105 protein-coding genes, 1 tRNA gene and 1 riboswitch (2 of these 107 running past the window's edge) are annotated in these 115,343 nt (G+C 60.6%); of the genes, 42 read left to right on the top strand and 64 right to left on the bottom strand.

Annotated elements, in window-relative coordinates:
* The 4 genes from dut to slmA all read left to right on the top strand — a co-directional run.
* Nucleotides 1-33, top strand: the 3' portion of a protein-coding gene (gene dut, locus IE123_RS11260; RefSeq protein ID WP_189518258.1) for a dUTP diphosphatase. Its footprint begins 453 nt before the window's first position; only the last 33 of its 486 coding nucleotides appear in the window; its start codon lies beyond the left edge, outside the window; the stop codon is at nt 31-33.
* Between the two features lie 28 nt (nt 34-61).
* Nucleotides 62-1,444 (top strand): phosphomannomutase/phosphoglucomutase, encoded by a 1,383-nt coding sequence (locus IE123_RS11255; protein WP_189518256.1) that lies wholly within the window; start codon nt 62-64, stop codon nt 1,442-1,444.
* A gap of 126 nt (nt 1,445-1,570) precedes the next feature.
* Entirely contained in the window at nt 1,571-2,485 is a 915-nt protein-coding gene (gene argB, locus IE123_RS11250; protein ID WP_189518254.1) for an acetylglutamate kinase, read from the top strand.
* An 83-nt stretch (nt 2,486-2,568) separates the two neighbouring features.
* Nucleotides 2,569-3,165, top strand: a complete 597-nt coding sequence (gene slmA / locus IE123_RS11245; protein ID WP_189518252.1) for a nucleoid occlusion factor SlmA — start codon at nt 2,569-2,571, stop codon at nt 3,163-3,165.
* Here slmA and IE123_RS11240 read toward each other — a convergent pair.
* The 5 genes from IE123_RS11240 to ftsY form a co-directional block, all read right to left on the bottom strand.
* The gene (locus IE123_RS11240) at nt 3,080-4,594 is read right to left on the bottom strand and encodes a sensor domain-containing protein (RefSeq protein WP_189518250.1); all 1,515 of its coding nucleotides are present in this window, start codon (nt 4,592-4,594) and stop codon (nt 3,080-3,082) included. The two genes, slmA and IE123_RS11240, sit on opposite strands and share 86 nt — an antisense overlap.
* A 247-nt stretch (nt 4,595-4,841) precedes the next feature.
* Nucleotides 4,842-5,714 (bottom strand): RNA polymerase sigma factor RpoH, encoded by an 873-nt coding sequence (gene rpoH / locus IE123_RS11235; RefSeq protein WP_189518248.1) that lies wholly within the window; start codon nt 5,712-5,714, stop codon nt 4,842-4,844.
* A gap of 113 nt (nt 5,715-5,827) precedes the next feature.
* On the bottom strand, nt 5,828-6,823 hold the full coding sequence (gene ftsX / locus IE123_RS11230; protein ID WP_189518246.1) for a permease-like cell division protein FtsX: 996 nt from the start codon (nt 6,821-6,823) through the stop codon (nt 5,828-5,830).
* The gene (gene ftsE, locus IE123_RS11225) at nt 6,820-7,488 is read right to left on the bottom strand and encodes a cell division ATP-binding protein FtsE (protein ID WP_189519092.1); all 669 of its coding nucleotides are present in this window, start codon (nt 7,486-7,488) and stop codon (nt 6,820-6,822) included. The genes ftsX and ftsE overlap by 4 nt, the downstream gene beginning before the upstream one ends.
* A gap of 12 nt (nt 7,489-7,500) precedes the next feature.
* Entirely contained in the window at nt 7,501-9,099 is a 1,599-nt protein-coding gene (ftsY, locus tag IE123_RS11220; RefSeq protein WP_189518244.1) for a signal recognition particle-docking protein FtsY, read from the bottom strand.
* 221 nt (nt 9,100-9,320) lie between these two features.
* Between ftsY and rsmD the strand changes: the two genes are divergently transcribed.
* Nucleotides 9,321-9,941, top strand: coding sequence for a 16S rRNA (guanine(966)-N(2))-methyltransferase RsmD (gene rsmD / locus IE123_RS11215; protein ID WP_189518242.1), 621 nt, complete (start codon nt 9,321-9,323; stop codon nt 9,939-9,941).
* Nucleotides 9,942-10,060: 119 nt separating this feature from the next.
* Nucleotides 10,061-10,291 (top strand): cell division protein ZapB, encoded by a 231-nt coding sequence (locus tag IE123_RS11210; protein ID WP_189518240.1) that lies wholly within the window; start codon nt 10,061-10,063, stop codon nt 10,289-10,291.
* A gap of 22 nt (nt 10,292-10,313) precedes the next feature.
* Here IE123_RS11210 and IE123_RS11205 read toward each other — a convergent pair whose 3' ends face one another.
* The 7 genes from IE123_RS11205 to prfB all read right to left on the bottom strand — a co-directional run bounded on the left by IE123_RS11205 (nt 10,314) and on the right by prfB (nt 16,982).
* Nucleotides 10,314-10,769: a GNAT family N-acetyltransferase gene (locus IE123_RS11205; RefSeq protein ID WP_189518238.1), complete on the bottom strand. Its 456-nt coding sequence runs from the start codon at nt 10,767-10,769 to the stop codon at nt 10,314-10,316.
* Nucleotides 10,766-11,662, bottom strand: a complete 897-nt coding sequence (locus IE123_RS11200; RefSeq protein WP_189518235.1) for a hypothetical protein — start codon at nt 11,660-11,662, stop codon at nt 10,766-10,768. The genes IE123_RS11205 and IE123_RS11200 overlap by 4 nt, the downstream gene beginning before the upstream one ends.
* 92 nt (nt 11,663-11,754) lie before the next feature.
* Nucleotides 11,755-12,096 (bottom strand): BolA family protein, encoded by a 342-nt coding sequence (locus tag IE123_RS11195; RefSeq protein WP_189518233.1) that lies wholly within the window; start codon nt 12,094-12,096, stop codon nt 11,755-11,757.
* Nucleotides 12,097-12,164: 68 nt separating this feature from the next.
* The gene (locus IE123_RS11190; protein WP_189518231.1) at nt 12,165-13,571 is read right to left on the bottom strand and encodes a DHA2 family efflux MFS transporter permease subunit; all 1,407 of its coding nucleotides are present in this window, start codon (nt 13,569-13,571) and stop codon (nt 12,165-12,167) included.
* Between the two features lie 117 nt (nt 13,572-13,688).
* Entirely contained in the window at nt 13,689-14,072 is a 384-nt protein-coding gene (locus tag IE123_RS11185) for a hypothetical protein (RefSeq protein ID WP_189518229.1), read from the bottom strand.
* Between the two features lie 134 nt (nt 14,073-14,206).
* Nucleotides 14,207-15,724 carry a lysine--tRNA ligase gene (gene lysS, locus IE123_RS11180; protein WP_189518227.1) on the bottom strand — a complete coding sequence of 506 codons (1,518 nt, stop codon included), beginning with the start codon at nt 15,722-15,724 and terminating at the stop codon, nt 14,207-14,209.
* Between the two features lie 159 nt (nt 15,725-15,883).
* Nucleotides 15,884-16,982 (bottom strand): peptide chain release factor 2 gene (gene prfB, locus IE123_RS11175; protein ID WP_189518225.1). Its coding sequence is split into 2 segments (ribosomal slippage): nt 15,884-16,906 and nt 16,908-16,982, totalling 1,098 coding nucleotides; the frame shifts between segments, so codons are not numbered across the junction.
* A gap of 252 nt (nt 16,983-17,234) precedes the next feature.
* Between prfB and IE123_RS11170 the strand changes: the two genes are divergently transcribed.
* The 9 genes from IE123_RS11170 (at nt 17,235) to IE123_RS11130 (ending at nt 30,100) form a co-directional block, all read left to right on the top strand.
* On the top strand, nt 17,235-18,833 hold the full coding sequence (locus IE123_RS11170; RefSeq protein WP_189518223.1) for a peptide ABC transporter substrate-binding protein: 1,599 nt from the start codon (nt 17,235-17,237) through the stop codon (nt 18,831-18,833).
* A 174-nt stretch (nt 18,834-19,007) separates the two neighbouring features.
* Nucleotides 19,008-20,588 (top strand): peptide ABC transporter substrate-binding protein, encoded by a 1,581-nt coding sequence (locus tag IE123_RS11165; protein ID WP_189518221.1) that lies wholly within the window; start codon nt 19,008-19,010, stop codon nt 20,586-20,588.
* A 78-nt stretch (nt 20,589-20,666) separates the two neighbouring features.
* Complete coding sequence (locus IE123_RS11160; RefSeq protein ID WP_189518218.1) at nt 20,667-22,244, top strand: peptide ABC transporter substrate-binding protein; 1,578 nt, start codon at nt 20,667-20,669, stop codon at nt 22,242-22,244.
* Between the two features lie 197 nt (nt 22,245-22,441).
* On the top strand, nt 22,442-23,368 hold the full coding sequence (oppB, locus tag IE123_RS11155; protein ID WP_189518217.1) for an oligopeptide ABC transporter permease OppB: 927 nt from the start codon (nt 22,442-22,444) through the stop codon (nt 23,366-23,368).
* Between the two features lie 12 nt (nt 23,369-23,380).
* The gene (locus IE123_RS11150; RefSeq protein ID WP_189518215.1) at nt 23,381-24,346 is read left to right on the top strand and encodes an ABC transporter permease; all 966 of its coding nucleotides are present in this window, start codon (nt 23,381-23,383) and stop codon (nt 24,344-24,346) included.
* A 10-nt stretch (nt 24,347-24,356) separates the two neighbouring features.
* Entirely contained in the window at nt 24,357-25,964 is a 1,608-nt protein-coding gene (locus tag IE123_RS11145) for an ABC transporter ATP-binding protein (RefSeq protein WP_189518213.1), read from the top strand.
* Between the two features lie 311 nt (nt 25,965-26,275).
* Complete coding sequence (locus tag IE123_RS11140; protein WP_189518210.1) at nt 26,276-26,752, top strand: MerR family transcriptional regulator; 477 nt, start codon at nt 26,276-26,278, stop codon at nt 26,750-26,752.
* On the top strand, nt 26,745-29,525 hold the full coding sequence (locus IE123_RS11135) for a heavy metal translocating P-type ATPase (RefSeq protein ID WP_189518208.1): 2,781 nt from the start codon (nt 26,745-26,747) through the stop codon (nt 29,523-29,525). Before IE123_RS11140 ends, IE123_RS11135 begins: the two co-directional genes overlap by 8 nt.
* 143 nt (nt 29,526-29,668) lie before the next feature.
* Nucleotides 29,669-30,100: a VOC family protein gene (locus IE123_RS11130; protein WP_189518206.1), complete on the top strand. Its 432-nt coding sequence runs from the start codon at nt 29,669-29,671 to the stop codon at nt 30,098-30,100.
* Nucleotides 30,101-30,118: 18 nt separating this feature from the next.
* Here the strand turns inward: IE123_RS11130 and IE123_RS11125 are convergent, their stop codons facing one another.
* From IE123_RS11125 to ffh, 12 genes are all read right to left on the bottom strand, one after another.
* Nucleotides 30,119-30,733 (bottom strand): YitT family protein, encoded by a 615-nt coding sequence (locus IE123_RS11125; RefSeq protein ID WP_189518204.1) that lies wholly within the window; start codon nt 30,731-30,733, stop codon nt 30,119-30,121.
* 118 nt (nt 30,734-30,851) lie between these two features.
* A complete protein-coding gene (locus IE123_RS11120; RefSeq protein WP_189518202.1) occupies nt 30,852-32,687 on the bottom strand; it encodes a single-stranded-DNA-specific exonuclease RecJ in 1,836 nt (611 codons plus the stop codon).
* A 43-nt stretch (nt 32,688-32,730) separates the two neighbouring features.
* Nucleotides 32,731-33,351 carry a glutathione S-transferase family protein gene (locus IE123_RS11115; RefSeq protein WP_189518200.1) on the bottom strand — a complete coding sequence of 207 codons (621 nt, stop codon included), beginning with the start codon at nt 33,349-33,351 and terminating at the stop codon, nt 32,731-32,733.
* Between the two features lie 30 nt (nt 33,352-33,381).
* Entirely contained in the window at nt 33,382-34,779 is a 1,398-nt protein-coding gene (gene thrC / locus IE123_RS11110) for a threonine synthase (protein ID WP_189518198.1), read from the bottom strand.
* A gap of 16 nt (nt 34,780-34,795) precedes the next feature.
* Nucleotides 34,796-36,112, bottom strand: coding sequence for a homoserine dehydrogenase (locus tag IE123_RS11105; protein ID WP_189518196.1), 1,317 nt, complete (start codon nt 36,110-36,112; stop codon nt 34,796-34,798).
* 115 nt (nt 36,113-36,227) lie between these two features.
* Nucleotides 36,228-36,989: a DsbC family protein gene (locus IE123_RS11100; protein WP_189518194.1), complete on the bottom strand. Its 762-nt coding sequence runs from the start codon at nt 36,987-36,989 to the stop codon at nt 36,228-36,230.
* Nucleotides 36,990-36,997: 8 nt separating this feature from the next.
* Complete coding sequence (gene xerD / locus IE123_RS11095) at nt 36,998-37,885, bottom strand: site-specific tyrosine recombinase XerD (protein WP_189518192.1); 888 nt, start codon at nt 37,883-37,885, stop codon at nt 36,998-37,000.
* 154 nt (nt 37,886-38,039) lie between these two features.
* Entirely contained in the window at nt 38,040-38,405 is a 366-nt protein-coding gene (gene rplS / locus IE123_RS11090) for a 50S ribosomal protein L19 (protein ID WP_086900859.1), read from the bottom strand.
* A 120-nt stretch (nt 38,406-38,525) separates the two neighbouring features.
* Nucleotides 38,526-39,317, bottom strand: a complete 792-nt coding sequence (trmD, locus tag IE123_RS11085; protein WP_189518190.1) for a tRNA (guanosine(37)-N1)-methyltransferase TrmD — start codon at nt 39,315-39,317, stop codon at nt 38,526-38,528.
* Nucleotides 39,318-39,350: 33 nt separating this feature from the next.
* Complete coding sequence (gene rimM, locus IE123_RS11080; protein WP_189518189.1) at nt 39,351-39,866, bottom strand: ribosome maturation factor RimM; 516 nt, start codon at nt 39,864-39,866, stop codon at nt 39,351-39,353.
* 17 nt (nt 39,867-39,883) lie between these two features.
* Nucleotides 39,884-40,144, bottom strand: coding sequence for a 30S ribosomal protein S16 (gene rpsP / locus IE123_RS11075; protein WP_189518186.1), 261 nt, complete (start codon nt 40,142-40,144; stop codon nt 39,884-39,886).
* A 218-nt stretch (nt 40,145-40,362) separates the two neighbouring features.
* On the bottom strand, nt 40,363-41,796 hold the full coding sequence (gene ffh, locus IE123_RS11070) for a signal recognition particle protein (protein WP_189518185.1): 1,434 nt from the start codon (nt 41,794-41,796) through the stop codon (nt 40,363-40,365).
* Between the two features lie 286 nt (nt 41,797-42,082).
* Between ffh and IE123_RS11065 the strand changes: the two genes are divergently transcribed.
* The 5 genes from IE123_RS11065 (at nt 42,083) to IE123_RS11045 (ending at nt 46,774) form a co-directional block, all read left to right on the top strand.
* A complete protein-coding gene (locus tag IE123_RS11065; RefSeq protein WP_189518182.1) occupies nt 42,083-42,877 on the top strand; it encodes a cytochrome C assembly family protein in 795 nt (264 codons plus the stop codon).
* Between the two features lie 99 nt (nt 42,878-42,976).
* Nucleotides 42,977-44,272 (top strand): HlyC/CorC family transporter, encoded by a 1,296-nt coding sequence (locus IE123_RS11060; protein ID WP_189518174.1) that lies wholly within the window; start codon nt 42,977-42,979, stop codon nt 44,270-44,272.
* 153 nt (nt 44,273-44,425) lie between these two features.
* Nucleotides 44,426-44,755, top strand: coding sequence for a PepSY domain-containing protein (locus IE123_RS11055; protein WP_189518172.1), 330 nt, complete (start codon nt 44,426-44,428; stop codon nt 44,753-44,755).
* A 10-nt stretch (nt 44,756-44,765) separates the two neighbouring features.
* On the top strand, nt 44,766-45,446 hold the full coding sequence (locus IE123_RS11050; protein ID WP_189518170.1) for a response regulator transcription factor: 681 nt from the start codon (nt 44,766-44,768) through the stop codon (nt 45,444-45,446).
* The gene (locus tag IE123_RS11045; protein WP_189518168.1) at nt 45,446-46,774 is read left to right on the top strand and encodes a sensor histidine kinase; all 1,329 of its coding nucleotides are present in this window, start codon (nt 45,446-45,448) and stop codon (nt 46,772-46,774) included. The genes IE123_RS11050 and IE123_RS11045 overlap by 1 nt, the downstream gene beginning before the upstream one ends.
* Here IE123_RS11045 and IE123_RS11040 read toward each other — a convergent pair.
* Nucleotides 46,771-48,732 (bottom strand): MFS transporter, encoded by a 1,962-nt coding sequence (locus IE123_RS11040; protein ID WP_229819718.1) that lies wholly within the window; start codon nt 48,730-48,732, stop codon nt 46,771-46,773. The genes IE123_RS11045 and IE123_RS11040 overlap by 4 nt on opposite strands.
* Nucleotides 48,729-49,343 (bottom strand): TetR/AcrR family transcriptional regulator, encoded by a 615-nt coding sequence (locus IE123_RS11035; RefSeq protein ID WP_189518166.1) that lies wholly within the window; start codon nt 49,341-49,343, stop codon nt 48,729-48,731. Before IE123_RS11035 ends, IE123_RS11040 begins: the two co-directional genes overlap by 4 nt.
* Before the next feature lie 205 nt (nt 49,344-49,548).
* On the opposite strand from IE123_RS11035, the gene IE123_RS11030 reads away from it, so the two are divergent.
* Nucleotides 49,549-50,256 (top strand): SOS response-associated peptidase, encoded by a 708-nt coding sequence (locus tag IE123_RS11030; protein WP_189518164.1) that lies wholly within the window; start codon nt 49,549-49,551, stop codon nt 50,254-50,256.
* A gap of 61 nt (nt 50,257-50,317) precedes the next feature.
* On the top strand, nt 50,318-53,074 hold the full coding sequence (locus IE123_RS11025) for an insulinase family protein (RefSeq protein ID WP_229819717.1): 2,757 nt from the start codon (nt 50,318-50,320) through the stop codon (nt 53,072-53,074).
* Between the two features lie 24 nt (nt 53,075-53,098).
* On the opposite strand, the gene sbcB is transcribed toward IE123_RS11025, so the two are convergent.
* From sbcB to minC, 4 genes are all read right to left on the bottom strand, one after another.
* Complete coding sequence (gene sbcB / locus IE123_RS11020) at nt 53,099-54,565, bottom strand: exodeoxyribonuclease I (protein WP_189518162.1); 1,467 nt, start codon at nt 54,563-54,565, stop codon at nt 53,099-53,101.
* Between the two features lie 80 nt (nt 54,566-54,645).
* On the bottom strand, nt 54,646-54,900 hold the full coding sequence (gene minE, locus IE123_RS11015; RefSeq protein WP_086900848.1) for a cell division topological specificity factor MinE: 255 nt from the start codon (nt 54,898-54,900) through the stop codon (nt 54,646-54,648).
* On the bottom strand, nt 54,897-55,715 hold the full coding sequence (gene minD, locus IE123_RS11010; RefSeq protein WP_189518160.1) for a septum site-determining protein MinD: 819 nt from the start codon (nt 55,713-55,715) through the stop codon (nt 54,897-54,899). Before minD ends, minE begins: the two co-directional genes overlap by 4 nt.
* A 44-nt stretch (nt 55,716-55,759) precedes the next feature.
* Nucleotides 55,760-56,485 (bottom strand): septum site-determining protein MinC, encoded by a 726-nt coding sequence (gene minC, locus IE123_RS11005; RefSeq protein WP_189518158.1) that lies wholly within the window; start codon nt 56,483-56,485, stop codon nt 55,760-55,762.
* A 228-nt stretch (nt 56,486-56,713) separates the two neighbouring features.
* Here minC and IE123_RS11000 point away from each other — a divergent pair, with 228 nt between their 5' ends.
* Both IE123_RS11000 and IE123_RS10995 read left to right on the top strand, forming a co-directional pair.
* The gene (locus tag IE123_RS11000; RefSeq protein WP_189518156.1) at nt 56,714-59,488 is read left to right on the top strand and encodes a DUF349 domain-containing protein; all 2,775 of its coding nucleotides are present in this window, start codon (nt 56,714-56,716) and stop codon (nt 59,486-59,488) included.
* 38 nt (nt 59,489-59,526) lie between these two features.
* Nucleotides 59,527-59,603, top strand: a tRNA-Met gene (locus IE123_RS10995).
* A gap of 558 nt (nt 59,604-60,161) precedes the next feature.
* Here the strand turns inward: IE123_RS10995 and IE123_RS10990 are convergent.
* Entirely contained in the window at nt 60,162-60,941 is a 780-nt protein-coding gene (locus IE123_RS10990; protein WP_189518154.1) for a DUF3750 domain-containing protein, read from the bottom strand.
* A gap of 168 nt (nt 60,942-61,109) precedes the next feature.
* Between IE123_RS10990 and IE123_RS10985 the strand changes: the two genes are divergently transcribed.
* The gene (locus IE123_RS10985; RefSeq protein ID WP_189518152.1) at nt 61,110-62,045 is read left to right on the top strand and encodes a tetratricopeptide repeat protein; all 936 of its coding nucleotides are present in this window, start codon (nt 61,110-61,112) and stop codon (nt 62,043-62,045) included.
* A gap of 57 nt (nt 62,046-62,102) precedes the next feature.
* On the opposite strand, the gene IE123_RS10980 is transcribed toward IE123_RS10985, so the two are convergent.
* Nucleotides 62,103-63,278 carry a MalY/PatB family protein gene (locus tag IE123_RS10980; protein ID WP_189518150.1) on the bottom strand — a complete coding sequence of 392 codons (1,176 nt, stop codon included), beginning with the start codon at nt 63,276-63,278 and terminating at the stop codon, nt 62,103-62,105.
* Nucleotides 63,279-63,396: 118 nt separating this feature from the next.
* Here IE123_RS10980 and IE123_RS10975 point away from each other — a divergent pair, with 118 nt between their 5' ends.
* Nucleotides 63,397-63,834, top strand: a complete 438-nt coding sequence (locus tag IE123_RS10975) for a hypothetical protein (RefSeq protein WP_189518148.1) — start codon at nt 63,397-63,399, stop codon at nt 63,832-63,834.
* Nucleotides 63,835-63,854: 20 nt separating this feature from the next.
* Here IE123_RS10975 and IE123_RS10970 read toward each other — a convergent pair whose 3' ends face one another.
* On the bottom strand, nt 63,855-64,190 hold the full coding sequence (locus IE123_RS10970; RefSeq protein ID WP_189518146.1) for a hypothetical protein: 336 nt from the start codon (nt 64,188-64,190) through the stop codon (nt 63,855-63,857).
* Between the two features lie 187 nt (nt 64,191-64,377).
* Here IE123_RS10970 and IE123_RS10965 point away from each other — a divergent pair, with 187 nt between their 5' ends.
* The 3 genes from IE123_RS10965 to IE123_RS10955 are packed head-to-tail and all read left to right on the top strand — an operon-like array spanning nt 64,378 to nt 66,509.
* On the top strand, nt 64,378-64,902 hold the full coding sequence (locus tag IE123_RS10965; protein ID WP_189518144.1) for a DUF501 domain-containing protein: 525 nt from the start codon (nt 64,378-64,380) through the stop codon (nt 64,900-64,902).
* A gap of 47 nt (nt 64,903-64,949) precedes the next feature.
* A complete protein-coding gene (locus IE123_RS10960) occupies nt 64,950-65,513 on the top strand; it encodes an LOG family protein (RefSeq protein ID WP_229819716.1) in 564 nt (187 codons plus the stop codon).
* Between the two features lie 27 nt (nt 65,514-65,540).
* On the top strand, nt 65,541-66,509 hold the full coding sequence (locus IE123_RS10955) for an NAD(P)H-quinone oxidoreductase (protein WP_189518142.1): 969 nt from the start codon (nt 65,541-65,543) through the stop codon (nt 66,507-66,509).
* Between the two features lie 92 nt (nt 66,510-66,601).
* Here the strand turns inward: IE123_RS10955 and IE123_RS10950 are convergent, their stop codons facing one another.
* The gene (locus IE123_RS10950) at nt 66,602-67,123 is read right to left on the bottom strand and encodes a tetratricopeptide repeat protein (RefSeq protein WP_189518140.1); all 522 of its coding nucleotides are present in this window, start codon (nt 67,121-67,123) and stop codon (nt 66,602-66,604) included.
* Nucleotides 67,124-67,415: 292 nt separating this feature from the next.
* On the opposite strand from IE123_RS10950, the gene IE123_RS10945 reads away from it, so the two are divergent.
* The 3 genes from IE123_RS10945 to IE123_RS10935 all read left to right on the top strand — a co-directional run bounded on the left by IE123_RS10945 (nt 67,416) and on the right by IE123_RS10935 (nt 70,256).
* The gene (locus IE123_RS10945; protein ID WP_189518137.1) at nt 67,416-68,453 is read left to right on the top strand and encodes an NADP(H)-dependent aldo-keto reductase; all 1,038 of its coding nucleotides are present in this window, start codon (nt 67,416-67,418) and stop codon (nt 68,451-68,453) included.
* Nucleotides 68,454-68,570: 117 nt separating this feature from the next.
* Nucleotides 68,571-69,347 carry a peroxide stress protein YaaA gene (yaaA, locus tag IE123_RS10940; RefSeq protein ID WP_189518135.1) on the top strand — a complete coding sequence of 259 codons (777 nt, stop codon included), beginning with the start codon at nt 68,571-68,573 and terminating at the stop codon, nt 69,345-69,347.
* Between the two features lie 57 nt (nt 69,348-69,404).
* Nucleotides 69,405-70,256, top strand: coding sequence for a Tim44 domain-containing protein (locus tag IE123_RS10935; protein ID WP_189518133.1), 852 nt, complete (start codon nt 69,405-69,407; stop codon nt 70,254-70,256).
* Nucleotides 70,257-70,346: 90 nt separating this feature from the next.
* Here IE123_RS10935 and IE123_RS10930 read toward each other — a convergent pair whose 3' ends face one another.
* The 13 genes from IE123_RS10930 to crcB form a co-directional block, all read right to left on the bottom strand.
* A complete protein-coding gene (locus IE123_RS10930) occupies nt 70,347-71,552 on the bottom strand; it encodes a pyridoxal-phosphate-dependent aminotransferase family protein (RefSeq protein WP_189518131.1) in 1,206 nt (401 codons plus the stop codon).
* A gap of 277 nt (nt 71,553-71,829) precedes the next feature.
* Nucleotides 71,830-72,948 (bottom strand): 5-(carboxyamino)imidazole ribonucleotide synthase, encoded by a 1,119-nt coding sequence (locus IE123_RS10925; RefSeq protein WP_189518129.1) that lies wholly within the window; start codon nt 72,946-72,948, stop codon nt 71,830-71,832.
* Between the two features lie 48 nt (nt 72,949-72,996).
* Nucleotides 72,997-73,488 (bottom strand): 5-(carboxyamino)imidazole ribonucleotide mutase, encoded by a 492-nt coding sequence (purE, locus tag IE123_RS10920; RefSeq protein ID WP_189518127.1) that lies wholly within the window; start codon nt 73,486-73,488, stop codon nt 72,997-72,999.
* A 165-nt stretch (nt 73,489-73,653) separates the two neighbouring features.
* A complete protein-coding gene (locus IE123_RS10915) occupies nt 73,654-74,307 on the bottom strand; it encodes a glutathione S-transferase family protein (RefSeq protein WP_189518125.1) in 654 nt (217 codons plus the stop codon).
* Nucleotides 74,308-74,376: 69 nt separating this feature from the next.
* Entirely contained in the window at nt 74,377-74,634 is a 258-nt protein-coding gene (locus IE123_RS10910) for a DUF3253 domain-containing protein (protein ID WP_189518123.1), read from the bottom strand.
* A complete protein-coding gene (locus IE123_RS10905) occupies nt 74,631-75,044 on the bottom strand; it encodes a VOC family protein (RefSeq protein WP_189518121.1) in 414 nt (137 codons plus the stop codon). Before IE123_RS10905 ends, IE123_RS10910 begins: the two co-directional genes overlap by 4 nt.
* A 224-nt stretch (nt 75,045-75,268) precedes the next feature.
* Nucleotides 75,269-76,006 carry an extensin-like domain-containing protein gene (locus IE123_RS10900; protein WP_229819715.1) on the bottom strand — a complete coding sequence of 246 codons (738 nt, stop codon included), beginning with the start codon at nt 76,004-76,006 and terminating at the stop codon, nt 75,269-75,271.
* Between the two features lie 218 nt (nt 76,007-76,224).
* Complete coding sequence (locus IE123_RS10895) at nt 76,225-77,895, bottom strand: BCCT family transporter (RefSeq protein WP_189518119.1); 1,671 nt, start codon at nt 77,893-77,895, stop codon at nt 76,225-76,227.
* A 281-nt stretch (nt 77,896-78,176) separates the two neighbouring features.
* The gene (pstB, locus tag IE123_RS10890) at nt 78,177-79,007 is read right to left on the bottom strand and encodes a phosphate ABC transporter ATP-binding protein PstB (RefSeq protein ID WP_373295803.1); all 831 of its coding nucleotides are present in this window, start codon (nt 79,005-79,007) and stop codon (nt 78,177-78,179) included.
* Between the two features lie 27 nt (nt 79,008-79,034).
* A complete protein-coding gene (gene pstA, locus IE123_RS10885) occupies nt 79,035-79,877 on the bottom strand; it encodes a phosphate ABC transporter permease PstA (RefSeq protein ID WP_189518117.1) in 843 nt (280 codons plus the stop codon).
* A gap of 10 nt (nt 79,878-79,887) precedes the next feature.
* Nucleotides 79,888-80,847 carry a phosphate ABC transporter permease subunit PstC gene (pstC, locus tag IE123_RS10880; RefSeq protein ID WP_229819713.1) on the bottom strand — a complete coding sequence of 320 codons (960 nt, stop codon included), beginning with the start codon at nt 80,845-80,847 and terminating at the stop codon, nt 79,888-79,890.
* A gap of 87 nt (nt 80,848-80,934) precedes the next feature.
* Nucleotides 80,935-81,966: a phosphate ABC transporter substrate-binding protein PstS gene (gene pstS / locus IE123_RS10875; protein WP_189518115.1), complete on the bottom strand. Its 1,032-nt coding sequence runs from the start codon at nt 81,964-81,966 to the stop codon at nt 80,935-80,937.
* 153 nt (nt 81,967-82,119) lie between these two features.
* Nucleotides 82,120-82,509 carry a fluoride efflux transporter CrcB gene (gene crcB / locus IE123_RS10870; RefSeq protein ID WP_189518113.1) on the bottom strand — a complete coding sequence of 130 codons (390 nt, stop codon included), beginning with the start codon at nt 82,507-82,509 and terminating at the stop codon, nt 82,120-82,122.
* Between the two features lie 103 nt (nt 82,510-82,612).
* Nucleotides 82,613-82,691, bottom strand: a riboswitch (Fluoride riboswitch).
* A gap of 82 nt (nt 82,692-82,773) precedes the next feature.
* On the opposite strand from crcB, the gene IE123_RS10865 reads away from it, so the two are divergent.
* The 3 genes from IE123_RS10865 (at nt 82,774) to IE123_RS10855 (ending at nt 86,921) form a co-directional block, all read left to right on the top strand.
* The gene (locus IE123_RS10865; RefSeq protein WP_229819712.1) at nt 82,774-83,658 is read left to right on the top strand and encodes a CvfB family protein; all 885 of its coding nucleotides are present in this window, start codon (nt 82,774-82,776) and stop codon (nt 83,656-83,658) included.
* Between the two features lie 53 nt (nt 83,659-83,711).
* Entirely contained in the window at nt 83,712-85,067 is a 1,356-nt protein-coding gene (locus tag IE123_RS10860; protein ID WP_189518111.1) for a DUF945 family protein, read from the top strand.
* A 162-nt stretch (nt 85,068-85,229) separates the two neighbouring features.
* The gene (locus IE123_RS10855) at nt 85,230-86,921 is read left to right on the top strand and encodes an NAD-dependent malic enzyme (RefSeq protein ID WP_189519080.1); all 1,692 of its coding nucleotides are present in this window, start codon (nt 85,230-85,232) and stop codon (nt 86,919-86,921) included.
* Nucleotides 86,922-86,982: 61 nt separating this feature from the next.
* Here the strand turns inward: IE123_RS10855 and IE123_RS10850 are convergent, their stop codons facing one another.
* The 9 genes from IE123_RS10850 to IE123_RS10810 form a co-directional block, all read right to left on the bottom strand.
* Nucleotides 86,983-88,404, bottom strand: coding sequence for a sugar porter family MFS transporter (locus IE123_RS10850; RefSeq protein ID WP_189518109.1), 1,422 nt, complete (start codon nt 88,402-88,404; stop codon nt 86,983-86,985).
* A gap of 170 nt (nt 88,405-88,574) precedes the next feature.
* A complete protein-coding gene (locus IE123_RS10845; RefSeq protein WP_189518107.1) occupies nt 88,575-89,243 on the bottom strand; it encodes a nucleoside/nucleotide kinase family protein in 669 nt (222 codons plus the stop codon).
* 100 nt (nt 89,244-89,343) lie between these two features.
* Nucleotides 89,344-90,303 carry a transaldolase gene (gene tal, locus IE123_RS10840; protein ID WP_189518105.1) on the bottom strand — a complete coding sequence of 320 codons (960 nt, stop codon included), beginning with the start codon at nt 90,301-90,303 and terminating at the stop codon, nt 89,344-89,346.
* Nucleotides 90,304-90,403: 100 nt separating this feature from the next.
* Nucleotides 90,404-91,906: a xylulokinase gene (xylB, locus tag IE123_RS10835; protein WP_189518103.1), complete on the bottom strand. Its 1,503-nt coding sequence runs from the start codon at nt 91,904-91,906 to the stop codon at nt 90,404-90,406.
* Between the two features lie 39 nt (nt 91,907-91,945).
* Nucleotides 91,946-93,415, bottom strand: a complete 1,470-nt coding sequence (locus IE123_RS10830; protein WP_189518101.1) for a mannitol dehydrogenase family protein — start codon at nt 93,413-93,415, stop codon at nt 91,946-91,948.
* 48 nt (nt 93,416-93,463) lie between these two features.
* Complete coding sequence (locus IE123_RS10825; protein ID WP_189518099.1) at nt 93,464-94,615, bottom strand: ABC transporter ATP-binding protein; 1,152 nt, start codon at nt 94,613-94,615, stop codon at nt 93,464-93,466.
* Between the two features lie 57 nt (nt 94,616-94,672).
* Entirely contained in the window at nt 94,673-95,527 is an 855-nt protein-coding gene (locus IE123_RS10820) for a carbohydrate ABC transporter permease (RefSeq protein WP_189518097.1), read from the bottom strand.
* A complete protein-coding gene (locus tag IE123_RS10815; RefSeq protein WP_189518095.1) occupies nt 95,524-96,426 on the bottom strand; it encodes a carbohydrate ABC transporter permease in 903 nt (300 codons plus the stop codon). The genes IE123_RS10820 and IE123_RS10815 overlap by 4 nt, the downstream gene beginning before the upstream one ends.
* A 103-nt stretch (nt 96,427-96,529) precedes the next feature.
* Complete coding sequence (locus tag IE123_RS10810) at nt 96,530-97,837, bottom strand: ABC transporter substrate-binding protein (protein ID WP_189518093.1); 1,308 nt, start codon at nt 97,835-97,837, stop codon at nt 96,530-96,532.
* Between the two features lie 353 nt (nt 97,838-98,190).
* Here IE123_RS10810 and IE123_RS10805 point away from each other — a divergent pair, with 353 nt between their 5' ends.
* Complete coding sequence (locus IE123_RS10805; RefSeq protein WP_189518091.1) at nt 98,191-99,237, top strand: LacI family DNA-binding transcriptional regulator; 1,047 nt, start codon at nt 98,191-98,193, stop codon at nt 99,235-99,237.
* Between the two features lie 7 nt (nt 99,238-99,244).
* On the opposite strand, the gene IE123_RS10800 is transcribed toward IE123_RS10805, so the two are convergent.
* The gene (locus IE123_RS10800) at nt 99,245-101,620 is read right to left on the bottom strand and encodes a mechanosensitive ion channel family protein (protein ID WP_229819711.1); all 2,376 of its coding nucleotides are present in this window, start codon (nt 101,618-101,620) and stop codon (nt 99,245-99,247) included.
* A 261-nt stretch (nt 101,621-101,881) separates the two neighbouring features.
* Here IE123_RS10800 and IE123_RS10795 point away from each other — a divergent pair, with 261 nt between their 5' ends.
* The 3 genes from IE123_RS10795 to IE123_RS10785 all read left to right on the top strand — a co-directional run bounded on the left by IE123_RS10795 (nt 101,882) and on the right by IE123_RS10785 (nt 103,907).
* Entirely contained in the window at nt 101,882-102,145 is a 264-nt protein-coding gene (locus IE123_RS10795; protein ID WP_189518088.1) for a type B 50S ribosomal protein L31, read from the top strand.
* A gap of 258 nt (nt 102,146-102,403) precedes the next feature.
* A complete protein-coding gene (locus IE123_RS10790; protein WP_189518086.1) occupies nt 102,404-102,727 on the top strand; it encodes a hypothetical protein in 324 nt (107 codons plus the stop codon).
* 178 nt (nt 102,728-102,905) lie between these two features.
* Complete coding sequence (locus tag IE123_RS10785; protein WP_189518084.1) at nt 102,906-103,907, top strand: LLM class flavin-dependent oxidoreductase; 1,002 nt, start codon at nt 102,906-102,908, stop codon at nt 103,905-103,907.
* Nucleotides 103,908-103,931: 24 nt separating this feature from the next.
* Here the strand turns inward: IE123_RS10785 and IE123_RS10780 are convergent, their stop codons facing one another.
* From IE123_RS10780 to IE123_RS10765, 4 genes are all read right to left on the bottom strand, one after another.
* On the bottom strand, nt 103,932-106,181 hold the full coding sequence (locus IE123_RS10780) for a TRAP transporter permease (protein WP_229819710.1): 2,250 nt from the start codon (nt 106,179-106,181) through the stop codon (nt 103,932-103,934).
* A 32-nt stretch (nt 106,182-106,213) separates the two neighbouring features.
* Nucleotides 106,214-106,732 carry a DUF1850 domain-containing protein gene (locus IE123_RS10775; RefSeq protein WP_189518082.1) on the bottom strand — a complete coding sequence of 173 codons (519 nt, stop codon included), beginning with the start codon at nt 106,730-106,732 and terminating at the stop codon, nt 106,214-106,216.
* An 8-nt stretch (nt 106,733-106,740) separates the two neighbouring features.
* On the bottom strand, nt 106,741-107,841 hold the full coding sequence (locus IE123_RS10770; RefSeq protein ID WP_189518080.1) for a TAXI family TRAP transporter solute-binding subunit: 1,101 nt from the start codon (nt 107,839-107,841) through the stop codon (nt 106,741-106,743).
* Between the two features lie 174 nt (nt 107,842-108,015).
* On the bottom strand, nt 108,016-108,771 hold the full coding sequence (locus IE123_RS10765) for an alpha/beta fold hydrolase (protein WP_189518078.1): 756 nt from the start codon (nt 108,769-108,771) through the stop codon (nt 108,016-108,018).
* 174 nt (nt 108,772-108,945) lie between these two features.
* On the opposite strand from IE123_RS10765, the gene IE123_RS10760 reads away from it, so the two are divergent.
* Nucleotides 108,946-109,245, top strand: coding sequence for a hypothetical protein (locus IE123_RS10760; RefSeq protein WP_189518076.1), 300 nt, complete (start codon nt 108,946-108,948; stop codon nt 109,243-109,245).
* A gap of 35 nt (nt 109,246-109,280) precedes the next feature.
* Here IE123_RS10760 and IE123_RS10755 read toward each other — a convergent pair whose 3' ends face one another.
* A complete protein-coding gene (locus tag IE123_RS10755; RefSeq protein ID WP_189518074.1) occupies nt 109,281-110,741 on the bottom strand; it encodes a phospholipase D-like domain-containing protein in 1,461 nt (486 codons plus the stop codon).
* Complete coding sequence (locus IE123_RS10750) at nt 110,731-110,982, bottom strand: hypothetical protein (protein WP_189518072.1); 252 nt, start codon at nt 110,980-110,982, stop codon at nt 110,731-110,733. Before IE123_RS10750 ends, IE123_RS10755 begins: the two co-directional genes overlap by 11 nt.
* Nucleotides 110,983-111,065: 83 nt before the next feature.
* Here IE123_RS10750 and IE123_RS10745 point away from each other — a divergent pair, with 83 nt between their 5' ends.
* Nucleotides 111,066-111,857, top strand: a complete 792-nt coding sequence (locus tag IE123_RS10745) for a TlpA family protein disulfide reductase (protein WP_189518071.1) — start codon at nt 111,066-111,068, stop codon at nt 111,855-111,857.
* Nucleotides 111,858-112,055: 198 nt separating this feature from the next.
* Nucleotides 112,056-114,980, top strand: a complete 2,925-nt coding sequence (gene rapA, locus IE123_RS10740; RefSeq protein ID WP_189518069.1) for an RNA polymerase-associated protein RapA — start codon at nt 112,056-112,058, stop codon at nt 114,978-114,980.
* Between the two features lie 35 nt (nt 114,981-115,015).
* On the opposite strand, the gene IE123_RS10735 is transcribed toward rapA, so the two are convergent.
* Nucleotides 115,016-115,343: the final stretch of a TIGR01777 family oxidoreductase gene (locus tag IE123_RS10735; protein WP_189518067.1), read on the bottom strand. It continues 575 nt past the right edge of the window; the window shows 328 of its 903 coding nt (coding positions 576-903); its start codon lies off the right edge, out of view; its stop codon occupies nt 115,016-115,018.

Genomic DNA, 115,343 nt, shown 5'->3' with positions numbered 1-115,343 from the left:
GCCGGCGGCTTTGGCCATTCGGGGCGACACTGACGCTGGCTTACATGACAGGAACATTCCCATGACACAGGTAAGTGCCTCCATCTTTCGTGCCTACGACATTCGCGGCGTGGTCGACGAACAGCTCACGCCCGACACCGCGCGCCTGATTGGCCAGGCCATCGGCAGCGAGGCGCTTGCCCGCGGTGAAAGGGGCGTGGCCGTCGGTCGTGACGGCCGACTCTCGGGCCCGATGCTATCGGCCGCCCTGATCGAGGGGCTTTGCGCGGCCGGCTGTGACGTGGTGGATATCGGCATGGTACCCACGCCGGTGCTCTACTTTGCCACTCATGTGCTGGAAGGCATTACCTCGGGCGTGGCCGTGACCGGCAGCCACAACCCATCGAACTACAACGGTTTCAAGATCGTGCTGGGCGGCCACGCCCTGTCGCGGGATGACATCACAGGCCTTTATCGGCGTATCGAGCAGGATGATCTGTCCTCCGGGGAAGGCAGCTGTCGTCAGCATGATCTTCGCGAGAGCTATCTGACCCGTATTCTTGACGATGTCACCCTGGAGCGGCCGCTGCGTGTCGTGGTGGACTGCGGCAATGGTGTCACCGGCGAGCTGGGTCCGGAACTGATCCGGCGCCTGGGGGCCGACGTGACGCCGCTGTTTGAAGAGATCGACGGGCGCTTCCCCAACCACCATCCAGACCCCGGCAAGTTTGAAAACCTCAAGGATCTGATCGACAAGGTCAGAGAGACCGGCGCCGACATCGGGCTGGCCTTTGACGGCGACGGTGACCGGGTAGGTGTGGTGACGCCCAGCGGCGAGATTATCTATCCCGATCGCCTCCTGATGGCCTTTGCCTGTGATCTGCTCGAACGCCAGCCCGGGGCGCGCATCATTTTCGATATCAAGAGCACCGGTAACCTGGTATCGATCATCGAGGAGGCCGGCGGCACCCCCGAGATGTGGTACACCGGTCATTCGCTGATCAAGGCACGCATGAAGGAGACCGGTGCCGCGCTGGCCGGCGAGATGAGCGGTCACATCTTCTTCCAGGAGCGCTGGTACGGTTTTGATGATGGCATTTACTCGGCCGCACGATTGCTTGAAATCCTCTCACGTCAGTCGGGTGATGCCGATCAGTACTTCAGCCGCTTCCCCCAGGATGCGAGTACTGCCGAAATCAATGTGCCGGTGACCGACGACAACAAGTTCGACATCGTCGAATGCTTCATTACCGAGACCGACTTTGGCGCGCAGGCCACCCGAACGACTCTTGACGGCATTCGCGTGGACTATCCGGATAGCTGGGGACTGTGTCGCGCCTCCAATACCACGCCCATGCTGGTATTTCGCTTTGAAGGCAAGTCCGAGGAGGCCCTTGAGCGTATTCAGGACCGTTTTCGTCAGGCGCTGCTGGCTGTGGCCCCGGACATTACCCCGACCTTCTAGCCCTGCGATCGGCCTCGACCCGGCGGATATCTCGCCGGCCCGGGGCGGTCATCACGGCATTTATGACTTGTGAATGCCCGGGCACGTCCGGGCCCATTCCCCTTTCCTACAGGAGCGTGTTGCCACATGCATGACAGCGAATACAATCCGCGCCAGGTCGTCGAAATTCTGTCCGAGGCGCTGCCCTACATTCAGCGCTTTTCCGGCAAGACCGTGGTGATCAAGTATGGCGGCAACGCCATGACCGAGGACAATCTGATTCACTCCTTCGCCCGCGATGTGGTGCTGCTCAAGGAAGTGGGGCTCAACCCGATCGTGGTGCATGGCGGTGGCCCGCAGATCGGCCAGCTGCTGGAGCGGCTCAATATCGAATCCCGCTTTGTGGACGGCATGCGGGTGACCGACGCCGAAACCATGGACGTGGTCGAGATGGTACTCGGCGGACTGGTCAACAAGAGCATCGTGAATCTGATCAATGGCGCCGGCGGCAAGGCGATCGGGCTGACCGGCAAGGACAATGCCCAGATTCGCGCCCGCAAGCTCTCCGTACAGCGCAAGCGCGCTGACATGACGGCCTCCGAGATCATCGACATCGGTCATGTCGGGGAAGTCGAGCATATCTCGACCGATCTGATCGAAATGCTTTCGGAAGCCGACTATATCCCGGTCATTGCCCCCATCGGCGTGGACGCCCAGGGGCACTCCTACAATATCAACGCTGACCTGGTGGCCGGGCGCGTGGCCGAGGCTCTCAATGCTGAAAAGCTTATGCTATTGACCAATGTGGCCGGGCTCATGAACCAGCAGGGCGAAGTCATGACGGGGCTGACCACCGAGCAGGTCGACCAGCTCATCGAGGAAGGCGTCATTTATGGTGGCATGCTGCCCAAGATTCGCTGTGCGCTCGAAGCCGTCAAAAACGGCGTTAACAGCTCGGTCATCGTGGATGGCCGCGTGGAACACGCCATTTTGCTGGAAATCTTTACCCGCTCGGGTGTAGGCACGCTGATTACCGATCAGGCGAGCACGCCGGAGCATTGACCCGGCGCGCCATGGGTGCGCATTCATTCATGGGTGCCAGAGGCCGCCCTGGCACCCCGGCAGGCAGATCAAAAAAGATGGCCATGACCAGGGAACAAAAGCGCTCGCGCCGCGACCAGATTCTTCAGGCGCTGGCATTAATGCTGGAACAGGGGCGTGGTCAGCGCATCACGACCGCCGCGCTGGCACGTGAGGTAGGGGTATCGGAAGCCGCCCTTTATCGACATTTTCCCAGCAAGGCACGCATGTATGAGGCGCTGATCGAGTATATCGAACAGACGCTTTTCGAGCGCGTCACGCTGATCATCAACGAACCCGGCGATGTCAGCACACGCTGTCAGCGCATTCTGACCCTGCTGCTGGTCTTTGCCGAAAAAAATCCGGGGCTTTGTCGCATCATGACCGGTGAGGCGCTGACCGGTGAACATGAACGCCTTCAGACACGCATGACCCAGCTTTACGAGCGCCTTGAAACACAGCTCAAACAGGTCCTGCGAACGGGTGAAATCGAACAGGGCTATCGCCCCGTGATCGGTGTGTCGGCTTTGGCCAATCTCCTCATGGCCACCGCCGAAGGGCGCGTCAATCAGTACGTCAGAAGCGGCTTTCGTCATTCTCCCCAGACATACTGGGACGATCAATGGCAGCTTTTAAGCACGCATCTGGCGCAGCCGGAATAATTTTCTCAAAGGTCTGATCCTGTCTTAAATATCTGACGGCCGTATCGGCCCCGACGCCTGCGCCAAACAGGTACCCCTGCAGTATCTCGCACCCCAGTTCGTTGAGCAGATGCAGCTGCGCTCGCGTTTCCACTCCTTCTGCCACAACCATGAGCCGTAGCGAATGCGCCAGGCGCACGACGGCCTCGATCACGTGATAGCCGTAACCGGCACTGGTCAGAGCATTGACAAAGCTCTTGTCCAGCTTGAGCCGATCCAGTGGCAAAAGCGCCAGCTTGTCCAGTGACGAATAGCCGGTACCAAAATCATCCAGCGAGATTCTGATGCCCTGCCGACGCAGCGCTGAAATGACGTGCATGCACTCATCAAGGTTCTGCATCAGTCGACTTTCGGTGATTTCAAATTCCAGACAGTCACCCTTTAGCCGGTATTGCGTCAGCACATGAGAAACATGGGCCAGCAATGTCCGGTCCAGCTGCAAAACGGACACATTGATGGCCACCATCGGCACACGATAACCCTGCTTGCGCCAGCAACAAATCTGCTGGCAGGCCGCCTCAATGACCCAGCTACCCAGCGAGGGCATGAGCCCTGTCGATTCGGCCACGGGAATAAAGGTCGCCGGGGAAATATCACCATGATCAGGGTGCTGCCATCTCAGCAGCACTTCAAAACCGGCAAGACGATGATCATGAGCATGGACCTGAGGCTGCCAGGCCAGGCGCAGCTGATTGTCGGTCATCGCCTGCTGTAATGCCTCGAAAGTACAAAAGGACGCTGTGTGTGGCACATCTTCAGACGCAGCAGACCCGCTACCAGTGCCTACATCCTCCTGCGATCGTTCTGGCGCCGCGGCTTTCAACGCCCTGGCGTCATCTGGCGAAGCCGTGCCGGCTTTTTCAAGCTGACTGATATCCATCAAAAGACCATGACACTCGGCCACCCCGTCGCGGTGCAGGATAATCCCTCGATCCAGCACCTTTTGTTCGGATGCGCCGTGAATCAGGCGATAGATATGTTCGAAGTACCCCTGGCGCAGAGCGAGGCATCGGGCGCGCTTGAGCGCTTCACGGTCATCGGGATGCACCATGGCATCAAAGGCCGTGCTGCTCAGTTGACAGGACTGCTGTGTCAGCCCCAGTGCGGGGGTAGCTGCGCCGCTCGGATAGCAATACTGCTGCACCTCGTAGCTATAACGGTAAGCAACCCCGGAAAGTCTGGTAGCAGATTCATTCTCATCAAGGCTCGAAAAATGTTTCAAACCGGGCCAGTGATGGAGCTTCATTAAAAGCCCCACGCCCTGTTGAAGCCCCCAGAGCCAGCACAGCAGTGCAATGCCCAGTCGGCCGGCATCCAGATGTTCTTTCCACCAGAGCAGGCAGGCAGCGGCCAATGACAGGGCAATCAACGCGTGATGTATCGTGATCAATACCAGTGGCGCCTGAAACGGGGCGCTATCTTGTGACTTGCAGGATGACGCAGGGGTAGACATCGATCAGCGCTCAGGGCAGCAGCAAGAAAATATTTCGACGGCCATGACCAAAAGTAATTCACATTATTTTAAATAACTTTTTTTCATGATGCATAACCATATAGCAAAAACCCCGGGCCTTGTGGGCCCGGGGTCATCTTTCGTACAAAAAACAATCTTTAGTATGAGAGCTACAGCACCCTTTTCAGGCGGCTTCGGCGGATTCCCCGATGGCCTGCCTGAGTTTTTTCATGGCATTTTTTTCAAGCTGTCGAATACGCTCGGCAGAAACACCATAGGTATCGGCGAGCTCATGCAGCGTGGATTTCTGCTCGGCCAGCCAGCGACGCTGCAAGATATCGCGTGAGCGATCATCGAGCTGTGCCAGCGCACCGCGCAACTGCTGTGAGGAGCGATCCTGCCAGTCGGATTCTTCCAGTGACAGCGCCGGGTCGGAGCGCCCATCTTCCAGATACTGCGACGGTGACTGATAGCTCTGCTCATCATCCTCACTGCCGGGTGCCGGATCAAAACCGGCATCAAAGGCCGACAGGCGCCCTTCCATTTCGCGCACGGCTTCCGGCTTGACGTCCAGATCCTGTGCGATGGCATTCACTTCATCGTTGTTCAACCACGACAAACGCTTCTTGGCACTGCGCAGATTAAAGAACAGCTTGCGCTGTGCCTTGGTGGTCGCCACCTTGACTATACGCCAGTTGCGCAACACAAATTCGTGAATCTCGGCCTTGATCCAGTGAACGGCAAAGGATACCAGTCGTACCCCCTGGGCCGGATCAAAACGCTTGACGGCCTTCATCAGGCCCACATTGCCTTCCTGGATCAGATCTGCCTGCGGCAGCCCGTAACCGGAATAACTGCGCGCGATATGCACGACAAATCTCAAATGCGACATGACAAGGCGACGGGCGGCTTCAATGTCACTGTCAGCATGCAGACGCGTAGCGAGGTCTCGTTCCTCATCCACGGTCAGTACGGGAATACGATTGACGGCCTGAATATAGCCGTTCAGGTCATTGCCCGGCGAAAGATGACCAATAGGCTGAAGACTGGTGCTCATGTTTAAACGGTCTCCCCTGGTCCCTGGCTGGTAATTATCTACCATTATAGACCATGGTAATGGTGCTTTGTTTCCCGCATAACGGCTTTCTCGGGCACTTGCGTTAACTATTTTCAACGCGGACTGATGTCTGCCAGATGGCGACTGACGGCAAGCCATGCCCCGATAAGTCCCAGCATGGTACTACAGATCAGCAGTAAAACCGATCCGCCCAGGCCAATGCCGGGCAGGGTGAAGTGACTGCCAAACCCGGAAGCCAGCATGTCGATGGGGGCTGACAGCCAGCGTCGACCCAGCGTCAGCAGTATCAGCGCCAGAATGCCGCCACCGAGCCCATACCAGACGCCCACGTAAAGAAAGGGCCGGCGTACAAAGGCGTGAGTAGCGCCGATCAGGGTCACCACCTCGATCTCCTGACGCCGGCTTTCGACCGCCAGTCGAATGGTGTTGCCCACCACCAGCAATACGCCAAGCGCGAATAGCACACCGAAGGCCAGTACGACACGCCGCCCCAGCTCGCTGAGCTGACGCAGCCGTTCAAGCCAGGCCATGTCCAGACGCGCATCGCTGACACCTTCAAGCTGTCCAAGCCGCTCGGCCAGCGCCTGGGCAACATCAGGATCACGCGAACGCGGCTGTACCAGAATGGTGGCCGGCAACGGGTTGTCATCCATCATGGCAAGGGCATCGCTCATGCCCAGACGCTGCTGGAAGCTTTCCAGGCCGGCCGCGGCCGTGATCAGTTCGGTGGAAGCGATATCACTCTCACCGCGCACCCGATCGGTAATGTCCATGGCCTGTGACTCCGACAGTGCCGGGTCCAGATAGAGCGTCATGCGGGCGCTGTCGTCCAGATTGCTGTCCAGAAGCTGCGCACTGCCCAGTGCCAGCCACAGACTGGCCGGCAGCACCATGGCAATGGCGATTGCCAGCATGGTCATGAGCGTGGCCAGCGGTCGCCGGCGCAGGCGATGCAGACTGTCCACGGCCATCTGACCATGATGGCGCCGCCAGGCACGCGTGCGACTTTCAAACGTAATCTGGTGAGAGCGCGCACCTCGACGGGATTTCTCGGTGCTCTGAGCGTTACGACGGGGCTTCTGACTCATGCTGCCTCCTCATCGCCAATCAACCGGCCATCGCGCAGCTTGAGCACACGATGTCTGAGACGGGCGATCAGCGCCAGATCGTGGCTGGCCAGCAGCACCGTCGTGCCGATGCGGTTGAAGTCTTCAAAAAGGCGCATGATGTCGGCCGATAGCTGGGGGTCCAGATTACCGGTGGGCTCGTCTGCCAGCAGCATGGCCGGCTTGGTCACGACCGCGCGGGCAATACCCACACGCTGCTGCTCACCGCCGGAAAGCTCGATAGGCAGGGCCTTTTCACGATGCAGGAGTCCAATCTTGTCGAGTGCGGCATGTACGCGGCGACGGGCATCCTGAGGTGTGGCCCCCTGAATGATAAGCGGCAGCGCCACGTTGTCGAACACGCTGCGATCAAAGAGCAGCTGGTGGTTTTGATAGACCACGCCGATCTGTCGCCGATAGAAGGGAATCTGCGAGACATGAAGGCTGGTGATGTCATGGCCGGCCACGGCAATGCGGCCCCGGGAAGGGCGCTCCAGCGCCATCAAAAGACGCAGTACGGAGCTTTTCCCGGCACCCGAGTGCCCGGTGAGAAAGACCATCTCACCGCGCTCTATCGCGAAATTGAGATCGGCCAACGCCTCGAAACGACCGCCGTAGCGCTTGCCAACATGCTCAAACTCGATCATGGCCATGAGAAATCAGCCACCGTCCCGATCAAAAAGCGCCCCGACAAAATCCTCGGCCTCGAAGGGACGCAGGTCATCCAGCGTCTCTCCCACGCCGATATAGCGGATGGGCGTGCCCAGCTGCTTGGCGATGGCAAAGATGATGCCGCCCTTGGCCGTGCCATCAAGCTTGGTCAGGGTAATCCCGGTCACGGGCACCGCCTGATTGAAGGTTTCGGCCTGTGAAATCGCGTTCTGGCCCGTGCCGGCATCGAGTACCAGCATGACTTCATGGGGCGCCTGAGCATCAAGACGCGCCATGACGCGCTGCACCTTGCTGAGCTCATCCATGAGATGGCCCTTGTTGTGCAAACGCCCGGCCGTGTCAGCAATCAGGACATCGATGCCACGCGCCTTGGCCGCCGACACCGCGTCATAAATGACGGAGGCACTGTCGGCCCCGGTATGCTGGGCAATGACCGGCACATCGTTACGCTCGCCCCAGACCTGCAGCTGCTCGACGGCGGCGGCGCGGAAGGTATCTCCCGCGGCCAGCATGACGCTACGGCCCTGGCGCTGAAAGCGCTGGGTCAGCTTGCCAATGGTTGTGGTCTTGCCCACGCCGTTGACCCCTACCATCAGGATCACGAACGGACCTTCACCCTTGGGCGGCAGGCGCAGCGGCTTCGCCACTGGCTCGAGCATTCTGGAAAGCTCTTCCTGCAGCGCCTTGTAAAGCGCATCGACGTTTTTAAGCTCGCGTCGGGAAATACGCTCTTCCAGATTTTCCATGATCTCGCTGGTGGCCGCGACGCCGACATCGGCCATCAGCAGCTGCGTTTCAAGCTCTTCAAGCAGATCGTCATCGATCTCCTTGTGGCCTAGCAGCAGGGTCGCCAGACCATCGGTCAGGTTAGAGCGTGTCTTGCCCAGTCCCTGACGCATGCGTGAAAACCAGCCCTTTTTGGCGCCAGCGGTTTCACCCTGCTCGTCAGCGGTTTCAGGACCCACTTCAATATCCGTGTCGTAGCGCGCCCGGCGCGGCTTGTCACGCCCACGGTTACGTGCCGGCGTGGTTACCTCGGTGGCGCCACCGGGCGCCTCTTCAATGGGCCGCGTTTCGGGCAGAGGCTCGACCGGCGTTTCCTGCAGCATTGCTTCGTCAGACGCCGCTTTTGGCGCCGTGTCTTCCGGCGCGGCTTCCTCAGGGGCGTGCAGCGTATCGACCGGGCGCTCCTCAACGGGTTCGGGCTCGACGACCGGTTCAGGCTCGGGCTCGACGACCGGCTCAGGCTCGGGCTCGACGACCGGCTCAGGCTTGGGCTCGACGACCGGCTCGGGCTCGGGCTCGACGACCGGTTCAGGCTCGGGCTCGACGACCGGTTCGGGTTCGGGCTCGATAACCGGTTCGGGTTCGGGCTCGATAACCGGTTCAGGTTCGGAAACAGGCGGAATGTTCGTCCTGTCTCGCGTCTCGGCAGGCTGCGTCGAGGACTTTTCTTCGGGATGATCCGTCGCCGACGCCGGCTGCTCGGACTGCTCCTGCTCGGCCTGCTGCTGCTCCAACTGCTGCTGTTCTTCGCGATCCTGCTGATCGCGGCGCTGCTTCTTGCGCTTAAAAAAACCAAACATGGGCTATATCGTCGCGATTGATCCATCGGAAAAAGACGGCCGGGCCGCCATTTGATACCGCATCCTACCACTCAAGCACTGCCCGCCGGTACAATCCGTGCAAGCCATCGACAAGGATGGCACAACCGGCAGCGGCTGCAGATCTCCGGGGCCGACCGTACTGCCCGGCACTGGCAGCCTGTCTTCACCGCATATCTTTCCCAATAGAGGCTTGCAGGCACATGAGGCGACCGCGTCACGGCACATCAGGGCATGACAACCGACAGGGCAAGAGCCGTTCGGGCGGCGGCCGCCTGCGGCTGATCGGTGGTCGGTTTCGTCGTCGTTTGCTGCCCGTACTCGATCATCCCGGGCTACGCCCGACGCCGGATCGCATGCGCGAGACACTGTTCAACTGGCTGGCGCTTGAGATCGACAGTCGCACCCGCGCACTCGATCTTTTTGCCGGTACCGGTGCGCTGGGCCTTGAAACCCTTTCACGCGGCGCAGGTGAGGTGCATTTTGTCGAGGCCGACCGGCAGGTCGCCCGCCAGATCGCCCAGAACCTTGAAACGCTTGAGGTCACGATGCCGGTCCATCATCAAAGTGCCGACGCCTTTCTGAGCACGCGTCCCGTACAGCCGTTCGAGCTTGTCTTTCTTGATCCGCCCTTTCGCCAGGCGCTGATTGACGACTGCTGCCAGCGGCTTGAAACAGAGGGCTGGCTGGCCGACAACGCGTTGATTCATGTGGAAACCGAGGCCGACCTGATCCCCAGACTCCCTGCCAGCTGGCGCCTGATACGCGAGACCCGGGCCGGCGATAGCCACGCCCGGCTTTATCGACGTGAAAGCGCGCAATAACCCGGCATCCCTCTTGCCGCCACGCGTCGGCGCGCGTAGTCTGGCCTGCGCGCGCGCCGGCACCCGACCCGGGCCATGCAGGGCGGCATTCGCCTTAATATCTGTATCAGGAGCACAGCATGAGCAATGAACTTTTCGAGCAGCTTGAACAGCGCGTCAACAGCGCCGTTGACACCATCGAGATGCAGCGCATGGAGCTTGACGAACTTCGTCAGGAAAACGAGCGTCTGAAAAGCGAACGCCAGCAGTGGGAAAGCCGTCTGGGTGGTCTGCTGGAGCGTTTTCGTGAACTCGACGCCAACGCGACAGCGCCTGCGCCCGAAGCCCCGGCTGCCAGCCCCTCCTGGTAAGCAGACCTGCCGGCGCCCTGACTCAAAGCGTGAGAGGACGCGACATCAGTATCGCGTCCTCGCGCCTGCCCGGCGCCAGCGGGTAATATCCCGCCCGGCGCCCATCCACTGAAAAACCGTAACGTGCATAGAGTGCCTGGGCCGCTTCATTGCTGGCGCGCACTTCCAGCAGCACCCGCTCCAGGCCCATGGCCTCCCCCTTGTCGATCATGGCCTCGATCAACCGACCGGCCAGCCCCTGACGTCGATGGTCCGGGTCCACCGCGATCATTTCCAGCCCGATATCAAAGGGTCCGAGCGAAAAAACCGCAAAGGCCAGCAGCGCCTGCGTATTCCTGTCAGTGAGGCCAAGCAGGTCATAAGCGTCGTGTGTCATGGATATAAAGCGTGATATCGGCCAGGCATCAGACCCTCTGACACGCGCGTCCAGCGTGGCCAGTGCGCGAGCGTCAGTGACGTTTTCAATGACCAGCGTCATTGCGCCTCCCCTGCCGGTGCAGTCGCCTGCCACCATGTTTGCCACTCTCCCATTATTGCCCAGAGCGCCCGGCGCGCCGGCGCTTCCTTCAGTGATTCGATCGAAGGCCCCTGCCACAGCGGCAGCCCCAGAACACGGCTCTGTCCATCCTGAATGTCGAGCACCTCATCAAGCGCCGACAGCCGACCAAAGAGCAAAATTCTCTCGGGGCGCCAGCCTCGCGCCCGACGGCCGGCCAGAAAGGCCTTGAACCCCTGTCGCGCTTCATCGAGCGCGTCATCGACCGGCAACCCTTCCATCATGGGCCAGCCAAAGCGCTGACAGGACAGCGGCGCAGAAGGCTGCACCCCGCCGGCCTGCAATATGGCATTGAGCAGCGTTTCTTCCTGAGCATTCAATGCCTCGTCACGAGTCAGCAGCACCAGCCATCGGCCATCCAGCGCTGCCACCTGCAGCGAAAAGCGCAGTGGCTCATGATGCGCACGTGGCACAGCAGCCTCGGGGGCCACGTTCGTCTCGGGTTCGACTTGAGGTGTCGGTTCGGAAGGCGGCTGTGCCGTCGGGACAGCAGGACGCACCGCTGCCTCGTCCGTGTCGGTGCCCAGCAGCGCACGGATCGAGCGGGCATGAGCCGATGGATCGCGTGGCGTGGCCTCGGGTGCAGGCACCGGGCGTTCGGGCATCGGGCCCTGCGGTGCCGACTCGGGATGGTCGATATCATCAATCAGGGCGTGCAGGCGCTGATGATGATTGAGCGCCTCATCGGGGCTGTCCGGCGCCTCTTCCAGCGCCGGCAGGAAGGACGCCAGCGCATTGGGCAGCGGATGTCGGGCGACCCAGAGGTTGATTCCCATGGCATCGAGGTATTGTCGGCGCGCGCGCTCGGTCACCATGTGTTACGTCCAATGAAGGGATACAGCGTAAAAGGCCTTCCGAAAAGGAAGGCCAGATACCGGCATCGATTGTTCACGATCTGAAAAGAGGGCTATACGCCGCCACCGCGGCAGTTCGGTGAGTCCGGACGCGCATTGCCACGTGTTTCCCATTGTTCGGGCGTATAAAGATGCAACGCCAGCGCATGGACAGGGCCGGCCAGTTCATCGGATAGCGCGGCATAGATCTGCTGATGACGCTTGACCGGCATCATGCCCTCAAACTGCTCGGACACCAGTGTCACCTTGAAGTGCGTCTGCGAATTGGGCGGCACATGATGCTTGTGGCTTTCGTTTTCGATGCTCAGCCACTGAGGTTCAAAAACGGCAAGCTTCTGCTCGATCAACGCTGCAATGTCAGCGCCCTCAAGCGTATCCACCGAAGAAATTGTCATGGTTTATCACCTCCGGCACGTTAGATATTGTCAGTGGGCATGCACAACAGGCTTGCCGGCACAGCCGTCTACCCTGGGTGAGGCCGGCTCAGCAGGCGTATTCGTGAAGCCGACAGTACCAGCGCCACAATGGCAGAACCCATGCCCATCCAGAGCGCCAGACTGACCGTGACGGCGCTGTTCATCGTGGCATTCATTATTCCAGAAAGCACCAGTGCAACCAAGGCAGCGCCGACAGACTGACCAAAGGTACGCACGCTGGCCAGTACGCCGGAGGCGCTACCGCTGCGCGCCTTGGGCAATGATCCCATCATTTCACGGTTATTGGGCGCCTGATAGAGACCAAAGCCCATGCCACACAGGGCGCTGCGCCACAGGATATCGACCGTCGAGGGCTGATCACCCAGCAGCGCCAGTGCCGCAAGCCCCGCCATGAACAGCAAAAGCCCGATCGAGGAGATGATCGGCGGGCTGAACCGGTCGGCCAGACGCCCACCCAGTGGCGCACCGATCATCACCCCCAGCGGCCAGGGCGTAAACAAAAAGGCCGACTCCAGCGGCGTATACCCCTGCACGCTCTGAAACAAAAACGGCAGGCTGATAAACGCCATGCTCTGCGCCAGAAAGGAGAAAAACGACGTCATGACCGCCATGGTAAAACGCGCTTCCCGAAAGATGACCAGCGGCAGCAGCGGGTTTTCAAAGCGGCGCTGACGCCGGATAAAGCCTGCTATTGCCACCAGACTCACGACCATCAATATCGGCACGCTGCCCGGGCGCGACATGTCGGCAATGCTGTCGAGCATGATCACAAAGGCGCCCAGGCCCACGGCCGACAGCACCGCACCGAGCACGTCAAACCGATAGCGGCTGCCCTGCTCCTTCGGCAGCGCCCGAATCGCCAGCCAGATGGCAGCCATGCCGAGCGGTACGTTGATCCAGAAAAGCCATGGCCAGCTCGCCACGGCCAGCACCAGCCCACCAAGCGCCGGCCCGCCTGCTACCGCCAGTGAAACGGTCAGCGCGGTCAACCCCATCGCCTGGCCCAGCAGTCGCGTGGGAAAAATCACCCGATACATGGAAGGCCCGATGCTCATCATGGCCGCAGACCCCAGCCCCTGAATGGCACGAAAGGCGATCAGCCAGCCCAGCGACGGCGCCAGCGCACAGGCAATCGAAGTCAGCACGAAAACAATCATGCCGCCGATATAGAGCCGATAGCGGCCGATGCGATAACCAAGGGCTGCAAAGGTCAGCATGGAGGCGGCGCCCACCAGCTGGTAGACGTTGATGATCCAGACAGAAGCGGCAGAGGACACGCCCAGTTCCCGGGCAATGGTCGGCAGGGCGATGTTGACACTATTGATGTTGAGCACCGCCATCAGCGACCCTGACATCAATACCATCATGGCCAGAATACGCTGACGCGGAGGCAGGCCATCATCACCTTCACGCCAGGACAGTAGTGCTTTCAAGGGGAGTTACCGGTAGTGCGGGTCGATGCGTGAGCACAAGGGACAGGGACCATACGAAAAAGGCTCACACCGGCAGTCATGCCGGGCAAGCCCTGAGGTCAGTTCAATGGGAAATGATCAGACCTCATCGGTGTCGAGCAGCAGATCATCCTCGAAATCGCTCTGCTCGAGCGCCGCTTCTTCATCCAGGTCCACACACAGGTAGCTGTGCTCGACGCGCAGAAAAAATTCAAAGGTGACTTCGTTGATGTCCGGCCAGTGTCGCGAATCCTCTTCCCAGGCGGACAACTCGTTTTCAAGGATATCGGCAAAGCGTTCATGCAGGCAGGCCCGCAGCGCGTCTTCCGTATCCATCTCGGGGATGAGGTAGATGGTACTTTCGCGTTCGGCGTCCTGGAGGGTGAGATCATCCTCACCTTCGGTCGCTTCCAGCGAATTGATCCAGTCTACAAAGGCCTGTCTGGGACGCACGCTAAGCGCAGAGCGGTTCACCAGTTTCATTGCGACTCTCCCGATTCGGGGCTGGTGGAAATCCTGTTCAAGCGTCCAAGTATGGCCGCCCGGGCGCGTCAATGCCATCAATCATCCGATACATGACGCACATCGGGCAGCCTGGCCCTGCCAGTTGCGGCGCTTTACTCCGCCTGCGGACGCATGGCCGGAAACAGCAGCACATCACGAATGGACGGCGCGTCCGCCAGCAGCATTACCAGCCGGTCGATGCCAATCCCCTCGCCGGCCGTGGGCGGCAGGCCGTACTCGAGCGCGCGCACGTAGTCGGCGTCATAGTACATGGCCTCGACATCACCGGCGTCCTTCTCGGCCACCTGCGCGGCAAAGCGCTCGGCCTGATCCTCGGCGTCATTGAGCTCGGAGAAGCCGTTGGCAATCTCACGTCCGCCAACGAAAAACTCGAACCGGTCAGTCACGAACGGGTTGGCATCATTGCGACGGGCCAGCGGGCTGACTTCTGCCGGGTATTCGGTAATGAAGGTCGGTCGCTCGAGGCGATGCTCGGCCACTTCCTCAAAGATCTCGGTCTGCAGCTTGCCAAGCCCCCAGCCCGGCTTCACCTCGATGCCCAGCCGCTCGGCCAGCGCTGTCGCACTTTCAAGGCTGTCCAGCTCACTGGATTCGATTCCCTGGCCATATTTCAGGATCGACTCGCGCATGGTGAGTCGATCAAAGGGCCGAGAGAGATCATGCTCGGTGCCCTGATAGTTGATCAGCGTGGTACCCACGGCCTTTTCGGCGGCAAAGCGCACCAGCGACTCGGTCAGATCGATCAGGTCATGGTAATCCGCATAGGCCCAGTAGAATTCCAGCATGGTGAATTCAGGGTTATGACGTGTCGAGAGCCCTTCATTGCGGAAGTTGCGGTTGATCTCGAACACCCGCTCAAAGCCGCCGACCACCAGACGCTTGAGATAGAGCTCGGGCGCGATGCGCAGATACATGTCGATATCCAGCGCATTGTGATGGGTCACGAAGGGGCGCGCCGTGGCCCCGCCGGGAATCGGCTGCAGCATCGGCGTTTCGACTTCCATGAAGTCACGTTCAACGAAGAACTGACGAATGGCGCTGATCACGGCCGCACGGATGCGGAAGGTGTCGCGCACCTCCGGGTTCATGATCAGGTCCACATAGCGCTGGCGGTAGCGCGCTTCCTGATCGGTCAGGCCGTGGAACTTGTCAGGCAGCGGGCGCAGGCTCTTGGTCAGAAGACGTGCCGTCTCCATCATCACATACAGATCGCCCTTGCCGGACTTGTGCACCGGCCCCTGACCAAAGACGATATCGCCGATGTCCCAGCCCTTGATGTCTTCCAGCACTTCGGCGGGCAGACCCTTTTTATCCACATAGAGCTGGATCTGGCCGGAGGCGTCCTGAATGACGACAAAGGGGCCTCGCTTGCGCATGATGCGCCCGGCCACCGCTGCCTGACGACCCAGCGCCTCCAGCGCCTCCTTGTCATGCTCACCCAGTTCGGCCTGGAGATCCGCGGCCAGACTGTCACGGCGCAGATCATTGGGGAAAGCGCTGCCGCCCTGAGCGCTGGCCTGCTCGCGGCGAGCGGCAAGCTTTGCCCGCCGCTCGGCGATCAGATGGTTCTCTTCGTGTTCGCTGCCTGCCTGATGATCCTGATTCGCCATTACCTTGCCTATTGAAAATAACCGTCAATGGCAGGCGCGTGACGGCCTGCGGTTCATGTCTGACATTGTTGCTATCTGACACGGTTCATGTCTGAAACACGCGGTGCCGGAAAACGCGCCTGCCGGTCGGAAGTCGTCCCTTTCAGACGTCGCTTCCGATCAAAGTCCCTGCTTGAGACTGGCCTCGATGAACTGATCCAGGTCGCCGTCGAGCACCTTTTCACAGTTGCTGGTCTGCACGCCGGTACGCAGATCCTTGATGCGCTGATCATCCAGCACGTAGGAGCGGATCTGGCTGCCCCAGCCGATATCGGACTTGGAATCCTCGGCCTGCTGTTTCTCGGCGTTGCGCTTTTGCATCTCAAGCTCCCACAGCTTGGCCTTGAGCTGCTTCATCGCAAAATCGCGGTTGGCATGCTGGCTGCGCTGGGTCTGGCATGACACCACCACACCGCTGGGCTCGTGGGTAATACGCACGGCCGAGTCGGTGGTGTTAACGTGCTGACCGCCGGCGCCCGAGGAGCGGTAGGTGTCCACGCGCAGATCGGCCGGGTTGATCTCGACCTCGAAGCTGTCATCGATCTCGGGGGAGAGAAAGACCGAAGCAAACGAGGTATGACGGCGACCACCGGAGTCGAACGGGCTTTTTCTGACCAGACGGTGCACACCGGTTTCGGTACGCAGCCAGCCAAAGGCGTATTCGCCCTGCACGTGGATGGTGGCCGATTTGATACCGGCGACTTCACCTGCCGAGATTTCGGTAATTTCCGCCTTGAAGCCGTGATGCTCGGCCCAGCGCAGATACATGCGCAGCAGGATGTTGGCCCAGTCCTGGGCTTCAGTGCCCCCGGAGCCGGCCTGGATGTCCATGTAGGCGTTGTTGGGGTCCATTTCGCCGGCGAACATGCGACGAAACTCAAGCTTTGCCAGCTGCGTCTCGAAGTTATCAAGGTCGCGACGAATTTCCGTCACGGTATCCTCGTCGTCTTCCATCTGCGCCAGTTCATAGAGCTCGCCGTTATCGCGAATGCCGCTTTCCAGCGCATCCAGCGTGGTGACGATATCTTCAAGCTGTGCCCGCTCGCGTCCCAGTTTCTGGGCATGCTCCGGATCATTCCAGACGTTGGGATTTTCCAGCTCGCGCGTTACTTCCTCGAGACGATCCTTTCGCTCGGCATAGTCAAAGATACCCCCTCAGGACGTCTGTCCGTTCGGACAGGTCCTTGAGAAGATGATGAATGGGCGTGAGTTCCTGCATGGTATCTCGCTCGGCCAGGGCGCTGCGCCAGAAGAGGTCGCAGCACCTCATGAAGAGTTGAAAAACAAGGGCCGTTATTGTAGCCAAACCACGACCTGCCCGTCACCCGCCGCCCGTGCCGTTATCCCGCCTGCGGAATAAAAATGTCAAAAACGGTTATATGTTCCGCTTTGACAGTTTCGCGCCGTCCTGTGATCTTTCGAAAAGGCGTTATATCGGCGACCTGATAACAATGACCATTCGGGAATCACCATGACCATATTTGCGCGGGCACGATTGACACGGACACTGATCGGGGCAGCAGGACTGACACTGGGCATGCCACTGGCAGCTGCGGCCACTCTCAACATCGGCATCAGCGGCGATCCCGCCTCACTGGACCCGGCCCGCGTCACCGGCGGTGTCTGGGAAGAAGACGTCCTGCGTGACATCTTCGAGGGTCTGGTGGCCATTGACGCCCAGGGGCAGATCATCCCGGGGGTAGCCAAATCCTGGGAGACCAGCGATGACGGGCGTACCTACACCTTCCATCTGCGCGAGGATGCCCGCTGGTCGGACGGCGAGCCGGTCACCGCCGAGGACTTTGTCTTCGCCCTGCGCTACCAGGTCAATCCCAAAACGGCGTCCAACTACGCACACCGCCTCTACCCGGTCGTCAATGCCCAGAAAATCAATGCAGGCGAAGCCGAGCTCGATACTCTGGGCGTGGAAAGCCAGGATGACGGGAACACGCTGGTGATCCGGCTTGCCGAGCCGGCGGCCTACTTTCTCAAGACGCTGGTGCTGCCGTTTGGCTATCCGATCCCCGAACATGTCGTGAAGGAGAAGGGTGAAAGATGGAGCCGCCCGGACAACATTGTCGTCAATGGCGCCTTCAAACCGGTGCGCTGGGTCTCCAACGCCGAGCTCGATACGGTCAAGAACACCGAGTTTCACGATGCCGACAAGGTGACGCTTGATGGCGTCAACTACTACCCCATCGAGGACAAGAACGCCGGCATTTCGCGCTTTCAGGCCGGCGAGCTCGATATCCTGCGCGACTTCCCCGCCGCACGCTATCAGTGGCTTGAACAGCAGATCCCCGATGCGGTGAAGATCACGCCATCGCTGGGCAGCTACTATTACGTGTTCAACCTGCGTGACGGCTCGCCCACAGCCGACAAGCGCGTGCGTGAGGCACTCTCGCTGGCCATTCGTCGCGACGTGATCAGTGAAAAACTGCTGGATGGCGCCGTTACCGCCTCGCATTCGCTGGTCCCGCCCGGGGTCAGCCACTATACCCCGGCCGCCCAGCCAGGCCTTGATGACGACATGGACACGCGCCTGAACCGGGCCCGCAAACTCATGAAAGACGCCGGCTATGGCCCTGACAAGCCGCTCAATCTGACCCTGCGCTACAACTCCGGCGACGAGCATCAGCGCATTGCCGTGGCGGTGGCCGCCATGTGGAAACCGCTGGGTGTCAACGTCGAGATGCGCAACAGCGAAGCCAACGTGCACTATTCGGAGCTGATGCAGGGCGATTTCCAGGTGGCCCGTGCGGCCTGGATCTCGAGCTACGACGACGCGCAGAACTTCCTGCAGCTGCTGTCGGCGGCGACCAACAACTACGGGGACTATCAAAACAGCGAGTACAGCCAGCTGATCACGCAGTCCGATCGCGAACTCGACAGCGACAGGCGTCGCGACATGATGCAGCGCGCCGAAGCCATGGCGCTGGCCGACTACCCGCTGGCCCCGATCTACACCTACGCTGCCCGCAATCTGGTCAAACCCACGGTTTCGGGCTGGGACAACAACGCGCTCGACATGCACGCCTCAAGATGGATTTCGCTCGATCGCAACCAATAGCATCGTTTCGCTCATGGCAGGCGCGCAGCGCCTGCCATGCGGCTGTACATCTCTGGACACGTCCGGCTTTAGCGGAGTAACTTCACGATATCGTCATAAGCGATATGTCAGCTCGCGCCGCTATCCCGGCTTGCGATAGCGATAACAACAACTTCAATAATTTCAGGAATTTTCATGCCATCGATCCGTCCGCTGGTCAGCGCCATCGCGCTTGCGTCTTCCCTGATTGCCGCTTCTCCCGCCCTTGCCGATACCCTGCGTGTCGCCATCATGGGTGAACCCGCCTCACTGGATCCACATCAGGTCAGTGGCGTGTGGGAAAACGATGTAGTGGGAGATTTATTCGAAGGGCTTGTGACTGAAGACGCCCACGTCCAAAGGATTCCCGGCGTTGCCGAATCCTGGGACATCAGTGACGATGGCAGAACCTACACGTTTCATCTGCGCCAGGACGCCAAATGGTCCGACGGTGAGCCCCTGACGGCCGAGGATTTTGTCTTCTCCTGGCGCCGTCTGCTCGACCCCAATACCGCGGCCAACTACGCCTATCTGCTTTACCCCATCAAGGGGGCAGAAGCGATCAACAAGGGCGAGGCCGATGTGGATACGCTCGGCGTTCGGGCCATTGATGCGCACACCCTTGAAGTCACGCTGACCCATGCAACGCCCTACTTTCTGGATCAGCTCTCTCACTACACGGCCTATCCCCTGCCCGAGCACGTGCTCAAGGAGTACGGCCGTGACTGGATTCGCCAGGGCCATCTGGTCTCCAACGGCGCTTTCAAGCTGGATCAGTGGCGCTCGCAAAACCGTATTGAAGCCTCGAAAAACGAGTATTTTCACGACGCCGATAACGTCTCACTCGATGAGATCATCTATTACCCGATCGAGGATCGTAACGCTGCCCTGAACCGTTTCCGGGGTGGCGAAGTCGACATTGCCCGCGAATTTCCGACCCAGCAGTACCAGTGGCTCAAGGACAACCTGCCGGATGAGACCCATGTCGCCCCCTATCTGGGCATCTACTACATGGCGCTCAACTCGCGCGAAGGCCATCCCACCAGCGATGTCCGGGTTCGTGAAGCCCTTAATCTGGCCACGCGTCGCGATGTCATCAGCAACAACATCCTGAAAATCGGCACCATTCCTGCCTGGAGCATCGTGCCCGAGGGCATCAATGACTACGAGCTTCAGGAAATGCCCGGTCATGACATGAGTGCCGATGAGCGCATGGCCCGTGCCAAAGAGCTGCTGGCAGATGCCGGTTACGGCCCGAACAAGCCGCTCAATCTGGTCGCGACCTACAACACCGACGATGATCATCGCAAGGTCATGGTCGCGCTCGCCGCCATGTGGAAGCCGCTGGGCATCAATCTCGACCTTCGCAACGCCGAAGTCGCCGTGCACTACCAAAACATGCGTCAGGGTGATTTCGATATCGGCCGTGCCGGCTGGATCGGGGACTACAACGATCCGCAGAACTTCCTGAGTCTTTTTGAGACCGGCGTTCCCAACAACTACGGCGCGTATTCCAATGCCGAGTTTGATCAGCTGATGGATCAGGCAGCCGGTACGCTGGACATGACGCAGCGCGCTCATGTCATGGAAAGCGCCGAGCACGTCATGCTTGCGGACTTCGGCGCGCTGCCACTCTATTACTATGTGTCGCGCAATCTTGTCAGTACCCACCTCAACGGCTGGGAAGACAATATCGAAGATATCCACCGCTCTCGCTGGATCAGCATCGAGAAGTAGCCTGCACTTCTCGGATACCGCCTTCCCGGCGGTGTCGCCATGCTGGTTTTATTAATTCTTCCTTGAACAGGCGCCGATATGAATCGTCTTGTTTCTGGCTGCATGGCAGCCGCCCTGATCTGGTCACTACCGCTGACTGTCCACGCCGCCACGCTGGATATCGGCATCTACGGTGAGCCGGCCTCACTGGACGCGGCCCGCGTGACCGGCGCTGTCTACGACAACGATGTACTGGGTGATCTCTTTGAGGGACTGGTGACCCTGGCCCCCGACGGCGACTATCAGCCGGGCGTGGCCACCGACTGGTCGGTCTCCGATGACGGTCTGACCTGGACGTTCAATCTGCGTGACGATGCCCGCTGGTCCGATGGCAAACCGGTCACGGCGGATGATTTCGTGCTGGCCTTTCAGCGCGCGCTGGACCCGAAGGTTGCCTCGATCTACGCCAACCTGCTTTATCCCCTCAAAAATGCCGCCGCCATCAACCGCGGTGAAGCCAACATCGACACGCTGGGCGTTCAGGCCGAAGGCGACCATCGCCTGCACGTCGAGCTGCACCAGCCTACGGCGTATTTACCTACGCTGATGGCCCATATCATCGCCTCCCCCGTGCCCTCGCACCTGGTGCGCGAATATGGCAATGACTGGACCCGCCTTGAGCATATCGCGACCAACGGCGCCTTCATGCCACGTCGCTGGGTCTCGCATGACCATATCGAGACCGTGAAAAACCCGCACTTCCACGACGCCGATAGCGTCACTCTCGAGGGCGTCAACTACTACCTGGTCGAGGATCTCAACACCGGGCTGTCGCGTTTTCGAAGCGGCGACCTGGACGTCATGCGCGATTTCGATGCCAGCCGCTATCAGTGGTTGAAAGACAATCTCGGTAACGCCGTTCACCTGCATAACCAGCTGTCGACCTACTACTACGCACTCAACAATCGCGAGGGACATCCGACCAGCGACGTGCGCGTGCGCGAGGCGCTCAATCTCGCCCTGCGGCGCGACATTATCGTGGAGAAGGTCTTGCAGGGTGCGGCCAACGCCACCAGCGCGCTGGTCCCCGATGGTGTGGCGCACTACGACGTCCAGACCATGCCGGGCGTGGACGGCGATATTACCGCACGCATGAACAAGGCAAGAGCGTTGTTAAAGGACGCCGGCTACGGCCCGGAGCATCCACTGGATCTGCGCCTGCGCTTCAATTCCCGCGATGACCACCGCCGCATTGCCGTGGCGGCGGCTGCCATGTGGAAGCCGCTGGGCATCAACATCGAGATGGTCAACGCAGAGGCCAACGTGCATTACGCCGAGATCGCCCGCGGCGATTTCGACATTGCCCGCGCCAGCTGGGTGGCGGACTTTGATGACGCCAGCAATTTCCTGGGTATTCTCGCCTCCGACAACACCAAGAACTACGGCGGCTATCACAGCGACAAGTTTGACAGCCTACTGACACAGGCCGCAGCACAGCCTGACCCCGATCAGCGCCAGCAGTTGCTGGAGCAGGCCGAACGCCAGGCACTGGGTGATTACGCCATGGCGCCCATCTATGCCGATGCCGCCCGCAACCTGGTCAACCCGGACATGACCGGCTGGGAAGACAACGCCATCAATCGTCATCTTTCCCGCTGGATCAGCCTCAATCCGTAAAATGTCATGCGGGGCTGGCAGCAACGCCTGCCCGGCAAGAATAAACGATGATCGACCGGCAGCCTCACCGCACGCTCATGAACATTCGCAGCTCCCCCGGAACGCGTGCTGACCTCATGAGCACCTGGCCGGTGCCGGGCCAGTCTCAAGGAGCACAACTTGTTTTATCGCCACCCCACATGCCGAGGTAGCACGCCGTGCTGAGCTATATCGCCAAACGCCTGGCCATGGCCATTCCCACGCTTTTGATCGTGATCACGGCCTCGTTTTTTCTGATGCGGGTGGCCCCCGGTGGGCCCTTTGACGGCGAGCGCCAGCTGCCGCCGGAGATCGAGGCCAACCTGATGGCGGCCTATCATCTGGATGAACCGCTGCCCATGCAGTATCTGCGCTATATGGGCAATCTGCTGCAGGGCGATTTCGGACCGTCGTTCAAATACAAGGACTTCTCGGTGACCGACCTGATCGCTCAGGGCTTTCCGGTCAGTCTGGAACTCGGCGGGTTGGCGATTGCGCTTGCCCTGCTTCTGGGCATTCCCATGGGGGTGATGGCCGCGCTCAAGCGCAACACGACGGTGGATTATCTGCTGATGGGCACGGCGCTGGGTGGCATTGCGGTGCCCAACTTCGTGATTGCCCCGCTGATGGCGCTCTTTTTCGGCGTCATGCTGGGCTGGCTGCCGGTGGGCGGCTGGAACGGCGGTGCCCTGCCCAACCTGGTGCTGCCGGTGGTGGCACTGGCCATTCAGCAGATTGCCTACATTGCCCGCATGATGCGCGCCTCGATGATCGAGGTGCTGGGCAGTCATTTTATCCGCACCGCACGTGCCAAGGGACTCAACGAACGCCAGGTGATCTGGCGCCACGCCCTGCGTCCAGCGATGCTGCCGGTGCTCTCCTATCTCGGCCCGGCCATTGCCGGGATCATTACCGGCTCGGTCGTCATCGAGCAGATCTTCGGTTTGCCGGGGATCGGGCGTTACTTCGTCCAGGGCGCGCTCAACCGCGACTATACGCTCGTGATGGGCACGGTGGTGTTCTACGGCATCCTGATCGTGCTGATGAACCTGATTGTCGATCTGCTCTATTCGCTGTTCGACCCGCAAATTCGCTATGACGACTGATCGGAGCACATCATGACCTCTTCCCACAGTGCTCATGACCCCCACGTCGCGTCCGGCACGACCCCGGGCGACAATGACCACCTCCAGGGCGGTGGCGGCCCCAACCCACCCGAGGCGCCGGTCGCCCGGCCCGGTGAGAGCCTGGCCCGCGAAGCCTGGCGCCGCCTGCGCCACAATCGCGCCGCCATGACGAGTCTCATCCTGCTGGTGCTGATGGCCGTCATCTGTATTGCCGGGCCCTGGCTGCTGCCCTGGGATCTGGCGGAGGTCGACTGGGAAAACTTCGGTACCGGCCCGACGCTTGCCAACCAGCATTGGCTGGGTACCGACGCCAACGGCCGTGATCTTCTGACCCGAACCCTCTACGGCGGGCGCGTGTCGCTGTCGGTGGCGCTGGTGGCCACGCTGGTCAGTCTGGTGATCGGCGTTTTGTACGGCGCCATTTCCGGCTACATCGGCGGGCGTACCGACAATCTGATGATGCGCTTTGTCGACATCATGTACTCCCTGCCCTTCATGTTTCTGGTCATCCTGTTGATGGTGGTCTTTGGCCGTAACATCTTTTTGATCTACGCCGCGATTGGTGCGGTGGAGTGGCTCGACATGGCGCGTATCGTGCGCGGCCAGACCCTTTCCCTGAAAAGACGCGAGTTCATCGAGGCCGCCCACGCCCTTGGCGTGCGGGATTCAAAAATCGTTACCCGCCATCTGATCCCCAACTCGATCGGTCCGGTCATCATCTACGTGACGCTGACGGTGCCCAAGGTCATCCTGCTGGAGAGCTTCCTGTCGTTTCTGGGTCTGGGCGTTCAGGAGCCGCTGACCAGCTGGGGCGTTCTGATCAGCGAAGGCACCTCCAACATGCAGGGTGCGCCCTGGATGCTGATCGTGCCCGCCGCGTTTCTGGCCGTGACGCTGTTTTGTCTCAACTTCCTGGGCGATGGGCTGCGTGATGCCCTCGACCCGCGCACCCGCTAAGGAGTCCGCCATGTCGACCCCCCTGCTCGAGATCGACAATCTCAAGGTGGACTTTGAACTGCCTACCGGTACCGTCTCCGCCGTCAAGGGCGTGAGCTTTAGTATCCGTCCGGGTGAAACCCTGGCACTGGTGGGCGAGTCCGGCTCCGGCAAGTCGGTCACCTCCACCGCCCTGATGCGTCTGCTGCCGGAAATGGCCAGAATCTCCGGCGCCATTCGACTCGATGGCGAGGATTTAACGCAGGTCAGCGCCGCGCGGATGCGCCGGCTACGCGGCAACGAGTTCTCGATGATCTTTCAGGAGCCGATGACCTCGCTCAATCCGCTGCACCGGATCGGACGCCAGATTGCCGAGGTGCTGCACCGCCACCGCGGCATGTCCGGCAGCCAGGCGCGAGCGCGGGTGCTGGAACTGTTGCATCAGGTGGGGATTCCCGAACCCGAGCGACGCATTTCAAGCTATCCGCATGAGCTCTCTGGCGGTCAGCGCCAGCGCGTGATGATTGCCATGGCACTGGCCTGCGAACCGCGTCTTCTGATTGCCGATGAGCCCACCACCGCGCTTGATGTCACGGTACAGGCCCAGATTCTTGATCTATTGCGCGACCTGCAAAAGCGCTACGGCATGGCGATCCTGTTCATCACCCACGACCTGTCGCTGGTGGGCCGCTTTGCCGAGCGGGTCTGTGTGATGCGCTACGGCGAGCTGGTTGAATCCGGTGAAACGGTTGAGGTCTTTAACCATCCACAGCACGACTATACCCGCATGCTGCTGGATGCCGAGCCGCGCGGCAGCAAGGCGGCCGTGGCAGAAGATGCCCCGGTGCTGCTCAGCGGCCAGGATGTTCGGGTGCGCTTTACCACCAAAAAGCGCCTGTTCGGCAAAAACGACTATTTTGAAGCGGTGCGCGGCATCAACCTGACTGTCCGGCGCGGTCAGACCGTGGGCATCGTGGGCGAGTCGGGGTCGGGCAAGTCAACGCTGGGACGGGCCCTGCTGCGCCTTCTGGAAAGCCAGGGGCAGCTGCGCTTTGAAGACACCGACATCAGCGGTTTCGACAAGTCGCACATGCGCCCCTTGCGCGCGCGCATGCAGGTCGTCTTTCAGGACCCTTTCGGCTCGCTGTCACCCCGCATGACCGTGGGTGAAATCATCAGCGAAGGGCTCAGGGTGCACTTTCCGGAACTCGATCGACGCGAGCGCGAGGCGCGGGTCATCGAATCACTCCAGGAAGTGGCGCTCGACCCAGCGATGCGCAAGCGCTACCCGCACGAGTTTTCCGGTGGCCAGCGTCAGCGCATTGCGATTGCGCGGGCACTGGTGCTCAAGCCTGATTTTCTGCTGCTCGATGAGCCCACCTCGGCGCTGGACCGCTCGGTACAGATGACGGTGATCGAGCTTCTGCGCCACCTGCAGCACAAATACAACCTCACCTATGTGTTCATCAGCCATGATCTCGCCGTCGTACGAGCGCTTTCCGATACCGTGCTGGTCATGAAGGAGGGTCAGGTGGTTGAGCAGGGCAGCGCTGAAAGCATCTTCCGGCAGCCGCGCGAGGCCTATACGAAGGCGCTGTTGAAGGCCGCCTTTTTGCGCGACATGGACAGCGTGGCCTGACGCCTTCAGGGCCAGTTGGACCGGCAGTGTTCAAGGGGAGATCCTTCAGGTCGTCAGACCGGGTTGGCGAGCACCACATAAAAAGAAGGCCACCCGGCCTGGCAATATTAATTTTTCCACATACACTCCAATGACGAATCGTTTCGTGATGTTCGCCATTCCTTGACGATCGGCTAACGATCCTTCTGCTCTGCAACGCCCGTTGCAGGGCTTTTTGCTTGTCTTCAATCGAGTCCGGGCGCTGCCTTGACCATGGGGCTACCCCAGGGTTTTATGCTATCAACATCGCACCGTATCGATTCGAGGATGTCATGAAAATTGGCGAGCTGGCCCGACAGGGCGACGTGACCCATGAAGCGATTCGTCACTATGTCCATCAGGGGCTGATTCATGCCGGCCGTGATCCGAACAACGGCTATCAATATTTTGACGAGGAAGCACTGCGCCGCGTGCGCTTCATTCAGCGTGCCCGAACGCTGGGGTTCAGCCTCCGCGAGATCGGTGACATCTTTGCCCATACCGATCACGGCGACTCTCCCTGCCCCATGGTGCGCGATCTCCTGAGTGCCCGGCTGCCACAGATCCGCGCGCAGATACAGGAGCTCGAGGCGCTGGCCGATCGCATGGAACATGCGCTTCAGGCCTGGTCCGACATGCCCGACGGCGCGCCGAATGGTCACACGCTGTGTCGGCTGATCGAGCACTGGAACGAGCCGAATGTCTCTTCTTCAACATCCTCGCCTGCAACGTCCCCTGCCGCCACTGCCACCGGGAGGATCAATGAGTAACGCAACCACCCGACATTTCACGCTTTCCGGTCTGCATTGCGGCGGCTGCGTCAAACGCACGCGTGCCGCGCTGGAAGCCCTCGATCCGCAAGCCCATATCGACATCGACGTGGCGCGTCTGGCCATCACCACCGGGAAAGCTCGCGATGAGGTGATCAAGACGGTGGAAAGCGCCGGCTTTCAGGCCATACCGGCTGAAGAGGCGTTTCATCATTATCAGCTGACCCTGGAAGGCCTGCACTGCGGCGGCTGCGTTAAACGCACGCGAGCTGCACTGGAAGACCTCGATAATGAGGCGCAGATCGAGCTGAATACCGAGCGTCTGTCGATCACGACCCGAAAGTCGCTGGACGAGGTGGTTGGCGCCGTCGAGGCCGCGGGCTATCGGGCAGCGCCAGCCGGAGAAGCACCGGAATCGACGCCGACGCCTGACGCAAGGACAGGGGCCGATACTGAAAATGCCGCCGCACAGGTTGAGGCCGACAGGCCGGCAACCCCGGACGCGCCGCGCGGAGAGGCCATCGAGCTGCAGCTGACCGGCATTACCTGTGCCGGCTGCGTGCGCACCATTCAAAACGCACTGGATCACGTTGACGGCGTCAATGACGCGCAGGTCAACTTTGCCACCCGCAGCGCTCGGGTGCGCGGCAGCGCTACTGCCGATGCGCTGATCGATGCGGTTGAACGGGCCGGCTACGGCGCCGAAGTGATCGAGAGCATCGAACAGGGCGAAGCCCGTCGCGGTGAGCTGGAGCAGCAGAGCTATCGCCGCAAGCGCCGTGATACCTGGCTGTCACTGGTGCCGGGTGTGGCGCTGATGGTCTCCATGTTTTTCCACCACCCTGTGCTGGCAGGCGGCGAGCGCTGGGTGTGGGTCGCCATCGCGCTGGGCGTGCTGGGCATCATGATGGTGGCCGGGCGCGGCTTTTATGATGCCGCGCTCAAGGCCGTACGCCATCGTATCGCTAATATGGATCTGCTGATCGCCATCGGCACCGCCACGGCCTGGCTCTACTCCATGGCTATCGCGCTGTTCCCCACTGCCGTCCCGGAGGCGGCCCGGGCGCTCTATCTCGAGGCGCCATTGATGATCATCGGGCTGGTGAGTCTCGGCCAGGCGATCGAGACGCGCTCGCGCGGACGCACCTCAAAGGCGCTGTCGCAGCTGGTGTCGCTGCGCGCCAGTACCGCCCGCGTGATTCGCAATGATCAGGACATTGATGTGCCCATCGATGAGGTGGTTCAGGGTGATCTGTTACGCCTGCGACCCGGCGAGCGAGTGCCGGTGGATGGTGAAGTGGTCGAGGGGCGCAGCCATATCGATGAATCGATGCTGACCGGTGAGCCCCGGCCGGTGGCGCGTGAGGCCGGCGACAGCGTCTCGGCCGGCACGCTCAACACCAAAGGCACGCTGACCCTGCGCGCGACCCGAGTGGGCGGCGATACCCGTCTGTCCCGCATCATCGAGCAGGTGCGTCAGGCGCAGGGCTCGCGCCCGCCGATCAGCCGCCTGGCCGACCGGGTCGCCAGTATCTTTGTGCCGGCGGTCATGATCGCCGCCGTCGTCACGGCGCTGATCTGGTTCAACGTTGGTCCCGAGCCGCGCGTGACCCATATGTTGATCACTGCCACCTCGGTACTGATCATCGCCTGCCCCTGCGCCCTGGGGCTGGCCACGCCCATTTCGACCATGATCGGCGTGGGCCGTGCCGCCAGCGCCGGCATCCTGATTCGCCACGGCGAGTCGCTGCAGCGCATCGGCGAGCTGACCGCACTGGTGGTCGACAAGACCGGTACCCTGACCGAGGGCAGACCTCGCGTGACCGACGCCCATTGGCCGGCGGCATGCGATCATCACGCCCTGGCGCTGCTGGCCGGTCTCGAGCGCGGCTCGGAGCACCCGCTGGCCGGTGCCGTGCTGGACTACTGCCGCGAGCAGCAGTCGGATGCGGTCGATGTCACGCAGTTTGAAGCGCTCTCCGGCCGTGGCGTCACCGCCACCGGCCCAAACGGCGAGCGTCTGGCGCTGGGCAATGCGGCGCTGATGGGCGAGCACGGCGTGGTACTTGATGACGTTCGCGATACCGTCACTGACTGGGAAAATCAGGCCCGCAGCGTGCTGCATTTCGCCATCGATGATCATTTGGTCGCGCTTCTGGCCGTGCAGGACCCGCTGCGCGAGGACGCGTTCGAGGCGGTCAAGCGGCTACACGCACGCGGTCTGCGTGTGGTGATGCTGACCGGCGATTCCGAGCCCACGGCGCGGGCCATTGCCGCGCAGGCCGGTATCGATGAGGTCCACGCCAATCTTCTTCCCGAGGACAAGCAGGCCCATATCGAGCGCCTGCGCCGCGAGGGATACGTGGTGGGCATGGCCGGTGATGGCATCAACGACGCCCCGGCGCTGGCCGCCGCGGATGTGGGCTTTGCCATGGGTGCCGGCAGCGATGTGGCGATCGAATCGGCGGGTGCAGCACTCATGCGTGACTCGCTGCACGGCATCAGCGACGCCATCGACCTGAGTCGCGCCACGATCGGCAATATCAAACAGAACCTGTGGGGGGCCTTTGCCTACAACACCCTGGGCATCCCGATTGCTGCGGGCGTCCTGTACCCAGTGACCGGCACGCTGCTCTCGCCCATGGTGGCGGCCCTGGCGATGGCGGCCTCCTCGGTCACCGTGGTCAGCAACGCCAATCGGCTGCGCCACTTTACGCCGGAACGGCACACGCACCGCGAAAGCTCAACGCCAGACACGGAGGCAGCCGCATGACGTTTTTGATCAATGCCCTGGGCATCGTACTGATCGCCCTGATCGCCTGGTGGTTTCTGGGCGGTCGCAAGGACACATGACACCCTGGCCCTGCTGGCCCACACTGACGCTTCAGCTCAGCACATCAAGGGGAGTGTTTAACCATGTCAGACAGGCCCGCACCCGCCATTCACGGCGTGATCGAAACCGTGCTTTATACTGCCGACATGGCAAGGGCGCGGCGCTTTTTTGAAACGGTACTGGGTCTGACGCCTCATCTTGCCGATGAGCGTTTTACCGCCTATCCCACCGGGTACTCGATGCTGCTGATCTTTCAGCAGGGACAGACTGATGACACCGTACAGCTGCCCGATGGCATGGGCACCATTCCGCCCCATGACGGCGGTGGCCGCCAGCATATCGCGCTGGCCATCGATCATGAGGCCCTTGCGGCCTGGGAGGCTCGCCTTGATGAGCACGGCATCGTCATTGAAGGACGCACGCACTGGCCGCCGGACGGCGAAAGCCTCTACTTTCGCGACCCGGATGGCCATTTGCTGGAGCTGGTCACGCCGGGGCTCTGGCCCAACTACTGAGCCGGCGTGTCTCGAAGGCTAGTTGCTGCTGGTGCCGGTATAGCGCCCGGGGCGGTGGTTGAGGGTCAGAATCACGCCGAGCACGGCAGCCCCCAGAATGGAATAGGCCACGTTGGCCGGGGGCAGCACGAAAAAGGCCATGATCATGACCAGGCCGTCCAGGGTCAGCTGTACCTTGCCGGCGCTCCAGCCGCGACGGTCCTGCAGATAGAGAGCCAGAATGTTGAAACCACCCAGACTGCCGCGATGGCGAAAGAGCGCCAGCGCGCCCAGCCCGATCAGACTGCCGCCCATGAGCGCGGCGAACAGCGGCGATACCTCACCGATATCGATCCAGCGCGGCATCTGCCAGCTGATCAGCGATAGCAGCCCAATGGCGGCAAATGTCTTGAACGCAAACTGATGGCCGACACGCTGCCAGGCGAGCCAGTAAAACGGCAGATTCACGACGAAAAAAACCGGGCCAAAGCTCCAGCCGGTGACGTAGGTAATCAGAAGCGCAATGCCGGCCGTGCTGCCAATCAGAATCTGGGCATGTTCATAAAGCCCGATCCCCAGGGCCGCGCAGGCCGAGCCCAGCATGATGGCCATGACATCTTCATGCAGACGATGCCGGGTCGCTGATACATTCATCGATAATATCCTTCTTGTTGTGTGACCGCCGGATAGGCAGTGCGTTTGTCGCGGCGCTTGTGGCGCCTGAAGGTATTATCGATAGCCCTGCGGCAGGCGTCGAGTGGCAGTCCCACGCCTACACTGTGGTCTGCTCGGCGTGCTCGATCATCAGCTGCAGGCTTTCCCGGCCGCGGTAGCGGTTGCGTGACAGGCGAAAGGCACAGCGTATCTCCTCCCCTGCTGCCACCGGCATGTTCTCGCCTGGCATAACGGCACGAAACCAGATGGCGCGGACCATCTGGCTACCGGCGTCCAGTGTCATCATCAGATGATTGCCTTCGCTGCCCACCAGACGCGCCTGATCCACCACAAAGCATCCTTCAAACAGCGGGGCCTCGAACTCGCGGCCGTAGGGTGCCAGCGCCTCGAGTTCATCGAGTATCGACAGTTCAAGCTGGTCACCGCGCAGTGTCCCGTCACTGAGAATCAGCGGATAGAGTTCTCGACTGCCCAGCTGTTCATCGATGGCCGTAGTCAGCGCCTGCCTGAACGCTGACAGCTGATCAATGGGCACGCCCACGCCTGCTGCGCCACTGTGACCCCCAAAGCGTGGCAGCGCGTCGGGCGCAAGTTCAAAGGCGCGCTGCAGGGCATCACGCAGATGCACACCCTCTACCGAACGTCCGGAGCCGGTCAGCATGGCAGGATCAGGCGACTGCGTGAGGATGACCGCCGGGCGACCAAAGGCCTGCACCAGCCGCGAGGCCACGATGCCCTGCACGCCGGGATGACCCTCGGGCAGGTGAACCACCAGCACGCGAGCGCCGGCTTCCAGCTGCTGATGAGCCATGGCGCGCGCCTGTTCGGCCATGTCCGCTTCAATGGCCTTGCGTGACTGGTTGTCATCATCGAGCACGCCCAGATAGCGACGCGCGCTGGCGTCATTCTCGGCCAGCATGAAATGCAGCGCCGCGTAGGGGTCATCAAGACGGGAACGGGCATTGATGCGCGGGCCCATCTGAAAGGCGAGTGTCTCGGCATCAAAGGGGGTGCTGTCCGGCCCCAGTCGCTCGGCCATCATCCGCCAGCAGGGGGCATCCATGCGATTGATCAACCTGAGCCCGAGCGTGACCACGGCGCGATTGATGGCACTGTCACCCAGCGACACACAGTCGGCGACCGTACCCAGCGCCACATAGGAAAGCCAGGGGGACAGCTTGGGGGTGTCGGCATCCAGCCGGCCGGCCTCGATCAGGTGCGACCGGGTCAGCGACATCAGAAGCCAGCACACCATGCAGCCGGCGATGGTGGCATCCGGGTAGTCACAGTCCGCGCGCGACGGATTGATCACGGCAAAGGCAGATGACGGCGGCCCTTCAACGGGCAGGGCATGGTGATCGGTGACCACCACATCAATGCCGGCCTCTTTCAGACGCGCCAGGCGCGGCTCATCACTGGAGCCGCAGTCGGCACTGATGATCAGGGACGGCCGTGGTGCCAGCGCCAGCGTCTTGTCCACCAGCGCGCTGCTGATGCCATAGCCGTCATTGATGCGATGGCCGATCAGGCTGTGAAGATGATCACGCGGCACGCCAAACAGCTCGTTGAGCGTTCGCAGGATCACCACGTGCGAGGTAATGCCATCGACGTCATAGTCGGTGATGATGCCGATGTGCTCGCCATCGATGACGGCGCGGGCAATACGCTCTGCCCCGCGGGTCGCATCACACAGCTTTTCGGGGTGCTCGATATAGCGCAGCGCCGGCGCGATCAGAGCCGACATTGGCGCGCGCGGATCCTTCAGACGCCCGGCCAGAATTCGCGCCTGCAGCTCGGTCAGGCCGGCATCAAGTGCCTCCTGATAAAGACCTTCATGACAGGGACGCTGAATGATTCTTTTATTCAGTAACGTCTTCAAGGGGTCGCTTGCGCTCACCACAATGCTCCAGATGCTGAAAGGCTGCACCGGCATTCATCATGCCAGTGCAGCCTGTTTGGCGGTTCGGTCGGCAGGGTCAGGTCAGTGGTGTCATGACCTGCCGCTGGAAGGGCGCACGCTCGGTCAAATGCTGATACCAGCGCTCCAGATGCTTGAGTTCCGGCCGCTCAATGGGCATCTCAAACCAGGCATAGGCCATGCATCCCAGCGGCATATCGCCCATACCCAGTGTCTGACCCGACAGCCAGGGCTGGCCGGCCAGCACAGCATCGACACGGGCAAGCAGCGTTGCGCATTCGGCAATACCTCGATCCCGGAGGTCGGTATCACGCTGCTCGGGCGGCAGACGAACGGCATTCAAAAAGACATCTTTGAACGGCGCTGTCAGCGTTGATGTAGCCCAGTCCATCCATTTGTCAGCTTCAGCACGCCGAGCAGGATCATGCAGGGCCATCGGCTCGTCGCCGTACTGCGCCATCAGATAGCGCACGATGGCGTTGGATTCCCACAGCACCAGATCACCATCCTGCAAACAGGGAATCAGGCCGTTGGGGTTGAGCGCGCGATAGTTGGGTTCGTTCACGACACCGAACTCACCGCCGGCATCAATGCGCTCGACGGCAAGGCCAAGCTCATCGGCACACCAGAGCACCTTTTTGACGTTGGTCGAGTTGGCTCGGCCCCATACCTTCAACATGTCGGCTCCTTCGAAACGCTCACCTGCTGCTCAGCTGCTGGCCACCCGATGTTCGGCCACAAAGCGCTGAACCTCCTGCGCGCTGGCAGGCAGTACGTCGTAGCGCTCTTCACGCGAGAGCAGATCGGCCATGGCCTCCGGCAGCAGTGCACCTTCGAAACCGGCCTTGACCACGGCCTCCTCGAACTTGGCCGGATGGGCCGTGGCCAGCGTAATCATGGGCGTCGTGTCATCATTTCGCGCCACTTCAGCGGCGCGGTAGCCGGTCGCGGTATGCGGGTCGAGCAGCTCGCCGGTCCGGCCGAAGGCTTCACGAATGACATCGATAATGGCGGCGTCATCCACGCGGTGACTGCCGAATTTTTCGCGCAGTCTTGCCAGCGGCGCATCGGCCAGCGTGGCCGGCTCCTGCTGGAAGCGCTCCAGCAGTGCCCGCACCTGCTCACCATCGCGGTCATAGGCATCAAAGAGCAGACGCTCGAAGTTGGATGACACCACGATATCCATGGAAGGTGCGAGCGTGGCGGCCAGTTCGCGTTTGGAGAAGTCGTTATCGGCCAGCGTGCGGTGCAGGATGTCGTTGGCGTTGGTGGCAATCACGAACTGCTTGACCGGCAGGCCCATGCGACTGGCAGTGTAGCCGGCAAAGAGGTTGCCGAAATTGGCTGAAGGTACCGTGAAGCTCACCTCGCGATGCGGGGCACCCAGCGCCACGCCCGAGGCAAAGTAATAGACGATCTGCGCCATGATGCGCGCCCAGTTGATCGAGTTGACCGCGATCAGTCGGGTGCCTTCAAGGAAATTCTGATCGGCAAAGCTGGCCTTCACGATCGCCTGGGCATCGTCAAAGTTACCCTCGATGGCGATGTTGTGAACGTTGTCGGCCAGCACCGTGGTCATCTGGCGACGCTGCACCTCGGAGACGCGCTTATAAGGGTGCAGGATGAAGATATCAAGGTTGTCGCAGTGGCGGCAGCCTTCGATGGCGGCAGAACCGGTATCACCCGAGGTCGCCCCCATGATGACCCCTTTTTCGCCGCGTTTTTTGAGAAAGTGATCCAGCAGGCGTCCCAGCAGCTGCAGCGCCACATCCTTGAAGGCCAGCGTCGGCCCGTGAAAGAGCTCCATCAGCCAGTGGTTGTGGGAAAGCTGCTTGAGTGGCACCACGGCGTCATGCTTGAAGGTGGCGTAGCTGTCATCGATGATCCCGCGCAGGGTGTCATCATCAATCTCGCCGCCCACAAAGGGCTTCATGACCCGAAAGGCGATCTCGGTATAGGGCTGGCCGGCCATGGCCGCAATCTCTTCCCGAGAAAACTGCGGCAGCTGTTCCGGCACATAAAGCCCGCCGTCGGGCGCCAGCCCGGTCAGCACCGCTTCTTCAAAATTCAGCGCAGGCGAATTCCCGCGCGTGCTGATGTAACGCATGGCTGTGCGCTCCTGCTCAGGCGTTTTCGTCGAGGTGTTCAATACGAATGCGGGTTACCGGCCCGGCGATATCGGCCAGCGCTTCAAGCTGTCGGATCGCTTCATTCATGTTGGCTTCACGAGTGCGATGGGTGGTGATGATGATCGGCACCAGCTCGCCTTCGGTGGCTTCCTTCTGGATCAGGGCTTCGATGCTCACGCCCTGCTCGGCCAGAATGGTGGCCACGCGTGCCAGAACACCCGGACGATCCACCGCTAGCAAACGCAGATAGTAGGCCGTGACGATGTTCTCCATCGGCAGGATCGGCAGGCTTTCACCGCCCTCCACGATACCGCTGAAGGCCAGATAGGGCGTGCGGTAGGCATGGTGGGTGGCCATGTCACGCGCCACATCCAGAAGATCGGCCACGACCGCAGAGGCGGTCGGCTCGGCACCGGCGCCGGCACCGTAGTAAAGCGTTGGGCCCACGGCGTCGCCCATGACCTCGATGGCATTCTTGACGCCGTGCACGTTGGCCAGCAGGCGCCCTTTTGGAATGAGCGCCGGATGTACACGCAGCTCAAGGCCCTCTTCGGTACGTTTTGAAACGCCAAGATGCTTGATGATGTAACCCAGGGCGTCGGCCTGTTTCACGTCATCAAAGGTGATGCGCGAGATGCCCTCGGTATAGGCACGCTCGAACTGCAGCGGTACGCCATAGGCAATCGAGGCCAGAATGGTCAGCTTGTGGGCCGCATCGATGCCCTCGACATCAAAGGTCGGATCGGCTTCGGCGTAGCCCAGCGCCTGGGCCTCGGCCAGCACATCCTCGAAGGCCCGGCCCTCGTCACGCATATGCGTGAGGATATAGTTGCCGGTCCCGTTGATGATACCGGCCAGCCACTGAATGCGGTTGGCACCAAGACCTTCGCGCAGGGACTTGATCACCGGAATGCCACCGGCCACGGCAGCCTCAAAGGCGACAATCACGCCCTGTTCGGCTGCGGCGCGAAAGATCTCGTTGCCGTGAACGGCAATCAGGGCCTTGTTGGCCGTGACCACGTGCTTGCCGTGTCGAATGGCTTCCAGCACCAGCTCACGGGCGACATCGTAACCACCGATCAGCTCGACCACCACATCGATATCGGGATTTCGGGCCACCTCGAACACGTCGCGAGTGACGTTGACACCGGTCAGGTCCACCTGTGGATTGTCGCGCCGCGCGCCGATCTGTTCCACCACGATGGCGCGTCCGGCACGCCGTTCAATATCCAGTGCATTGCGCACCAGTACGTTGAACGTGCCGCTACCCACGGTCCCCAGTCCACAAATGCCTACCTTTACCGGTTCCACCGTCTTGCCCCCTGGTCTGCTGATATCAACGCTGCATGACTCTCTTTCCCGGGCCTTCAGGCACCGGAGGAAATGCAGTGTAACGCTCCGGGCGCCTTCAATGAACGTCTGTTGATCAATTATCCAGACCCAGCATGCTTGTCAGGCGATCGACCGGTACATAGCCCGGGATCATGCGGCCGTCAGGCAGGATCAGCGCGGGCGTTCCCTGGATGGCCATCTGCTTGCCCAGCGCAAACTGCTTCTCGATGGGCGTCTCACAGCTGGCTGTCCCCTTGAGCTTCTTGCCCTTCTTGGCGGCAGTCATCGCTTCGCTGCGGTTGTCGCTGCACCAGACCCGGCTGAGCTCACGCGCACCCTCGCCTTCCATGCCGGCACGCGGGAAGGCCAGATAGCGTACCTCTATGCCGCGCTTGTTGAGCTCGGGCACTTCTTCATGAAACTTGCGGCAGTAGGGGCAGGTAGTATCGGTAAAGACGTTGACCACGGCCTTGACCTCACCGGCAGGACGAAAGACGACCGTCTCCTCATCGGGAACCTGCTTGAGCAGTTCGACGCGATGCTGCTGCTGTTTCTGCTCGGTCAGATTGACCATATTGCCGTCATCATTGTGATAAAGATCACCAACCAGCAGATATTTGCCTTCACCGTCGCTGTAAAGGGTCTGTCCGCTTTCCAGTTGCACTTCATAAATACCGGGCAGAGGAGATTTCTCCACTGCACGCACCGGCATCGACTGGCCATTGACGACCAGACGGCTGGCCAGATCAGCGGGCACATCGTCCTGGGCGGCGCAGGCAGCGCTCGTCAGCATGGCACCGGACAACACCGCACCGGTCAACAGTGCGCGCAAGGATGAGGACAACGACATGGACATAAACAAATTCAGCCCCGTGGATGATGTTTGGCATGAATGGCTTCAAGGCGTGCCTGAGCCACTCGGGTGTAAATCTGTGTGGTAGAGAGGTCTCGATGGCCGAGAAGTTCCTGCAGCACGCGCAGATTGGCACCGTGATTGAGCAGGTGCGTGGCAAAGGCGTGGCGCAGGGTATGCGGTGACAGGGGCGCGTCGATACCGGCCCGTGTGGCGTGATGCTTGATACGATACCAGAAGGTCTGACGCATCATGAAACCATCGCCACGGCCCGGGAAAAGCGGTGCCCGCGTAATATCGTTCATCAGATCCCCCCGCGCCTCGCGCAGATAGCGCTCCAGCCATTCGATGGCAGGCTCGCCCATTGGTACCAGTCGCTCGGCATCACCCTTGCCCAGCACCCGCACCACGCCCTGGCGCAGGTTGATGCTGTCCACCCGTAGCCCTACCAGCTCCGATACGCGCAGGCCGCAGCTGTAGAGCACTTCGAGCATGGCGCGATCACGCAGGCCCAGCGACGTGGTCACATCCGGGGCTCCAAGCAGGCGCTCTACCTCTTCTTCTTCAAGCGTTCCCGGCAATCCGGCACGTGCGCGGGGGGCTACGATATCAGCCAGCGGATCACGCTCGATCTGACCGGTGACCAACGCCCAGCGGTAAAAGCGGCGCAGGCTGGAGGTCAGGCGAGCATCGGAACGCGCCTGGTAGCCATTATCACGCCGTTCTTCGATGAGCATTTGATAGGTCTGGCTATCCGGCGCCAGCAGGCTCATGTCGTGTTGCGACAGATGACGCTGCCAGTGCATCAGGTCACGACGATAGGCATCCAGCGTATGCACACTGGCACCTCGCTCAAGCCATAGCGCATCAAGAAAGGCATCAATCAGCTTGCTGGACATGACAGGCTCTCATGGAAACACGATGCTTAGCGACGTTCGGCACCGGCATGATCACCTTAAACGCCGGTCCCGAACAGACAAAAACCCCGCCCATGATGCATGGTGCGGGGTCTTGAGGAAACTGCCCGACGATCTCGGGCAGTACCGGAAAGGCTCAGGACTTCTTGGCGAGCTTTTCCTTGATACGTGCAGACTTGCCGCTGCGATCGCGCAGGTAGTAAAGCTTGGCCTGACGAACGTCACCACGACGACGCACTTCGATGCTGTCAACCTGACGGCTGTAGGTCTGGAAAGTACGCTCCACGCCAACACCGTGGGAGATCTTGCGCACGGTGAAAGCAGAGTTCAGGCCGCGATTACGCTTGCCGATGACAACGCCTTCAAACGCCTGCAGACGCTCACGGGTGCCTTCCACGACCTTGACCTGTACCACGACAGTGTCGCCGGGGCCGAAATTCGGGATTTCCCTGTCCAGCTGCTCGTTTTCAAGCGCCTGGATGATCAGGTTCTTGCTGCTCATGGCATTTCTCCAATGTGACTGGACCCGGTGGCAGTGTCTGCAACACCGGCGTCCTTGATCCCGGCGACATGCGCGGGGTCGATTCGTGGGTGACGCGGTATCGTTCAAGGCCTCAGCCCTTCAATCCCGCACCGCCGCATCGACATGTGCCGATGCGTGTTCGTCGATGAACTCATCCAGCAGCTGACGCTGCTCACGATCAAGTGTCATCTCCTGCAAAAGTTCCGGGCGACGTTGCCAGGTCCGCCCCAGAGACTGCTTGAGCCGCCATCGGCGAATTTCGCCATGGTGGCCACCCAGCAGCACTTCCGGAACACGTCGTCCATCCACCTCTTCCGGACGCGTATAATGAGGGCAATCCAGCAGGCCATCACTGAAGGAATCCTCTTCAGCAGAGGCCTGATGCCCCAGCACCCCCGGCACCAGTCGCGCCATGGCATCGCATAACACCATGGCCGGCAGCTCACCGCCGCTGAGCACGTAGTCACCGATGGACCACTCTTCATCGATATCCAGATCGATGACGCGCTCATCAATGCCTTCGTACCGCCCGGCTACCAGCACCAGCCTTTTACTCGAGGCCAGCTGCCTGACGCCTTCCTGATCCAGCTTTCGCCCCTGGGGGGAAAGATAGATCACCCGGACCGGCTCACTGTCATCGCCTTCGGCCTGCTGCTCACCGTGCTGTCTTGCCTGCGCAATGGCGCTACGCAGGGTATCAACCTTCATCAGCATCCCGGGGCCGCCCCCATAAGGGCGATCATCCACACTGCGATGACGATCACTGGCGTAGTCACGCGGATTCCAGCAATCGATGCGCATCAGACCGCGCTCGACGGCGCGACCGGTAACACCATAGCGTGTTACGGCATCAAACATTTCCGGAAACAGCGATACCACTCCAATCCACACGGCCCATTACTCGCCTGACAGGGAGAACATCAATCAGAAATCGGGATCCCAGCTGACGGTCATGGTGCCGCCCTCAAGGTCAACCCGTACAATGACATCATCCGGCAGAAATGGAATCAGGCGCTCGCGATCTTCACCGCGAACCACCAGAACGTCGTTGGCACCGGTCTCGAAGAGATATGCAACACGTCCCAGCTCGACACCGTCGACCGTATGAACGCTGAGCCCTTCCAGCTGATACCAGTAGTACTCATCGTCTGCCAGCGCCGGCAGCTCATCGGCTCGAAGCCAGATGGTAGCCCCGGCCATGCGCTCGGCGGCTTCCCGCGAATCAACGCCGTCAAGGCGAACCACCAATCCCTTGCCGTGACGCTGACCGTTGAGCAGGGTCATGGGCGTACGCTGTCCGTCATGCTCGACCAGCCATGTATCGTACGCGAGGATACCCTCCATGGGGCTGGTCCACGAATACACGCGAAGCCACCCTTTAACGCCATAGGGGCTGGTCAGCTTTCCCATGACGACGTATTGCTCAGGTGACTGCGTCATACCGATTCCAGAACGTATCAGGCGGAAGCGGCTTGCTGCTTGCGCGCAAAACGCACCAGCTCGGCGACACGGTCAGAAAGCTGCGCGCCCTGGGCCTGCCAGTGCTCGATGCGCTCGAGATCAATACGCAGGCGTTCCTGCTGACCACGTGCGATCGGGTTGAAAAAGCCCACCTGCTCCAGATAGCGGCCGTCACGCTGAACGCGCGAATCGGTCACATGCAGGTGATAAAAGGGACGCTTCTTGGCGCCACCACGTGCCAGACGAATGGTAACCATTTAAAGTCCTTCAGTTGGAATAACGTCGCACCAACAGCACGACGAGGCCATAAACATGTTGCGCGCATCGTCCTGATCACCAGTGAGCCCGGAAAAACCGTTCCGGAAAACACCATGCACAGGCGCGCCGCTTCTCGAAGACGCGGTATTCTACGGGAAATTTCAAGGCTTGGGAACTGCATAAATGCAGTTCCCCTGCAAGCGAAATCGAGCCGTCCTTAACGGCGCGGGAAACCGCCCGGACCGCCCATGCCACCGGGGCCGCCCATGCCTCCTCCCATACCACCGGGACCGCCCATACCGCCCCCGCCGCCCATCATGGAGCTCATGCCGCGCATCATTTTCTGCATGCCGCCCTTCTTGCCCATCTTTTTCATCATCTTCTGCATCTGCTTGTGCTGCTTGAGAAGACGATTAAGGTCAGGCACCTGGGTACCGGAGCCGGCACAGATACGGCGCTTGCGTGAGCCATTGATGAGATCGGGCTTGCGGCGTTCCTTCGGGGTCATGGAATTGATCATGGCCTCGAGCTTGCCGAACTCCTTTTCGCTGGCCTGCCCCTGGGCAAGCTCAGCCATCTGCCCCATGCCGGGCAGCTTTTCGAGCAGGCTGCCCATGCCGCCCATGTTCTTGAGCTGCTGGAGCTGGTCACGAAAATCCTCAAGATCGAAGCTTTCGCCCTTCTTGATCTTTTTGGAGAGTTGATCAGCCTTGTCACGATCAACCTTGCGCTCGGCCTCCTCGATCAGGCTGAGCACATCGCCCATGCCAAGGATGCGCGAGGCCACACGGTCCGGGTAGAAGGGCTCAAGAGCATCGGTCTTTTCCCCCATGCCCATGAACTTGATCGGCTTGCCGGTAATGTGACGTACCGACAATGCTGCGCCGCCGCGGGAATCACCGTCCGCCTTGGTCAGGATCACACCCGTCAGCGGCAATGCCTCATGAAAGGCGCGCGCCGTATTGGCGGCGTCCTGGCCTGTCATGGCATCGACAACAAAAAGCGTTTCCTGCGGCGAAATGGCGCGATGAAGATCACGGATCTCGCCCATCATGGTCTCATCGACATGCAGACGACCGGCCGTATCCACCAGTACCACGTCGAAGAACTGGATGCGCGCGTGGCGAATGGCGGCCTCGGCAATCGCTACCGGCTGCTGCTCGCTGGTCGAAGGAAAGAATTCGACGCCGACTTCTTCGGCCAGTGTTTCAAGCTGATCGATGGCGGCCGGACGATAAACGTCGGCCGAGACCACTAGCACCTTCTTCTTTTCACGCTCGCGCAGAAAGCGAGCCAGCTTGGCCACGGAGGTGGTCTTGCCCGCCCCCTGCAGACCGGCCATCAAAATGATGGAGGGCGTCTGCTTGAGCTCAAGGGGCACATTGCCCTCGCCCATGGTGGCTTCCAGCTCCTGCTGGACGATCTTGACGAACTGCTGGCCGGGCGAGAGACTTTTGGACACCTCCTGACCCACGGCGCGCACACGTACGCGCTCGACAAAGTCCTTGACCACCGCCAGCGAGACGTCGGCTTCAAGCAGCGCACGACGCACCTCGCGCAGGGTGTCCTTGATGTTCTCCTCGGTCAGTCGTGCCTGTCCGGTCACGGATCTGAGCGTATGGGAGAGACGATCTGTCAGGTTATCAAACATGAGCTTCTCCGATGGTGCAGCGGCGGCGGCAGAAACGTGAGGGGCGCCCATGCCGAGACCGGAAAATGTTGGCGCGCATTATAACGGTTCAGGGTGCTGGCATGCACCAGCCTGGCAAGGATTCGTGCCCAACCGGATCATGACACGACAGTAACGCAGGATAAGTGCCTTCCCACGGCGCCCGGTTTCGATTGATGATGGCTCCCGGTATAGTAGTCAGACCCTGTGATCTGCATCACCACTCGCATTCCCGGTTCGCGATTTCCATACGGATTGTCACATAACGATGCTCACGCTTTTTTCTGCCCTTGTGGCAGTCGTGTTTTACTGTACCGCAGCCTGTCGTCAGATGTTGTCCCTGACCCGGCGCCTGCCCATGCGCCAGGGGCTTGTCAGCGCCGCCGGCGGTCTGGCGGTAGTGGGCCATGGCATTGTGGTCTACACCACCCTGCGCGCGCATCAAGGGCTTCATCTGGGCATCTTTGAAACCGTCTCACTGGTATTTTTCCTGATTACCACCCTGCTCTTGCTTGCCAGCATCAAAAAACCGGTCATGCCAGCAGCAGTAGGTCTTTATCCTCTGGCTGCCCTGAGCGTGCTCGGCGCCGTCGGCTTTCCGGAATCCAGCATCGAATATGGCTTCACGCCCGGCATGCTGGTGCATATTGCCACCTCGGTACTGGCCTATGCCCTTTTGATCATGGCCGCCGGTCAGGCGGTACTGCTGGCCGTGCAGACCCACGCACTCAAGCACAACCACCTTCGTGGCATCATCCAGGTCCTGCCGCCGCTGACGACCATGGAACGGCTGATGTTCGAGCTGATCATCTATGGCATGGCCTTTCTGACGGCGTCGATCATTAGCGGCTTTTTGTTTATCAATGATCTTTTTGCCCAGCATCTGGCACACAAGACCGTGCTGTCACTGCTGGCGTGGGTACTTTTTTCCATTCTTCTCTGGGGCCGTTACCAGCGCGGCTGGCGAGGCTCATGGGCCATTCGGTGGACGCTTGGCGCCGTCATCGTGTTGATAGTGGCCTACTTCGGCACCAGGCTGATCATACAGCTACTGCATGGCTGACGAGGTCGCCCGGGCGGCAGGCCATGCCAATGCCGCCTTGACACCTGTGACACAAATTCCTAAAAACGACCGACAACTGATTCCGAGGATCCACTGACCTTGAGCGATGACACTCCCCTGGGGCTGATGTTTGCCCTGCTCGTGCTGCTCATTATCCTGTCTGCTTTTTTCTCAAGCTCGGAAACCGGCATGATGTCCATCAACCGCTATCGGTTGAAGCATCAGGCCAACACGGGGCACAAGTCCGCCAAACGCGTGCTGCGCATGCTCTCGCGCCCCGATCGGCTGATTGGTGTCATTTTAATCGGCAACAATTTCGTCAATAATCTGGCCGCCTCGATCGGCACCATCATCGCCATCCACTTTTTTGGCGACGTATCCGGGCCCGCCATCTCCACGGCCATCCTGACGCTGGTCGTGCTGATCTTTGCAGAAGTCACCCCCAAGACAATGGCGGCGCTGCGACCGGAAAAGATCGCCTTTCCGGCCTCGCTGATCCTTGAACCCCTGCTGCGCGCCCTTTATCCGCTGGTCTGGCTGGTCAACGGTATTTCCAACGGCCTGCTGCGCCTGGCAGGCATTCGCGAGATCGATGGCAGCGCGGCTCACCTGACGCGGGACGAGCTGCGTACGGTCGTGCACGAAGCAGGCACCATGATTCCACGGCGCCACCAGACCATGCTGCTGTCGATCCTTGATCTGGAGAATGTCACCGTCAACGACATCATGGTGCCACGCCACGAGGTCGTCGGGCTCAATCTCGAGGATGACCTGGAGACACTACTCTCGGAAATCCGCACCAGTCAGCACACGCGAGTGCCGGTCTACAAGGGGGATATCAATAACATCATCGGTATCCTGCATTTGCGCAATGCCGCACGCATCATGTCCCAGCCCAACGTCAGCAAGGCATCGATCGTACAGGAAGCGCGCGAGCCCTATTTCGTCCCTGAATCCACGCCCCTGCATACCCAGCTGCTCAATTTTCAGCAGCAAAAGCGACGCATCGGCATCGTGGTCGACGAATACGGCGATGTGCAGGGGCTGGTGACGCTTGAGGACATTCTCGAAGAGATCGTGGGTGAGTTCACCACCGACATTGCCGACACGCATCAGGAAATTCATCAGCAGGACGATGGCAGCTACATTATTGATGGCACTGCCAACATCCGTGAAATCAACAAAGTGCTGGGATGGCAGCTGCCTACCAGCGGACCCAAGACGCTCAACGGGCTGATTCTTGAGTACCTGGAGTCCTTTCCGGATGCCCCCGCCAGCCTCGAGATCGGCACCATTCGCCTTGAGATTCTCGAGATCAAGGAAAACCTGATTACTTCCACACGCTGCTGGCAGACCCAAAGACGTACCCCGCGCGCAGGGGATGCCCGCCAGTGAGCCACTACCGGCATGGGCGCAGGGGCCCTTTTGGGATTGAATTAAGCCTGTTTTGTTAAGTTGCGCGGTATCCATGATGGTCGCTTCAAGGACACATGATGATATCGCTCAATTTTTCGCACAATGCGCGTGCAACAGGTCAACATGATGTTCATGGATAGCCTTCGGCTGCGTCTGCCGGCCTTTTTCTGCCTGACAATGCTCTCGGTGCTGGTCGGCGTGGCCAACGCCTGCCCTGAAGAAGGCCGGGATGTCTCTCAGGACGAAGTGCTGAAGATGACCGAAGACGGCAGTATCGAGCCCTTCCCGATTATCCTCGAGAAGGCCCGTGATCACCGCAGGGGCAAGCTGCTGGAAGCCAAGCTCGACTGCGTCAACAAACGTTATGTTTACGAAATCGACATGCTCGATCATGATGGACAGATCAGGGCACTTCGATTCGATGCCGTTACCGGCAGGCACCTGGATCTGGAAGAGGATTAGAGGGATAACCATGCGGCTGCTACTGATTGAAGACAACGTCCCACTGGCGGACGAACTGACTGCCCTGTTCACCCAGCACGGCTATGCCGTCGACTGGTGCACGGATGGGCGCGATGCCGCTGTCATGGCAACGAGCGAACCCTTTGACATCATCATTCTCGATCTGGGCCTGCCCGGCCGTCCGGGACTGACGCTGCTGGAACAGTGGCGCGCCGACGGCCTGGATACCCCCATTCTGATCCTGACGGCCCGCTCCAGCTGGAGTGAGCGCATTACCGGCCTGCGTGCCGGTGCCGATGACTATCTGCCCAAGCCCTTTCATCCCGATGAGCTGATCCTGCGGCTTCAGGCGCTGGTGCGCCGTCGTCATGGCCAGCGCCCCTCACCGACCATTTCCGTGGCCGGGGTCGTGCTGGATGAAAATGGCCAGAGCGCCTGGCGTACCTCCAATGAAACGCCAGTCAACCTGACCCGCGCCGAATTTGCGATTCTGCGATATCTCATGCTCCATCCCGATCATGTCATTGCCAAGGATCGCCTGCTCGATCATCTCTACGACAGTGAACATGACCGCAATCCCAACGTGGTCGAGGTGCATATCAATCATCTGCGCCAGAAGCTCGGGCGTGGCGTGATCATCACCCAGCGCGGCCAGGGCTATCGTTTCGGCGGTGACAGCGTCGCCGCCTGATGTCACTGACGCGTCGTCTCGATCTGGGACTGCTGGCTTCGGTACTGGTGGTCATGCTGCTGCTGGCACACGGCAGCGTGGTGCTTTTTGACTACGTCCTGCGTGACTACCTGACCGAACGGCTGCGCGAGGATGCCGAAAGTCTGGCAACGCTACCGGTGGATCGGGATGATCAGGTCCGCATTGACCCGCTACGCCTGCGTGCCTCCTTCAATCAGGTCTACTCGGGGCAGTATTTTGTCATCGACATCGATGACACCATTCACCTGCGCTCCCGCTCCCTGTGGGATCATCGGCTCAAGCCGGTAGAAGGCGATACAGCCCAGATTCGCCAGGGCCCCGAGAACCAGTCCCTGCTGGCCTGGACCGGGCAGTATCACCGCGGCCGGCATCATTTCACCATCACGACAGCGCTTGATTACAGCACCGTGACCCGGCGTCTGGACTGGCTGCGTCTGTGTATCTGGGGTCTGGGTGGCGTCATGGCCATCCTGCTGGTCTTCATTCAACGCCGGGTTATCCGACTGGGACTCATGCCGCTGGAAAAGCTGCAACGCGAGCTGGCACAACTGCATGAAGGCAAGCGCATGGCACTGGAAACACGGGTGCCGGATGAGATTGCCCCCTTCGTTGATGAGCTCAACCATCAGCTGGAAAGAATCGAGCGCGTGCTCAATCGCTCCCGTGACGGTATTGCCAATCTGGGTCATGCGCTCAAGACGCCGCTGTCGGTCATGGAGACTCAACTGGCACGTCGTGAACTCGAGCAGTTTCCTGACCTTCGACAGTCACTGCATGCCCGTCTGGATGACATTCACCGCCTGGTGGAGCGGGAACTGCAGCGCGCTCGACTCGATACCGGTGAGGTCTCCGCAGCGGCCCGCTTCCAGCCCGACAGCGATATTCAGCCGCTGCTGGACACGCTTCGCGAAATTCACGCCAACGTGACGTTCATCAATGACAGTGCGCTATTGTCGCCTCTGCCCTGGGACCGCGATGAACTGCTGGAGATTCTGGGCAACCTGCTGGACAACGCCGGCAAGTGGGCCCACGGGCTGGCACGACTGACCATGTCCTGTCAGGAAGGCCGGTTCGTGATGCTGGTCGAGGATGATGGCCCCGGCATTCCACTCGAGCAGCGAAGCCGGGTGATGGGGCGTGGCACGCGCCTGGATGAGCAGGTCACCGGCCACGGTCTGGGGTTGGGGATCGTGGAGCAGATTGTTCATCATCACGGTGGGCAGATCCATCTTGGCGAAAGCAACCTGGGCGGGCTGGCCGTCACCGTGGAACTGCCCACCCCCTGCAGGGCGGAACCACTGTCTTAATCCCGTGTCTGCGCCGGCCCTGCAGTGACGTTGTCAGTATCTGCCAGCATGGCTGGCGCCTTGAAGGGCTTGTTACTGGCATGGTTATCAATGCTGGTCTTGAGCGCGGCAACACTTGCCTGCAACGATTCGCGCGTTACCGTCTCCGACGCCACCGGCGTCCCGAAACTCAGACAGACCCTGGCACGGAAACGCCGCGGCATGCCCTTGAAGGGCACGCCATCGTAGCGCGACGACCACGATCCCCAGAGCCCCGACAGCGCGGCCGGTACAACCGGCACCGGATCACGCTTGAGAATCAGATCGATACCGCGTCGAAACTCGTTCATGTGACCATCACGGGTCAGGCGGCCTTCAGGGAAGAGCATGACCACTTCGCCGTTTTGCAGCGCCTTGCTGACCAGATCCAGCGCTCGGCGCATGCCCTTGGGATCACGGCGCTCGGAGGCCACCGGAATGGCACCGGCCATGCGAAAGAACCAGTTGAGCCATGGCGACTCGTAGATCGGCTTATCCATCAGAAAACGCAGCGGTCGGGGGCTTGCGCCACCCATGACAAGCGCATCCATGAAGCTGACATGGTTGCAGACCACAATCGCTGCCCCCTCGTCGGGAATATTTTCAATTCCCCTGATCCGCAGTCGATACCACATGTGGACCAGCACGAAGATACTGATGCGCATCATGGGACGGGCCTGCAACACGGCGCAGACCAGTGCCATCAGCAGGGAAATGCCCGCCAGCGCGGCAAAGAATCCATGCAGGGAAATACCCAGCACGCCAATCAGTACGGCTCCAAAGGCCGCTGACAGCACCATGAACAGCGCATTGAGAATATTGTTGGCCGCAATCATGCGGGCCCGGTGTTCATCGCTGCTGCGAATCTGGACCAGCGTATACAGTGGAATGATATAAAGCCCGCCACCTATCCCGATCAGGGTCAGGTCAAGCAGCATCCACCAGAAGCGTGGCATGGCGACAAGCTCTGCCAGCGTATTGATCCCCGTACCCAGTGCAGGATGCGCGGCAAAATCAAACCCGGCCAGGGCCAGCACGAAGGCACCGATGGGCACCAGCCCCACTTCCAGCCGGCCCGCCGACAAGCGGGCACAGATCAGCGATCCCAGCCCCACGCCCACGGCAAAGGCTGCCAGCAACATGGTGACTGCCCCGGCCTGACCGCGCACGACATGGCTCGTCCACAGTGGCAGCTGCGTCAGATAACATGCGCCCAGAAACCAGAACATGCTGATGCCGATCAGGGCACGAAAAATGCGGGGCGTGTGCCAGGCGCTCGAGAGCACCTGCCAGGAGCCACGCAAGGGCTGCCACTTCAGCTGTCCGCGTGACTGTGCCGGCGCCGGTGGCACCAGCAGTGCTGCGCCCAGTCCGCACAGGGAAACAATGACCAGCGTCGCGCCAATCAGCAGGCGTGCCTGACTACCGCCCAGGGCCATCAGGATGCCGGCGCCGAGCGTGCCAAGCAAAATGGCCAGAAAGGTGCCCATCTCGACCCAGGCATTGGCCTGTACCAGCTCCGTACGCTGCACGTGCTGGGGCAGAATGGCGTACTTGACCGGCCCGAAGAGCGCCGACTGTGTGCCCATCATGAATAAAAGCCCCAGCAGCAGTGCATAGGCGTCCAGCCAGATGGCAAGCGCTGCGCAGCTCATGGTGGCAAGCTCCAGCCATTTGAGTGCAATAATCAGTCGACGCTTGTCCCGGTAATCGGCAAGCTGCCCGCCCCACGCCGAAAAGAGCAGATAAGGCAGAATAAAAAGTGCCGCGGCCAGATTGTTGATCAGACCGGCATCCCAGCCCAGTCGAGGCACGGCCACGAAGGTCACCAGCAGCAACAGGACGTTCTTGAAAACGTTATCGTTGAAGGCGCCCAGCGCTTGGGTCCAGAAAAAGGGCGCAAAAAAGCGACTGCGCATCAGATTCAGGGCATTTCTCAACGACCTGCCCCCCCGGCACGCAGCCCCGCCAGAATGGTGTGTAAAAGCTGATCCAGCAGCTCGGTAACCTCAAGCGCCTGCCCCTGGCCATAGCCCAGGCGCTCATTGAGCCCCAGCTGCACAAGACCGTGAACGCTGCCCCACAGGGTACGGGCCAGACGGCTGGCTTCAAGGTCTGCCATCTGCGGCTGTACTTCCTTGAGCGTGGCTTCGACGCGCAAAAACAGCGCCTCGATCATTCTGCCCTGACGGGTGTCCAGCTCCCCTTCCTCGGCCAGCGGATAATCAAACAGCAGCTGCCAGCGGTAGGGATAGCGATGAGCAAATTTCCAGTACGCCATCGCCAGCGCGCCCAGACGTTCATCGGGCGTGCCGGCTTGAAAGGTATCAATCTGGGCTTTCAGGCTATCCAGCGTTTCAAGGTTGACGTACTGAAGCAGATTGTTGAAGCTGCCATAGAGCTTGAGCAGCGTGCTGGGCGCACAGCCAACGTCGCGAGCGATGGAGCGCAGGGACAGGGCATGTATGGGATGTTGCTTGAGCCAGCTGTCGCATGCCGCCATGACGCTGGCGTGCAGCTCTTCCGGTGAATGCTGTCTTGGGCGCGCCATGAAAATTCCTGCCTGTTATATTTTGTGATCGAACACTGTTTTCATACAGCATATCCAGCCTGTCTTTAAAAGCAAGAGTTATTCCCGAGGCTGCAAATGCAGGGGCTGTAAACCATCCTTGTGCATGGATACATGACATTTCAAAGTTTTCCTTAATACGGCTGAAATATCTGGTGTTATCTTCGCGTTTTCAGGAGGGGCTGCCATGGCAGGGCGTTTATATATTGAAGCGTTAAATACCGCCCGGCTTCTGGATGGGATCGTGACCGACAGTCCCATTATTGCCAGTCCCAACCTTGCGCCCAGGCGCTGGCTGTCGATGCTGCGTCTGGAACAGGGCCATATCCATCTGGGACGCGCCTTCTGGGGCATGACGCCTGCCTGGCTCAAGGTCCTGGACCATGCCCCGCACTGCGCGCGAGCAGAATCCCTGGATGAAAGACGCATGTTTCGTGAAGCCTTCAGCGCTCGGCGCTGCCTGATTCCGGTCTCGGGGGTTTATATATGGAAACAGCTGCCGCGACAGAAACAGCCCTTTCTGGTCACCCGGACCGATCGCGAGCCCTTCATGCTGGCGGGCATCTGGTGTCGCTACATGACCGACACCCGAACGGCCTTTGATTCCATGGCATTGATTACGGTCGGCGTGGATGCGCCTCTTACGCCCCTGACCGAGCGCTTTCCTGCCGTGATTGCACCGGATCAGGCCACGACCTGGCTTTCTCCCGAGACACCACTGACGCAGGCACGTGAACTGCTGGCTCCGGCACCTTCTGCCCTGCTGGGCGCCTTTCCGGTTGAGCGCCTGGTCAATGACCCGGCCAATCAGCACTGGCACTGCGCCCGCCCGACAGGGCACATGATGACCGCCACGCGCGGTGCCATACAGGCCACCGGGCCCCGATCACCCTAAAAGACACCTTCAGCGTACAGGCCGGTTACCGGCCCTGATCACGCGACCGAGATCGATACCCATGACCATGACGACAAATACTTCTTCCCGCAGTGGAGAGAACCATCGCATCATCCCCGCTCCGGGTGACGACGCTGACTATCAGCCGCTCAGGCTCGACAACGGCCTGCAGGTCGTTTTGGTGCATGACCCCAGAGCCGAACGTGCCGGCGCGGCGATGAATGTGGCCACCGGCAGCGCCTTCAACCCCCCGCAATTTCCGGGCCTGGCGCATTTCCTTGAACACATGCTTTTTCTAGGTACTGACCACTACCCTGACCCCAACGACTATCAGCAGTTTTTGAGCGAGCATGGCGGCCATCACAACGCCTTTACCGCGCCTCGTGATACCAACTACTTCTTTGACATCGCACCGGAGGCTTTTGCTCCGGCACTGGCACGCTTTAGCCGCTTTTTTATCGCCCCGACGCTCGATGAAGCCTATGTCGAGCGCGAGCGACATGCCGTCAATGCCGAGTATCAGGCGCGACTGCAGGACGATGGCCGGCGCATCGAGGACGCCCTGAGTCAGGCACTCAATCCCGACCATCCCTATAACCGCTTCAGCATCGGCAATCTCGACACGCTCCGGGACCATCCGCAGGCGTCCCTGCGTGACGCCCTCGTAGCCTTCCACGACGCGCACTACGATGCCAACACCATGTCACTGGTCCTGACAGGCCCACAGTCGCTGGAGACCCTCTCTGCCATGGCCCGGGATCACTTCAGTGAAGTGCCTGATAAAGGCCTGACACCGCGCACCATTGACCAGCCACTGGCCATCGATGAGCAACTGCCCGCGGCAATCGCAGTACAATCGCTGCAACATCAGCATCAGGTACGCTTTCTCTTTCCCATTCCCGATCCTGAAAGGGACTACCGTCTCAAGCCGGTGTCATTTCTGTCCCACATGATCGGACATGAAGCTCCGGGCAGCCTGCTGGCATGTCTGCGCCAGCGCGGCTGGGCAGACGGCCTCTCTGCCGGCAGCGCCCGCGCCGATGGCCATCGCGCCTTCCTGATGGTCAACATCGAACTTACGCCCCAGGGCAGCAAGCATCTGGAAGAGATTCAGGCCTCGCTCATGGCCTGGATTGAGCTCATTCGCACCCAGGGCGTGGAAGCCTGGCGCTATGACGAGCAGGCCCGCGTCGTCGAGCAGCAGTTTCGCTTTCAGCAGCGTCAGACACCTGCCCAGCAGGCTACCAGCCTGTCGATGGCAATGGCACGCTATCCCATTGAGGATGTGCGTCGGGCAGGCTTTGTGATGGAAGGCTTTGACGGTACTCGCATCCATGAGTATCTCAACGCAATCACGCCTGACAGGCTGCTGCGTCTTTACAGCGGCCCGGAGGTCACGGGCGAACAGCGCTCACCCTGGTTTGACACGCCCTGGCAATACGCGCCCGTCAGTCAGTCGGATGGCAATATTGCCATTGATGGCCTTGCCCTGCCGGCGGCCAACGAATTTATCGCGCAGGATCTTGCACTGCTGGATAGTGACACGGCGGGTACCGAATGCATTATCGATACGCCGGGGCTGGATCTGTGGCTGCATGCGACAAAAGCATTTGGCGCGCCACGCGTGGAGTGGCGCATCAGCCTGCAGAGTCCGAGGGCGGGTGAAAATGTTCAACGGGCGGTCATGACCGAGCTGCTGGCACGGTGGCTGGAAGACAGCCTGTCCGATGCATTGTACCCGGCCCGCCTGGCCGGTCAGGGCATGAGCGCTCATGCCCACGCCCGCGGCATGACGCTCTCGCTCTCCGGCTGGCGCGACCGTCAGGCGCTGGTGATGACGCAGACGCTTGAACAACTCATGCACGGCGAGATTGACGATCATCATTTTCAGCGCGTTAGCCGCAGCCTCAAGCGGCGCTGGCAGGACGAACCCAGTTCAGCCCTGCATGAGCAGCTCCACCGCGCCCTGGTGCAGACCCTGATCACACCGACCTGGCCCAGTGAAGCCCGGTTGGCAGCGCTGGAGGAGATCACGCCCCGGGCGCTGCGGGACTTTCGTGAGCAGTGGCTGAGTGCGCTGCATGTGCAGGCGCTGGCCGCCGGCAATATCACGGCGACCCAGACCCGCCAGCTGGGCGAAACCCTGCAGGCGCAGCTCTCACCCGGGGTAGCGCTTTCAGATATCCCCGAGCTGACGGTCCTTTCACCTCGCGCGACGCCGCCGCTGATGCGCCCGCAAAGCCGCCGACAGGACTCGGGTATTCTGCGCTATCTACAAAGTGAGGGCCGTACGCTGGCGGATCAGGCCTGCATGGCCATTCTGGGACAGATGATCAGTGCGCCCTTCTTCAATCAGCTGCGCACCGAACAGCAGTTGGGCTATATCGTTTCGGCGCGCTATCAGCCGCTGCTTGAAGCGCCCGGACTGGCGCTGTTGGTACAGTCACCGGATCACGATACGGCGACCCTGCTGGCGCGTATTGATCAATTCCTGCAGGGTTTCGACAAGATCGTTACGGGAGTGGACGAAGCAGGTATCAGCCCCTACCGGCAGGCCGTTGCCGAGCGCCTTGTCGAGCGAGAACAACGCTTGGGCCAGTTGAGTACACGCCTGTGGCAGGAACTGGCGCACGGCTGGACCGGCTTTGACCGTCGCGAGCAGCTGGCGGCCGCCGTCAGCCGTCAGCGCCCTGAGGATATTCAGATGGCCTGGCAGGCGCTACGGGCCCGCCCGGTGCTCAATACAGGCGCCGATGGTGCCGTACCTGCCAATATTGCTGATGCCCCCTGGCAGTCTTTCCTGACCACGCCGCAATAGGCCTTCAACCGTGACGCTGCAGGCCTAATCAAAGGCCTGCGGCGGCATCATGCCTTCAACGTGCATTACCAGCTCTTCGATACACTGACGATCGGCATCGCTCATGTGCGCAAACTCTCCGTTGAGCCGTTCGATCTCGCGGGCAAAGCCGGTCAGCGTCATGGCAGCCACCTTCGGGTCATTCATGCGCTCCCAGCGATCATTCTCCCAACGCTCACGCTCCTCGCTGTTCAACACCTCGGGGTAGTTACGCGCCTTGTAGCGAAAGAACATCTCCTCCAGGCGGGGGTCCTGAAAGGAAGGACGCAGCGCCTCGAGCGTCTCGACCGGCGTTTCCCGAACACGACTCATCTCGCGCTTGTCACTGCCCGAGAAAAAGCCCCCCGAGTAAAGCATCAGGTCGGGATCGGAAGGCGGCTCCGGCGGCGCACCACTGAATGCCTGTGCCACGCGTGTTGCGATATCAGCACTGCCGGCGAGCTGCTGCCAGTGCTGCTCGGCCTGTGCCCGGTCAATGCCCAGACGTTCGGCTACGGTGTCATCCACGGCCTTGATCGGCATCAGCACCGGGCTGCGGTTGAGATGGATCACCTTGAGCGGAATACGGGTGGTGCCTTCTGCAAGCTCATCGGCGCTGGCAAAGACGCGCTCGGCAATGGCCTCGGGACTCAGTTCAAACAGCGGCGTCGGATCCATGGCCAGATCCACCACAATCACCCCATTGGGGTTGGTCGGGTGCATGGCCAGTGGCGCAATCAGCGCGCTGCAGCCGCGACTGGCCGGATAACGCCGCGAGATGTGCAGCATGGGTTTTCGCGTGTTGACGTCCAGCAGAGAGGCGACCCGGCGCTTGTCGCGAAGCCCCAGCAGATAGTCAAAGAGCTTTTCGTTGCGCGAGCGTAGAAGCTTCGCAAGCTCGATGGTGGCCCGAACGTCGGCCAGCGCATCGTGGGCATCGCCGTGCTCGATACCGTTGGCCACGCTGAGCTTTTCAAGCTTGAAACTGGGGCTGCCATCTTCCCGTCGTGGCCACTCGATGCCCTCTGGACGCAGTGCGTAGAAGGCACGTACGGCATCGATCAGGTCCCAGCGAGAGTTACCGTTTTGCCACTCGCGCGCATAGGGGTCAATGAAGTTGCGATAGAAAAGATGGCGCGTGACTTCATCATCAAAGCGCAGCGAGTTATATCCCAGCGTGCAGGTATCGCCCTGCTGCATCATGGCCAGAATGCGCCCGGCAAACTCGGTTTCGGGTACGCCGCGACGCGACGCCTGTTGCGGTGTGATACCGGTCAACAGGCACGCCACCGGCTGAGGCAGATAATCATCACTCTGACGGCAGTAGATGACTTCGGGCTCACCGATTTCATTGAACTGCGCATCGGTTCGGATGGCAGCAAACTGGGAGGGACGATCACGGCGCGGGTCAGCACCGAAGGTCTCATAGTCATGAAAGAGAAAGCTGGCCGACAAGGCAGTGGCTCCAGACAAGAATCACGGGACAGGAAGGTACAGACGACAGCGCCCTTTCAATGCTCGATGTCATTGAAAGGGCGCATGCGTGCGGATGTTCAGCCGCGGTTGGGCAGGGTCACGTTAAGCTCCAGTACCGAACAGTCATCCTCGCTGTCCAGACTGATATTGATGGCGTCCTGCTCGACTTCCACATAGCGGCGGATCACCTCAAGAAGCTCACGCTCCAGCATGGGCATATAGTCGGGCTGACCACGCTGACCACGCTGATGCGCCACGATGATCTGCAATCGTTCCTTGGCAACCGACGCAGACTTCTTGCGCTCACGCTTTAGAAATTCCAGTAGTTTCACCGACGCCCCCCGCCGAAGATCCGACTCAGAAAACTTTTCTTTTGTAGCTGGTGGAAGCGTAGCGGCTTTTCATCTCCCAAAAGCCTGGCCACGGTATCACTATAGGCCTGACCGGCATCGCTGTCCTGATCATGTGTCACCGGCACCCCCGAGTTGGACGCGCGCAGCACGGCCTCGGACTCCGGAATCAGACCGATCAGCTTGATCGCCAGAATTTCCTGGATATCTTCCAGATTCAGCATATCACCGCTGTCGACCCGATTGGGGTCATAGCGGGTAATTAAAAGCCGCTCAACGACCGGGTCCTGCGCCTGCTCGGCACGACGTGTCTTGGATGCCAGCAACCCCAGAATGCGGTCGGAGTCACGTACCGAAGAAACTTCCGGGTTGGTCACCACGATGGCTTCATCGGCAAAATACATCGCCAGCTGCGCACCACGCTCTATCCCGGCAGGCGAGTCACATACGATATAATCAAAATCCTCTGCCAGCTTTTCGAGTACCTGCTCAACGCCCTCAAGTGTCAGGGCATCCTTGTCGCGGGTCTGTGAAGCGGGAAGGATATAAAGATGGTCGGAGCGCTTGTCGCGGATCAGGGCCTGATTGAGCCCCGCCTCGCCCTGAATGACGTTGACCAGGTCGTAGACCACGCGACGTTCGCAGCCCATGATCAGGTCGAGATTACGAAGGCCCACATCAAAATCGATAACGACGGTCTTGTTGCCTCTCAAGGCCAGACCGGTAGCGATGGCTGCCGCGCTGGTGGTCTTGCCGACCCCGCCCTTTCCTGATGTAACGACGATGATCCTGGCCAAAATGCGCTTCCTGTAACTGTTGCGTTGTAAGGTGGGCTTCGCGGTCAGACGAGTGCTTCTATGGATAACTGATCATCTCTGAGTCTGACCTGAACCGTCGTGTTGAGCAGTGACGGGTCGATATCCTCAAGGCGCTTGTAATTGCCCGCCACTGACAAAAGCTCTGCATGCAGCTCATGACAGAAGATGCCGCATTCACGATCACCATGGATACCTGCCAGGGCGCGCCCCCGCAAGGGGCCATAAACATGGACACTACCGGCAGCCAGTACCTCGGCACCGGCATTGACGGCGCCCACGACCACCAGATCGCCCTCGGCGGCACTGATCTGCTGCCCTGAGCGCACCGTGCCACGAAAGATGCGACCACCGCTGCCGGACGCTTCTACCACGGCGGCCGGCTGGGGCGGCGGCGCTACCGAGGCCAGCGTGCGCGACTCGCGTGACTCCTGAGGTGGAAACCAGCCCAGCCCCAGCGCCCATGCCGACTGCTTGATTCCTTCGCTTCCGCCCCTTACCGCTACCGGCAGCAGCTTGTGCGAACGACAAACGGCACAAAGACGCTCCAGCGCCAGTGAGGTATCATCGAGTTTTTCAACACTCAATACCACTGGCGTATGCTGAAAAAAAGCCGGCGACTGGCTAAGCTTGCCTGCCAGTTGCGCACTGATACGTTCGGGGTCCGAGCTATTAAGCTCCATGACCGTCATGGGCAGCATGCCGCCCTTGAACGTAAAGGCAGTGGCCGTCTGATCCACCTTGAGACTCATGCCCGGTTTCCTGTCGGATAATGAATGAACGCCCTGAGCGATGATAATGTTTCCGGGTCATGATCATACGGTGTGTGCCGGCATCTGTCAGGTGTCGCCAGTTGCCGACGCCCCCCGAAAGGGGACTCTGGTACACACCCCCTGGCCTGTTATTATCGCCCTGACGTCAAAACGCCCGTATCGCCCGGTCCTCAGCCACCGCCAGTTGCCTGGAAAGACATCGATCTCATGCCCGGATTTCTACAACGTCTATTTACGCCGCGCTGGCGTCACAATGATCCCCGTATTCGTCAGGAAGCCATTGCCGGCCTGAACGTCGAGCGCGATCGCGAAAAGCTCGAGACCCTGCTTCATGATGACAATGTTGAAGTACGTCATGCAGCACTTGAGCGGCTGGCCACGCCAGAACGCTATCGTGAACTCCTGAACACCAATGATGCCGGCTCACCGCTGCATCGTACGCTGCTTGACACGCTCACCGGCCGGGAGCGCACCCTGCTGTCACTGGAACAGCGCGAGCAGGTGGTAGGAACGCTGACCGAGCCGGCCCTGCTGACCCACGTTACCGCGCATGCCGACAATCAGCAGCTCCGGCTGGCCGCGCTGGCCCGTATCGAGGATGAAGAGACGCTGATCGAGCAGGCCTGTCAGAACTCGATTGCCGGCGTGCGCCAGGCTGCGGCAAGCCGAATCGACACTGACGAGGGGCTTGAACGTCTTGCGCGTGAAGCGAAGCGTGACAAGCAGATCATGCGTAGCGCGCGCGACCGGCTCAATCAGCGTCGCGAGCAGCGCCGTGACCAGGATGCCCGCCAGCAGCGCCGTGACGACCTGATCCAGGCCATGACCCGGCTTTCAGACCAGCAGTGGGAGCCCATGCTGCCGGCCCGCTATCGCCACCTGGTGCGCGAATGGCGCGCGCTGGCTGAAGATGCCGATGAATCACAGCACCAGCGGTTTCACCGGGTAGAACAGCTCACGCACAGCCGTGTGATTGAACATGACAATGCCCAGCGTGAAGCACAGGCGCGCGAGCAGGCCATGGACATGGCGCGACGCGACAGCCAGCGCATCATCAATTCACTGAACCAGGCCCTGAAAGATCTGGAGCATCGCGCCACACTCGACGCCCAGGATGTGGCTCAGCTGCAGGCGCATTTCAGACTGCAGGCCGAACAGTGGCGTGATCTCACCGACCGTATTGCCCCAAGCCAGGAAGATCAGAAGCATTTTGAAGCACTGCTGCAAAGGGCAAGCGAGCTGACGTCAGCGTGGCAACGCTTCGAGGAGCATCAACAGGCGTTGAATGATGCCATCGACCAGCGCGACTTCCCGACCATCGAGCAATTAAAGCGCACCATCGCCTGGCCGGGCGGATTGCCCTGCCCGGGCCTGCTCACCCATCTGCCCGAACCCGCAGCCGTGTCCGACAGTGCCCCGGCACCCTCGCGCCCCGCGCTCGACCCGGATCAGTTTCAACACTCCCTCGATCAGCTGGAAAGCCAGCTTGATCGTGGCGAGCTCCAGGAGGCCACACGTCTGCTGGACAGCCTGATGCAGCGCCGCCATCGCCTGCCGGCGGACAAGCGCGACAGCCTGCAGGCCCGACTCAACCAGCTCGGCCAGCGCACGCATGAGCTGCGCGACTGGCGCAACTTTGCAGCAGCGCCCAAGCGCGAGCAGCTGATCGAGGGCATGGAAGGACTTGCCGCGGCAGACATGGATGAACCCACCCGTGACCAGCAACACCGCCGCATGGTGCGCGACTGGAAGGCACTGGGCGATGCCGCCGCCTCGCGCGAGCGCTCTGTCCGCTTTCGTCAGGCCTCCGATCAGGTGCGTGAACAGCTCTCGGCGTTCCATCAGCGTCGCGATCAGCAGCGCGAGAACAACATGGCCGAGCGGGAAAGGCTCTGTGAGCAGCTGGAAACGCTGGTCAGCCACACCGCGGCCACTTCCGACCCCGACAGCCTGCGCACCATTCGCGATCGTGCCCGTGAAGCATGGCGTCAGTGGTCCCCCGTGCCTCGCGCCCGGGAAGGTGAGTTGCGTCAGCGTTTCACCAGATCACTGCGGGCGCTACAGACCCTGATTGACCAGCAGGCGCGCGCCGTGGCCCAGGCCAAGCAGGCGCTGGTCGATGAGATTCGTGAACTGGAAGAGAGCGATATCGATGACGAACGCCGTGCCGACATGGCCAAGGCGCTGCAGACCCGATGGCGCGAACTCGGGCGCGCCCCGAGAGGCGAAGAGCAGACCCTGTGGCGCGCCTTCCGCCAGCACTGTGACGCCATTTTCGAGCGGCGCAACGCCCAGCGTAACCATAAACGTCAGCAGCGTGACAGCCGCATTGACCAGATGCAGGCATTGATCGACCGCCTTGATGGGTGGATGCCTGAAAGTGTTGCCGAGCAGGTGACCCTGGATGAGGCCGAGAAGGAAGCAGATGCGCTGATGCCCCTGCCCAATGGCCCGCGCACTGCCGGCATGCTCAAGCGCTGGGAAGGCATCCTTCGAGATCGTCGGGAGCGGCTTGATCGTCTGGCTCTGGGTACGCTGGCCGAGCGCTGGCAACAATGGCAGCCATTGCTGGAAGCGCACGTGGAAGCGGACAGCCGCGCCCTGACCGGCGCACCCGCCGAGAATGTCGAAGCGACACTACACCTGTCTCCGCAGGCCATGGAGGCCCACAGGCTGCGCAATGAGCGTCGCGCGACCGGCGAGCAGGACAAGGCGCGCGAATGGCTGGAGCATCTTCGTGTGCACCTGTCCGTACTGGTGGATGCACCGCTGGGTGGGGAAGATTCCTCACGGCGTCTGGATGTTCAGGTGGCCCGGCTCAATGACGCCATGGGCAACATGACAGGCCCCATGGAAGAGCTCGAGCAGCTGCAGTGCCGACTGCTGGCCAGCGGCCCGATCGACCGTGATGACTGGCAGCGCATGGCGCCTCGCCTTGAGACACTCATGGCCATGTTGCAGGAATCTGACACAGACGGTTGACACCACAGCAAAATCGCGTAAGATGCACAGCACGTCGATGCGGGGTGGAGCAGCCTGGTAGCTCGTCGGGCTCATAACCCGAAGGTCGTCGGTTCAAATCCGGCCCCCGCTACCATCGACAAACAGTTTATTTAGCCGACCTCAGGGTCGGCTTTTTTACGTCTGGTGTTTGGGTGCAGCCCCATACCCTGCTGTCCGAGCGGTCGTCGGTTCCCTGTTTATTTCAACACCAGCGGCCCCCGCTGCCAGCGACAAACCGTTTATCAGGCCGACCTTGGGGTCGGCTTTTTTACGTCTGGCGTTTGGGTGCAGTCCCATATCCTGCTGTCCGAGCGGTCGTCGGTTCCCTGTTTATTTCAACACCAGCGGCCCCCGCCACCAGCGACAAACCGTTTATTTAGCCGACCTTGGGGTCGGCTTTTTTACGTCTGGCGTTTGGGTGCAGTCCCATATCCTGCTGTCCGAGCGGTCGTCGGTTCCCTGTTTATTTCAACACCAGCGGCCCCCGCTGCCAGCGACAAACCGTTTATTTAGCCGACCTCAGGGTCGGCTTTTTGACGTCTGGCGCCTGCCAAAAATTCCGGCGCGCTCTATCCGAACAAAATAGCCGTCAGCTCCCTGCTTATTTCACTCCGGCGCTCAGGCCCGCTATTTCGCTCCCTTGTGTCATGATTTATTCGTGCTGCGACTGATACAGCGGTGCCGGTGCGATCCGCCCGATGCCCGGCAACTTGATGGCCAAATCCAGTGGATCGACCCCAAAGACCAGTCCCAGTAGATTGAACTCAAGGCCTTCATCACGGGCCACCATGATCCCGAGCAGACCATAAAGGGAAATCTGATAGCCTGTGCCGCTGGGCGCCGGTCCGAAGAAATGCCCCAGCGGACGCGCCCCATCGATCAGGTAATCCTTGCCCAGCGCCAGCGAGGGCATTTCCACCTCAAGCTCGGGCACCTGACGTATCAGCCAGGCAATGAACGTATTGCTGTTGGGGCCGGGAAAAACACGATAGCGCTGCGGCCAGGGATACTCATCAACCGCCTGCTCGATATGAGCGATGGCGCGTGTCGCCTGATCACCCCGCAGATCCGCCATCAGATGCGGGCGCTGTCCAAACCACTCGCGATCCGGCGTGCCGTAACGCATGCGTACGGTGGGCTGACGCCAACCCTGCACCTCATAGGTAGTGTAATGACTGGCACCTGCCGCCTTGACGGCAATCCAGGTATGCATGGCAAAGGCACCGCGCCAGGCGAAGGCGCGAGCGCCGTAGAGCTGGACCACGGCGCCATCAAAGGCCTCGGCCCGAGGCGCCAGACCAGCGGATTCTCGTCCGGCACTGGCCCAGCCAGTACGCGTATCGATACCGCCCAGCCACCACACGATCGCAGGTCCTGTCAGCAACAGCGCCAAAAGCGCCGCTATTCCTGCCAGCCCCTTGATCAGCATCATGATTCCTCTCTTCCTGTGAACATGGCGTCTGTCATTGCGCATTGACTGCCTGCATGTCCGGTTCACCTTCCCTATTTGGCGCAGCGTCTTGAATTCATCGCCGGCCAGCGCCATAAACACCCTATATTCCAACGCGTCATGAATCCCCTTCAGCAAGAGTTTGCCATCATGCAGATCGTTGATCCCAAAACCGGTGAACCCATGGGCGCACCGTCACCACAGCCCGGCCAGAGCGCCGGCGGCGCTGTCGATGCCTCGCAGTTTATCGTTGATCTCGACATGTCCAACTTCCAGCAGGTGGTACTGGAAGGCTCCATGCACATTCCCGTGGTGCTGGAGAGCTGGGCGCCCTCAAGTGAATCCTGCAGGACCCTGATGCCGGTACTGGAAAAGCTGGCCCATGAGTATCAGGGCACGTTCATACTGGCAAAGCTTAATATCGAAGAGCAGCAGCAGATTGCCGCGCAGCTGGGCATTCGCTCGGTACCGGACGTCAAGCTGATCATGCAGGGCCAGCTGTATGATCAGTTCCAGGGTGCGCTACCGGAACGTCAGATCCGTGAATGGCTCGGCAAGCATATCACCGCTCCTGAAGGCGGCAGTGAAAGCATCGAGGAGCAGGCCCGGGCCGCGCTTGACGCCGGCGACACGGCAACAGCTCGCGCGCTTTTTGAAAAGCTGATCAGCGAAAATCCCGACGATCACAGCTATCGCATCGACATGGCGGGCGTCATGACCCGTGAAGGCCATTTTGACGATGCGCTCAGTGTTCTCGATGCCCTGCCGCCAGAGCATCGTGACGGCGTCAAGGCCCGCGGTGTGCGCGCCCGTATCGACTTCGCTCGTGAGGCCCTCTCTACAGAAGATATCGCGGCCATGTCAGGCCGTGATGACAGCGAAGCGCAGTTTCAGCGTGCCCTGCGCGCCGTGGCCGATGGCGACTACGAACATGGCCTTGAAGGTCTGCTTGAACTGATGAAGCGCGATCGCGCCTACGGTGAAGACGCCGCGCGCAAGACGCTGCTGCGCGTCTTTGATGCCCTTGGTGGCGACCATCCGCTGACGGTCGCCTACCGTCGGCGCATGTTTACCCTGCTGTACTGATCACCCACCGCTTCATCGAACGCCCGGCCTCCCAAAAGACCGGGCGTTTTTTTGCCTTTACGGCTCGTCGCCTGTACCCAGCAGCGCATCCATGCGTATCAGGGCCTGTTCCAGCAGGGCCCGCTCGGTGCCGAAATTAAGCCGGGCAAAACCGGGCCAGCCAAAATCGGCGCCATTGTTGAGCGCCACCCGGGCACGCATGAGCACTTCCTTTTGCGGCATCTCGCCAAGACCGGCCTCACGCAGATCCAGCCAGGCCAGATAGGTCGCCTGCGGCACACTCAGATGTACACCCGGCCAGCGCGCCACGAAGGATTCGATCAACGCCAGATTGTCGCGAAGCTGTGCCAGCAGTGCCTGGCGCCAGGGCTCACCATGCGCGTAGGCAGCTTTGGTTGCCGTCTCGCCCATGATGTTTTCCGAGGGCATCAGTCCCAGGCAGCCCTTCTTGAACCGTGCACGCAGATCGTCATCACTGATCACCGCGCAGGCGCTGGTGAGTCCTGCCACATTAAAGGTCTTGGACGCTGCCCATAGCGTGATGGTACGTGCCGCCAGTCGCGGCTCGGCCATGGCCAGCGGGCGATGCGCACTGCCGTCCAGAATCAGGTCACAGTGCAGCTCATCGGAGCAGACCAGCAGATCATGACGCTCGATGAAATCGGCCAGCCGGGAGAGCTCTTCATCGTCAAAGACACGCCCGGTCGGATTGTGTGGATGACACCAGAGCAGCAGCCGGGTGCGCGGCGTGACCGCCGCCTCCATGGCCTCGAAGTCCAGACGCCACAGCGGATCATCAGAGCTCGGCGCACGCATGGGGGCCACCTGCGTGGTGCGCCCGGTATTGTCGGCCACCTTCAAGAAGGGCGGATAGATGGGTGTGACGGTCAGCACACCATCGCCGGGCTCGGTCAGGGCGAGACTGGCCACATGCAGTGCCGGCACCACGCCGGGCAGCCAGTGCTGCCAGCCAGGCTCGATCTCCCAGCCATAGTGCTCGAGGCTCCACTGACACAGTGCCTGTTTCAGGTCACGGTCGGCATGGGTGTAGCCAAATACCGGATGGGCCAGACGCTCGGACAGTGCCGTCTGAATGGCCGGGGCCACGGCAAAATCCATGTCGGCTACCCACAGCGGCAGCACATCCTCGTCATACAGATGCCATTTGGTGGTAGGGTACATCCGCCGATCCAGCGGTGTCGTAAAATCAAAGGCGGCACTATCGTGCGACATGCAGACTCCCCGGGATGCAGATCCGGTCAGACACTGACCGAAGCGTGATTGAATACGTGATGTCGTGATGCCGGCGGCATCGTTTCCTTGTCCGAGCCGATTTCTGAACAGACACGTCATGACCGATAGCGACTTTTATACCAGTGCCATGGCCGGCTTGCCCTCCCTGATCGAGCGCTGGCTCGAGATTGGCGAGACCACGCCGGCCAAACTGGGCATCATTCTGGCCGATACCGCCCGCATCGCCCGCCTGGGTGACCCGGCGCACGACCCGGACGGCGACACCCTCAAACGCTGGGCCGCCCCTGCCTCAAGGGCCGATCATCCGCCCACCTGGGCCACTCGCAGCGCCCTTTTTCTGCTGTCCCAGATGCCGGCACACCCGCTGCCAAGGACACCGTCGCAGTGCGATGGCTGGGCCTGGGCCTGGGTACGACTGCGCCCCTGGGAAAGCCTTGAACAGGCACGCGAGGCACTGCCGGCCTGGCTTGCCCCTGCACTTGAGGAGCGTCTGCCCCATGCCTGGCAGGATTACAGCGCACAGCGGCTTGTTTGAGACCTGCGTCATGCAAAGGCTCAGCGCTGACGCCTGATCGGCGACTTGGGCTTGAAACCGGCCGGGCGAGTTGAAAGCCAGCGGGCAAATTCGGCAATCTCGGGCTGTGTCAGCAGCGCCTCACGCGTGTGGTAATGCTCGGCCATCTCGCGCTCGCTGAGCACGCGATGAATATGGTTATGACAGGGGCGACAGATCATCAGAATGTCGCCTTTCATCTCTTCGCGACTGAAACGTTTGCGAAACCGCTTTCGCCCATGCAGCGCGCGTGGAATCAGATGATGACGGGTCAGCGTCACCCCCTGGCGTGTACACAGGGCGCAGCAGTTTTCTACAGAGGCATCGTTTTCTGACATGGCGTCTCCCTGGCAGGCGACATTGCATGAATCCGACAAGCTGATGGTCAGTATAAGATGGCCGCGCACGCCTTGCCGGTGGGCAGGGGCGTGTCTATGATGCATACCCGTTTTCGCGCAGACTGCGTCTGCCCCTTTCCTTTCAAGAGCGTGTGCCCTGCGCCCGCGTCGAACTGCCTATCCAACCATGATCATTCGTACCGACCACGCCCCCAGCGACGCCCAGCTCGATATCATCACCCAGCAGCTGGGTCGCACGCCGCGCGGCCTTCAGGCCGTCAGCGCCGAAGACAGCCGCGGTACGCCGCTGGCACTGCGTGTGGCCCCGCTGGTAGAAGGCAAGCCCTTTCCGACCCTTTACTGGCTCTGCAGTCGCGAGCTGACCGTGGCGCTGTCCCATCTTGAAGCCGATGGGGTCATCAAGCGCCTTGAGGCGCACCTCAAGGAAAACGAGGCGCTGCGGGAGGCCTATCGCCAGAGTCATGAAGCCTACGTCCAAAAGCGCTGGTCATGGATTGATGAGCACGAGCGCGCCGAGATCGAGCGGCTTGGTTTCACGAAGGCCCTGACCGAGCGCGGCGTGGGCGGCATTACCAACTGGCAGCAGGTACGCTGCCTGCATACGCAGTATGCCCATCATGTCAGCGACTACAACGCCATCGGCGCCTGGATTGATGAGCACTATCCGCAGGTTGCCGAAAGCGTTGGCTGAGCGCCGGACAGCAGCACCCGTCTGATCCACCAGCAGCAGGAATCGTCATGAAAAGCCATACCCGGCCCTTCGAAGGCCTCAGCGTCTGCGTTTACATGGGCTCTCGCAGCGGCCATGCCCCTCACTGGCAACAGCTGGCCGAAGCCGTCGGCGAGGGGATCGCCCGGCGGGGCTGGCGCCTGGTCTATGGTGGCGGACGCACCGGCCTCATGGGCGCCTGTGCCAGCGCCGCGCTGGCCGCCGGTGGCGAGGTGGTTGGCGTCATCCCGGACCACCTCGTTGAGCGAGAGGTGGCTCATACGGAACTGACCGAACTGCTCCGGGTGCCGGACATGCATACCCGCAAGGCGCAGATGGCCGCCCACAGCGACGCCTTTGTCACGCTGCCGGGAGGCATCGGCACCTTCGAAGAGTTCTTCGAGACCTGGACCTGGCGTTACCTGGGCCTGCACCGCAAGCCCATTGGTCTGCTCAATCACGAACGCTTCTTTGATCCCCTGCTACAGTTTCTGGATAACACGGTCGAGGCGGGGTTTCTCAACGCGGACACGCGCGCCACGCTGATCAGCGCCAGCACGCCGGATGACCTGCTGGACGCTCTTTTCGACTAAATCTCAACCTTTCAGGAGTAGCACCGCATGTATGCCATCGCCGTCAAGGATTCACACCTTCAATGGTGTGAGCACAATGATCTGCCCTCCCCCGGTGGCAGCGAAGTTCTGATCGATGTGGCCTGGGCGGGTATGAACCGCGCGGATGTGCTTCAGCGCGATGGCGGCTATCCACCCCCCAGGGGTGCCTCCGAAGTTCTCGGCCTGGAAGTCAGTGGCGTGGTCGCCAGCGTAGGAACGTCAGTCGAGCGTTTTCGCGTGGGTGATCAGGTCTGCGCACTGCTCTCCGGTGGCGGCTATGCCGAACAGGTCGTGGTCAACGAAGCACAGGTCCTGCGCATTCCCGAGGGCATGACGCTGCGTGATGCTGCTGCCCTGCCCGAGGTCTTTGCCACCGCCTGGCTCAATCTCTATATGGAAGCCGACCTGCGTGACGGCGAGCGGGTCTTGCTGCATGCCGGCGCCAGCGGTGTCGGCACGGCGGCCATTCAGCTCTGTCACGCCTTCAACAACCCCTGCTTTGTCACCGTGGGCAGCCAGGACAAGATTGATGCCTGCAAGAAACTCGGCGCTCAGGCCGGCTGGAATCGTCACGACGGCAGCTTTGTCGACGCCGTACAGGATTGGGGCGGTGTGGATGTGGTGCTCGACCCGGTGGCCGGTGAGTACATCGAATGGAACCAGCAGGTGCTCAATCTGGACGGCCGCATCATCCTGATCGGCTTCATGGGAGGCAAGGAAACCAAAGTTGACCTGGCCCGCATGCTGATGAAGCGCCAGCGTCTGATCGGTTCGACCCTGCGCTCACGTTCGCCGGCCGGCAAGGGCAGCGTCATGGACGCCCTGCATGCCCATGTATGGCCGCTTTTGGAGAATGGCCGCGTCAAGCCGCTGATCGATCGCACCTTCTCCATTCAGGAAGCCGATGAGGCCATGCGCTTTCTGGAGGAGAACAACAGTATCGGCAAGGTGCTGCTGAGTGTGTCAGGCGCCTGAGCCACACTACCTTTCATTGATGCCAGCATGAAAAAGCCCGAATCCACTGGATTCGGGCTTTTTCAATGATATCGATCGCAACAGCAACAGCACTATTGCAGGGCAGGTGCCCGCCCGGGCGATGAAGCCGGCTGCCGGGTAGCAGGCGCTTTTTCGCTATCAGACAGGCGCCAGTGCCTTGAGCGTTCGGGGTCTACCGGCAATCCCAGTTCGCCCTGATCAAAGGCGCGGGAAAGCCGCTGTGCAGCGCCGGCATGGCCGGCTTCGGCCGCGCGGGCATACCAGGTCACTGCACGATCTTCCCGACGGGCAAACTGGGTGCAGCCATGTTCATAGATGTGGCCGACCTGATACTGTGCTTCGGGATGACCGGCCTCGGCCGCCTGTACCATGCAACGCACGCCCCTTGCCTTGTCGCGTGCCGTGTGGCCACGGCGAAACAGCATGACGCCATAGGTGGACAATGCATCGACGTGGCCTGCATTGGCACAGCGTCGAAACAGATGCATGGTCAAACGGCGCTTTTGTACGGAGCTTTCCAGCCAGGGCGCCTGCATCAGATGCGATGCGAGACGATATTCAAGCTGTGTGAATACTTGAGCAGACCGCAGCATAACAACCAACCTTGTGAGTTCCAGTGTTCGAGTCCTGCTCTGCCTGCTCATAGCGTGGCAGGGATTGGGCATTGATGCGAACTACTGTTGCCGTGAAGGTGACTCATCACCTGCAGAGTAAAAACAAGGGGATGACCCCATCGTCGCGCGTTCCACCAGGCGTTGTTCACCCGGTGCGGCGAGGCCGGCAATATACGCCTGTGTGAAAGGCGACTCAAGCCCCGTGTTTGCCCGCGCATCGGCGCCCGTCTAACATGGGCATTCAACCGCGACACAAGGCTCTGGAGACCCCATGGAAAGACGTCCTCTCGGTGACAGTGGCATTACGGTCAGCCGGCTCTGTCTTGGCACCATGACCTTTGGCGAACAAAACAGTGAAACCGAGGCCCACCAGCAGCTTGATCGCGCACTGGCCGCCGGCATCGACTTCATTGATACAGCAGAAATGTATCCGGTTCCGCCGGGTGGCGAAACGCAGGGCCGCACGGAGGCCTATATCGGCAGCTGGCTGAAAGCGCGCGGACGTCGCGACGACATCGTGCTGGCCAGCAAGGTAGCAGGCGCCGGTCGCGGCATGGAGCATCTGCGCGGCGGGCCGAAACTTTCGCGCGAGCAGATCCATCAGGCCCTCGATGACAGTCTCAAGCGCCTGAACACCGACTATCTCGACCTTTATCAGTTGCATTGGCCGGACCGTCCTGCCAACTACTTCGGCAAGCTGGACTACCAGCATGAAGAAGCCCCGGACGCCACCCCACTGGAAGAAACCCTGTCGGCGCTCAAGGAAGCCGTGGATGCCGGCAAGATTCGTACCATCGGACTTTCCAATGAAACCCCCTGGGGCACCATGACCTGCCTGCGACTGGCAGAGACCATGAATCTGCCGCGCGTGGTATCGGTCCAGAATCCCTATAATCTGCTCAACCGCAGCTATGAAATCGGCATGGCCGAGATCAGCCACCGCGAAAATGTCGGGCTGCTGGCTTACTCGCCGCTGGCCTTTGGCGTGCTCAGCGGCAAGTATCTGGGCGGCGTGAAGCCCGAGGGCGCAAGACTGACCCTGTTTGAGCGCTTTCAGCGCTACAACTCAACGCTGGCCGAAGAGGCGACCTGGGCCTATGTCGATATCGCCCGACGCTTTGATCTTGATCCGGCCCAGATGGCGCTGGCATGGGTCAATACCCGCCCCTTCCTGACCAGCAACATTATCGGAGCCACCACGCTCGAGCAGCTCGAGCGCAACATCGCCAGCGAATCCATCACGCTTTCCGATGAGGTCATCGAGGCCATTGAGGGTGTCCACAAGCGTCTACCCAACCCCTGCCCCTGAGTCAGCCCCATCAACGCGACGATACCTGCATGACCCTCTGGCCTGGCACTGGCTTAACGCAGTCTGATGCCACCGCCAGAGGGGTTATAATCGTGACAACATGAGCGGAGAATCTGCATGCTGAGCGTGCTGTCCCCAGCCAAAACGCTGGATTTTGAAACACCTTCCGAAACGAGAATGGCCACGCAGCCGGACTATCTGGGCCAGAGCCGTCAGCTGATCGATATTCTGCGCGACTATTCACCGCAGGCCCTCTCACAGCTGATGGGCATCAGCGACAAGCTGGCCGGTCTCAATGTGGCCCGTTTCGAGCAGTGGCAGACACCGTTTGATGCAGACAATGCCAAACAGGCAATACTGGCCTTTCAGGGCGATGTCTATACCGGACTTGAAGCATCGCGCTGGAGCGAGGATGACCTTGAGTGGTCGCAGTCGCATCTGCGTATTCTGTCGGGGCTTTACGGCATGCTCAGACCGCTGGATCTGATGCAACCGTACCGCCTCGAGATGGGCACGAAGCTTGAAAACCCGGCAGGGCGCGATCTTTACGCCTTCTGGCGTGAGCGGCTGACACAGGATCTGGATCGTGCAGTGAGCGAGAGCAGCGGCGACAGGGTGCTGATCAACCTGGCCTCCAACGAATACTTTGGCGCCATCGACCGCAAGCGCCTGGGGGCCGATGTAGTGACACCGGTGTTCAAGGATGCCAAAAACGGGCAGTACAGGATCATCAGTTTTTACGCCAAGAAGGCGCGCGGCATGATGAGTGCCTGGATGGTGCAACAAAGGCTTGAGAAGCGCGACGACCTGAAAGCCTTTGATTTGGGCGGCTACCGCTACAATGCCGCCATGTCGGATCACGACAGCTGGGTATTTACCCGCGAGACGCAGTAACAGCAACGATGGTCAATTGACCACCATTCAATGATGCATTTATCGGGAGGATCTCTCATGCGTCATCTACTGATCACCCTGCTCATCGGTCTGATGAGCTTTGGCCTGGCCGTCGAGCATGCCGACGCCAAGCGCTTTGGCGGCGGCAAGAGCTTTGGCAGCTATTCCCGTTCGGCAAGCCCCAGCAGTAGTCAGGCCACCACGCCGCCACGTCAGGCCCAGCAGGGCACGCGCGCAGCCAATGGTGGCATGTCGCGCTTCATGGGCCCGTTGGCAGGCATCATGGCCGGCGGTCTGCTGGCGTCGCTGTTCTTTGGGGGCGCCTTCAACGGTATCCGCTTCATGGATATCCTGCTGATCGCCCTGCTGGGCTTTATCGCCTGGAAGGTACTGGCGGCGCGACGTCGAGCCACCAATACCGGCGCACATGAAGAGCAGCATCAGCCCCAGCAGCGTCAGGCGCATGACTTTGGCGGTGCTTCAAGCGGCTCTTCAAATAGTACTGCCGGTGGCATGGGCGGTGCGGCCATGGCCGGCAGCGAGCCTGCCTGGTTCAACCGCGAGCAGTTCCTGTCCGGTGCCAAGGAGCACTTCATGAACCTGCAGCGTGCCTGGGACAACAACGACTTCGAGAACATTCAGGAGTTTGTTACCCCTGAGCTTTACAACCTGCTGCGCAAGGAGCGTGCCGAGCAGAGCGCCAACAACCAGACCGAGGTCGTGCGTCTGTTTGCCGAACTGGGCGATGTGCGCGAATACGGTCAGCAGGCCGAGGCCACGGTGCTGTTCCACGGCATCATGAAGGAAGATGGCCAGGAGAACGAGTTCAACGAGACCTGGCACCTGATCCGCGAAGTGCGCGACCAGGCCCCCTGGTACATTCAGGGCATCGAACAGAACAACACCTGATCTCGATACCCTTTCATCAAAATGCCCCGCTCATGCGGGGCATTTTTTTATCTCGTCACATCCATCAGGACGCTTTTATATCAGCCTGCCTCAGGCATATACCGGCGTGTAACGCTCCAACGCCTTCTCGAGCGCGGCCACTCCTGCAGGTACATCGACCTGATGGCCCAGCGTTCTGACGCTTGCGCCCAGCGCATGCACGGTACGAAACAGATGATGCGTCCGGCACTGCTCACCCATCTGCCCGATACGAACGATATGGGCACCAAAGGCACCGGAGATCTCCACCCCATGGTGTCGAGAGATATGCTGCATCAGATCAGCCTGTGCCAGCCCCTGGGGCAAATGAATACCCACTACCGAGTTCAGCCGCGACGGCCCTTTTATATAGAGCTCAAGCCCCAGCCCTTCGATGCCCGCCTGCAATGCCCGTGAACAGCGTAAATGTCGATCAAAGCGCCTGGGGAGGGTTTCCTGACATACCAGCCGCAGCGCCTCATGCAGCGCCAGAATGCCCGACACCGGCGCCGTATAGTGATAGGACTTGTTGTACCAGAACTGATGCGCCAGCCGCGCATCCAGGCACCAGTGGGTCAGGGTGCGCTCCCGGGCCTCGATGACCTCCCAGGCCCGGTCGGAAAAGGCCACCAGCGACACGCCGGGAATCGAACTCAGCCCCTTCTGACCGCCGGTAATCACCACATCCACGCCCCAGTCATCCATCTCCAGCGGCATGGTGCTCAGCGTACACACAGCGTCGCAGATCACCAGACAATCGGCATCAGAAGCCACGCGACAAATAGCCGGCAGGGCATGATTGAACACAGTGCTGGAAGTCTCTCCCTGCACGATGGTGAGCACCCGCGGACGATGCGTACGAATGGCCTCGATGACCGCATTTTCATCAGCAGCACAGGTCACCCCGGCGTCCAGTTCCATGACATCCCCACCGGCGCGGCGGGCCATCTCGCCCAGTCGGCTGCTGAAAAAACCGTTATTGACCGTCAGCACCCGGGTGCCGGGGTCCACCAGATTGATGACCGCCATTTCCATCGCTGCCGACCCGGGCCCCGCCACGCCCAGAATGTGGCGCGACTCGGTCTGAAAGACGTAGCGCGACATTGCCTTCACCTGCTCGATGATGCGCGCCATGGTCTCACCCAGGTGATTGATGACAATGCCGTTGGCCGCTGCCACCCGGGCCGGAATGGGCACGGGGCCCGCGCCCATCATGAGCAGAGGCTCATCGGGCAGAATGCTTTCCAGGGGTTCGATATCAGGCACGCTGTAGGACATCACCATCTCCTTGAGAGGACATCAGGCAGGGCTCAAGCGCCATGACCAGCGGCGCCGGGACAGGCCTTCCAGTATGCCCATGGCCTGAAAACATCGACAAGCAGCAGTTCAACATTGCCTGATCAAGACAATGCTCTATAAAAAGGCGGGCGCCACGAGCGGTGGGGGAAAAAAGAAGGGAGCAAAGAAAGAGTAAGGAGAAAAACCACATGATGTCTGCAGGCACCAGACGGCCCCTGCAGACGGCTTCGAAAGACGCGCTTTCAGAGATGGGGAGTCAGACGTTGTCCCACTGCATGGTGATCTCGAACGCACCAGGCAGCAGCGCTGTCACGGCGCGCGCACGCTGCATGAGCGTGGCATAGTCATCGGCTACCACGTTGATGTGAGCCAGCTTGCGCCCGGCCCGCGGCGCCTTGCCGTAGCGGTGCAGATGCACGCCCTCAAGCGCCAGCAACGCCGCGCTGTCGCCCTCCTCGCCGATCACATTGACCATGCAGGTCAGACCGCGCGCGCTGGTATCGCCCAGCGGCAGCCCGGCGATGGCACGCAGATGGTTCTCGAACTGGCTGGTGACCGCGCCATTCATGGTCCAGTGGCCTGAGTTGTGCACTCTGGGCGCCATCTCATTGGCCAGAAGGCGGCCGTCACGCGTCTGGAAAAGCTCCAGCGACAATACGCCGACATAGTCCAGCTCGTTTAGAAGCGCCTGGATATACCCATCCGCCGTGGACTGCAGTTTCGCATCGACATCCGGCAGCGGCGCCACCGAATAGCGCAGGATGCCCTCTTCGTGCTGATTCTGCGTGATCGGGTACGAGCGCACCTCGCCGTCTCGCCCGCGCACGGCAATCAGGGAAACTTCCCGTACGAAATCCACGAACGCCTCGACCACCAGCTCGGCATGGCCGATCTCTTCCCAGGCGCTCGCAGCCTGCTCGGGCGTGCGCAACACTGCCTGGCCCTTGCCGTCATAGCCTTCGGTCGTGGACTTGGCCACTACCGGGCAACCCAGCTCACGTGCCGCCGCTTCAAGCGCCTCGGCGCTGTCGACCAGCCGATACTCGGGCGTGGGAATGCCCAGCTTCGAGAAAAGCGCCTTTTCCCGGGCGCGATGCTGGCACACCGCAATGGCACGACTTGATGGATAGACCGGTTTCACCTGCTCGATGCGCTCCAGAAGCGCCACCGGCAGATGCTCGAACTCGTAGGTGACCACATCAACCCGGGCGATGAAGTCCTCAAGCGTTGTGTCATCACTGCCGGTGAGGATATCGCCGATCCCGGCGCTGGGCGCGCTGCCCGGGTCCAGAAGCGTAAATTGCTGGCCCAGTGGCAGGCCCGCCAGCGCCATCATGCGTCCAAGCTGTCCCGCTCCCAGAATGCCGATCTGCATGGTTGTCTCTCGCTGATAAAGGGAAATGAGAAGGCACCCGCGTGCGGATTACTCGACGCTGGGATCAGGGTTGTCCAGGACGTTCCGGGTCTGCTCGGCGCGGAAATCCTCGACCGCGCGGCGAACGTCAGCGTCGTGCGTGCCAATGATCTGTGCGGCCAGAAGGCCGGCGTTGGTGGCACCGGCCTTGCCAATGGCCAGCGTCCCCACGGCAATGCCGCCCGGCATCTGGGCGATCGAAAGCAGCGAGTCCATGCCCTTGAGCGCCTTGGACTCCACCGGCACGCCGAGTACGGGCAGCGGCGTCTGTGAGGCCACCATGCCGGGCAAGTGCGCGGCACCGCCGGCGCCGGCGATGATCACCTCGATGCCCCTCTCGGCGGCGGTGCGGGCATACTCGAACATCAGATCCGGCGTTCGATGGGCTGACACCACTCGCGTCTCATATGCCACCCCCAGGCGGGTCAGCATGTTGACGGCATGCTCCATGACCGGCCAGTCGGACTTTGATCCCATGATCACACCCACGCGCGGCTGCATCGGCACTCCCCTTTCGGCAATGAACATTCGACAAGGACTTTCGAAAAGAAACAGAGCAGCGCCCGCGGTAGCCGCGGCGCTGCGTCATGCTGGAAAACCGTGCAGGATACCCGCTTGCCTGAAGGGGGGGAAGTCACCAGGCGGGTCCGGAAAGCCCGGGAGTGCCTAGTCCGTGTTGCGAAAGCGCTCGGGAATGGTGCGCTCAAAGCTTTCGCGCTGCTGAATGTTGTCCCACCAGCGCTGCACGTTGGGAAAATCGGCCATGATCTCGCGACCTTCCGACGTCATCATCACGTAGGCCATGATCGGCGCCAGCAGAAAATCCACATAGGAGATGGGTCCGGCCACCAGCCAGGTACGGGTGGCCAGTGACTGCTCCAGCAGCGAGAACTGATGACGCACCTTCGGCAGCGCGGCAGCCACCACCGCCTCATCCACCGGCCGTTCGAGCAGCGGGTTGATCACGCGCTGCCAGGCCAGCTCCATGATCATGGTCTGGTAGTAGTAGTTGTTGATCACCGCCGCCCACTGACGCATGTCGACCCGATCATCGAGCTGGCGCGGCACCAGGGCCGGCGCCGGGAAGTGGCCTTCCAGAAACTCGGCAATGGCGTCGGTTTCATACAGAATGCGCCCGCCGGTCTCCAGGGCCGGCACCTTGCCAAAGGGATGGCGGCGCAGATGCTCGGGGGTATGGGTTTCTCCCTTGAGCACATCGACGGCCACCTGATCGTAGGTCACGCCCTTTTCCAGAAAGAGCATACGCACCGTGCGCACGTAGGTACTGCCGTCAAAACCATAAAGAATAAAGTCGCTCACACAGTGACCCCTTGAGTCTTCGCACTGCCGGTTGTGTATTCACCCATGAATACACGCCGGTTGCAGGATTTAACACAACCGTAGACGTATCGGCCCGCGATGCGCCACATCCGGCGACAAACGCTTTCCGCGGGCGAGCATCTCGAGTCTGTTCCGTCGCGTCAGATCGGCCGCCACCCGGCGAACCTCATCCATGTGCTCGCGCCAGTGCGCCTGATCATAAAGGGCGCGGGCCACCTCGGACGGGCAAAAGCTCTTGTCACGACCACGACGCTCGGCCAGTGCCATCAGCGTCTCGGCAATGGCTTCCTCGCTGACCTCCCTCATGTGAAGGACAGCTGTATCGTGCTGTCGTGCACAAAGCAGAGCTTGTTGCCTTCGATATCGCGACAGTAGGCGGCGTAAAAATCCGGCCCGTAGCAGTCGCGAATGCCCGGAGGCCCCTCACTGACGCCACCGCTGGCCATGACCCGACGCCAGACATCATCAATGCTTTCCCGACTGGGCGACATGAAGCTGACCTGCGCGCCGTTGCCCCAGGTCGCCGGCAAACCGTTGAAGGGATATTGAATGACAAACAGCGGCCAGTGCCTGCCCGGGTAGTGCCAGATGGCATCGGGCGGGCCACCATCACGCTCGCTGGGCAGGCGTACCAGTCCAAGGGGTTCCAGTACATGATCGTAGAAGGCGGCCAGACGCGGCAGGTCACGGGCACCAAGCTGAATATGGGTAAACATGGAACTATGCGTGCTCCCTGCAGGTTGCCGGGACCACCACAGGAAGCATTGGGAAACAGCGCGGGCAGGTATGCCGACAGACAGTGATCATGCGGCAGAACTCCTCGGGGTTGTTGTTGGGGAGTAAACCTTTGCATCTGATGCACTCATACCATAGCCAGCCTTCAGGGGGGTGGCACCCCTCTTTTTGTGACGATGCGTATGTGATGGACTACCTGATACACCTAGCGACACAGCCCATAGCCGCGCATGCCCAGATGAAAATGATCGCGATGGGCCGCGTTGTATTCAGGCCCCAGTGAATTGCCAAAAACATCACAGCTGCCCTCAAGGGCGCGTCTTAGCAGAGCTCCCCGGGGGCCTTCATCCTGCCAGTGCCCGGAGACCGTCATGCGGGTACCATCCCCCAGCCGGAACCCGACAACATCGAACGCCTCGGCCGTGGCATGTTCACTGCGTCGTCCGCTGGCCCGATGATAGACATTGCGACAGGCGAAGCTGCCCACATGATCCACCCGGGCGACATCCTGACCAAGGATCTCGCGCGCAAGCGGCTGCAGGCGCTGACGCTCGAACACGACCCAGGAAAGCGCCAGCGGACAACTGGCCAGAAAGCTGGCGCTGAACTGTACCGAGGTTGAGCGTACCCGCACGGCGTGATCGAGCTGACACGCGCCGATTTCGGGACTGCCAACCTCCACATAATCGATGGTCCCCTGCGCTTTCGCCCTGGCCAGCGCCGTCAGACAGCGCTGCGGGTCCTGATCCAGCGCCTTGAGCTTGAAACGGGTCACCGGGGTCAGCGGATCATTCACATTGAACGGGGCAAAGGGGTTGTACTGCGACGGGACACGTTCGCTGCCCGGCCATTGCTGCCAGAGGCCCACTGCGACCAGCGCCGGTATCAACAAGACAATCAATACGACGTAGCGCACATCACCTCCCGGGGCCTGAACAGACACAAAAAAATCCCGCATGACGAACATGCGGGACAGAAGGGGGTGTTGCAATGCATCCACGATGCAAAAATGAAGCAGATTCGAGTCTGGCGGCTCGAATCGTCATCAAGGTTAAGATATGACCTGTTAACAGGCTAATCATCATTGCGGATCATCGGGATAGTCATACGTAATCGGGCCGGGCAAAAAACCCGGCCCCAGGCTATGAGTCAGATCATCCTTTAATCCTGCTCGATCTGTCCGGTATTTCGCCCTCGATGAATCCGTCGATTTTTCACATCCGGCGAGCGCCGAAGACGATCGATATGGCCATCCGACAGTTCATCGGCTTCAAAGGCATCCGCCCCGACCGGTGTTTCATTGTGCTGACGATAAAGATTAATCAGCATCTGCCTGCGATCAGCGCGCAGCTCCTTGATCAGCACAAACACCATGCCATAGATGATCAGGGTAAACGGCAGCGCCGACACCACCGCGGCCGACTGCAAACCGCTGAGCCCGCTCTCGCCGCCGGCAGAGATCAGAATCAGACAGATGGCAGCGATCAGCACCCCCCAGGTGACCCGCTTGTAAAGCGGCGGATTGAGTGAGCCCTTGTCCGTCATCTGCCCCACGATATAAGCCGCCGAATCCGCCGAGGTGACCAGAAAGATAAAGATCAGAATCATGGCCACGATCGACAGCGGGAAGGAGAACGGCATCTGATCAAACATCACAAACAGCGCCGAGGTAATGTTGTCGCTGGTCGCCTGGGCAAGGCCCGCGTCCTGATAGAGATCCATGTGCAGTGCCGCGCCCCCGAAGACACCAATCCACAGACACGCCAGCAGCGGCGGCACGATCAACACGCCGAAGACATACTCCTTGATGGTACGCCCACGCGATACGCGCGCCACAAAAGTGCCGACAAACGGCGACCAGGCAATGACCCAGGCCCAGTAGAACACGGTCCAGCTGCTGATCCAGTCATTGTCGGAGAAGGGATTGATGCGCAGGCTCATGCCCAGGAAGTTTTGCAGGTAATCGCCCATGCCGACCGTAATGGTTTCCAGAATGGCGACGGTCGGGCCGGTGAACAGGACATAGAGCATCAGCCCCAGACACAGCACCATGTTCAGATTTGATAGCCGCTTGATGCCCTTGTCGAGTCCTGACACCGTGGACATCATGTAGCAGATGAACATGACGAACAAAATGATGGCCTGCCACATGAAGCCTTCGGCCACGCCAAACACGGCGTGCAGACCACCATTGATCTGAAGCACCGCCAGGCCGATGGAGGTGGCCACCCCCATCACGGTCGCCACGACCGCAAAGGTATTGAGCAAGCCTCCGGCAAACACGCGCCCCCTGCCAAGCTTTGCCGTCAACGGCGACATGACCGTTGAAACCAGCCCGGTCTGCCCCTTGCGAAACTGGGTATAGGCAATGATCAGGCCCACTACCGAAAACGCGGCCCACTGATGCACGCCCCAGTTGAAAAATGAATACTGGATGGCATAGCGCGCGGCTTCCGGCGTCCCCGGCTCCATGTCATTGAAAGGCGTCGCCATGAAATGGGTCATCGGCTCGGCCATGCCATAAAACACCAGCCCCACGCCAAAGCCGGCGGCCAGCAGCATGCTGACCCAGGAAAAGAAGTCGTAGGTCGGCTTGCTTTCCTGGGGACCGAGACGGATCTTGCCGTACTTGCTGAATGCCATGACCAGCAGGAAGATGACAAAACCAAAAACCGAGAACAGATAGAACCAGCCGAAAAGATGCGTCACCCCGCTGAGTGCGGCGCTGGCGCCCTCACTGAAGCGCTCTGGAAAGATGGCACCAATAGCCACAAGCACCACGATAATCATCGTGGAGGCGACGAAGACACGCTGTCTGGGAGCAATAGCCATAAATGCGTCGATCCCTGTCATTGTTGGAGTGTTGTTAAAGCCTAGTTCAAAAACACCACGCTCAATGCAAATAAACGAAGCCCCGCAACCCAACTGCACGACAGGCAACGCGCTGAAGCGTCTGCATTAACACCATGAATGACAGCGCCTGCGGCGGTTCTGGACTGCCATGAAAAAGGGGACACGTCTGTGTCCCCTGCTTGTCTTTTACGTCGCGCAGCGATCGGCTCACGATCATCATCGAGCCCGCCAGCCATAGTGGTTGTTAACCATAGTGTCCGCTAACCATAGCGCCCGGTAATGTAGTCTTCGGTCTGCTTCTTCTCGGGATGGGTAAATATCTGGTCGGTCTGCCCGCACTCGATCAGCTCGCCCAGGTACATGAAGGCCGTCACATCCGAGACACGCGCCGCCTGCTGCATGTTGTGGGTCACGATCACGATCGTATAGTCGGTCTTGAGCTCGTGAATCAGATCCTCGATGTAGCCGGTCGAAATCGGATCCAGTGCCGAGGTAGGCTCATCCAGCAGAATCACCTCGGGCTTGACCGCGATGGTGCGCGCGATGCAAAGGCGCTGCTGTTGCCCGCCGGAGAGTGCCTGTCCGTTGGTCTTGAGCTTGTCCTTGACCTCGTTCCACAGCGCGGCCTTTTTCAGTGCCCACTCCACTCGCTCATCCATGTCGCGACGCGACAGACGCTCATAGAGTTTTACCCCGAAGGCGATGTTGTCATACACCGACATCGGGAAGGGGGTCGGCTTTTGAAACACCATGCCGATACGGGCGCGCAGCAGATTGATATCCACCCCCGAGGCATTGATGTCCTGACCATCCAGCAGAATACCGCCTTTGGTCTTCAACCCCGGATAGAGATCGTGCATGCGATTGAAGCAGCGCAGCAGCGTGGACTTTCCACAGCCGGAGGGGCCGATATAGGCCGTGACCTGATTGGACGGGATCTCCATCGAGACATTCTTGATCGCCTGAAAATCGCCATAGTAAAAATTCAGGTCATTGACCGACAGCTTGGCAGGTACTGCTGCAGCATTGGTGATTCCGGAAGCGTTCTTCGGTGTCTGCCTGGGCGCCATGGTGAAATTCTCTGATCGCATGTTCATGAAAAGAAAGCCCCTTGATGCCTACTTCTGTGTCCGCGCGGCACTGACGCGCGCCAGAATATTGAGAATCAGCACCGCAGCGGTCAGTATCAGTGCCCCTGCCCACGCCAGCGCTACCTGGGAGGGAATAAACGAATTGATGGTCATGTTCTGGTAAAGCACCATCGGCAGGTTGGGCATCTCGCTGCCCATGTTGAAAAAGTTCCACTGATTGGTATTGAGCGCCGTGAAGAGCAGCGGTGCTGTCTCGCCGCTGATGCGCGCGCACCCCAGCAGTACCCCGGTCGTGATGCCCGCCTTCGCCCCGCTATAGCAGACCTTGAGCACGATCAACCAGCGATGTGCACCCAGTGCCGCCGCGGCTTCACGCAGCGAGTTGGGCACCAGCAGCAGCATGTCTTCGGTTGAGCGAATCACGACCGGAATGATAATGACCATCAGCGCAGCCACCCCGGCCCAGCCCGAGAAGTGCCCCATTGGCAGCACCACAACGGCATAGATATACAGACCGATGATGATGGAAGGCGCCGACAACAGCACATCGTTGATAAAGCGTATGAGATTGGCCAGCCGCGAACGGCCGCCATACTCGGCAAGCCAGGTACCGGCCGCAATGCCGATGATGGTGCCGCCCAGGGTAGCCAGCGCCGTCATGATCAGTGAGCCCAGAATGGCATTGCCCAATCCGCCGCCGGACATGCGTGTACGTTCGGTAAAGACATCCAGCGACAGCGCCGGTACGCCCTTGGTGACCAGCGTCAAAAGGATCAGGAACAGCCAGATGACGCCAAAGGCCGAGGCCAGCAGAGAAGCCGCCATGATGGTGCGATTGACCATTTTCCGACGACGATAAACAGGATTCATGATGTGCTCCTCATGGGGCCCGACGGTCCATGCGCCTGAGCATGAAACGTGCCAGTGCCAGCACCGCAAAGGTAATCAGGAACAGAACCAGCCCCAGTAACAGCAGCGCCGAGCGCTGCAGGCCATCAGCTTCGGAAAACTGATTGGCAATCAGGGCGGCAATCGAGGTGCCCTGCCCGGTCACGGTAGGGTTCAAAAACAGGTTGTTGCCGATCACGAAGGTCACCGCCATGGTTTCCCCGAGCGCACGGCCCAGACCGAGGATCACACCGCCCAGCATGCCGGCCTTCACGGACGGAAAGATGACGTGACGCACGACCTCCCAGGTGGTGCAGCCCAGTCCATAGGCAGACTCCCGCATGATCGGCGGTACGGTATTCATGACATCGCGGGTCACGGCAGTGATAAAGGGAATGATCATGATGGCCAGGATCAGTCCTGCTGTGGTCAGGCCGGTGCCGGCCGGGAACACTGACGGGAAATGGGACTGCAGAAACGGCGCCAGTACCTCCATGCCCCACATGCCGTAAATGATGGAGGGCACACCCGCCAGCAGCTCGATCATGGTGCCGATGGTGCGGCGCATCTTCGGCGGACAGATTTCGGTCAAAAAGATCGCGATGCCCAGTGATACCGGAATGGCGATGGCAATCGCAATCAGGGAGGTGACCAGCGTGCCGTAAATGGCCGGCAGTGCGCCGAAGCGATTAACGTTGGCCGCCCAGCGGTCCTCGGTAAAAAAGGACAGTCCCAGCTCGGACAGTGCCGGCCAGCCGGCCAGCACCAGCGAACCGGTAATGGTGCCCAGAAGCAGCAGCACCATCAGTGCCGAGCCTCTGGTCGTCAGTTCGAACACCCGATCGACAATGCCGTTGCGTCTGAGCGCGGCGCGTTCATGGGCACTTGCCGACAGCTTTTGCATCCGATCGCCCTCTGCGGCCTGTGGTGTAGCGCTGCTGCCGGTCGTCATGTGTCATACCTGTGCATAAAGCGTATAGGGTTTTTCAGGTGGACAAAGGCCGGGACACAGGGCCCCGGCCATGCCTATCAAACCGGATTACTGCTGGACGGCCTTGCCACTGCTGTCCTTGATCTGTGACCAGATGTTTTGCTTGATCATGCTGACCACGTTGTCCGGCATCGGGATGTAGTCCAGCTCGGTGGCCATCTCATTGCCGTTTTCAAACGACCAGTCAAAGAACGAAAGCGCGTCACGCGCAGCCTGCGCATCCTTGACCTGAGTGTGCATGAGGATGAAGGAGGCCCCCACGATCGGCCAGCTCTCCTCGCCCGGCTGATTGGTCAGCACCAGGTACATGCCTTCGGCATTTTCCCAGTCAGCATTGGCAGCGGCCGCCTGGAAGGAGTCGCTGTTGGCCGTCACGAACTTGCCGGCCTGGTTTTCCATCTGCGCCACGTTCAGATCGTTCTGCTCGGCGTAGGCCGATTCAACGTAACCGATCGCGCCGTTGATGCCATTGACCTGGCTTGCCACACCGGCGTTGGCCTTGGCACCAACACCTGCCGGCCATGCGACCGACTTGCCTTCGCCGATCTCGTTTTTGAATTCTTCGCTGACCTGGGCCAGATAATGCGTAAAGAGGAAGTTGGTACCGGAGCCTTCAGCGCGGTAGACGGGCGTGATCCTGGTATCGGGCAGCTTTACATCCGGGTTGAGTTCGGTAATGGCCTCATCGTTCCAGGCCGTGATCTTGCCCTGGTAGATATCGGCCAGCGTCTGACCATCCAGACGCAGCGCGCCCTTCTCGACACCCTGCACGTTCACGACCGGTACCACACCGCCCATGATCTGCGGCCACTGAACCAGATTGTTTTCCTTGAGCTCTTCCGGGGTCATCGGCGCGTCGCTGGCGCCAAAGGTGACCGTGTTGGCCGTAATCTGCTGGATACCGCCGCCGGAACCGATGGCCTGATAGTTGAGGCCGTTGCCGGTCTCGTCCTGGTAACCATCAGCCCACTGCGAATAGACCGGATAAGGAAAGGTCGCACCGGCGCCGGTGATGGTAGCGGCCGAGGCGGTGGCCGCCAGCGAGGTAGCAATGAAGGCTGCAGCGACTTGCTTGATCATCTGAATTGCTCCGGTTCCCTTGCGCCAGGGCGCCTGGCGCCCTGCTGGTAATCATGTCGCCCGGAATAAAGGGGCGACTGCTCAACACGACGCCAGGTTAGCAATGAAATATGTCAGTTTTATTGCAGAACTGTCATATTTCATTGATGGCACCTACCGCAGCCACTCGCGCACAAGCGCAACGCAGGCCATTCCCAGTGCCGTCATGATCAGTGACCCGGCAAGATGGGCGCTGATGGCAGCAAGGGCACTCAGATAACGTCCGGCCTGCAGCTGCCCGGTGATTTCCAGTGAAAAGGTCGAAAAGGTTGTCAGCGCGCCCAGAAATCCGGTCACCACAAACAGTTTCCAGTGTGGGCTCAGTTCCGGCAGCAGATTGAACAGGGCAAAGGCAATCCCTATCAGCCATGCCCCCAGCAGGTTGGCCACCAGCGTCCCCGGCGGGATGGGAGGGAAAAGTGCATTGAGCGCCAGCGACAGTGCCCAGCGCAGATTGGCGCCAACCGCGGCGCCCAGGCCAATGGCAAGAATGGAAAACCACATGCGAAACTCCTGCGATGTCTGACAGATCATGACGACACGAAGGGGCGGCGAGAGAATACAGAGGAGCTTTTGTCATGACATGCCTGCGCCCGCACCCCGGGTGCGTGATACAGGCATCATCAATCACGAACGTGATGGTTTGAAGCGTGCGCTTCAGGAGGTATGCCATCTCCTGACAAAAATCATTGCACTGCCTCCTGATCATGGCAAGGCGTACACCACAGGCACCCTTCCCCTGCCCGCCACCGGTACGATTGCGTTAACATGACGTTTTCATCCTGTTCACGGGGCGTGACCATGCCGGCAATGGGCCGTTTCAATACCCTTGAGATCCTCAGAACGTCCTCTATCGGGCTTTTCCTCGATGGCGGCACGCTGGGCGATATCCTTCTGCCGACGCGTCAGATACCACGGGGTACTTCTACCGAGCCGGGCGACTCGCTTCGCGTGTTTTTGTATCTTGACAGCGAAGACCGCCCGATCGCGACCACCGAGCGCCCCAAAATTCAGGTTGGCGAGTTTGCCGCCCTGGAAGTGGTCGAGCGCACTCCGGTGGGTATCTTTCTGGACTGGGGACTCCCCAAGGACCTGCTGCTGCCGCATTTTGAAGAGCGCACCCAGCGGCCACTGCGTCAGGGCGATCGCTGCATGGTCGTGGCCTATCTCGATGATCGCACCCGACGCATTACCGCCTCGATGCGCCTGGACCGCTATCTGGACCAGACGCCGGCCGATTATGCACGGGACGAAGAGGTCGATCTGGTCATCACCGGCCCAACCGACCTGGGCTTCAATGCCATCATCAATCATCGCCACTGGGGGCTTTTGCACAAGAGCGAAGCGATTCGCCCGCTGCGCATGGGCACCCGCACCAAAGGCTATATTCGCCAGGTCCGTGACGACGGCAAGGTGGATCTGAGCCTGCAGCCGCGCCGCGAAGTACTCGCCGAGCCGCTGGCCGAGCAGATTCTTGAAAGGCTGCAAAAGGCAGGCGGCACGCTTGCCATCAGTGACAAGAGCGAACCGGCCCTGATCCAGCGCACCTTTGGGGTAAGCAAGGGTAATTTCAAAAAGGTGATTGGCGGGCTTTACAAGCAGGGTCTGATCACCATCGAAGCCGATGGCATCCGACTGGTGGACAAGTCATAACCGGCCCCGAACGCCGCCACGTCAGAAAAACATACGAACGTTCAGGAATCTTCATGCGCAAGACAACGGGCATTATCGGTACCGCGGCGGTCATCATCGTGGCGGTGGGTGCGGCAGCGCCCTGGTATACCGGCAAGCGTATCGAACAGGAGTTTCGCCAGGGCGTGGAGCAGATTTCCGCCAGCGCGCCCACGCAAGTCACCCGCTATGATCGGGGCTGGCGCACCTCCGACGCCGTGACCCATACCATTCTCGAGACCGAGGATGGACCATGGCCGATCGACGTTCATCACCACATTACCCACGGCCCCTGGGGTTTTGGCTGGGCTCATATCGACAGCACACCCGATTTTGGCGAGCAGCAGAGCGCCGTGGCGCACTATTTCGGTGACCGGCAGCCGCTTGAAGCCACGACCACGGCAGGCTTTGGCAATGCCATCAACATCGACTGGCACTCCCCGGCCTTTGATGAGACCGATGTGCCGGAGATACCAGGCGCCCGACTGGCCTGGGGTGGTATGGATGGGCACTACCGCCTGGATAATGATCGCACCTCGACAGACATTTCGATGCCTTCCCTGAACTTCCAGAGCGATGATGCCTCGCTGGTGCTCAGGTCGCTCTCGCTTGAAAGCAGCGGCGCCGGCGGCCCCGACTGGCCCAATACGGAAAACTTCTGGGACAGCCGCTTCAAGACCACCCTGGGTCAACTGCACTATCAGGACGACACTGAAGGTGTGGCCCTCAAGCTCGGCGTTGACGGCCAGGGACAACTGCGTGACAACGGCGAGGATGGCCTGTCCATGACCGGCTCCTGGCAGCTCAGCAACATGCTGCTGCAGGACCCGTCGATGGCCGAACCGCTCATCATCAACAACGCCACCCAGACGCTGGTGTTCAGACACCTGCCCCGTGATGCCACACGCCACCTGTTGATCGGCCTGTCCAATCTGGACAACTCGCTGGACGAGGATCAGATCTCCGGACAGGTCCAGCAGATGATGACCCAGTACCTGATGGAAGCCATTCAGGGCACGCCGATCTTCGAGATGACAGTAGCCGGTCTGGATACGCCACAGGGCTCGATGGAAGGCAAGGTTGCCCTCAATCTGAAGGAAGGCGATCACAACGAGCGCTCCCCCATTGCCTCGGCGCTGGGCCGCGCTGCCCTGAGTGTGGATATGGCCTCGGACCGCACGCTGCTTGCCCGGCTGGTCTCGCTTTCCAACCCTGATGCCCGCCCGGAGCAGATGCTTGAAGGGCTCGAGCAGGAAGGCCTGCTGGCCCGCGAGGGCGATCGATATCGCCTGGATGTCCGGATGAACAGCCGGGATCTGCTGGTCAACGGCGAGTCTCATCCCGAGCTTTACATGATGCTGCCACTGCTTTTGATGTCGCTGGGCAGCTGATGGATTCGGCCCGGCGCAGGCTGTCGGGCCGTGGTTGCGCTGTGTTGCGTTCCAGAAGATGGCGACAGCAGGAACGCCGCCGGCGATGAATGACCCGGTCGATTCCCCTGCACGTTGTGCCCGGGGTCTCCCTTCACTTTCTGTCTACAGCGAGTCATGACGATGGATCAGAACCCTTCTCGCCCGCTTTATATCGTGCATTCGGGGCCTACCCTGCTGGAAACGCCGCTGCTCAACAAGGACAGTGCCTTCTCGCTTGAAGAGCGCATCCAGTTCAACCTGCTGGGCCTTTTGCCGCAGAACATCGAGACCATCGAAGAGCAGGCCGAGCGCGCCTATCAGCAGTACGCCCAGCAGTCCAGCGATCTGGATCGTCATATTTATCTGCGCTCGATCCAGGACAGCAACGAAACGCTTTTCTTCCGCCTGCTGGAAGACCATCTCGAGGAAATGCTGCCGATCATCTACACGCCTACCGTGGGCGAGGCGTGTCAGTCGTTTTCCCAGATCTATCGCTCCCACCGCGGTATCTTCATCTCCTATGATCACCGCGAACACATCACCGACATCCTGCACAGCGCCACCAAGGATAACGTCAAGGTGGTGGTGATTACCGACAGCGAGCGCATTCTGGGGCTGGGTGATCAGGGCATCGGCGGCATGGGCATTCCCATCGGCAAGCTGTCACTCTACACCGCCTGTGGCGGCATAAGCCCGGCCTATACCATGCCGATCGTGCTGGATGCCGGCACCAACAATCAGGACCTGCTCGACGATCCGATGTATATGGGATGGCGCCATGAGCGTGTCACGGGCGAGGCTTATTACGAATTCGTTGACCAGTGCATTCAGGGCATTCGTCGACGCTGGCCCAATGCCATCATCCAGTTCGAGGATTTCGCCCAGGCCAACGCCATGCCGTTGCTGGAGCGCTATCGCGACGAGATCTGCTGCTTTAACGATGACATCCAGGGCACCGCATCCGTGGCGCTGGGCACCCTCTTTTCGGCCTGCAAGGCCAAAAACGAGAAGCTCTCCGAGCAGCGCATCGCCTTCGTGGGTGCCGGCTCTGCCGGGTGCGGCATTGCCGAACACATCGTGCTGGCCATGCAGGAGGAAGGCCTGTCCGAAGAAGAAGCCCGCAAGCGCATCTTCATGATCGACCGCTACGGCCTTTTGACCGACGACATGAGCAATCTGGTCAACTTCCAGCGTCGCCTGGTACAAAAGCGTGCCGACATCAGCGACTGGGACGCCGGCAGCGGTGATCTGGCCCTGATCGATGTGGTCCGCAACGCCAAACCCACCATCCTGATCGGTGTGTCGGGCCAGCGCGGGCTCTTCACCGAAGAAGTCATCAAAACCATGCACAGCCACTGCCGTGAGCCGCTGGTCATGCCGCTGTCCAATCCGACGTCGCGCATTGAGGCCACGCCGCGTGAAATCCTTGAATGGACCAATGGCGAGGCACTGGTCTCCACCGGCAGCCCCTTCAAGCCGGTCACCATCGGTGATCGCAAGATCCCGATTGCCCAGTGCAACAACTCCTATATCTTCCCGGGCGTGGGTCTGGGCGCGATTACCGCCAAAGCCTCTCGCATTACCGACGGCATGCTGATGGCCGCCTCAAGGGCGCTGGCCGACTGCTCCCCGGTGGCCCTGGAGGGCAAGGGCGCGGTTCTGCCGCCACTGGCCGACATTCAGGATGTCAGCAGAAAGATCGCTATCGCCGTGGCCAAACGCGCCCAGGAAGATGGTGTAGCGCTTGAAACCGATGACGAGACCATTCGTCAGGCGATCGATGCCAACTTCTGGAAGCCGCGCTATCGCGAATACCGCCGCGCCTCGTTCTAAGCGCAATGCATCATCAAAAAGGGCGCCTGAAGGCGCCCTTTTTTTATTATCCAATAACGGTTTATGTCCGTGCCGCATGGCCCTTCGCTTTCGCGGCCTTTTTGCGTTTGGCCGGGAAAAAGGTACCGTTGCGCAGATCCGCCTCGATCTCCTCAAGCGAGCGTCCCTTCGTTTCAGGCACGTAGCGTACGATGAATACCAGCGCCGCAATGGTAATCAAGGCATAGAGCCAGAAGGTGCCCGAAGTGCCCAGTGCGCCGATCAGTGACAGCGTGGTCAATGTCATCAAAAGATTGAAGATCCAGTGGCTGAAGGCGCCGACACTGGCCCCCTTGCCGCGCACGAACAGCGGATAGACCTCGGCGTTGATCAACCACAGACAGACGCCAAAGCTTGAGTTGAGCGCCATGTAGATGGCCAGACACGCTACCAGCGTCCACTGTGCCGCCGTGCTTTCCGGAGAGCCGCCAATGAAGAGCGCCCCCATGACAATCAGCGCCACGGCAGAGCCGGGCACCATCCAGAGCAGAAAGCGCTTGCGACCGATGCGGTCGACCAGAAAGATACCCAGCACGGTGGCCAGATTGATCAACACTGCCCCGCCAACGGCTGCCAGCACCGAGGCGCTGTCGCCAAAGCCTGCGTCACTCAGAATGGTCGGTGCGTAGTAGATCAGGGCGTTGTTGCCGGTAATCTGGGAGAACATCGCGATACCAAAGCCCGCAATCAGGGCCGGGCGTACCCACGGGCTGAAAAGATCCTTCCAGCGTCCTTCCGGCTGCGCCGAAATTTCCTTGATCTCGTTCAGCTCCTGCTGTGCGCCCTGCTTATCACCGCGTACCCGCTCAAGAATACCCAGCGCCTCGGCTTCACGGTTCTTGCCCAGCAGCCAGCGCGGGCTCTCCGGCAGCAACAGCATGCCGATCATCAACACCACCGAGGGAATGATGCCGAGTGCGAACATCCAGCGCCACTGATGACCCAGTGCGTAGCCGGTGAGATAGGCCACCAGGATGCCAAAGACCACCATGAACTGGAACATCACCACCAGCTTGCCGCGATGCGCCGGCGGGGTGACCTCGGCGATATAGACCGGAATGATCTGCGTGGCGCTACCGGCCGACAGACCCAGAATAAAGCGCGCCAGTATCAGCACCGCCACGCTGGGCGCCGCTGCCGACAGAATCGAGCCCAGGGTGAACACCAGCCCGACCAGCGCGATCGACCAGCGCCGACCAATACGATCGGAAATGGGCCCGGTACCCAGACAGCCCACCAGCGCGCCCAGAATGATGGCACCGGTCACGATCTGCTTGAGCGTGTCATCGAGCGCAAAATCGCGTGCCAGCCCCAGCAGGGCCACACCGATAATGCCGGTGTCATAACCAAACAGCAGCCCACCCAGCGCTGCAATGATCGAGACCAGAACAACCAGAGCCCTGCCGCGCGGCCCTTTCTGCGCGTTCCCTGCGTGATGATCCATGAAAACTCCCAAAACCAGCTGAATCGTGTCAGCGTTATACTCAAAAAAATGCCCTGATAAGCATCAGAGCCTGATCGAAATTGTAACCTGAAGCCACGCTGATGCGATCATTCATTGGCCGCAGAGCGACAGGTAAATGGTGACATCACGTGACATTGCGTAGGCGGCGTTTATAAAAATCGAATACACCCTCCGTCCCAGCCGATAAGGCGGTCCGCGCGCGCGCGCGTGGCTTCAATGCGCTCGGCATTGGGGCGATCGGTGCTGGCCACCCAGGCCAATGCTTCGGCTTCACTGCGTCCAAAGCGCATGTGCCGCTCGACCAGCCACTGTTCGCGCAGCTCGGTGTCGACTTCAACATACCAGACCTCATCAAGCAGCGATCTGACACGATCCCAAGGCGCCTCTTCCAACAACAGATAGTTGCCTTCGGTGACCACCAGTGATGTGTCTGGTGGTACGGCAATACTGGCCGCAATGGGCTCCTCGATCTCACGATAAAATCCGGGGGCGTAGACGGTCTCACCCGCTTGAGGCGTGCGCAGGCGTTCCAGCAGCGACACATAGCCGGCACTGTCGAACGTATCCGGTGCCCCCTTGCGCTCGGCGCGCCCAAGACGCGCCAGCTCACGATTGGAGAGATGATAGCCATCCATCGGCACTACCTGCATCTGCTCCCCCAGATGATTCAGCAGCGCCTCGCTGACGCTCGACTTGCCCGCCCCTGGCGCTCCCACCAGCCCCAATAGTGCGCGGGGCCGGTCATGGATCAGCGTTCGGGCGGCAGCGACCACCGCCTCATCGATCAAAATGCCAGCCACATCGTTTTCAGACGACATCGTCTTCTCTCAGAAATTATTGTCAGCGCTTTTTGCAATGCTTCGACATGAAAAGGCCGGCCCTTCACGGGGCCGGCCTTATGGTCAAACAACGCCGTATTTACATGCGCTTTTCAATCATGCCTTCCAGCTTTTCCTGGTCTTCGGCAAACTTGCGAATACCTTCGGCCAGCTTGTCGTTGGCCATCGCGTCCTGATTGTGCTGCCAGCGGAAATCGGCTTCAGTGATCGGCTCGACCTTCTTGTCGCCGGCGCCGGTATCGGTCACCTTGCGCTCAACCTCGCCTTCGGTGTTAGCCAGCTTTTCCAGCAGGTCCGGAGAGATGGTCAGACGGTTACAGCCGGCCAGCGCCAGAATCTGATCGGTGTTGCGGAAGCTCGCCCCCATGACCACGGTGTCGTAGCCATAGTTGCTGGCGTAATCGCATACACCACGCACGAACTTCACACCCGGATCTTCCTCGGGGCTGTAGTTTTCAACGCCGTCACGCTGCTTGTACCAGTCGGTCACACGACCCACGAAGGGCGAAATCAGGAATACACCGGCTTCAAAGCAGGCACGGGCCTGGGCATCGCTGAACAGGAGCGTCAGGTTGCACTGAATGCCTTCCTTTTCCAGCACTTCAGCAGCGCGAATGCCTTCCCAGGTCGAGGCGAGCTTGATCAGTACCTTGTCACGCCCGATACCGGCCTTTTCATAAAGACCGATCAGCTTGCGCGCCTTTTCGATGCTGGCGTCCTTGTCAAAGGAGAGCTTGGCGGCCACTTCCGTCGAGATACGCCCGGGAACGATATTGGCAATTTCAGTCCCGATCACCACGGAAAGTCGATCTACCGCGTGCTCGAGCTGCGCTTCACGACCCTGACCGCTGGTTTCCTGCTTCACATCGGCAAGCGTCTTGTCGATCAGCTCCTGATAGCCTTCCAGATCAAAGGCCTTGAGCAGCAGCGACGGATTGGTGGTGGAGTCATGCGGCTGATATTTTCTGATCGCTTCCAGATCACCGGTATCGGCGACGACCTTGGAAATCGCCTTGAGGGACTCAAGCTGAGTTGCCATGTATCACTCCATCGAATCGATTGGGGTCAGGCGACGGGACAACATCGACTGACCGCGATATTCATGCATGAGCGGCTCATGACCGCCTGCAGCGAAAATTCTACCGTGTCAGAGCTTCAGGATAGCGATCTTTAAGCGTTTCGACATAGTCTGCATAGACATCTGCATAGCGCGATACGTTATCCCTGTCAGGAGATGTGAGGGTAGATCGGTCAATATCAACCGCATGACGGCAGATATCGGCAAGTGCCGTCTTGCGACCCTGCATGTATTCATCACACCACTGCGCCTGCAGCGCACCTCCCAGCGCAGCGGCCTCCCGAATCACCGGACAGACCAGTTCCACGTTCATGATGTCGGCAATCATCTGTCGCCAGACGGGGCTGTTGGCCCCACCACCGACCAGGCGCAGCTGATCGGGGCGGATATCGAACGCCGCCAGCAGATCCAGTCCATAGCGCAGGCCAAAACTGGCGCCTTCCATGGTCGCTCGGCAGAGGTTGTCTGCCGAGAAATTATGCGCCGACAGCCCCAGAAAGCTGCCGGTGGCCTCCGGCAGCATGGGCACGCGTTCGCCGTTGAAAAACGGCAGTACCCTGACGCCCTCGGCCCCGATGGGGGCACGCGCCACGGCATCATTAAAGGATCTGACATCATGCCCCAGCACGCGGCCGAGCTGACTGGTCGCGGAGGTCACGTTCATGGTGCAGATCAGGGGCAGCCAGCCGCCGTGGCTGGCGCAGAAATTGGCCACCAGGCCGTTATCGGTAATGGCCGGCTGACTGGCACTGGCATAGAGGGTGCCGGAAGTGCCCAGGCTCATGGTGACGGCGCCGGCCTGAATGTTGCCGGTGCCGATCGCCCCCATCATGTTGTCGCCACCCCCGGCCGAGACGATGACGCTATTGCCCAGACCCAGACGGCTGGCAATCTCGCGCCGCACGGTACCGGCCGGCTGATGCGGTTCGACCAGTCGCGGCAGCACGCGCTGCGGATCCAGCTCGGGCGCCACTTTCGAGAAGGCCTCAAAATGCCAGCAGCGCTGACGGGTATCGAACCAGCCCGTACCCGAGGCGTCGCCGCATTCGGCAGTGTATTCGCCGGTCAGGTAAAAGTTGAGATAGTCATGCGGCAGCAGGATGTGCGCGATGCGGTCATAGGCATCGCGATGGTACCGGCGCAGCCACATCACCTTGGAGGCGGTGTAGCCGGTCTGTGGCACCACGCCCAGCATGTCCAGACAGCCCTTCTCGCCACCCAGGGCCTCGATATATTCGGCGTTTTCCTTCGAGGATTCGGTGTCATTCCAGAGCTTGCCCGGATAGACCGGCACGCCCTGCGCATCAAGCGCTACCATGCCGTGCTGCTGTCCGGAGATCCCAATGCCACGAACGGCACCGGCGTCGATGCCAGCCGCCTCAATGGCCTGATGAAAGGCTGTTTCAAACGCCTTGATCCACCACTCGGGGTTCTGCTCGCGGCGACCGCTTTCACGGCTGATCAGCTCGTGTGCCTGTTGTCCTTCGCCGATGATGACGCCGTTTTGCGCATCCAGCACCACCACCTTGGTACTCTGCGTACCGCAGTCCACGCCGATATACATGTGCTTGTCCTGTTCGAGAATGCTGTCGTCGTCGGTGGATTAACGCACCGACTCTACCGTGGCACGCGCGCCCTGACGGTGCAGACGGGCAAGCGCCTCGGTGTAGGCCTCGACAAAGCGCTCGTTATCCACCAGATCGCCGAACACTTCGCGATTCTCGATAAAGGCCAGCGGGTTGTCGCGATTGCGCTGGGCGATGTCGTGCAGCTCGTCCTTCATGCGGTCGACGATCTCGATCGGCTCCCCCTGCTCATCAACGCCCTCGGCGTAGCGGGCCCAGCTGGCCACCACCGCCGCCGAACGCTTGATCTCGCCATCACGCTCGAGCTGCTCGCGGATCACCGGCAGCAGCCACTTTGGAATGCGATCGGAGCTCTCGGCGCACAGGCGCGCCAGGGTGTCACGAATCTCGGGGTTGGCGAAGCGCTCGATCAGGGTGCGGCGGTAGTCATCGAGATCGACGCCGGGCACGGGCGCAAGCGTCGGCGTGCCCTCCTCGACCATGTAGTTGAGCAGGAAATCGGCATACAGCTCGTCCTGACACACCTCATGGGCGTAGCGATAGCCGTCGAGATAGCCGAAATAGGTCAGCGCCTGGTGACTGGCGTTCAAAAGGCGCAGCTTCATGAGCTCATAGGGCATGACGTCATCGACGACCTGCACGCCGACCTCGTCATAGGCCGGGCGCCCCATGTTGAAGTGATCCTCCAGCACCCACTGGGTGAAGGGCTCACACACCACCGGCCAGCCATCCTCGATGCCAAAGCGCGCCCTGATCTGCTCGCGGTCCTCATCGGTGGTGACCGGTGTGATGCGATCTACCATCGAGTTGGGGAAATTCACCTGCTCGTTGATCCAGTTGCCAAGTTCGGGATCACGGCGCCGGGCAAAGGCCACAAAGGACTCCTTCGCGACATCGCCGTTGGCCTGAATGTTGTCACACGACATGATCGTAAAGGGCTCGATGCCCTTCTCACGCCGGCGCGAGAGCGCCTCGATGATCAGGCCGAAAAAGGTTTTTGGCGTGGCGCCAGCATCCAGATCATGACGCACGTCGGGGTTGTCGAAGTTGAACTCGCCGGTGACATGATGGAAGTTATAGCCGCCTTCGGTCACGGTCAGCGAGACGATGCGGGTCGTCTCGGCCGCCAGCCGCTCAATGACCGTCTCGGGGTCATCCGGGGCATAGAGATAGTCGACGATCGAGCCAATGACACGCGCTTCCCAACGCCCGTCGGGGTGCTTGAGCACCAGGGTATACAGACCCTCCTGCGCCTTGAGTACCTCCTGCATGCGCCGGTCGCCAGGCATGACGCCGACACCACAGATACCAAACTCCAGCGCCTTGCCATCATTCATCAGTTCATCGAGATACATGGCCTGATGCGCGCGGTGAAAGCCGCCGACACCGAAGTGAAAAATGCCGACGCTGACATCGTCACGGTTGTAGCGAGGCAGCGTGACATCACCACCCAACTGATCAAGATTGCCTGCCTTCAGCGCTGTCATGCCTTCACTCCCTGTGTTGTCGGCCGTTCAGGCCGCCCTGTTAGCCGGTTACGCGGTGGCCTGAGCCGATGATGTGGCCGGATATGCTTCAAGTCCCAGCGTCCTGTCGCTTTCGATATCAAAAAGATGGACATGATCAGGGTCAAAGGCCAGCGTGAGTACGTCACCGATGCGTACATCAAGATGCGCCGCCAGCTGCGCCGTGATAAGTGTTTCCCCTGCGCGCACCTGGGCCATGGTGACGGGTCCCAGCGGCTCGATCACCTCGATGACGCCTTCCAGCCGGCCACGGCCACCGCTCTCCTCGACCTGATGCAGATGCTCGGGCCGAATGCCCAGCCAGCACCGCGAGCGCTGACCACCACCCTCCAGCGCGGCCTGCTGGCGCGGGTTCAGCGGGCATGAAAACCCTTCACCCTTGAGCGTATCGCCCTGACGGTCGGCCTGCAGAAAATTCATCGACGGCGTGCCGATAAAACCTGCCACGAAGCGATTGACCGGGCGCTCATAGAGGTTGTAAGGCGTGTCGATCTGCTGAATGCGCCCATCGCGCATCACCACAATGCGCTGACCCATGGTCATGGCTTCGGTCTGGTCGTGGGTCACATAAAAGGTGGTAACCCCCAGCCGGCGGTGCAGTCGCGTGATCTCGGCGCGCATCTCGACGCGCAGTCGCGCATCCAGGTTGGACAGCGGCTCATCCATCAAGAAGACCTGCGGCTGACGCACCAGTGCCCGTCCCAGTGCTACGCGCTGACGCTGACCTCCGGAAAGCGCCCGCGGCTTGCGATCCAGCAGGTGCTCGATATCGAGGATTCTGGCCGCCTCCTGAACACGCTGTTTCACCTCATCCTTCGGCGTTTTCTTGAGCTCCAGCGCAAAGGCCATGTTGTGATAGACGCTCATGTGTGGGTAAAGCGCATAGCTCTGGAACACCATGGCGATATCGCGATCGCGTGGCTCGACATTGCTGACGTCCTTACCGTTGATGCGGATCTCGCCGGCGGTGTTGTGCTCAAGTCCTGCAATCATGCGCATGGTGGTGGACTTGCCGCAGCCGGAGGGCCCGACCAGCACCACGAATTCGCCATCCTTCGTGGTCAGGTTGAAATCTTCGACCGCATTGGCGTGATCATTACCCTTCCTGCCCGGCGCGCTGTCGTAGCGCTTGGCCACACCCTTAAGTTCTACAATCGCCATGGAAGCTTTTCCTTGTTCAGGCACAGCCTCTGGGCTGCGCAGGTCAGATCGCTGCGTCTACTTGACGGCGCCAAAGGTCAGTCCACGGACCATCTGGCGCTGGGCAAACCAGCCCAGTACCACGATGGGGGCAATGGTCAGCACCGAGGCCGCCGACAGTCGCGCCCAGAAAAGCCCTTCGCCGCTCTTGAACGAGGCGGTGTACACCGCAAGCGTGGCGGCGTGGTAGTCGGTCATGGTCAGGCTCCAGAACGACTCGTTCCAGGCCAGAATCAGCGCCAGAAGCCCGGTCGAGGCCAGTCCCGGCAGCGCCAGTGGCAGGATCACGCGAAACATGGTCTGTGTCGTGCTGGCGCCATCAATACTGGCAGCTTCAACGATGTCGACCGGAATATCGCGAAAGTAGGAGTACACCATCCACACCATGATGGGCAGGTTCATGGAGGTGAACAGCATCGTCAGGCCCAGGCGCGTATCCAGAAGCCCCAGCGAGCGATAGACCAGAAAGACCGGGATCAAAACGCCCACTGCCGGGATGAACTTGGTCGAGACCATCCACACCAGCGTGAAATCGGTACGCCTTGAGGGATAAAACGCCATGGCGTAGGCCGCCGGAATGGCAAGTGCCAACCCCACCAGCGTCGAGCCAAAGGCGGTGATCACCGAGTTGATGGCGTAGTGCCAGTAGCCGCTGCCCTGGGCCAGGGCACTGCGAAAGCTTTCAAGCGTCGGTGAAAAGATAAAGGTTGGCGTCATGCTGAACGCCGTCTGTTCGGTCTTGAGCGCCGTCATCACTACCCAGAAGATGGGAAAGAACATCGTGATACCGATCAGCCAGGCCAGCAGGGTCAGCGCCGTGCCACCGGCGCCACGCTTGCGCCCGGGCGTTTGATCAACTCTGGATGTCGTCATCGTTGGCTCCCCGCGTTGAGGTTACCGGCCACAAATCGGATCAGGAATATGGCGAAGATGTTGGCCAGCACGACCGCGCCAATGGCTGCCGCCGAGGAGAGCCCGATGTCGTACTGGAAAAAGGCGCCCAGGTAGATGTAGTACGGCAGGTTGGTGGTGGCCGTGCCCGGGCCGCCACTGGTAGTGGCATAGATCTCGGCAAAGGAGGTCAGAAAGAAGATGCTCTCCAGCATGATCACCACGTAAAGCACCTGGCCCAGATGCGGCAGCACGATATGGCGAAACTCCTGCCAGCGGTTGGCGCCATCCAGACGCACGGCCTCGAGCTGATCCTCGGGCAGCGACTGCAGACCGGTGAGCAGAATCAGCAGCGCAAAGGGCGTCCACTCCCAGCTGATCATCATCACCACTGACAAAAGCGGGTAGCTTGACAGCCACTGCACCGGCTCCAGCCCGACCGAGCGCATCACCCAGGAAAACAGTCCATAGACCGGGTCGAGCAGCATGTATTTCCAGATCAGGCCGGTGACGACCGGCATGACGAAAAACGGCGAGATGGCCAGCGTCCGCGCGATGCCGCGACCCACGAAGGTACGATTGAACAACAGCGCCAGCGCCAGCCCCGCCACAACCGTGACCAGCAGACAGGTTGCGACCAATAGCAGCGTATTGAGCAGCGCGTCCCAGAACACCGGATCGGTAAAGAGCAGCTCATAGCTCAGTCCCCCTGCGAAGCCGCGCATGTCCGGCATCATCAGGTTGTAGTCCTGGAACGAGTAGTACAGCGTCATTGCCAGTGGGACGATCATCCAGACCAGCAGAAACAGCACCGACGGTGCCATCAATCGTTTGGTCGGCGCACGCCTTTTGGGCGATGCGTTAGCGGGGGGAGCACTCATGTCACGGGCCTCACAGGGCAGAAGTCATCAGCGGAGATGACCACGCGGGAGGTACCCACGTGGTCGCACTGGTTACCGACGGTGGTGATCGAGGATGGATCGACTACTTCGCCACCTCGGCGCGACGCATCAGTCGTTCGGTAAAGGCCTGCGCCTGATTGAGCCCCTGATCCACATCGGTCTGGCCGCTCAGGATACCGGCCATGATCTGGCCGACCCGCGTGCCGATGGCCTGAAACTGCGGGATGCTGATGAACTGAATACCGGTATAGGGCACGGGCTCGGCGGTCGGATGCTCCGGGTCGGCACTATTGATGGCTTCCTCGACCAGCGCGGCAAAGGGCGCCACGTCCTGATAACCCTGACTGTCGTAGGTCGATTCACGTGTGCCCGGCGGTACCGACAGCCAGCCGTGCTCATCGGCCACGCTCTGGATGTAGTCGGCAGAGGTCGCCCAGTCGATAAAGGTCTGCGCGGCCTCCGGATTTTTGGCCGACTCCGGTACGGCCAGCGCCCAGGCGTAGAGCCAGCTCGAGCCGGCCTCGGTGGTCTCGTGAGGTGCCTGGGCAAAGCCCAGATGCTCATGCACCTTCGAGTTGTCGGGGTTGGAGAGATAGCCGGCGCCGACTGTGGAATCCACCCACATGCCACACTGACCGTTGGCAAAAAGCGTTTCCGTTTCGGTGAAACCGTTGGAGGTCGAGCCCGGGGGGCCATACTGGGTCAGCATCGTCTTGTAGGCGTTGGCGGCGTTTTTCCACGCCTGAGAGGTGAGCTGAGGCTCCCACTGCTCGTTGAACCAGCGCCCGCCGAAGCTGTTCACCATGGTGCTGAACAGCGCCATGTTCTCGCCCCAGCCCGGCAGCCCGCGCAGACAGATACCATAGACGCCGTTTTTCGGATCGTGCACCTTCTGGGCGAAGTCCTGCATCTGGCTCCAGGTCGGGTGATCGGGCATCTCGATGCCGGCCTTCTCGAACAGGTCCTTGCGGTAGTAGGTCATCGAGGATTCAGCATAAAACGGCAGCGCATACAGCTTGTCGTTAAAGGAAAGGCCCTGGCGCACACTGGGAATCAGGTCATCGACCTGGTAGCTCTCCGGCAGTTGATCCATCGCCCGCAACCAGCCATTTTTGGCCCAGATTGGCGTCTCGTAGTTGCTGACGGTGATGACGTCGTACTGACCGCCGCCGCTTGAAATGTCGGTGGTGATTTTCTGGCGCAGCTCGTTTTCGGCCAGTGTGACGTAATTGACCCGAATATCCGGGTGCGCTTCGTTGAAGGCCCTGGTCATCTTCTGCATGGTGACCATATCGGGGTTGTTGACGGTCGCTACCGTAATCGTGGTCTGCGCCTGCGCCACACCGGCACTTCCGAGTCCTGCCAACAGCACGATCCATGACGTTTTCATTGTAATGCCTGCCCTTGTCATTGACGGACTTCCCGCGGCAGGAAGTCGCTTCATTGCAGCGCACCGATCTGTCTTTTCTTGTCATTCGGTGTCATTCACCCATCGTTAAGCAGCAACGCCTTTCAAGCAACCCAGGTTGTTTTCTCAAATACCTTTAAAAACAATCAACTAAAAAATATAAAGACCAATTGATAAGCCCTGGTAGAAAAATAACATGACGATTGACCGACGAATGTTGCAGGCATTTCGGGCAACTTTCTGACGGCAGTCATGACAAAAAATGATAGATAACATGATCGATTGCATGGCCGTGCCTGCTGTGGCGGCCTCCTGAACACCCACGCAGGAACGCCATGGCAAAGCCGCCATCAACGGGCAGGGTTCGGTTAAAGGATGTCGCCACCGCCGCCGGCGTCAGCCCGATTACCGTATCGCGCGCCTTCAGCTCGCCGCATCAGTTACACCCGCAGACCTGTCAGCATGTGCTGGAAGTTGCTCATGCCATGGGGTATCTGGCACGCCCCCGCCAGCCGTCTGAGCCCTTCGTCAGCACCAGACGCCGCGTGATTGGTGTCCTCAATCCACAACTCGACAACCCCTTTTTCCATGAACTGACCTGCCTGATCGGCCGGCTGGGCGAAACGCGTCACATGGATGTGCTGACGATGGACTCCTGCAACTCCCCCGAACAGGAAAAAGCCGCCATTGATCGACTGATCGCCTGTGGCGTGGATGGCATCATTTTGACGTTTATCGCCTCAGGGACACGCGAGCAGACGGCCTGCCTGGAGCGGCTCGCCCGGGCAGGGATCGCAGTGGTGCTGCTGGACCGGGAAATCGAGGGCCCTCACCATGGCGGCGTCTACATCGATAATCTCGATTGTGGTTATCAAGCGGGGTGCTGGATGCGCCGTCAGCCGGTCGAGCGGCTGTTGATTCTCTCGGGACCGCCGGATTCGCGGGTGACCATTGGGCGGGTATCAGGCATTCGTGAAGCGCTGGCCGGCAGCGCCATCAGCCTTGAAGTGCACTACGGTGATTTTTCCATGGCACCCACAGAGCGCTTTTTGAACGAAAGGCTCGGCCAGTTGCCGCTGCCGGACGCCCTGATCGGCATCAACAACCAGATCACGCTGGGTATCCTGAGCGCCTACCGTCAGGCACGACTGCCATTGCCCGAACATGCCGGCGGGCCACGCCTTTTCTGCATCGATGGCATCACGCATGCCGAACTGCTTGGCATGGAGATTTCCTCGATCCGCCATGATCTGGCCACCATGGCCACCCAGGCCATGGATTTGATAGAGGACGCCCTGCAGTCCGGCAGCCGACGCGGCACGCGTCAGGTGGTGCGGGGACACCTTCATCTGCCAAGCGACGCCGAACAGGCGCTACCGTAGTGCCGGATCAGGGGCGCGACGGCGCATCGCCCTGCGAAGGGGCGTCCGGTGCGTCGTCGCTGCTGCTTCCCTCATCGCGGGGCTCGGGCGGCGCGGCCACTACATCGGCATCCCCACGAGAGCCGCCCTCGCGCCTGCCCTGAAGATGCTCCAGCAAACCGTCAAGGTTCTCGATATGGATGCTGGTACGCGGTACGGCCAGATCGAAACCTTCTTCATCCATGCGCCGCTTGAGTCGCAGATTGAACTCGCGTGTCACCTCCCACTGCATGACCGGTGCGGTACGAAAACGGGCACGCACAATGGCAGAGCCCTCGGTAAAGCTTTCCACGCCCTGCATTTCAAGCGCCGACCAGATCTTGAAGCGAAACAGCGGATCATTGCGCATGCCGCCGGCGGTTTCCTCGATCATCTCGATGGCCCGGTCGATGGTCATGCGCTGTGGCACACGTACGCGGAACATGGCATAACCGAATTCGCGCGAGTAGTTCTGTACCGCCTTGATCTGGCTGAAGGGCACCGAGTGGACAATGCCGTCCAGATCGCGCAGGCGAATGGTGCGCAGACTGAGCTTTTCGACCGTCCCCAGGTTGCCACCAACATCGACAAAATCGTCTATGGCCAGGGTGTCCTCCACCAGAATGAAGATGCCGGTGATCAGATCCTGCACCAGCGTCTGGGCACCAAAGCCGACCGCCAGACCGATGACACCGGCACCGGCCAGCAGTGGCGTGACGTTGACGCCCAGATTGGCCAGCGCCACGATCGAGCCGATCACCACGATGGTGACAAACACCACGTTGCGCATCAGCGGCGTAATGGTCTCGGCCCTTGCCCGGCGTGCCCGTCCGCGCTGGGAGCGCGAGGTAGAGGTCATCGCGCGATGGATGGCGGTATCGGTGAGAATCCAGATCAGCCAGCAGAACAGCACCGTCAGCCCGATACTGAACAGCGGCTGGGCGATGCGCTCACCCACCCCGCCGGTTCGGCCAAGGTTCAATATCGAAAAGCCCCAGCTCTGAGCGGCGCACTCGGCAAAGATGACCCAGCAGGCCAGATGCGCCAGCACATAGCCAAACCGGGTCAGACGACGGACATAGAGGGAACGGCGCGGCCGCTGACGCATCTGCTGACTGCTGCGACGCAACAGCCCGGTCACGATCAGGGTCACGATCATGAGCGCGGCCGTCAAAAGCGCCCGGGCAAAGACCGAGCGTACATCACCACTGTAGGTCAGAATCGCCAGTAGCGAGGCGGCCACGATCAACAGTGCCGGGATGTGCCAGACCCTGCCCAGTACCTGAATCAGATCGCTGACGGCACCGCCCTGGCGACGCCGGCTCAGCGGTCGGTTACGAATCAGATGGCGAATCGGACGGCGAAAGCGCACCACGAAAAAGCCGGTCAGAAGCACCGCGACAATATTGACGATCTCGGCACTGAAGCCGGCCAGACTGCTGCCCAGTGCCTCTGTAAGAAGCGTGGCATTCAGGGCATCGCCCAGCGCCGCCACGCTGCCGATATAAAACAGCGGCCAGGCTGCCTGCTGACGCAGCAGACGCAGTGCCGTGCGTCGATGCCCCCAGGAGAACAGCGAAAAGACCACCTCACAGACCGAAGCAAACACCATGCCGCACAGCGCGGCCCAGCCCAGCGTGGTCGCCAGAATCATGCCGGGCGTGGGCCCCACTCGAAAGGTCACTACCAGAGTGCCGGCAAAGGCCACCCCCATGGGCAAAAGCCTGCGCAGGCAGTAACGCATCAGCACCACGGCAGTGGGCTGTTCGGGCAGTCGCTGTACGACCCCGTAGTGGTTGCCCACGGCCCGGACCAGCATATAGAGCAGTAGACCCGCCGCCAGCTGTACCGCCAGCGTGATCAAAAAATCCCGGATCAGAGACCAGCGACTGCCACGATCGTCGAACCGGCCGGACAGATCATCCAGCGCACTGTCGGCTCTGCGCTGCCAGCTCTCGATCAGGCTGCGCCCCTCGCCGTCCTGACCGGTGACCTCCTCGAATGTGGTCGCCAGTGCTCCCAGGAGGCCGCGCCCGGAGGCACCCGGCGGTCCCTGCGCCTCGTCGCTATCGATTCTGGCCTGACTGGCCTGCCTGAGATCGCGCAGCCCCTGGAGGAGCGAGTCACGCTGTTCACTATTCTCAAGCGTTGAGATCAGCTGATCCAGCGAGTCGCGAATCTGCTCGGGAGAAGCCTGCTCACTGCTCCCGCCAGCACTGTCACCACCACCTGATCCCAGCCCGGCAAGCTCGGCGGCCGAGCCGTGGGCCTGCGGCACCACCGCCAGCATCATCAATATGAGCGTGACCATTGCGCCCAATTGGCGCACGACTGTCAGCGGCCAGAGCCCTGTTATCGCCTGCATGACCTGATTATTCCTTTTGTTCAATCCGCAGGCAGCGTGACCTGGTCGGGCCGGGCCTACAAGTGGTGAGCGGCAATGGTAGTAATCACTGCATGGATGGCTGGCCTTTCTTCTGTTTCGTGAACGTCCGGCAGGGTCACGATGGCTACAAACCGGTACGCTGCGCCTGATCGGACCGGAAAACGGTTGAAAAAATATTGACGCTGGCCCATCATACCCGGCCATTAAATTTGGCTGACCAACATCTTTCCGGAGCGCGCCATGAAAGAAGGCATACATCCCCAGTATCGTACGGTGATCTTCCACGACACCAACGCTGATACACACTTCAAGATTCGCTCGACAGTAAGCACCAGCGAAACCATCGAGTTTGAAGGCGAGACCTATCCGCTGGTACGTCTGGATATTTCTTCTGCCTCGCATCCCTTCTATACCGGCCAGCAGCGTCAGGCCAGTTCCGAAGGTCGTGCAGCGCAGTTCCGTCGTCGCTTCGGCAGCTTCGGTACGCGTAACAACGCACAGTAATATCCCGGGCGCGCTTCGCCCGTGTAATACGGTCTGTTCGAGCCGATATCCGAACACTGCAGCGCTCCTGTATGCCCGAAAGAGTCTCTTTCGGGCGTCAGGGCTGCCCCGCCCGACACTGCATGACCCATCTCTTCCGATAGCTCTTCCGTGGCATAAACCAGGCTGAACCGCCGTATTGGGCATGAACCTGCCATAAGCGCTATTGTCCTAGTATCAGCCATCCTGTTTCAGCCACTACCCGTGAGGAGTGTTTACATGGCAGATCAGAGTTATAACGCCGCCTGGCGCATGGCCGAACAGATGAAGGCTCGCGCGCAGGCTGCACAATCCTCCCGCCAGCCCGGGGCACTCAAAATGCTCGGCGCATGGATGATCTTCGGCATCCTTTTGATGCTGGGCAGTGTACTGGCCCTTTTCTTTATCCTGCTGGGCTGGGCCATGATGCCGCTGGTACGCCATCGCATGAAAAAGCAGGCGAATCGAAACGGTCATACCTGGCAGGGCCAGACCGGGCCATCTCATCAGCACAGTACGCTGGAAGGCGAATACGAAATTCGTAACGAGCCGCGTTACCGCTAGTTGAATGCCTTTGACTGATGATCTGAAAAGCCGGCCACGCCGGCTTTTTTGCGTCAGCAACCATGTTACCCAGTCTGCTTTCGCTTGAATTACTGCCTGCCCGCCCCGACGTCACACATAATGAGCCTGCTAATGATATGCTGGCAGCAGCGCTTTCCCGACTTTTTCAGAGGCCATCATGTCCCTACTTGCCAATACCCGCTTGTCCGTCCTGGATCTGGCGCCCGTGCGTCAGGGCGGCAGCATCGCTGAAACGTTTGACAATACGGTCACACTGGCGCGCCATGTCGAGTCGCTGGGCTATCACCGCTTCTGGCTGGCCGAGCATCACAACGCCGCGGGCATTGCCAGCGCGGCTACCTCGGTATTGATCGGTCATGTGGCCGGCGCTACATCCACCATCAGGGTCGGATCCGGGGGCATCATGCTGCCCAACCATCCCCCGTTGATCGTGGCCGAGCAGTTCGGCACGCTGGCCACGCTCTACCCCGATCGCATCGATCTGGGACTGGGTCGTGCCCCTGGCACCGATGGCGCCACCATCGCCGCGCTGGGCCGCAACCCGCAAAGTGGCGTGCATGACTTTCCCCAGCAGGTCGCGGAGCTTTCCCGCTACCTGGGCGACGAACAGCCCGGTCAGCGCGTCAGTGCCTGGCCTGGTCAGGGCACCCACGTGCCGCTCTGGCTGCTGGGTTCCAGCGGCTACAGCGCACAGCTCGCCGCCCATCTGGGTCTGCCGTTTGCCTTCGCCGGCCAGTTCGCACCGGGCTACATGATGGAAGCCCTGCGGCTGTATCGCACCAACTTCCAGCCCTCGGAAGTACTCGATAAACCCTATGCCATGGTTGGCATTCCGCTGGTGGCTGCCGATAGCGATGAAGAGGCACAGTATCAGGCCACGACCCAGCAGCAGAAATTCCTGTCACTGATTCGCGGTCGTCGCATCCAGCTCGCCCCACCGGTGCGCGAGATGGACTGGAGCCCGCATGAACAGGCTGCCATCGCCAACAATCTGGGCGCCTCCATCGTGGGCGGGCCGGACACCGTGCGCCGTGAACTCGAAGCCTTTATCGAACGCACGGGCGCCAACGAGGTGATGATCAACTCGGACTTTTATGATCACGCCGACCGACTGCGCAGCTACGAGATTCTTGCCGATCTCCAGCAGGGACGCCGTTAGGCGCCCCTACCGGCCCTTCGGGCGTCAGGCAGCCCTGTCTGACGTCCCTGCCCTCTTCCTTGCTGCCAGTGCCCGGTTGATTGCAAATACGGTCACTGCGATGGCCGCGCCTGCCATGTCGGTCCAGAGCCCCGGAAAGATCAGCATCAGTGCTCCCACCAACGACACCAGCCGCATGACCATGTTGACCCGCGTCCACAGATAGCCCTCGGCTGCGACCGCCAGCAACGTGACCCCCGCTACACTGGTGACCAGTACCATCAGGATGTTGGTGATTGTCGAATCAATCATCAGCATTTCATGGGCGAACACGAACATGAAGGGCACCACAAAGCCGGCGATGGCCAGCTTCATGGCCTGAAAGCCCGTGGCATTGGGCGACCCACCGCTGATGCCGGCACCGGCATAGGCCGCCAGTGCCACCGGCGGCGTCAGGTTGGCGAAGATCCCGAAGTAGAAGACAAACATGTGCGCCACGAACACGGCCGTATCATTGCTGCCGGACAGCTCGCGAAAGAGCGGCAGGTTGAGCAGAATCGGCGCCGCCATGGTGCTGGTAATGATATAGGTCGGAATACTGGGCAGTCCCATGCCCAGCACAATGGACGCCAGCATGGTCAGCAGCAGCGTCACCATCAGCTGCACCAGCGGACTGGGAATCTGTGACCCCAGTGCCACAACCGCATCGGCGGCCTCCAGTGCAATGCCAGTCAGCGTGGCTACCCCCACGATAATACCGACCGCGCCGCAGGCCACGGCTACCGGAATGGCATTGCGGATGCCGCCTTCCATGGCGTCGACGCAGTCACGCGCGTTCATGGTCTCGGTCACGATGCCTCGTTGCGTCCGCAGCGCGTTGATAATCACCGGCACCACGATCACTGCCAGCAGCCATAGCCGATCCGGTGCAATGGGCGGTATCCCGTGCGGCCCGATCAGCCCCTGAAGCTGCGGCTGGAAAATCAGTGCCAAAAGCAACAGCGACAGTCCGATGACCACGCGACGTGTTCCGCAGATGAGTACGGTGGCACCAATGGACCAGAAGGCAGCAAAAAACGGTGCCCGCCCGTCGGCCAGCAGCCAGATCAACACCGCCATGGGTACCAGCAGGTGACCGCGCTCGAGCATGACGGCACGTACAGGTGTCAGTTCGGCGCGGGGAATGCCCTTGAGACCGTTGCGCAGCGCACGAAGATGCACCTGAATCAGCACGCCCAGATAAAAGAGCAGCGCCGGGATGATGCCGGCCATCATGACCTGGGTATAGGGCACCGACAGCACCTCGGCCATGATGAAGGCCGCCGCTCCCATGATGGGCGGCAGAATCTGCCCGCCGACGCTGGCCGCCGCCTCCACGGCGCCGGCAAAGTTGGCCTTGTAGCCGGTCTTTTTCATCAGCGGGATGGTAAAGGCACCGGTCGTGACCACGTTGGCAATCGCCGAGCCGTTGATCGAGCCCAGAAACCCACTGGCGATGACCGCCACCTTGGCCGGGCCGCCACGGGAATGGCCCGCGACTGCGAGTGCCAGATCATTGAACAGCTGGCCCAGGCCCGACTTGCCCAGAAAGGCACCAAAGAGAATGAACAGGATGATATAGCTGGCCGATACCGCGATCGCCGAACCCAGCAGGCCTTCGGTGATGTAGACCAGATGCGACATCAGTTGCCGACCGATCGCCATCAGGATGTTGGGGTTGAGCTCCGGATAAAAGGAGAGCCTTGCGTAGAGGCCGTAGACCAGAAAGGCCGTGGCCAGCAGCGTCAGCCCCCAGCCGGTCACGCGACGCGTCGCGTCCAGTACCAGCAGAATGGCCACGATGCCGATCACCATGTCCAGATCGGTGATGCGCCCGGCGGCGAGAATGATCCGCTGGGTGGAAAAGATCATGTAGATGCCGATCCCCAGTGCAACGACGGCCAGGATCACATCGCGAATCGGTACCCGGTCGCGCGCGCCCTTGCGGGTAAAGGGATAGAGCACAAAGGCCAGCGCCAGCAGCGTATAGAGGTGAATGCTGCGCTGCTGGATATCAATCAGCGGGCCGGCGGTGGAGGTATACAGGTGAAAGGCCGCCAGCAGTACGGCCAGAACGGTCACCACGCGGGCAAAAAATGTCGGCAGGCTGTGGCGTATGGCGCTTTCGCGGTCATATTTTTCCAGCAGCGCCGGGTCCAGTGCCGGGCTTTCATCCCTGCCGGCCAGGCCACCGGTCAATCCGGCGCCGTCCCGCCCTTCGCCCGCGGCTTCGCGGCGATCCATTCTTGTGCTCATGTTGTTTGTTCTCTTTGTACCGGTCCATCCTGTCACCCGTGGGTCATCCGGTGCCACCAGGGACGCCACAGGCCAGCCAGTACCATGACAGGTGGCAGCCGTTGTTGTTGGAAGCGCAGGGTGGGAGCTGGCCCGAGTGCGCCGAGATCAAGCCAGTACCCCCCGTAGCCCATGCGGTAGTGTTCACGCGCGGCCGCCTGTACCAGCAGGGGGTCTACCGGACGCGCGATGTCGTCCAGCACCACCCAGCCCTGCTCGAGACGACTGGCCTGTCCGGTGTCCGGCACGCCGGCACCAAAGGTCTTGAAGCGACTGCTTACCACGCGAATGGCCCCCTTCGATAGTGCGAAGGTCTCAATCCAGTCCTCACGCTCTACCGAATGCTGCCAGCACAGTGAAAACCGGGTGCCATCGTCGCCGGGAAACACGTAGCGCCGCTCAAGGGTGCCTTGTGCATGCAATTCGCTGACCACCAGCCAGGGCCGGGGCCAGCAAAACACCAGCAGCAGTACCAGCGCATATAACGCCAGCCAGCCTCGGCGACGCGACACGTGCCTGCTCAGGTAGCGTCGCTTTCGGCGGTATCATTTTCAGCAGGCTCATGCGCGGCGTCACTTCCCTGAGCGCTGTCCTCGCGGGTTTCATAGTAACGCTGCGCCCCGGGATGCACCGGCAGAATCAGGTCCTGATCAAGGGTATCGGAGCCCACTTCTCGCAACGCACCCACGGCGACCTGGCCGGAATTGAGATATGCATCAAAGCGACGCGCCAGATCCTCGGCCACATCATCGCGCATGCTGGCCGGCGCGATCAGGAGATTACGAATCGCCACGGTATTGACCGGCTCGGAGAGGTTATAGCGCTCGGCGGCGCCGGCAGGAATGGTATAGCTCTGGTAGTAGGGATAATCCGCCATCAACTTCTGCGCAGTATCACCATCAATGCTGACGAATTTGATGTCGCGGCTCTGCATCAGGCCGGTAATGTTGCTGTTGGGCACACCCGAGGTGAAAAAGGCTGCGTCCAGATTACCGTTGCTCATTTCGGTCACGCTGTCGGCATAGCCGGTATGGCTGACGCGGGCCAGGTCATCATACTCAAGGCCTGCCGAGGCCAGTGCGATCCTGGCGCTGGCTTCCACGCCCGACCCTACCTGGCCTACACCGATACGCTTGCCAGCCATATCCTCAATACTGTCGATGCCGCTGTTGCTCAGCGCCACCACCTGCACCACGTTGGGGTAGAGCCCGGCGATGGCTGTAATATCAGCGGCGTTGCCCTCGAACTGGTTCTGGCCGTTCACGGCGTCATAGGCCACATCGCTCATGACGATCGCCAGTTGATTGAGCCCGTCCTGAAGATTCTGAATGTTTTGTACCGAGGCCCCGGTCGAGACGACCTGAACGTTACGCACCATCGGACTGGCCTCGAGCACGGACTTCAGCGCACCGCCCAGCGCATAATAGGCACCCGAGGTACCGCCGGTACCAAAGACCAGCTGAACCGGATCAGCCGTGGCCTCACTGCTGCCCTGACTGTCACCGCTGTTTTGCTGGGCGCCTGCACTGTCCTGCGCCTGCTGGCTGTCGCTGTCATCGCCACAGCCACCCAGCATCAGCAGTAACAGAGAGGCCGCTATCAGTCCGCTTTTATAATGCATGGTGCTTTCCCCTGATCCATTGGTCTTCGTACGCGCTTGTCATGCAAGGCTGTCATGCGAGGTCAATGTATACAGGGGAAATGTCGTAACACAACGCGGTCAGTGCCCGACGAGCGTCAGGCATGACATCCATTGGTCGTATTGAAAAAGGGGTAAAGGCGCGATTCGACCGTCCTAGCCCCCAGCCGTGCACTGCACAAAGTCATCAATCAGGCTCGCCAGTGCCTGAGGCATTTCCATCGGCAGCAGGTGTCCATGATCGGGAATGATTTCAAGGCGTGGTGATGCGAACTGACCAAGTACCAGCGCTCTTTGTGTGTCCGGCGGCAGTGACGGATCCCGATCTCCCACAACGATCAACGCGGGATAGTCCAGCACACCGACTTCGGCTGAAAAATCCTCCCGACTGCCATGACGTGGCCAGGCCTGCCAGGCGGCGTGCGAGGCACGCATGGCGTCTTCCACGGCGTCTTGATAGCGCGCCGGTGAAAGAGGCTGTGCAATCGCACCATCGATAAAGGACTCGGCCTGCTCACGGCTGTGGTCAAAGGCCTGCTGGAATTCCCGCTCCTCGTCACTGACCGGCTGCGGTCCGGCGGGCGCCGGGGCGACCAATACCATCGACACCAGCCACGCAGGCCGTCGGGCCGCCAGCACCATGGCCACCTTGCCCGAAAAGGAATGGCCTACCAGCACCACCCGTTCAAGCCCCATCTCCTCAATGGTCTGCTCAACCTGATCCGCCATGGCCCGGGTATCAAACCCGTCACGGTCGGTGGCATCGCCAAACCCCGGAAGATCCAACGCAATACAGCGATGGTTCGGCCCGAGATGGTCGATGACCTCCCGCCATTCACGGTGGGAATTGCCGAAAAAGTGCATCATCACCAGGGCCGTCTCGCCTTGCCCCTGATCCATCAATGGCAGCATGTTCTCTCCCTGACGCAAGCTTTAACAATGTCCGTTGAGCATAGCCGTCGTCACCGCCCATGACAGTGAACAATTGCTGATGACAGCGCAGGCATGCCTATACTGATGTCTATGTCCGACAAGCCCCGGTAATGTCGACAGGACCCCTTGAACGGCCACAGAGGATGCACGTCCATGAATGCCAGCGGTTATATTGTCGCCAGTGACAGCGCCATCATTGGCGTTGGAGAGACCATCAACGAGGCTGCCGAACAGGCGCTTGAATGGAGCGACGACTACGATGGCGTCGAGGCGCTGATCGAGGATATGGAAGGCGATCTCGAAAAGGCGCACGAGGAAGATGGCAAACCCTACCTGCGCCGCGCGACCGCAGCGCTCATGGACGCCGTGGAAAAGGGCGGCACACCCGAGCAGTGGACCATCATCGACAATATTGCCTGTACCGCCGAGGAAGCCATCGCGCATAACAGCTGATGCCTCACCCGGCCCTGCTGCCTTTCAGACGCCCTTTAAAGCAATCGCCAGACGCCCGGCAGGCCGCCCAGCCATTTCTGGCAGCGGGCCAGAAAACTGCCGGGCTCTTTCATCAGTCGGCATGCCTGATTGTTTTCATCGACGGTCAACCATGACAGCCGACCCTTGTCATCCTGCTCGACCCTGAAACTGCTGGCCGGGTTCAGCGCTCGCTCGATCACGGCGTCAAGCTCTGCTACCAGCCCCTCATGCTCGACCCGCAACCCCATTTCGTTGTTCCACCAGGTCGATCGTGGATCGATATTGAAGGAACCAATGAAGAGCCTTTTATTGTCCATGACCATGGCCTTGCCATGCAGGCTGGAAGCCATCACGCCGAAGTGATGCATGCGTCGCCGGCGCGGCTTGTGGCCGTGTCGCAGCTCATGCATGCGCGCACCCAGATCGAGAAAGTGCTGCCGCCAGGGTGCGTAGCTGCCGTTGACCACCGGGGTATCGCTGGCCTGCAGAGAGTTGGTCAGTACGGTCACGCCCACGCCCCTTTCCAGCAGCGCTTCAATGTCGATGACGTCACGCTCGCTGGGGATGAAATAGGCCGAGACAACCCTGATGTGATGCTGCGTTTCGGCCACCATCGCCCCGATGGCAGTTCCCATGATGAGCTCGCGCGCCGGGTAACCCGGCTGACAGGATTTATCGGGATGGTCCCAGTAAAGCTCACCGTTGGCCTGCACCAGATCGCCCAGCCTGTCCTGCGGTGCCCTCGATTCCCCATGATGAATGGACAGAAAAGGGGAATCCGCCAGCGCTTCACCGGACAGCTTGCGCTTGAGTTCATCGCGCAGGTCCTGCCAGGCATTATCCGGTGCAGACGGCATCAGGGAGGCAAGCGTACGCACACAGCGACCATGCCAGTACCGGCCAAAGCATTCACGCATCTGGCCGGTAATGCGTCCTCCCACCACCAGCATGTCCAGATCGGCGAAATTATATTCACTTTTGGTGATAAAGTAATCGTCGCTGAGATTGCGACCGCCCGCGATACCGATCCTGCCATCCACCAGCCAGAGCTTGTTGTGCATGCGACGATGCGACCGGCGGATGGTCAACGCCATGGCCAGGCGATGGCTCCAGTAATAGCGCCGCCAGAAGGTGATCGGGTTGAAAAGACGCACTTCGATACACGGATGCGTATCCATGGCGAGCAGCATGCGCTGCACATTGATGGCGCTGAGGTCATCCACCAGCAGCCTGACCCTGACACCGCGCTCGGCTGCTGCCAGCCACTCGGCCATCAGCACCTGTGTCGTGGTGCCATCCTCAAGGATGTAGCTCAGGCTGTCGATCGTGTGCTCAGCGTGACGCGCCAGATGTGCGCGCATCTCAAAGGCTTCAAGGCCATCGGACAGCAGGCGCATGCCGCTGCTGCCTTCCGAGGCCGAGCCGTCCTGCATCGCCTGGCTTCCCGGGGCGCCGGAACTCGTGTCATTGGTCATGAAAGGACTCATGGTCGCGATCTTTCAGCGAGCGATTGCGGTAATAGCGGCGCAGCAGCGCAGCATAAAGGGCTGCTACAAGCATGGCGGCCAGGGTGATGGCCTGGGCCGGACGTACAAGATGCTCAGGTAACAGGGTCTCAAAGAGCACAATCAGAATAAAGCCGAGCGCCTGGGCTGAAAGCGCCACAATACGCGGCGTATCACGGCGGCGGGTGCGCCTGGAACGGGAATCGGGCATGGAAATCACCGGCAACAACATGAGTCAGCGTGCATGGCCGGCCACGCCGGCCTGCCCAGTTTAACGCATGATGGTAAAAACGAATGGATATCCTTGAAAGCGCCATGCTGTCCCTGCCTCCGGCACTTCTGGCCGTGGCATGCGCTACGGTGGCGCTGCTGGCAGCACACATCATCAGCCTTTCAGCACGGCCGGTCACGATACGCTGGGCCCTGGGCGCACTGCTGTTCTGGCTGGCCGGCGCCCGACTCTGGGCATGGCTTTCTCAAGGCACCTCCCTGCCGGCCACGTCGTGGCCGGGGCATCTCTGGAGCACCGGCGTCGCCCCGGCTGGTGGGCTGATCGCCCTGCTGGCCTGGACCCTGTGGTACTGTCGGCAGCGTCCGGTACTACGCCAGAGGCTTTGCATTCTTGTCATGGTGGCAAGCGGGCTCTGGTGGGGGCTGGAGCAGTGGCGAGAAGGTCTACAGACATCGCTGCCTGCCGCGTTGCCCACCCTGACATTCGAGTCGCTTGAAGGCCATTCGGTCACACCGGCCAATGATGATCTTCCGCGTTACTTCCTGCTGTGGCGCAGTGACTGTCATTCCTGTCGTCAATGGCTTCAACGGCTGGCCGAGTGGCCTGTCAAGCAGCGTCCGGCACTCGCCCTGGTCAATCAGGGAGAACCTCTGCTGAGCGTTATCCGCTATCTGGATCAACACCCCGATCAGCAGCTTGGTCTGGAGGACGCGGCGCTGCTGCTGGATCCGCGCCAGCGCCTTCTGGCCCTGACAGGCAGCCATCATCTGCCGGCACTGTTGTACGTTGCCGCGGATAACACCTTGATACGTGTTCATGACCTGTCAGCCATCATGGTGCCCGACTCACCATAGTGACCTGCCCCTTCTCTTGCAGTAAGCCATGCGCACATCAGTGCCCCGCCTGCCCTCTCTTTTGGTTAAGATAGGCACCCTTTTTCAGGGTCATGGCTGACGGCGCGCCGCATCGATGACCAACGACAGTTCATCTCCAGTCGATGACCGATTCACATCTGTACCCGCACGCCCATGGGGCGGCATTTTCGAGGCATCATGAGCAATTTTATCCCCGGGCAACGCTTCATCAGTGACGGCGAAACCGAGCTGGGACTTGGCACCATACTGAGCTGCGATGTTCGCAGCGTGACCGTTTTATTTGCCGCCAGCGATGAAACCCGCACCTACAGCGTGCGCGAGGCGCCCCTGACCCGTGTGGTGTTTGGTCGCGGCGATCGCATCGACACCGACGACGGCCAGGTCCTGCTGGTCAGTGAACTGCGCGACGAAGGCGGCCGCATTACCTATATCGGCCAGGACAGCAATGGCGAGCGGGAGCTGCCCGAATCACGCATCAGCGATCGCATGCAGTTTCACCAGGCCCGCGACCGCCTGCTGACCGGACAGATCGATCGCAATGACGCTTTCAATCTTCGCTATCGCAGCCTTCAGCATCTGGCCCGCATCGAGCGCCATCCGGGGTTCGGACTGTCCGGTCCGCGCATCGATCTGATCCCGCATCAGCTGCACATTGCCGACGATATCGCCGGTCGCCGTCTGCCGCGTGTACTGCTGGCCGACGAGGTTGGCCTTGGCAAGACCATCGAAGCCGGGCTGGTACTACATCGCATGCTGCTGACCGGGCGCGTCGAGCGCGCCCTGATTCTGGTGCCTGACAGCCTGACGCATCAGTGGCTGGTCGAGCTGCTGCGTCGCTTCTCCATCGAAGTCACGCTGCTTGATGAGCAGCAGAGCCAGGCACGCGGTGGCGATGGCAATCCGTTTGAATCGGCGCAGCTGGTGCTGGCCAGCCAGCAGTGGCTTTTTGCCAATCCCGAACGTCAGCGTCAGGCACAGGCCTGTGTCTGGGACCTGCTGATCGTGGACGAAGCCCAGCACCTGGAATGGGATCCGGAAAACGGCGGCGATACCGGCTATCAGTGTGTCGAGGCGCTGGCCACCCAGCGCACCGGACTGCTGCTGTTGAGCGCCACGCCGGAGCAGATGGGGGATGTCAGTCACTTTGCCCGCCTGCGCCTGCTCGACCCCGAGCGTTATCACGACATTGACGCCTTCAGGGCCGAGCAGCGCGGCCACGCAAGCCTTGCCGAGGCGATCGAGGCCCTCGAACACCTGCCCGCACAGGCGCAGCACCATGATGTGCTACATCGTATCGTTGAAGACGATCAGCAGGCATTGAAGCTGTTGGACGCCCTGATGCAGGCCGGGATGGATGAGCAGCCAGCACTGCGTGAGTCACTGCGCCGGGTACTGCTTGACCGTTATGGTATCGGCCGGGTCATGTTTCGTAATAGCCGCCGCCATGTCAGCGGCTTCCCGGTACGTCGCCTGCATGTGAGCGAGCTGGAAAACCCGGGGGCCTATCGACGCATCGAGCAGCGCATCACCCGCGATGAGGATTACCTGGACAGTCTGTTGATCGAAACCGGTCTGGACTACCCGGAGATCCTGCTCTATCCCGAGGCCACCTTCGAGGCGCGCCGGCAGGAAAGTCACGGCGACAGCTGGTGGCGCTTTGATCCCCGCATGACCTGGCTGCGTGAATGGCTCAAGGGCCATCCTGGCGAAAAGGCGCTGCTGATCTGCCACCACGGCGAAACCGCGCGCGAACTGGCCGCCGGGCTGCAGATTCTGACCGGCCTGCATGTCCCGGTCTTTCATGAAGGCATGACGCTGATCGAGCGTGACCGCGCTGCCGCCGCCTTCGCCGAGGCAGAGGATGGCAGCCCGCTTTTGATCTGTTCGGAAATCGGTTCGGAGGGGCGCAACTTTCAGTTCTGCCATCACCTGATCCTGTTTGATCTGCCGCCCCACCCCGATCAGCTCGAGCAGCGCATCGGACGTCTGGACCGCATCGGCCAGCAGCATGACGTCGAGATTCACCTGCCGGTCATGGCTGACAGTCCGACCAGTGCGATGCTGCGCTGGTATCAGGAGGCGCTTGCCGCCTTCGAGGCGCCCAGCGGCCTGGGCAGTGTAGTCAGCGACGCTCATGGTGATGCGCTGTTTGATGCCCTGCTCGACACTGAAGCGCTCGAGGAAGTGATCGAGGCGTCACGCGCGCTGGCCATCCAGACGCGTCAGGAGCGCGAAGCCGGCCGTGATCGCCTGCTGGCCTACAGCTCGTTTGACGCACGCCATGCCGAAGACATGATCGAAGCCGTGCAGGCACTGGATGATGATGCCTCGCTGGATCGTTATCTCGAGCAGGCACTGGATGTCTTTGGCATCGATACCCGCGAAACGGATGAAGGACTGACCTATCTGCATCCGGGCGCCCATATGGTCGATGGCATGCCCGGGCTGATTCGCGGGGAAGAAGGCTTTACCACCACCCGTTCGCGCTCGCGCGCACTGGCACGCGATGATCTGCAGCGCCTGTCCTGGGAGCATCCGCTGGTGCGGGAAATGCTCTCCCGGGCCACCAACGAAAGCATGGGCAATACGGCGCTGGCGCTGCTGGCACATCCGGCGATCCCGGGCGGTCGCTTCATGCTCGAGGCCATCTTCCGAACGCGGACCAGCGCACCGAAGGCGCTGCATATCAATCGCTTCTTCCCGCCGGCCACAGTGCGCGTACTACTGGATGAGTCAGGTCAGGTGCTGTCCGACAAGGTTTCCTTTGGCGGGCTGGCCAAGAACCTGCGCCACGTCAAAAAGGGCGTTGCCCGGAATCTGATACGCGAACGTCAGCAGCAATTGCGGGGCCTGTTTGACCAGGCCGAGCAGCAGGCCGAGGCCGAGTTGCCGGCAATGGTGGATGAGGCCAGCAGACAGATGACACAGCAGCTCAATGGTGAAATCGACCGGCTTGAAGCACTCGCCCGGCGCAACCCGGATGTGCGCGCCGAAGAGATCGAGATGCTGCATCAGGAGCGCACGGCACTCGCACAAGCGATCGCCGGCACCCGTCTGCAGCTGGACGCCGTGCGGGTGATCGTGACCGTTGACCCGCAGTAAAACGGCCCGCTCGAAAATGTGATGCATCGCGTCGCTCAGGCGGCGCGATGCTCAATGGCCGTCAGCGCCTTTTCAAGCGTGGGGTATTCAAACCGAAAACCGGCAGCTTCAAGCCTTGCCGGCATCATGCGCGCGCCGGTCAGCAGCAGCTGCGACATCTCTCCCAGCGCCAGCGAGATGATACCTGCAGGCACGACAAAGGGCGCCGGTCGATGCAGGCTGGCCGCCAGCGTTCGAGTGAATTCTGCATTGGTCACGGGCTGTGGTGCCCCCGCATTCCAGGCCCCCTGCGCGTCATCATGGTGCAGCAGAAAATCAATGATGCGCACCAGGTCATGACGATGAATCCAGGGCATGTACTGC

This window comes from Kushneria pakistanensis, assembly GCF_014652795.1.
Classification (GTDB): domain Bacteria; phylum Pseudomonadota; class Gammaproteobacteria; order Pseudomonadales; family Halomonadaceae; genus Kushneria; species Kushneria pakistanensis.
The sequence above is the reverse complement of the archived record's forward strand: the minus strand, read 5'-3'. Positions and strand labels throughout refer to the sequence as shown.

What these genes read in the sequence shown, in the direction of transcription:
- IE123_RS11150 (WP_189518215.1), top strand. Translation starts at nt 23,381, where the DNA reads ATGACCTCTTCCCACAGTGCTCATGACCCCCACGTCGCGTCCGGCACG.
- IE123_RS10935 (WP_189518133.1), top strand. Translation starts at nt 69,405, where the DNA reads ATGCGTCATCTACTGATCACCCTGCTCATCGGTCTGATGAGCTTTGGC.
- ftsE (WP_189519092.1), bottom strand. Translation starts at nt 7,488, where the DNA reads ATGATCGAGTTTGAGCATGTTGGCAAGCGCTACGGCGGTCGTTTCGAG.
- IE123_RS10770 (WP_189518080.1), bottom strand. Translation starts at nt 107,841, where the DNA reads ATGCATTATAAAAGCGGACTGATAGCGGCCTCTCTGTTACTGCTGATG.
- rimM (WP_189518189.1), bottom strand. Translation starts at nt 39,866, where the DNA reads ATGACGCAGTCACCTGAGCAATACGTCGTCATGGGAAAGCTGACCAGC.
- IE123_RS11025 (WP_229819717.1), top strand. Translation starts at nt 50,318, where the DNA reads ATGACCATGACGACAAATACTTCTTCCCGCAGTGGAGAGAACCATCGC.
- IE123_RS10810 (WP_189518093.1), bottom strand. Translation starts at nt 97,837, where the DNA reads ATGAAAACGTCATGGATCGTGCTGTTGGCAGGACTCGGAAGTGCCGGT.
- IE123_RS10980 (WP_189518150.1), bottom strand. Translation starts at nt 63,278, where the DNA reads ATGTCGCACGATAGTGCCGCCTTTGATTTTACGACACCGCTGGATCGG.
- IE123_RS10925 (WP_189518129.1), bottom strand. Translation starts at nt 72,948, where the DNA reads ATGCAGATCGGCATTCTGGGAGCGGGACAGCTTGGACGCATGATGGCG.
- IE123_RS10765 (WP_189518078.1), bottom strand. Translation starts at nt 108,771, where the DNA reads ATGCTGCCATTGATGGATCAGGGGCAAGGCGAGACGGCCCTGGTGATG.
- IE123_RS11050 (WP_189518170.1), top strand. Translation starts at nt 44,766, where the DNA reads ATGCGGCTGCTACTGATTGAAGACAACGTCCCACTGGCGGACGAACTG.
- pstA (WP_189518117.1), bottom strand. Translation starts at nt 79,877, where the DNA reads ATGAATCCTGTTTATCGTCGTCGGAAAATGGTCAATCGCACCATCATG.
- IE123_RS10750 (WP_189518072.1), bottom strand. Translation starts at nt 110,982, where the DNA reads ATGCCCGATTCCCGTTCCAGGCGCACCCGCCGCCGTGATACGCCGCGT.
- IE123_RS11170 (WP_189518223.1), top strand. Translation starts at nt 17,235, where the DNA reads ATGACCATATTTGCGCGGGCACGATTGACACGGACACTGATCGGGGCA.
- ffh (WP_189518185.1), bottom strand. Translation starts at nt 41,796, where the DNA reads ATGTTTGATAACCTGACAGATCGTCTCTCCCATACGCTCAGATCCGTG.
- IE123_RS11100 (WP_189518194.1), bottom strand. Translation starts at nt 36,989, where the DNA reads ATGTCCATGTCGTTGTCCTCATCCTTGCGCGCACTGTTGACCGGTGCG.
- rsmD (WP_189518242.1), top strand. Translation starts at nt 9,321, where the DNA reads ATGAGGCGACCGCGTCACGGCACATCAGGGCATGACAACCGACAGGGC.
- IE123_RS11135 (WP_189518208.1), top strand. Translation starts at nt 26,745, where the DNA reads ATGAGTAACGCAACCACCCGACATTTCACGCTTTCCGGTCTGCATTGC.
- IE123_RS11035 (WP_189518166.1), bottom strand. Translation starts at nt 49,343, where the DNA reads ATGGCGCGCCCAAGACAGCATTCACCGGAAGAGCTGCACGCCAGCGTC.
- IE123_RS10795 (WP_189518088.1), top strand. Translation starts at nt 101,882, where the DNA reads ATGAAAGAAGGCATACATCCCCAGTATCGTACGGTGATCTTCCACGAC.
- slmA (WP_189518252.1), top strand. Translation starts at nt 2,569, where the DNA reads ATGACCAGGGAACAAAAGCGCTCGCGCCGCGACCAGATTCTTCAGGCG.
- IE123_RS11255 (WP_189518256.1), top strand. Translation starts at nt 62, where the DNA reads ATGACACAGGTAAGTGCCTCCATCTTTCGTGCCTACGACATTCGCGGC.
- IE123_RS10960 (WP_229819716.1), top strand. Translation starts at nt 64,950, where the DNA reads ATGAAAAGCCATACCCGGCCCTTCGAAGGCCTCAGCGTCTGCGTTTAC.
- yaaA (WP_189518135.1), top strand. Translation starts at nt 68,571, where the DNA reads ATGCTGAGCGTGCTGTCCCCAGCCAAAACGCTGGATTTTGAAACACCT.
- IE123_RS10895 (WP_189518119.1), bottom strand. Translation starts at nt 77,895, where the DNA reads ATGGCTATTGCTCCCAGACAGCGTGTCTTCGTCGCCTCCACGATGATT.
- IE123_RS10760 (WP_189518076.1), top strand. Translation starts at nt 108,946, where the DNA reads ATGAATGCCAGCGGTTATATTGTCGCCAGTGACAGCGCCATCATTGGC.
- pstS (WP_189518115.1), bottom strand. Translation starts at nt 81,966, where the DNA reads ATGATCAAGCAAGTCGCTGCAGCCTTCATTGCTACCTCGCTGGCGGCC.
- IE123_RS11045 (WP_189518168.1), top strand. Translation starts at nt 45,446, where the DNA reads ATGTCACTGACGCGTCGTCTCGATCTGGGACTGCTGGCTTCGGTACTG.
- IE123_RS10910 (WP_189518123.1), bottom strand. Translation starts at nt 74,634, where the DNA reads ATGAGGGAGGTCAGCGAGGAAGCCATTGCCGAGACGCTGATGGCACTG.
- IE123_RS10820 (WP_189518097.1), bottom strand. Translation starts at nt 95,527, where the DNA reads ATGACGACATCCAGAGTTGATCAAACGCCCGGGCGCAAGCGTGGCGCC.
- thrC (WP_189518198.1), bottom strand. Translation starts at nt 34,779, where the DNA reads ATGCGTTACATCAGCACGCGCGGGAATTCGCCTGCGCTGAATTTTGAA.
- lysS (WP_189518227.1), bottom strand. Translation starts at nt 15,724, where the DNA reads ATGGCGAATCAGGATCATCAGGCAGGCAGCGAACACGAAGAGAACCAT.
- IE123_RS11115 (WP_189518200.1), bottom strand. Translation starts at nt 33,351, where the DNA reads ATGTTGAAGGTATGGGGCCGAGCCAACTCGACCAACGTCAAAAAGGTG.
- purE (WP_189518127.1), bottom strand. Translation starts at nt 73,488, where the DNA reads ATGCAGCCGCGCGTGGGTGTGATCATGGGATCAAAGTCCGACTGGCCG.
- IE123_RS10985 (WP_189518152.1), top strand. Translation starts at nt 61,110, where the DNA reads ATGCAGATCGTTGATCCCAAAACCGGTGAACCCATGGGCGCACCGTCA.
- IE123_RS10815 (WP_189518095.1), bottom strand. Translation starts at nt 96,426, where the DNA reads ATGAGTGCTCCCCCCGCTAACGCATCGCCCAAAAGGCGTGCGCCGACC.
- IE123_RS10970 (WP_189518146.1), bottom strand. Translation starts at nt 64,190, where the DNA reads ATGTCAGAAAACGATGCCTCTGTAGAAAACTGCTGCGCCCTGTGTACA.
- IE123_RS11205 (WP_189518238.1), bottom strand. Translation starts at nt 10,769, where the DNA reads ATGACGCTGGTCATTGAAAACGTCACTGACGCTCGCGCACTGGCCACG.
- IE123_RS10790 (WP_189518086.1), top strand. Translation starts at nt 102,404, where the DNA reads ATGGCAGATCAGAGTTATAACGCCGCCTGGCGCATGGCCGAACAGATG.
- IE123_RS11210 (WP_189518240.1), top strand. Translation starts at nt 10,061, where the DNA reads ATGAGCAATGAACTTTTCGAGCAGCTTGAACAGCGCGTCAACAGCGCC.
- crcB (WP_189518113.1), bottom strand. Translation starts at nt 82,509, where the DNA reads ATGTGGTTTTCCATTCTTGCCATTGGCCTGGGCGCCGCGGTTGGCGCC.
- rpsP (WP_189518186.1), bottom strand. Translation starts at nt 40,144, where the DNA reads ATGGTTACCATTCGTCTGGCACGTGGTGGCGCCAAGAAGCGTCCCTTT.
- IE123_RS10905 (WP_189518121.1), bottom strand. Translation starts at nt 75,044, where the DNA reads ATGTTTACCCATATTCAGCTTGGTGCCCGTGACCTGCCGCGTCTGGCC.
- IE123_RS10965 (WP_189518144.1), top strand. Translation starts at nt 64,378, where the DNA reads ATGATCATTCGTACCGACCACGCCCCCAGCGACGCCCAGCTCGATATC.
- IE123_RS10785 (WP_189518084.1), top strand. Translation starts at nt 102,906, where the DNA reads ATGTCCCTACTTGCCAATACCCGCTTGTCCGTCCTGGATCTGGCGCCC.
- IE123_RS11065 (WP_189518182.1), top strand. Translation starts at nt 42,083, where the DNA reads ATGCTCACGCTTTTTTCTGCCCTTGTGGCAGTCGTGTTTTACTGTACC.
- IE123_RS11195 (WP_189518233.1), bottom strand. Translation starts at nt 12,096, where the DNA reads ATGACAATTTCTTCGGTGGATACGCTTGAGGGCGCTGACATTGCAGCG.
- pstC (WP_229819713.1), bottom strand. Translation starts at nt 80,847, where the DNA reads ATGACGACCGGCAGCAGCGCTACACCACAGGCCGCAGAGGGCGATCGG.
- IE123_RS11140 (WP_189518210.1), top strand. Translation starts at nt 26,276, where the DNA reads ATGAAAATTGGCGAGCTGGCCCGACAGGGCGACGTGACCCATGAAGCG.
- IE123_RS11055 (WP_189518172.1), top strand. Translation starts at nt 44,426, where the DNA reads ATGGATAGCCTTCGGCTGCGTCTGCCGGCCTTTTTCTGCCTGACAATG.
- pstB (WP_373295803.1), bottom strand. Translation starts at nt 79,007, where the DNA reads ATGCGATCAGAGAATTTCACCATGGCGCCCAGGCAGACACCGAAGAAC.
- IE123_RS10930 (WP_189518131.1), bottom strand. Translation starts at nt 71,552, where the DNA reads ATGTCCTACAGCGTGCCTGATATCGAACCCCTGGAAAGCATTCTGCCC.
- IE123_RS11165 (WP_189518221.1), top strand. Translation starts at nt 19,008, where the DNA reads ATGCCATCGATCCGTCCGCTGGTCAGCGCCATCGCGCTTGCGTCTTCC.
- IE123_RS10955 (WP_189518142.1), top strand. Translation starts at nt 65,541, where the DNA reads ATGTATGCCATCGCCGTCAAGGATTCACACCTTCAATGGTGTGAGCAC.
- IE123_RS10780 (WP_229819710.1), bottom strand. Translation starts at nt 106,181, where the DNA reads ATGAGCACAAGAATGGATCGCCGCGAAGCCGCGGGCGAAGGGCGGGAC.
- ftsY (WP_189518244.1), bottom strand. Translation starts at nt 9,099, where the DNA reads ATGTTTGGTTTTTTTAAGCGCAAGAAGCAGCGCCGCGATCAGCAGGAT.
- rpoH (WP_189518248.1), bottom strand. Translation starts at nt 5,714, where the DNA reads ATGAGCACCAGTCTTCAGCCTATTGGTCATCTTTCGCCGGGCAATGAC.
- IE123_RS10990 (WP_189518154.1), bottom strand. Translation starts at nt 60,941, where the DNA reads ATGATGCTGATCAAGGGGCTGGCAGGAATAGCGGCGCTTTTGGCGCTG.
- argB (WP_189518254.1), top strand. Translation starts at nt 1,571, where the DNA reads ATGCATGACAGCGAATACAATCCGCGCCAGGTCGTCGAAATTCTGTCC.
- IE123_RS10830 (WP_189518101.1), bottom strand. Translation starts at nt 93,415, where the DNA reads ATGACAGCGCTGAAGGCAGGCAATCTTGATCAGTTGGGTGGTGATGTC.
- IE123_RS10855 (WP_189519080.1), top strand. Translation starts at nt 85,230, where the DNA reads ATGGATCAGAACCCTTCTCGCCCGCTTTATATCGTGCATTCGGGGCCT.
- IE123_RS11125 (WP_189518204.1), bottom strand. Translation starts at nt 30,733, where the DNA reads ATGAATGTATCAGCGACCCGGCATCGTCTGCATGAAGATGTCATGGCC.
- IE123_RS10850 (WP_189518109.1), bottom strand. Translation starts at nt 88,404, where the DNA reads ATGGATCATCACGCAGGGAACGCGCAGAAAGGGCCGCGCGGCAGGGCT.
- IE123_RS10825 (WP_189518099.1), bottom strand. Translation starts at nt 94,615, where the DNA reads ATGGCGATTGTAGAACTTAAGGGTGTGGCCAAGCGCTACGACAGCGCG.
- IE123_RS10800 (WP_229819711.1), bottom strand. Translation starts at nt 101,620, where the DNA reads ATGCAGGCGATAACAGGGCTCTGGCCGCTGACAGTCGTGCGCCAATTG.
- IE123_RS10845 (WP_189518107.1), bottom strand. Translation starts at nt 89,243, where the DNA reads ATGTCGTCTGAAAACGATGTGGCTGGCATTTTGATCGATGAGGCGGTG.
- IE123_RS11120 (WP_189518202.1), bottom strand. Translation starts at nt 32,687, where the DNA reads ATGCCGGTGCAGCCTTTCAGCATCTGGAGCATTGTGGTGAGCGCAAGC.
- minC (WP_189518158.1), bottom strand. Translation starts at nt 56,485, where the DNA reads ATGAGTCTCAAGGTGGATCAGACGGCCACTGCCTTTACGTTCAAGGGC.
- IE123_RS10805 (WP_189518091.1), top strand. Translation starts at nt 98,191, where the DNA reads ATGGCAAAGCCGCCATCAACGGGCAGGGTTCGGTTAAAGGATGTCGCC.
- IE123_RS11000 (WP_189518156.1), top strand. Translation starts at nt 56,714, where the DNA reads ATGCCCGGATTTCTACAACGTCTATTTACGCCGCGCTGGCGTCACAAT.
- xylB (WP_189518103.1), bottom strand. Translation starts at nt 91,906, where the DNA reads ATGTATATCGGCGTGGACTGCGGTACGCAGAGTACCAAGGTGGTGGTG.
- ftsX (WP_189518246.1), bottom strand. Translation starts at nt 6,823, where the DNA reads ATGAGTCAGAAGCCCCGTCGTAACGCTCAGAGCACCGAGAAATCCCGT.
- IE123_RS11200 (WP_189518235.1), bottom strand. Translation starts at nt 11,662, where the DNA reads ATGGTGACCGAGCGCGCGCGCCGACAATACCTCGATGCCATGGGAATC.
- IE123_RS11185 (WP_189518229.1), bottom strand. Translation starts at nt 14,072, where the DNA reads ATGAAACTGGTGAACCGCTCTGCGCTTAGCGTGCGTCCCAGACAGGCC.
- IE123_RS10755 (WP_189518074.1), bottom strand. Translation starts at nt 110,741, where the DNA reads ATGACCAATGACACGAGTTCCGGCGCCCCGGGAAGCCAGGCGATGCAG.
- IE123_RS10950 (WP_189518140.1), bottom strand. Translation starts at nt 67,123, where the DNA reads ATGCTGCGGTCTGCTCAAGTATTCACACAGCTTGAATATCGTCTCGCA.
- IE123_RS10745 (WP_189518071.1), top strand. Translation starts at nt 111,066, where the DNA reads ATGGATATCCTTGAAAGCGCCATGCTGTCCCTGCCTCCGGCACTTCTG.
- IE123_RS11030 (WP_189518164.1), top strand. Translation starts at nt 49,549, where the DNA reads ATGGCAGGGCGTTTATATATTGAAGCGTTAAATACCGCCCGGCTTCTG.
- IE123_RS11145 (WP_189518213.1), top strand. Translation starts at nt 24,357, where the DNA reads ATGTCGACCCCCCTGCTCGAGATCGACAATCTCAAGGTGGACTTTGAA.
- rapA (WP_189518069.1), top strand. Translation starts at nt 112,056, where the DNA reads ATGAGCAATTTTATCCCCGGGCAACGCTTCATCAGTGACGGCGAAACC.
- xerD (WP_189518192.1), bottom strand. Translation starts at nt 37,885, where the DNA reads ATGTCCAGCAAGCTGATTGATGCCTTTCTTGATGCGCTATGGCTTGAG.
- IE123_RS10865 (WP_229819712.1), top strand. Translation starts at nt 82,774, where the DNA reads ATGACGTTTTCATCCTGTTCACGGGGCGTGACCATGCCGGCAATGGGC.
- IE123_RS11130 (WP_189518206.1), top strand. Translation starts at nt 29,669, where the DNA reads ATGTCAGACAGGCCCGCACCCGCCATTCACGGCGTGATCGAAACCGTG.
- IE123_RS10975 (WP_189518148.1), top strand. Translation starts at nt 63,397, where the DNA reads ATGACCGATAGCGACTTTTATACCAGTGCCATGGCCGGCTTGCCCTCC.
- IE123_RS11160 (WP_189518218.1), top strand. Translation starts at nt 20,667, where the DNA reads ATGAATCGTCTTGTTTCTGGCTGCATGGCAGCCGCCCTGATCTGGTCA.
- IE123_RS10945 (WP_189518137.1), top strand. Translation starts at nt 67,416, where the DNA reads ATGGAAAGACGTCCTCTCGGTGACAGTGGCATTACGGTCAGCCGGCTC.
- tal (WP_189518105.1), bottom strand. Translation starts at nt 90,303, where the DNA reads ATGGCAACTCAGCTTGAGTCCCTCAAGGCGATTTCCAAGGTCGTCGCC.
- IE123_RS10860 (WP_189518111.1), top strand. Translation starts at nt 83,712, where the DNA reads ATGCGCAAGACAACGGGCATTATCGGTACCGCGGCGGTCATCATCGTG.
- rplS (WP_086900859.1), bottom strand. Translation starts at nt 38,405, where the DNA reads ATGAGCAGCAAGAACCTGATCATCCAGGCGCTTGAAAACGAGCAGCTG.